This window comes from Streptococcus sp. DFI.7.26, assembly GCF_022240605.1.
GTDB lineage: Bacteria > Bacillota > Bacilli > Lactobacillales > Streptococcaceae > Streptococcus > Streptococcus xiaochunlingii.
This window is the reverse complement of sequence record NZ_JAKOGN010000006.1, coordinates 1-92,034: the sequence shown is the minus strand read 5'-3', so window position 1 is coordinate 92,034 and position 92,034 is coordinate 1. Positions and strand designations below refer to the sequence as shown.

Genomic DNA, 92,034 nt, shown 5'->3' with positions numbered 1-92,034 from the left:
TCAGTTTTCAAAGGTCTTTGTCGCTCTCGCGCGACAACTATATTAGTATATCACGTCCATAAATACTTGTCAATATCTTTTTTCTATTTTTTTAAATTTTTTGTTGTTTTTTTATTTAGAAACTTTATCTTCCTATAGTATAGGAAAGCTCCTGTATGTTCTACAGGAGCTTTCTTAGTGTATTAGCTTATTTTTCTTTGACTTCAAGAAGTCCTACATCTCCATCTTCGCGACGGTAAATAACATTTGTTGTATTATCTTCCACATCTTTGTAGATGAAGAAATCATGTCCCAATAGTTCCATTTGTAGAATGGCTTCATCTAGTTCCATTGGTTCAATGTCAATCGTTTTTGTGCGGACAACTTTTTCAAGAGCAACGCTTTCCTCAACCAGAGCGTCTGTAAAGATTTTGCTGGTTGCAGATTTGCTACGATTTTTCTTTTCAATTTTTGTTTTATTCTTTCGAATTTGACGCTCAATCTTATCAACTACCAAGTCGATTGATCCATACATATCTTGAGAAACATCTTCTGCACGAAGTGTAATGGAACCAAGCGGAATCGTGACCTCAACTTTTGCAGTTTTTTCACGATAAACTTTTAGGTTTACGCGGGCATCCAATTCTTGCTCTGCTTGAAAATATTTTTCAATTTTTTCGAGTTTAGAAACGACGTAGTCGTGAATGGCTTCTGTTACTTCTAGGTTTTCACCACGGATACTATATTTAATCATATAAGTACCTTCTTTCTAAACGTTTTTCTTTTTATATCTATATTATAACGCTTTCATTTTGTTTTTGCAAATATATTTTTGATTATTCTATCTTGCTAATGAAAAAGATCTTATTTCTTTCACCCCATTTACAATTAACATTTCTTTGGCTCTTTCGATGGTTGCTCCTGTTGTATAGATATCATCCACTATCACTATATTCTCAGGCCAGCTTTGATTTTCTGGCTCTATGCGTTCAAAGGCTTGTTCTACTTTCAATCTTTCCTTTTTATTTTTTTGTGATTGGGCCTTTGTACCCTTTTTTTTCAATAGGTCTTGATAGGGGATCCCTGCAGATTCTAAAATGGCTGTTACTTGATTAAACCCCCTTTTCTTTTTTCTAGCATCGCTTAAAGGTATGGGAACTATGGTATAGCCTTTATATTTTTTTAGTTCTGCCTTCATTTCTTCAGCAAAGAGACAAGCTAACAATTGGTCACCTTGAAATTTGTACCTTTGAAAATATTCCTTCATCTCTTCATTATAGTAGTAAAGCGCTCTATGGTTTACCTTCTTTCCTTTTCGTTTCCACTCTTGGCAATCTTCACAAAAAGTCTCCGTGCTTTTTTTACAACAAGTCTTGCAACTAGCTTCACTAATTGGGTCAAACTTGTTTTTACAGTTGTCACACATCGTTGGATTATCCTTTTTCATTAGGATGAGGCTCTTTAAGGATTCTTGATAGGAAATCTCTTCATCACATAGCAAACAATTACTCAAAAACCTGCCTCCCGATTCATTTCTTTTATTTCTTTAATAGCTTGCGTCATCTCTTTGCTACTACCTTCTGCCAAGTATAGTAATTCCCCTGTGGGTCTTTCCATACTTCTTCCCACACGACCTGCGATTTGAACCAGAGCGCTCTTGGTAAACAATCGATGGTTGGCCTCAATCACGAACACGTCTACTTTAGGGAAGGTGACCCCCCGTTCAAGAATGGTCGTTGACACAAGGATGGTGATTTCTTGATTGCGAAATTTTTCTACCAGTTCCAACCTATTATCCGTTTTTGAGGTTACCAGTTCGATGATCTCATTCTTGAAGGCCCTTCTTAATAGACTGAGGATTTTTTCTCCTAATTCAATTTCTGATACAAATAGGATCAGGGGGAAGGAGGTTTTCCGTTGTTCTTTTATTAGCTTGAGCAACTTCGTTGGCACTTGTTTCTTTTCTACTTTTTTACGTAGATCTTTTAACCATACTTTTTTGGGGACCACAAGGGGATTACCATGAAAGCGTCTAGGTAGGCTAACGCGTTTTATCTCCTGTTTTTTGACCTTTTTATCCAATTCTTCTGTGGAGGTAGCTGTCAAATAGATGAGCTTCCCATTCTTGGTTACGGCATTTGAAACGGCATGATAGAGAACGGGGTTGTCAACAAAAGGAAAGGCATCGACTTCATCGATTATGAGGAGATCGAAAGCTTGATAAAATTTGAGTAGTTGATGAGTAGTAGATATGACAAGAGGCGTTCGGAAATAAGGGTCTGAGTCACCGTGCAACAAGGAGATGGGACAGGAAAAGTCCAGCGTCATCCGTTTATACAATTCAATACACACGTCAATCCTTGGTGTAGCAATGCACACACATCTCCCTTTTTTAATCATTTCCGCCACCACTTGATACATCATTTCCGTTTTACCTGCTCCTGTTACCGCGTGTACCATCATTGGCTTGCTTTCTGTCAAGGATTGAACCAACTCCTGGGAAACCCGACTTTGAAAGGGAGTTAAGGTACCCTGCCATCTTAAGACTTCTTCTTGCGGAAAGGCTTGTTGGGGAAAGTAATAAAGTGCTTGGTCACTCCTAACTCTTCCCAATTGAATGCAGGCTCTACAATAGTAGCTCCCTATCTGTAGTTTCCATCTAGCCTTATCAATCTTGGTTCCGCACCGATTACAAATCAAACCCGTCTTTTCCTGCACTATAGCTGGTAGTTGCTGAGCCTGCTCAAGCAGGTCATTCTCCAGTTGGTCTTGGGTGAACAAGCGTCCATAACAATCTTCAAGTTTCATACTTATATATTCGTAAAAGCTCGCAGTTTTAAGAGTTTTTTTGTAAAATAAATGTATGGAATACAAGACTTTTAAAGAGGACGGTCTCGTCCAAGAAGAAATTAAAAAATCCCGCTTTCTTTGCCATGTTAAACGAGTATATACTGAAGAGGAAGCTCGCGACTTTATAGCCGCTATCAAGAAGGAACATTATAAGGCAACTCACAATTGTTCTGCTTTTGTCATTGGAGAGCAATTTGAAATTAAACGGACCAGTGACGATGGCGAACCGAGTGGGACTGCTGGCGTACCCATGCTTGGCGTTTTAGAGAATCACGAACTGACCAATGTCTGCTGTGTCGTCACTCGTTATTTTGGTGGGATCAAGCTAGGAGCCGGTGGACTCATTCGCGCTTATGCTGGCAGTGTCGCACAAGCTGTAAAAGAAATCGGTCTCGTCGAGATCAAAGAGCAGGTTGGTCTAGGGATTAACTTAACTTATCCCCAATACCAAGAGTTTGCGAACTTTTTATCCGCTCACCAATTTACAGAATACCAGACAGACTTCACCGATGCTGTCTTTAGTCTGATTTATGTAGATAAAGGGCAAAAAGAAGATGTGATTGCAGACCTGATTGATTTTTACCATGGAAAAGTTGAGATTAGTGATCAGGGATTAAAGGAAGTGGAAGTTCCCATTCAGCTATAAAAAAAGGCTATCACCTCGATAGCTTTTTTATATTTTACAAACCTTCTTACTGGCGGTATACTGGATACACTAACAAAGGAGTGTATATCGTATGCCAATCTATCAAAATATTACAGAATTAATCGGAAAAACACCTATTGTAAAATTGAACCACCTAGTACCTGAAGGGGCTGCTGATGTCTATGTTAAATTAGAAGCCTTCAACCCTGGATCATCTGTTAAAGACCGGATTGCTCTTAGCATGATTGAAAAAGCAGAACGAGATGGACTTCTTCAGCCTGGTTCTACTATCGTTGAAGCAACCAGCGGAAATACAGGAATTGGTTTGTCATGGGTCGGGGCTGCCAAAGGGTATAAAGTCGTTATCGTCATGCCTGAAACCATGAGTGTTGAACGTCGAAAAATCATTCAAGCTTATGGAGCAGAACTTGTCTTAACTCCAGGTAGTGAAGGAATGAAAGGAGCTATCGCTAAAGCAGAAGAAATCGCTGCAGAACGAAACGGTTTCCTTCCCCTCCAATTTAACAATAGCGCCAACCCAGAAGTCCATGAAGCAACAACAGGACAAGAAATTTTAGAAGCTTTTGGACCAAATGGATTGGATGCTTATGTCAGTGGTGTTGGAACTGGTGGAACTATTTCAGGTGTTTCTCATGCCTTGAAAAAAGTCAACCCAGCTGTCCAAGTCTATGCAGTCGAAGCAGATGAATCAGCGATTCTTTCTGGTGAAAAACCTGGACCACACAAAATCCAAGGATTGTCAGCAGGTTTCATTCCAGAAACGTTGGATACCAATTCTTATGATGGCGTAATCCGCGTCACTTCTGAACAAGCTTTAGAATTAGGTCGCTACATTGGTGGAAAAGAAGGATTCTTAGTTGGAATTTCATCTGCTGCCGCTATCTATGCAGCAATTGAAGTCGCTAAAGAGCTTGGCGCTGGTAAAAAAGTCTTGGCTTTGGCACCGGATAATGGAGAACGTTACCTTTCAACTACCCTTTACGATTTTGATCAAGAATAAAAAAGAGGCTACGATGTAGCCTCTTTTTCTTCTATCTGCAGAAACAAATTCTTATTTTCCCTGACTAGTGTCACTCAAAAATTCTTTACTTTCTTTAATCCAAATAGGTAATTGTTTGGCTAAAGGAGTAAAACCGATCTTATGGCGATCATTTGAAAAACGATGATGGCGAAAATGCTTTCTGTTCCCAGCTTCTAAGGTTCGAAGGGACAAACTAGCCTTCCCAGAGTATTCATCTATATCAATAACCTGGGTACAAACTTGATCCCCAATTTTTAAGATATCATGAATGTTGTCGATATATCCACTGCGGATTTCAGAAATATGGATCAAACCGGTTACCCCTGTCTCTAATTCAACAAAGGCTCCATAAGGTTGCAAGCCTGTCACAACACCCTTGAGTTTATCCCCGATTCTCATGCTTCTCCCTCAATGTCAATCGATTCCATGACCACATCTTCTTTAGGTTTGTCCATGGCACCTGTCTCAACTGCCGCAATTGTATCCAATACTTGATAAGAAGCTTCATCCATCAATTGCCCGAATACTGTGTGACGACGGTCCAAATGAGGAGTTCCTCCTTCTTCTGCATAAATCTCTGCAATGGCTTCAGGCCAACCACCACGGGCAATTTCCTTTTTAGAATAAGGAAGGTGTTGATTTTGAACAATGAAGAATTGACTGCCGTTGGTATTTGGACCAGCATTGGCCATGGATAACGCACCACGGATATTGTACAACTCTTCTGAGAATTCATCTTCAAAAGACTCTCCATAAATGGATTCTCCACCCATACCTGTTCCAGTTGGGTCCCCACCTTGGATCATGAAATCTTTAATGATGCGGTGGAAAATCACTCCATTGTAGTAGCCATCTTTCGCTAGCGCAATAAAGTTTGCTACTGTTTTCGGAGCTTGTTCAGGGAAAAGTCGAATCTTCAGATCTCCATAGTTGGTATGAATCGTCGCAATTGGTCCTGTTTCTTGATCCATTTTTTTTTGTGGTAAGTGCAATTCTTTTTCAACCATTTTTAACTCCTCTAAGGCATGTAAGATGCCATCTTCTTCTAAATTTTTTGTGACATAATCTGCTTTTGCTTTTAATGCATCCTGGGCATTCCCCATGGCAATCGCTAAACCAGCATAGTCAAATAGTTCTAAGTCGTTCAATCCATCCCCAAATGTTAAGACATTTTCTGGTTTGAATCCCAATTTTTCGACTACTTTTGAGACACCGTGAGCTTTGGATTGCTGATCCAAGACAACATCTGATGAGATTGGGTGCCAACGAACCAAACGCAATTCCTGCCCCAAAGCTTCTGGGAGAGCATCAACTGTTTTACCAGTCTCGAAAGTCCACATTTGATAAATGGGATGCTTAGCAGCAAAATCAGGATCTACTGGTAGCTTTGGATAAATGGGGTCAATAGCCCGGCTCATCTCTTCTGTCCGAGCTGAAAGAGCTGCTTGATGACTCCCAACCAAACCATAATGAATTCCTACTTGCTTGGCCCAAGCAATAAAGTCTTGAACAAGTGGATTTGGTACCCTTTCTTCATAAATGACATTCTCCTTACGATCAATCACGTAGGAACCATTCAGAGTGACGTAAAAGTCAGGTTGGAGAGCCTTGATTTCTTCTGGCACTCCAAAAATCCCTCTTCCACTAGCAATAGCTGTGTAAATTCCTTTTTCTCGTAATTGAGAGAATACTCTGGTGACCGAAGCCGGAACATAGCCGGTCTCAACATTTCGTAAGGTATCGTCAATATCAAAAAATACTATTTTAATCTTTTTTGCTTTGTAGCGTGTTTTTGCATCCATGTGGATCTCCATTCAGTATGCTGTCTATTATAGCATGTTTTTGACTAAAAATCTTCCTGAGAAACCAAGTGATGCTGGAAGGCATAGACCACTGCCTGAGTACGGTCGCTCACTTCTAATTTTGACAAAATATTCGACACATGGGTCTTGACCGTTTTTAATGAAATGAATAACTCATCAGCAATCCGTTGATTTTCATATCCTTTGGTTAGCAAAGCCAAGATATCTCGTTCACGCGCTGTCAAGTCATCATGGAGTTCCACGTGGTTTTTTCGATACTCTACTTTTTGGCTTACCTCTGTCTCAATTGCCAACTCTCCTTGCTCCACCTTACGAATAGCCCGTAAAATTTCCTCTGCGCTGGAAGTTTTGAGCATATAGCCCTTGGCTCCCGCATCCAAGACAGGATAGATTTTTTCATTGTCCAAATAGGATGTTAGGATCAATATTTTTGCATCTGGCCACTCCTTTAGGATCGTGAGTGTCGCTTCAATCCCAGTCATATGGGGCATGACAATATCCATAATGATGACATCTGGTCGCTCCTTTAGGGCTAACTCAACACCCTCCTGACCATCACTGGCTTCTAGGACTTGATCAATCCCATCTTGCATACTTAAATAGCTTTTCAAGCCTAATCGGACCATTTCATGATCATCTACTAGTAATAATTTCATCATCTTCTCCTTCTACTAACGGCACTTTAATATCAATAGCCACTCCCTTTTTGGGACTGGTCAAAATCTTAATCCTTCCTGCCATGTCATCTACTCGATCCTGAATATTCTTCATACCGTAACTTAGTTCACCCAAAGATTCTGGATCAAATCCCACTCCATCATCTGCTAATTTCAGATGGAGAGATTGTTCTGTTTGCAACAGATAAACATCCAAGCGCTTCGCATGTGCATGTTTTAGTGTATTGCTCACTACTTCTTGTACAATTCGAAAAATATGCTCTTCAATAGTTTTTGGTAACTTTTGAACATCGTGTTCAAAATAAACTTCTAAATTACTCTTTTCTTGTAGTTCTCTAAAAATCACCTGGAGACCTTCTACCAAGTTTCGACCTTCTAATTCTGTCGGCCGCAAGTGTAATAAGAGAATCCGCAAATCATTTTGAGCGGTGTTTAGAATTTCTGTGACCCCCTTCAACTGTTGCCCTACTTTAGGGAGTTGAAGAACTTGATCCTGACTGGCTACACCAGACAAAATCATATTAGCTGCGAATAATTCTTGGCTCACCGTATCATGGAGATCTCGAGCAATTCGCCTGCGTTCTCTCTCCACAATCTCTTCTTCATTTTGCATGACCCGATTTTCTGTTCGTTGCAAATTTTCTGTCAGGCGTTTGAGCTTGCGATCCAAGCGTTGAAACTCTTCATTAATCTCTTTGTTTTCTCCGAGTTTTAGCTTCTTGCCTTCGAGCAAGTTTCTCAGGTTTTTTTGGACGGTGTTCATGATTGTAAATTGAATCAATTTAATCAATAAAATCATCAAAATAGTCAGAGCAACCGTCAAGCCAAAACCAATAAACAGAAAAGCACGCAGTTTGGATAAATCTTCCAATAGATAAGTCCACTGAAAGTCGAAAAGACCAAAAATAGAATGGATAATAACAGCTAGAATTAAGACCGTATAAAGGAAGATTAAAAGATAGTCTGTTCGTTTCATCCTCTGACGACCTCCACATCTCCTACAATCCCCGCAATAACAAGCTTCACTGTTCGATGGGAACTTCGATAATTCGGTGTCTCCATGCTTACTGTCTCATTTCTCAATTTTCTAGGTTTTTGAGAGAAGAGGCGCAATTCTCCATACAAGGTATTCACCTGCAAGCTCAGCTCCACATCCACCGGTAAAATAATTTTCGTATTGCCAAACATCTTTCTCATGATGATGACATTGTCATGATTCACAACAATCACTTCGTCTAAATGGATCGTATCCCGCCCCACTAAACGAGTAATCGTTAAATCACGAAAATGGCAGTTTACCTTTGAAAAATGATGCAGATCCCCAATCCAAGGCGTTTTCTCTTGTCGGATTTCTACATCTTCCTCATAATCTATCTTCACTTCTTCATTTTCACGGTAAAAATAGGGATAAGCCACCAGCATGGCATAGACAACAGCAAACAAAAGCGCAGCAATGACATAAGGATTTAACATGACAATAAAAAACAGCAGAATGCTGGATGCCACTAAAAGAAAGTTACTCCGCTGTTTTCCGATGTAATAATACAATAGAAGCAAGCACAGAACCACGATTAGGACGATACGAGATATATTTCCCGCTAAAATAGTGATTGCAGCCATGGTGAGTAACAAAGCTTCAACAAACACAAACAATTGAATCTTCCACATAATTGAACCTCTCCATTCTATTTTATCAAAATTCTAAAGGATTCGCTTCCGCCTCTAGAAGGATTCATTCCAACTCTCTCTTTACTAAAAAAACCAGACCGATCGGGTCTGGTTTTATAAGGTCATCATGTTAAGATTCTGGTTCAGTAGTAGCCGAAGGTTCCGTATTGGAATGGGATTCTACTGTTGTAGAGGTTGAACTTTCTGATGAACTACTTGAAGCTTTCGTGCTACTTGATGATTCTGTCTTCGGTTCGTATACGGTTAAGACAATGCGAGTCTTTTTAATATCGATGCTCGATTGAGCTTCTGGAGTCTGACTCACAATATGACCTGGTAAGACTTCTACTCCGTCCGGCAGATGCGATGTGGTCTTCCGTTCAATATTTGCTTCCTTCACCCCGTAAATCTGTACGAGATTAGAGACAGCAAATTCATAATTAGAACCAACATAACTTGGTAACTCAATCGAATTACTTTCCTTCGATACTTTCAGAACAACCTTGGTATTAGAAGTCAAATCATATTTTTGACCACCAGCAGGAGATTGCTCAAGCACGATTCCTGGCTCCACTTCATTGGTCTCGACTTCTTCAATCGAAATCAGCTTGCTAGAAAGCTTATAGGTGGTTTTCAGATCGTTTTCCGCATCTTCTCTAGACCTACCAGTATAGTCCGGCATGTCAAAGGTGCTTGGCCCTTTCGAGACAACCAAATCAACCTTGCTGTTTTCCTTTTTCTGAGCTCCTGCATTTGGATTGGTACGGATTACATAGCCCTCCAGCACCGAATCACTGTATTCTTCTTTTTCGTCTCCTACTTGAAGATCCTGATCTTCAATGATAGCCCGAGCTTCTGCTACCGTTTTTCCAGATACATCCGGAACTGTTTTGTTGGCTGGACTCATATAAAGAAGAAAGGCAAAAGCAGCTAGTACCAAAGCTAGGGCTACAAACAAGACCTTGTAGCGCGTCCGCAAACGACGACGTGCCTTATTTTTTGGAGAAACTGGAGCTGTTCGATCCTCTGAAACCACTGGTCGGTCCTCATGAACTGTAGGACGAGCTTCCGATGTTGGAAGTGGAGCCGGTTTTGGAACCACGTTCACCTTTGGTAAGGTCTTGGTATCCGCTTTTGAAGCGTCATCAAAGACTAATTTTTTCTCATTACGGCGTTCATAAGAAAGACAACTTGACAAGTCGACATACATTTCAGCTACCGACTTATAGCGATCGGATAGTTTCTTTGCTGTGGCCTTAATCACCACATTTTCCAAAGCCTGCGGAACATTTTTGTTCTCTTCAATGATGGACGGAAGTGGTTTTTGGAAATGTTGTAGCGCAATGGTCACTGCACTATCCCCATCATAAGGGATATGACCCGTCAGCATTTCGTAGAAAATGATCCCCATTGCATAGATATCACTTTGAATAGAAGCCTTCGATCCTCTAGCTTGCTCTGGTGATAAATAATGAACCGAACCCAACATAGAGTTGGTCTGGGTGAGACTGGTCTCTGCAAAGGCTACTGCAATCCCAAAGTCAGAAACCTTGGCATTTCCGTCCGATGTTAAAAGGACATTTTGAGGTTTCAAATCACGGTGAATAATGCCTTGCGTGTGCGCCAAGCGCATAGCAAGAAGGATTTGCCCCATCAAGCGAACAGCTTCTTCATTTGAGAGAGGAGCATTTTCTTTGATATAGCGTTTCAAGTCCAAACCAGCGACATATTCCATCGCCAAGTATTGTTGGCCATCTTCTTCACCGATATCCGTGATCCGAACGATATTTGGATGATCCAAATCTGCCATCGCTTTGGCCTCTCGTTGGAAGCGAGCAACTGCAATTGGATCTGTTTGGTAATTGGTCCTCAGTACTTTAACTGCAACTTCTTCACCATCTAAGATTAAATCCCGAGCGAGGTAGACATCTGCCATTCCTCCACGCCCGATTTGGCGGATTATCTTATATCGTCCGGCAAAAATTTTGCCGATTTGAATCATGCCATATCCTCCTCAGCAAAGCGAATCAGTACAACTGTAATATTGTCCAAACCGCCAGCATTATTCGCAAAGCGAATCAAGGTTTTTGCCTTTTCTTCAATCGATAAATCGCTGACAACGATATCACGGATTTCATCGCCAGAGATCATATTGGTTAATCCATCACTATTGATAACAATGAAATCTCCCGCTTCAACCGTAACCATACCAAAATCCGGCTGCAATTCATCTTTTTGTCCAATGGATTGGGTGATGATATTGCGTTGGGGATGATGAGCTGCCTCTTCTTCCGTAATCTGTCCTGCCTTGAGCAAGGCGTTTACTAAAGAATGGTCACTGGTCAATTGATGGTATTCCCCATTACGCACGAGTCCAATTCGGGAATCCCCTACATGCGCAAATAAGACTTGGTCATCAATAACGGCAACAGCTTCGAGAGTTGTTCCCATTCCTTTATGTTCTTCATCTTGACCAATGCGATGGATCTGCTGGTTTTCTTTTTCCAGATACTCCGCAAACCACTCTCTGACTTCGTTAATGGTGCTGATTTCGGTCGCTACCCAAGCAGCGCCGAGATCGGTAACAGCCATCTCGCTAGCAATATTACCAGCACGATGCCCCCCCATCCCGTCAGCTAGAAAAACCATGGATTTTCCCGCTTTATTTTTATATTGATTTGCATAGTCTTGGTTATTTGTCCGTCTTTGACCCACATCGGTTAAGATAGAAATTTCCATACTGTCCGTATCCTCCTGAGATTACGATATTCTTCGAAAACGACTAATAAAGAAACCGTCGCTTCCATACAATTCTGGTGTAATTAAAATACAGCCATCTTTCAGAATATCTTTTCGTTCATGATCTAATGGCACGAGTTCAAAATTTGGATGGGTTTCTAAAAACTGGTCAACCACATCAAAATTCTCTTCTCCTATAATTGTGCATGTACTATAGACTATTATACCATCTTTCCGCACACTTTGACAAACTCCATCCAATATTTCCAATTGAATTGCCTGTAGAGACGCAAAATCAGCATTGTCTTTATTGTACTTGATATCTGGCTTACGGCGGATCAAACCAATCCCAGAACAAGGGGCGTCTACCAAGATTTTATCGAAGGCATCCGCTCCAAAAGCTTCAAACACCTTGCTGGCATCCAGTTTTTTTGTCTGGATTTTATCTGCAACTCCCAGACGTTCCGCATTTTCCTGAATTAATTGGAGCTTATGATCGTACAAGTCCAAAGCTGTAACCTGCCCATCAACTAGATAAGAAGCTAGATGGGTGGTCTTGCCCCCAGGTGCTGCACAGGCATCCAAGACCTGGTCTGATGGTTGGACCTCTAAAGCCGGAGCGACCAATTGACTGGTCTCATCTTGAATGGTTAATTTCCCTTGTTTGAAGTAATCAGAGCCCGCAAAATAGCCATTCTCCTTTACGAGGGCAGTTGAAGCCAATAAAGAATCCGAAGCCTGCAATTGCTCCTTGATGTCTTCTTTTTTATCCAGATCGACAACACGAACACTGGCCTTGTTGCGAACATAGAGACTCTCAAAAATCGCAATGGCCCGCTGTTCACCATACTCGTCCATCAACTTTTTCACCAACCAAACCGGAAGAGAATAGCGGATTGAAAGTCGTTTGTTGATTCGTTTAATCTGCTCAATTGATGGAAGCTCCTCTCGTAGCATTTTCCGTAAGAGAGCATTGACATATTTTTCGCTCCCCTTTTTCCGTTGCTTGGCAAGCTCTACTGCTTCATGGACAACAGCATGGGGAGGAATCTTCTCCAGATAGACGAACTGATAGAGGCTCATCAATAAAAGATGATAGATCCAGGGATCTACCTGGTCTCGATCAGCGACAAAGTGCGATAGATACCATTCCAAGGTTAGTTTGCGTGAAACCGTCCCATAGACTATTTCGGTTACTAGACTTTTATCCACATCTGACAAGGTTGCCTTGGTCAGGACTTTTTTGAGGGAGATATTTGAAAAAGCACCGTCCTGGAAAATCTCTCCTAGGGTAGATAGGGCCACCCCTCGTGCAGTCTGCATCTTATTTACCAAATTGATCACCTACTTGCAGTTGTCGCCCCAAACCATTTAAGAAATCTCCGACAGGCATTTTGGGTTTACCAGCTGGCTGAACAAGGGTCAAGGCCAAGGCTCCCTCACCCGTCGCAACAACGATTTCATTTTTATGGAGAGCTAAAATTTCCCCTGGTTCTCCTTGACCTTCACACGGTTTTGCTTGGTAAATCTTAAAGCGTTCACCCTTCCATAGGGTATGGGCAACTGGCCAAGGATACATGCCTCGAACTTGGTTAAAGAGTTCACGGTTGGTCCGTGTCCAATCCAGGCGTTCTTCTTCTGGCTTGATATTTGGAGAGAAGGTGACTTGTTGGGGATCCTGCGGTTGGGGCTTAAGCTCTCCCCCAAGGTAAGCTGGCAGAGTTTCTAAAAGAAGATCCCGGCCAACAAGAGCCAATTTCTCAAATAGGGTTCCCACATTGTCTTCCTCTAAAATAGGGATGGCGCGAGAAGAAATCATATCTCCAGCATCCATCTCTCTGACCATTTCCATGATGGTCACACCAGCTTCTTTATCCCCATTCATGATGGCATAATGAATAGGCGCTCCACCACGGTATTTTGGAAGAAGAGAAGCGTGCACGTTGACAGAAAACTTCATCGCCTCTAACAAACGACTTGGCAAAAACTGTCCAAAGGCTGCTGTGACGATCCCGTCTGCTCCCAAAGCCAATAAATCTTCTAGTTCTGGGCTTCCAGATAGTTTCTCCGGCTGATAGATTGGCAAGCCTGCTTCTAAAGCCGCTTCTTTTACTGGCGTCATTCGGATTTCTTTTTTCCGGCCAACTGCCCGATCTGGTTGGGTCACAACGGCTAGAATTTCATAGCGTTCATCAGAAATCAAGCCTTTTAAGACTGTAGCTGAGAAATCAGGTGTTCCCATAAATAGTATTTTTGTCATTTTTTCTCCTTCTACATAAAACTTTGCGGTTCATTGTCAATGCTGACTCGAAGATCTTGATTTTCCCGCTCTTGAGTATAGTCCAAAATCTGATTTAAAACCTGTGGCAATTGGTCTTCGAACCGGTACTTCAACAGGATTTGATAATGGTATAAATTATGCGTGCGCGCAATCGGTTTTGGCGTTGGTCCCAAGATTTGGACTTGGTCCGATAGACCTGCTTTCAACAGATCCATCACCTGATAAGCTTTTTTTACCACGACCTCTTCTTGTTTGTGAGAAAGGGTCAAACCTACCGTGTAATAATAAGGTGGATAACCTAACTGGTGGCGCACCTTCATTTCATAGGCATAAAACCCTTCATAATCTTGGCGTTTCGCATATTCAATGGCGTAATGATGAGGATTATAGGTCTGGATCAGAACCTGTCCTTCTTTATCCGCACGACCAGCCCGCCCTGCCACCTGGGTTAACAGTTGGAAAGTCCGCTCTGACGAGCGAAAATCAGGCAAATTTAGAGCTGTATCAGCATTTAGGACACCGACTAGCGTTACATTGGGGAAATCCAAGCCCTTGGCAATCATCTGGGTCCCTAGCAAAATATCCGCTTGTCCTTGACCAAACTGATCCAACAAGGCCTCGTGACTCCCTTTTTTCCGAGTAGTATCAACGTCCATCCGCAGAATACGAGCCTCGGGGAAAATTTCTTGTAGATCTTCGTAGGCCTTCTGGGTCCCCGTCCCGTAATAACGAATCGATCGACTTTGGCAATTAGGGCAGACTGTTGGGATAGCCTTATGGTAATTACAATAATGGCAGTCCATGGTCTTAGTGTCCATGTGGAGGGTCAAGGAGATATCACAGTTAGGACAGGTATCTACCTGACCACACTCCCGACACATCACAAAACTGGAATAACCCCGGCGATTGAGCATAAGGACGACTTGCTCTTTTCGCTGCAGACGTTCTGCTATCGCTTCTAGCAACTTGGGCGTATAAGTTCCAGATTCCTGCTGACCAATATAGTCCCTGAAATCGATCACTTCCACCTCTGGAATGCGGGCAAGCGGATTAGCCCGTTGGGTCAATTGAAGAAATTCATAGACCCCTTTTCCTGCACGAGCTCGTGTTTCTAGACTAGGAGTCGCCGACCCCAAGACCAAAACAGCCTGATGGTACTGAGCTCGTAGCAAGGCCACTTCACGCGCATGGTAGCGAGGATTGCTATCTTGTTTATAGGTAGCCTCATGTTCTTCATCGATAATGATAGCCCCTAGGTTCTTCAGAGGAGCAAAGATGGCAGACCGCGCTCCTACGACCACTTGAGCTTCTCCACGTTCAACACGTCTCCACTCATCGTATTTTTCACCATTGGATAGACCTGAATGAAGGATGGCCACCCGATCCCCAAAGCGAGAAATGAAGCGATCCGTCACTTGAGGCGTCAAGGAAATTTCGGGAACCAACATAATAGCTGTTTTTCCCTTTTCTAGCACCTCTTGGATGATTTGGAGATAAACCTCCGTCTTCCCACTTCCTGTCACTCCTTCTAGCAAGAAGGGTTTGGATTCCTGCCCGATTTGACGAGTTACCGCTTGAACGGCTCGTTCTTGTTCAGCATTTAAAACCAAGGCCTCTGTCGACTCTTTGTCTTTAAAGTAAGCAGCTGCACGATTGACTTCTTTTTCAAAAATAAGCAAGGCACCCTGGCCGATGAAATAGTTCACCACTGGACGAGAGAATTCCGCCAATAAATCACTCAAAGGCGCATCCACTTCTTGACTTTGGACAAACTCACGCAGGGCCAAGCGCTTTTTGGCATTCTTGGCGATTTCCAAATTTTCAAGTAGGTGATGATTTACTCGATACCATTTTTCTGTTTTGATATGTTTACGATCCACTGCTTGGTATTCTACTTCCAGCTCTCCCTTACGAGTCAGTCGCATCATTCGTGCTTGAGCATCAATATCCAAAGAAGAAAAGGCCAAGCTAGTCGCTGTTCCAAAAATATCTTCTCGATCCTCTGGCGATAGCAGTTCTGTCGGATGGAGAATTTTGTCATAGGAAGAATTCAAAACACTCGGTAGCATGACTTTCAAGAGGGTGATCTTGTAGGCAAAAACCGTCTTTCGCAACTGATCTGCCAACCAAAATTGCTCTTCTCCTAGAACCGGTTGATAGTCTAAAACCTCTACAATACTTTTCAATTCTTGGTCTTTAACTGCTAGAGTGGTCTCTTCAAGGCCAACCACAATCCCTTGAATGAGCCGATTGCCCTTCCCAAAGGGAACATGGACCCGCATTCCTTTTTCCAAGAAAGGAGAAAACTCTTCTGGTACCTGGTAACTATAGGGCTTGTCTGTTTGCATCAAGGGAACATCAACGATGACTTGTGCTAGCATGCTTCCACCTCCTTCCTGTCCTAGCGCTAAATAGCAAAAAATAAGATTGAGCGAACCCAACCTTAAATTTTTTCACCATCTTCTTTTTCTTTCGCGATTTGTTCTTTAATTTTACGCTCTTCTTCTTCTTTACGCAAGCGTTCTGCTTCGATTCGACGACGAACCGCTTCACGCTTAGCTTCTGGATCTGGGTGAATCACCACATTTCCTGATTCAATCTCTTCCAAGGCACGCAAGGTAGATTTTACTGATTGAAATTCTTGAGTAGGAGTTGCACCACTCTCTAACTCATGAGCTCGTTTGGCTTCAAGAATAACCAAAGAGTATTTTGACGGTACTTTATCCAACAATGTGTCAATAGATGGTTTTAACATCATAATCTTTTTACCTAATTCCTATTCTAATTATCGTACCACTTGAGTGGCTTTGGGAAGCATTTCTTGGTAGTGACCAATGACCCGATCAACACGGAAATGTTCTGCCTCAATCACACGTTTGACACGTTCCGCAGCCAAAGGTACTTGGTCGTTGACAATGGCATAATCGTACTCACGCATGAGGGCAATTTCTTCTTTTGCTTTTTCGATCCGCTGGGCAATGACTTCAGCACTGTCTGTGCCACGTCCAACCAAACGATCTTGCAACTCATCCAAATCCGGAGGAGTCAGGAAAATGAAGACGGCATCTGGTACCTTTTTCTTGACCTGCAAAGCCCCTTGAACTTCAATTTCAAGGAAGACATCGATCCCTTTGTCGAGGGTTTCGTTCACATAGGTCAAGGGAGTCCCATAGTAATTGCCAACATATTCAGCATATTCGAGCATTTGACCTTGACGAATCAACTCCTCAAATTCTTCACGTGTCCGGAAGAAATAATCTACTCCGTCCACTTCGCCTGGACGTTGTGCACGCGTTGTCATCGATACTGAGTATTGAAATTGATTATCTGAGCTTTCAAAAATCTCACGTCTAACCGTTCCTTTCCCAACACCTGAGGGCCCTGAGAAAACGATTAATAATCCTCGATCCGCCATTTTATCTCCTTCGCTGTCTTTCTATCTAGTGTAACAAAAATAGAAAGATTTTTCAATAGATTTTTCCTAGAGGCAAGGCCCTAACCACTTCTCTACCAATGAACCATCTCATCTGTGCTATCCCATTTTTAACACGACTCACAAAAAATAGCCAACTAAGGTTGTTCCACCTTCGCTGACTATCTTTTTATATATGGCTTTTAACAAGCTCTATTTTGCATAATCAATGGCACGTAATTCACGAATAACGGTTACCTTGATGTTACCAGGGTACTCCAAGTTGGACTCAATCTTCTCACGGATATCATGAGCCAAGATGGTCAACTTATCATCCTTGACTTCTTCAGGGCTGACCATAATTCGAATTTCACGACCTGCTTGCAAGGCAAAGCTGGTCTTAACTCCCTCAAAGCCATTTGCAATTTCTTCAAGATCTTGCAGGCGTTTGATGTAGCTTTCAAGAGACTCGCTCCGGGCACCTGGACGCGCTGCACTCAAGGCATCTGCTGCTGCAACAATAACTGCGATGACACTTTCTGGTTCAACATCACCATGGTGACTAGCAATCGTATTGACAACAACTGGATGCTCTTTGTATTTACGAGCTAATTCAGTACCAATTTCTACGTGGCTGCCTTCTACCTCACGGTCGATGGCTTTACCAATATCATGAAGGAAACCAGCTCGACGAGCCAAGGTAGCATTTTCACCAAGCTCACTAGCAATAATACCAGATAACTTAGCAACCTCAATGGAGTGACGCAAGACGTTCTGTCCATAAGAAGTTCTGAATTGCAAGCGTCCCATAATCTTCATCAAATCAGGATGTAGATTTGGTGCGCCAATTTCATAGGCTGCTGCTTCACCATATTCACGAATCCGTTGGTCAATTTCCAAACGGTTCTTCTCTACTAACTCTTCAATCCGAGCTGGATGGATGCGACCATCTTTCAAGAGACTTTCCATGGTCATTCGTGCGATTTCCCGACGAATCGGATCAAATGCAGACAGGGTGACTACTTCTGGAGTGTCATCAATAATCACATCCACACCTGTCAAGCTTTCGAAGGTTCGGATATTTCGACCTTCGCGACCAATAATCCGGCCCTTCATTCCATCATCTGGTAAATGAACCGTTGAGTTGGTCTGTTCTGCCACAAAATCCCCAGCCATCCGTTGCATGGCTTGAACCAGGATATCTTTTGCAACTTTATCTGAACGTTCTTTCACTTCCACTTCTGCTTCTCGAATTCGAGTCGCAATCTCTTTGGAAAGTCGTTCTTCTGTTTGCGTTAAGATAATATCACGTGCTTCCGATTGAGTCAGAGAAGCAATTTTTTCTAATTCTTCTTCTTTCTTCTTTTCTAGCTCATGTAATTGTTCTTCACGCGCATCAATGTGTTTAGTTCTATCTGAAAGACTTTGCTCTTTTTGTTCAAGAGCTTGCTCTTTGCTCGTAAGATTGTCATCTTTGCGATCAAGATTATTCGAACGTTCCGCTAAGCGGGTTTCTAATTGTTTTAATTCTTGACGCTCTGATTTAAACTCAGCATCGACTTCTTCTCGATATTTTCTGGCTTCTTCCTTTGCCTCCAAAAGTGCTTCTTTTTTAAGTGAACTAGACTCGTGCTTAGCTTCTTTCAAAATCAAATCAGCTTCGCGCTCTGCCTGTCCACGTAAATTCGTTGCTTCTTGTTCAGCATTTAAAAGAGTAAGTTCTGCAGCCTCTTTCGATGATTTCATCTTGACTGAGATCCCTACATATCCAATGACTAAACCAATGATTGCGGCAAAAACAATTGCAATTCCAAATTCCATGTTTTTACCCCTAATCTAATGAATAGTTGAATTAAAAAATTCTTTATTATTTTATCATATTTTTACAAAATTAACAAACAAATTTTCTAGCGAAAACTAATCTATTTCTGCTATCATTCTAATGCTTCTTTCCCTTGATTCTAACGGGGAAACACCTTAAAAACAAGCTTCTGAATCCTATTTCAACGGCTACTTGCCACTCTCTTCTCTTGTGTTTTCTTCCAGCGCCAATTGTGCTATAATCAAGAAAAAAGGAATTGAGGAAGATACATGACGAAAGAAGTTATTGTGGAAAGTTTTGAACTAGACCACACTGCTGTAAAAGCCCCTTACGTCCGCCTAATCGGAGAGGAAACTGGACCAAAAGGAGATGTTATCTCAAACTATGATATCCGCTTGGTTCAACCAAATGAAGACTCTATCCCGACTGCTGGTTTACATACGATTGAGCACCTATTAGCTATGTTGATCCGTAAGCGCATTGATGGGATGATCGATTGTTCCCCATTTGGGTGTCGTACTGGATTTCATATGATTATGTGGGGTCAGCACGATCCAAAAACCATTGCACAAGTGATTAAATCTTCTTTAGAGGAAATTGCTGAAGCGACAAGCTGGGAAGACGTGCCAGGAACGACGATTGAATCTTGCGGAAACTATAAAGATCACAGCCTCTTTTCTGCCAAAGAGTGGTGCAAATTGATTCTCGAACAAGGTATTTCTGACGATCCATTCACACGCCATATCGTATAAAAAACAAAAGACTTCTCTTTCAAAGAGAAGTCTTTTTTAATTCTTAATAATCCAATGCATCGGAATGACCTTTCCCGTTTCCGACAAAGTAGCCTGTTTTAGCATTGATACTAAATAAATAAGTTCCATCTGGCTTAAAGAGGTTATAATAACCATTGCCATTGATGATATTCACGCGCTCCAAGATGTATTGATCTCCAACGATATGGCCACGTTCCCGAGCAATCTTCAGAATCTTCTCCAAGATACCAGGGTTAAAGGTCCATGCAGGATTGTTTACATCGTCTAGTGCCGCCTGATTGTATGGCACCCGGCTCAAGTTTCGTTGAAGTGGCACACCAGTACTTTGAAGACCGAAGCCAGAATAGCCTGGGTTCACTCCGCCTGTCGTGTTGCCTTCAGTAGCCGGGGCTGGAGTAGGAGATGGACTGGTAACCGTTCCAGAAGAAGCTGCACTTCCGCCGGTAGCACTGCCTCCACCATCTGTCACAGGTGCTGGAGTGGCAACTTGTTGTGAACGTCCTTGAGCTGCAGCATCCTTCAACAATTGGTTCAACTGTGTATTAGCTGTTGACGCATCTGAAAAGACTGCATCACTCTTTACCTGCGCCTTGGTATCAATGGCCCCATCCTTAATAACTGGGCTGGTAAACTGAGAGTTTACTGTTTGAATAGCAGAAACCTGCTTCACCAATTCATCGTATTTACTTTTGGCCGCATCGTATTCTTTGGTGTCTTTCAATTTTTCTAAACTGGCTTTTAGTTTTTCCAAATTACCAAAAGAATCATTTTTCAGCTTCGTCTGCGTGTCATCTGTAAAGAAAGCTGCATACTGATCGTTAAAATCCTTCAGCAACGTCTCTGAATTCGCACTCGTTGAGGCAGAAGAACTAGAGGACTTCTTGCTAGATGAGCTAGTAGAAGAGACGACTGTCGTTTCCCCTTTAGACTGGTTACGTATCCATTGATAAGACAACCAACTAGCCGTAGCAACTGCTGTCAGAGCTAAAGCTGAAAATAAAATTGGTTTGACCCGGCTTTTTTTCGGTTCTTCAGGAATCTCAATTTCTTCATCCACATATGGTTCTGTTGGCTCTGGACCAAATTTAATTTTTGCCGGACGTTCCGCAGGAATTGGATCCGGAATGCGAGTAGACGCACCTTCTTTTTGACCTGCTTCAGCCGGTGTTGCTTCTTTCACTGGCTCTTCGTTTGGAATCGGGTCCGCCTCATCCACAGTGGCTGCTTCCTCTGCCTCAGCCAACATTTCCTTTTGCATGACGATGGTATCAAACTTGTGAGCTTCGATTTCGTCACGGTGCTGTTTGATGTATTTATCGAGGACATTATCTGTTTCCTTGACCCCTGCTTCGATTTCTTCAGCTTTGCGGTTTGCTTGGCCAATCGTCATCTCTTTGGCGTCCTTAAAATCAAGAACTGACTCTGCCTCTTGGCCCAACTGCTGTTTATCTTCTTTTGTCATATGTTTCCTTTCTCACTAGTCGCTTGTCGACGTACCCGCTCCCCAAAGAACTGATACAAGTCAACCTTTAAGGTTCCGTTATATAATTTTCTTTTTTTATCCGCTTGTCGCCCAAACTTCTTTTCAAAGTTTTCATCGCTGGTCAGGATAAATTTGCTCCAAGTCTTCAAGGGCTCAAAGACCTCTCCCATTTCAGCGTACAATTTTGTCACCCCTGCATCATCGGATAAGCGTTCACCATACGGTGGATTGGAGATAATGACCCCATTAATCTTCTCCGAGCGCAGATCTTGCACCCGCATTTGCTTAAAGGTGATGTCGCTCGCAACACCCGCTTTTTGAGCATTTTCTTTGGCAATCTCAACCATCCGCGCATCAATATCGGTTCCCATGATGTCTAGGACAAGGTCCCGATTGATTTTTTTACTAGCCTCTGTGCGAACTTCTTGAATCAGACGATTGTCGATCCAATTCCACTCTTCAAACGAGAAAGTCCGTCTCAAGCCCGGTGCTATCTGGCGAGCTATCATCGCTGCTTCGATACAGAAGGTCCCTGATCCACAAGTCGGATCAACCAAGGGCTTATCTGGATACCAATTGGAAAGTTTAAGAATGGCTGCCGCCATATTTTCCTTAATGGGTGCGCCCCCTTTTTCCGTCCGATAACCACGTTTGAAGAGGCTGCTACCAGTGGTATCGATTAGAATAGTCGCTTGGTCCTTCAAGATGGAAACTTCAATTTTAAATTCTGCTCCATTTTCAATCAATGGAACGCCTTCCGGACGAGCATAGTGCTTTTGCAACTTTTTGACAACTGCCTTTTTTGAAATCGCTTGTACACTCGGTTCGTTATGCAGTTTGGATTTGACACATTTTGCTTTGGAGATGGGGAAACGCGCTCCTAAAGGGAGGTATTGGTCCCAATCCAAGGCAAAAACTCCTTGAAAAAGTTCTTCAAAGGTGCGGGCAGGAAAGGATCCTACTACGATCTTGATTCGGTCAGCAGCACGCAACCAAAGATTGGTTTCGATGATTGCACGAACATCGCCTTTGAAACGGACTCGTCCATTTTCCACTTGGCAATCGTAGCCGAGCTCTCGCAATTCACGCCCAACCACTGCTTCTAATCCAGCAGCAGCTGTCGCAATTAATTCAAATTGTTTTTTCATTTGTTCCTCATTGTTTAAAAAAGGAGGTTGAGATTTCTCTCCCCCTCACCACCTATATGCAATTTTCTATAAGCCATGTTTTGTTCCAGAAATGACTAGGTACCATTTCCTTCGATAATCATCTGTCTACTGTTTCCAGTCAGAATGCTATGTTCGTTTCCATGCATCCCATGCCCCGACCAAAGTTTGGGTTGCTAGCTTGAGGGGTTTACCGCGTTCCACTTTTTAGGTTTCCCTAAAAACTACGTCACTGTGGCACTTTCAGAGCTAATAGAACTTATCCTAAGACTTAGCCCGTTCGCTCGCCGTAACTTGAAGATCAAGTCCCTAGGCTTATGGATTCACCTAGCACAAACACTACAGGCATCACAGCCTGTGCTAGCATGGACTTTCCTCATGAGAGAAAGCTCTCACGCGATTATCCAAAAATTGCACGATTCATCTTTTATGTCTTAAAAATCACGATCTACGACTTGTTTCCCGAAGACTTCTTTTTCAAGACGATTTAAGCGTTTCAAAATATCGAAGTTTGTCGTAGTAGTGACCTGAGGAAACTCATGCTTTGGAGCAGATTCAGGAACTGATGGACTCGGAGTTGCTTGGTTCGTTTTCTTCGCTAATTCTTCACGGAGCCGAGCATTTTCTTCTTTCAATTCCTTCACTAAGGCAGCATAGGTTTCATAGTCTTTGATGACATCATCCAAAAACTCATTTACCTCAACTTTACTATATCCACGAACTTCTTTTTTGAAATCTTGATCAAAAATATCTTTCGCAGTAAAAATAATACTTGCCATCATTCTCTCCGTTCTAGTTAATCATAATCATTATATAAAAAATGAGGAGAAAAAATCAAGGTAAATCACTTATTTTTCGCAAATTTTTTCCGCTACTTCATTTAAGTCATCAAAGTTTAATCTTTTTACATGATACTGATCCATTTCTAGCATCATTTTGTAAAGATATTTGAGATTTGTTTCATGTTCTGGGTCGTAAAATAAATAAGCACCATCTGTATTTTCTAATAAAAAAGTATTGTATTCTTTAAATTGGCCTGGCTGGCTATAAGAGGGATAGGCATACTTGACAAAATCAGCCTGTTTAAAGCGACTAAGGAGTTCTTGATTGGCCTCATTCCAGTTCTCTCCTTGGTTTTCAAACATAAAAATCGTGGCCAGCTGTATCTCGTATTCTTTTTTTAATTCCTGGGCAACCTCTAAGGCCCAGGATTCAAAACCTAGATTACCCGTAAAAATCAGCCACTTGACGCCCTCTTCCAAAAAACGGACTAAATCCCTGCGAATTGCCTCTTTAATAATGGGAAGTCTAGGGTCCTTTGCTGTCAGAATTCCCAATTCAAATGCCTTGTAACCTGTAATCAGTAAACTATTCATTATTTCCCCTCCCTTCTTCATTTTGTGATATAATAGAGTGATGTAATTGTACCAATAAGGAGAATTATGGTCAACTATCCTCACAAACTTAGCAAGAAATCTTCTTCGCCCATCCAGAGGAAGCAAAGTGTAAACTTTGCCAATCGGGGGATGACATTTGAAAAAATGATTAATGAGAGCAATCAGTACTACCTTTCTAAAGGGCTAGCGGTGATTCATAAAAAGCCGACACCCATCCAGATTGTAAAGGTGGACTATCCTCATCGCAGTCGGGCAAAGATTGTGGAAGCTTATTTTCGCCAGGCGTCTACCACAGACTATTCTGGTGTTTATAAAGGACACTACATTGATTTTGAAGCAAAAGAGACCCAGCAAAAACAATCCATGCCGATGAAAAACTTTCACCAGCACCAGATTGATCACATGGCAGCGGTCGTCCAACAGGGAGGAATTTGTTTCGTGCTCTTGCATTTTGCAAAGCTCAATGAGACCTATCTACTGCCCGCTCCTTCCTTAATCGACTTTTACAACATCGATCACGGCAGTAAATCTATGCCATTGACCTTTATACAGAAAAATGGTTTTCGTATCGAGACAGATCGCCTTCCAAGCGTCCCTTATCTCGATATTATCGAACAGAATCTACTAGGCGGTAATTAAATGAACAAACAAACAGTTATCCAGTGGTTAAAATATGCAGCGATTGCGGCTATTTCCTTATTTTTCCTTTTACTTATTCTGGGTGGATTGGTATTTGGATACTATGCCGCAAAAGCACCGACTCTTTCTGAGAAAGACCTCGTCGCAACGACATCAAGTAAAATCTATGATAATCAAAACAATCTGATTGCAGATTTGGGTGCTGAAAAACGAATTAATGTGAAGACCAGTGAAATCCCAACAGACTTGGTGAATGCGATTGTGGCAATTGAAGACCACCGTTATTTTAACCATAGAGGTCTAGACTTTATTCGTATTGGAGGAGCCTTCTTCAATAACCTCCGAGGAGGTCGCCAAGGGGGATCCACTCTCACACAGCAGTTAATCAAGCTCACTTACTTCTCTACTTCTTCGTCCGATCAAACCCTGTCACGAAAAATTCAAGAAGCTTGGCTTGCTACTCAATTAGAACAAAAAGCAACCAAACAAGAGATTTTGACCTACTACATCAACAAAGTTTATATGTCTAACGGAAACTACGGAATGCAGACAGCTGCTCGTAGTTATTATGCCAAAGATTTGAAGGAGCTTTCTCTCCCACAATTAGCCCTATTGGCCGGAATGCCTCAGGCACCGAACCAATACGACCCATACACTCATCCGGAAGCTGCTCTCCAACGCCGTAATCTGGTTCTCAAAGAAATGTTAGATATGAAGTCTATCTCTAACGAACAGTATGAAAGTGCCGTCAATACACCTGTTACAGATGGTTTACAAAGTCTAACCAGCTCAAGCAACTATCCTGCTTATATGGATAACTACCTCAAAGAAGTCATCCAACAAGTCGAAGAAGAGACAGGCTACAATGTCTTGACAACTGGTATGGATGTATACACCAACGTCGATACCGCAGCTCAAAAACGCCTGTGGGATATTTACAACTCTGACGAATATGTCAATTATCCAGATAATGAGTTGCAAGTTGCTTCTACTATCGTTGATGTGACAAACGGAAAAGTCATTGCTCAGTTGGGATCTCGTCATCAATCATCTAATGTATCCTTCGGTACCAACCAAGCTGTAGAAACGAACCGAGATTGGGGTTCTACGATGAAGCCTATCTCAGATTACGCTCCTGCAATCGATAATGAAGAATACAGCTCAACCGCAGTAACTATTCCTGATACACCATACAACTTCCCTGGTACAAATACGCAAATCTATAACTGGGATAGACAGTATTATGGCCACATCAGTATGGTCTATGCTCTTCAACAGTCCCGTAACGTCCCTGCTGTACGAGCTCTTGAAAAAGTTGGTTTAAAGAAAGCTCAAAAATTCTTAAGCAACATGGGTATTGAATATCCAAAAATGGTGTATGCTAATGCTATCTCAAGTAACACCAGCGACTCTAGCAGCAAATACGGGGCTAGTAGCGAGAAAATGGCTGCTGCTTATGCAACCTTCGCTAATGGTGGAACCTATTATAAACCTCAATATGTAAATCGAGTTGTATTTAGCGATGGTACAACTAGGAACTTTGACACTTCTGGAACAAGGGTGATGAAAGAGACCACCGCTTACATGATGACTGATATGTTGAAATCTGTTATCACAGCTGGTACAGGATACAACGCTTATATCTCCGGTCTTTATCATGCCGGTAAAACAGGTACCTCTAACTATTCAGACAATGAATTGAAGAAACTAACCAAAGACTACAGTTACTCAAGCATTGTGACACCAGATGAATTGTTTGTGGGTTACACCACTCAATATTCTATGGCTGTTTGGACAGGGTACACCAATCGCTTGACTCCCGTACTGGATGATGGAATCAAAGTCGCAACAGATGTCTACAAACAAATGATGTTGTATTTGTATGAGCAAAACGGATCAGGTAGCACTGATTGGACCCAACCAAGTGGTGTATACCGTAGCGGTTCTTACCTATATCTCAATAATGGTAAGAATAACTACAATTACTATTATGAGCCAGGTCCCGTCAGTCAAGATATTGAAGCAACAGAAGATAGTTCAAGTTCTAGTTCATCTAACTCAGAAGAGAATTCTGAACACACTGAACCTTCTGCCAAAGAAAATGAACAAAATCGCTAGTCAGATAATTTAAGTCCAAACAAAAGCACGATTGTTAATCAACAATCGTGCTTTTCAATTCAACTTACTTAGAAGCCAAAGCCCCCATCGGATCCCATGGAGCCAAGACGATTGGCTCTGCCTCATAAGCAGCCAATTCTTCCGCTGTCAACAGTTCCTTACGAACGACGATTTGGTAGGTGTATTCGTCCATCCAGGCGTCAGAAGCAACAAAGTAGCCATCTGTTCCGACTTTATCTCCCCAAGAATTCTCAACCTTCCATTTGAGAGGACGTCCAGCTTCGTCCAGATCTACACCAGTCAAGACCATGGCATGGGTCATGAGACTTTCCGCATAATCCAAACGCCCTGCCTTATCTTGAGTCAACTGGATATCCATTCCCGCTTCAAAATCATAGACATCTGTCGCAAGGATTCCAGCTTTCCGGTTGCTAACTTGGCCGACATCCGATCCAAACCAAACAGTTTCCCCAGCCTTCATTTGAGCAATGGCCAATTCTTTCAAGCGCTCCATCGGAACGTTGAGGTAGCGGACTTCACGGCTACCGACCACATTCCCCAGCATCTCAACCGTATAGGACTGACCATAAGGCTTGTCTGCCGTAGGCGCATTGATAACAGAAACATAGTCCTCCAACTGAAGATCCACATATTTTTTGTAAAAGCTTTGAGGTGTCAAGCCAGACTCTGTATGGAAGTTATTGTCCTTATCGCGATAAGAGAAACTAAATGTACGAGGGGGCAAGCCCAGTGACATAGCTAAGAAATTAAAGATTTCTTGCAGGAGCTCTTCTTTCTTGCTTTGAACCATTGCTCGATCTGCTCCAGTCGCAAGCAATTCGCGCAGGATCTGCGCATCTTGACGCAACAATTTGTTTAAGTAGGTATTGAGCTCTCGGCTATTGCTAGATGAGATGGATTCTGGATAGACAGACTTGGGTACGACCCCATATTTTTCAAAAAGGGAAACGACCATATCCCATTGACCACCATCTTGTTGAGGGGTTTGAAGGAGGAAGGCCACCTTGCGACTGGTCAAGTTCTGGTCCGCTGTCGCAATGATTTGTTCCAAGAACCAGTTTGATTTTTCATACTTGTCCCAGAAGAAGGTATGAGCTTGAGACAACTCAAAATCCTCTAATTGGAAGCTTGCAATCATTTTATGACGGAAGGTATTCAGAGCCGCAAACATCCAGCAACGACCAGAAGCTTTCTGGTCCGTCACCTTGTCCTTGGTCAAATCAAGAGAAAAGACGGGGGTGTTTTCTACTGCACTTTTGCGTGTCTCTAAAGCTGCATGAATCCCATTGTGGGTGATGGCATTTTCGAGAGCCGCAAATTTCACATTTGCTTGGTAATTCGCATAGAGTTGATCTGTAAATTCTTGTGTTAATTCTGACATAAAATTCTCCTTTGTAAAGCTACTTACCATTATAGACCATTGGCTAAAATCTTCAAGTGAAAATTGTTTTAAAGGTCAGAAGAATGGATAGTGTAGATTATTTGATCTCCGACATAGCCTTTTCTGGCAACAGCATCTGGGAGAGTTTCAAGATATTGCATTCCAGCTTTTGCCATTACCCGTCCCGAAGCAGGGTTCAAACTGACATACTTGGCCTGAACTTCCTTGACTCCCACCTCTACCAACAAAAAGTGTAAAACAGCCTGGAAGGCTTCTGTCATCAGACCTTGCCCCCAGAAATTCTTCCCTAGAATATAGCCGACTTCACATAGTTTTTTTTGTGGATCCTGAGAAACGACACTGATATCGCCTATCACTTGTGCGGGATCATCTTTCTTACAAATCGCCCATTTGTAAGTATTTTCCTCTTGGTAATGAAGGAGCCATCTTTCGATCGAAGCTTGAGTCACTTGAGGATTTGGATGGGGATCCCAAGTCACATATTTAAGATTATCTGTATCAGACGCCCAATTTTCAAACATTGCCTTTGCATCCTCTACAACAAAGCGTCTTAATAATAGACGGTTGGTCCTCAGTTCAATAGAACCTAAATTCCTCATCATCTTTCCTCCTATCCTGTTTTAAAAAAGTCGGCTCAACCGACTTTTCTTTCCTATCAACGCCAGAAGGTATCAAATACCGTAATCGGTAGATGACGTTTGTGTTGGCCTTTGTGCCACCAGTTTTCAATAGTTGCTTGAGCTTCCGGGCTAACTGATTTTCCTTCTAGGTAGTCATCAATTTCTGCATAGGTCACCCCAAGAGCTACTTCGTCAGCGATACCTGGCTTCTCCTCTTCCAAATCCGCAATCGGTACCTTTTCATACAAGGCAGGATCAGCTCCCAGCGCCTGAAGCAACTGCTTGCCTTGGCGCTTGTTAAGGCGGTAGAGAGGCAGAATATCGGCTCCACCGTCTCCAAACTTGGTAAAGAATCCAGTGATGTTTTCGGCTGCATGGTCCGTCCCAATGACGGCTCCGCTATAGGCACCCGCTAAAGCATACTGAGCAATCATCCGACTCCGTGCCTTGATATTGCCCTTATTGAAGTCTGAGACATCCGTTCCTGTCGCTTCGACAGCACGCTCCATGGCATCGACCGATTCCTTGATGTTCACGACCAGGCTGACGTCTGGCTGGATGAAGGCCAAGGCCTTTTGGGCATCTGCTTCATCTGCTTGGACACCGTAGGGCAAGCGGACAGCAACAAACTGATAACTAGCATCTCCAGTCTCTGCCCGCATTTCCTCCATGGCTAATTGAGCCAAGCGACCTGCTAGGGTCGAGTCCTGTCCTCCCGAAATTCCTAAGACAAAGGTCTTTAGAAAAGGATGTTTTTGCAGGTAGTCCTTCAAAAAATCAATGGACCGGCGAATCTCTTCTTGAGGATCAATGACTGGCTTGACCCCTAATTGGGCAATAATGTCTTCTTGTAGGCTCATTCTTCTTCACCTCCCAAGGCTTTCTGACGCATCTGATCGATGAGGTCCATCTTATCTTGCCATACATCCTTGGCCAAGTCCACTGGGTAATGTTGTGGATTGAGGACACGTTTGTATTCGTCCCAGAGCTTGTCAAATTCCTTCCGAGCATAGGCTTGGATATCCATCAAGGTTGGCAATTCGTAGACTAGTTTCCCATCTTTGAAAATATCGACCAAAAGCGGGATAGCATCAAAATCACGAACCGTCTTCTTGATATAGGTATAGGTCGGATGGAACATCTTGATTTCTGTCAGTTCATTGACATCTACTCCATCGTAAGTGATGTAATCCCCTTCAGATTTGCCTTTTTCCCGACTGGTAATACGCCAAACTTGCTTCTTCCCTGGGGTTGAAACTTTTTCAGCATTGTTAGACAGCTTGATGGTATTTCGCATTTGACCATTTTCGTCTTCGATAGCAACAATCTTATAGACTGCTCCGAGGGCTGGTTGGTCATAGGCTGTGATCAACTTGGTTCCGACACCCCAGACATCAATCTTAGCCTTTTGCATCTTCAAGTTGAGGATGGTGTTCTCATCCAAATCATTTGAAGCATAGATCTTCGCTTCTGTGAAACCAGCTTCATCCAACTGCTGGCGAACCTTTTTCGAGATGTAGGCAATATCTCCAGAGTCAATCCGCACTCCTAGGAAGTTGATACGATCGCCCATCTCACGCGCCACCTGAATCGCAGCTGGAACTCCGATGCGTAACGTATCATAGGTATCCACCAGGAAGACACAGTTGCGATGGGTCTCAGCATATGCCTTGAAGGCTTTATAATCATCGCCATAGACCTGCACCAAGGCATGGGCATGGGTCCCAAGGACAGGGATGTCAAAGAGTTTTCCTGCACGTACGTTACTGGTCCCGTTAGCGCCCCCAATAACGGCTGCACGGGTTCCCCAAATAGCTGCATCCATTTCTTGTGCTCTACGAGTCCCGAACTCCATCAAAGGTTCGTCTTCGATCACAGCCTTAATCCGAGCGGCTTTTGTGGCAATCAAGGTTTGGAAATTGACAATATTGAGGAGGGCCGTTTCGACCAACTGACACTGGGCAAGCGGTCCTTCTACTTGGACAATCGGCTCATTGGCAAAGACTAGGTCCCCTTCTTTGGCAGAACGAACAGTCAATTCCATTTTAAAATTTTTCAAGTAATCCAGGAAGGCTCCTTCGTAGCCCAAGGATTCTAAGTAGGCAATATCCGACTCTGAAAAACGTAGATTCTTCAAATAGTTGACAATGCGCTCAAGACCTGCAAAGACGGCATAGCCATTTTTAAAGGGTTGCTGGCGGAAATAGGCTTCGAAGACCGCCTTTTTATTGTGGATGCCTTGCTCAAAGTAAACCTGCATCATATTGATTTGGTACAAATCCGTATGGAGAGTTAAACTATCATCTGGGTACATGTTTGATCCCTCTTCTTTTTTCTTACGTCATGGCACCAGTCACGCTCTGTCAACTGGCACAGTCCAAAATAATTTTAAACACATTATAGCACATTTTAAGCAGGACCACATGACTTTAATCCGGGCTGAGCCTCATTTTTTATCGTAAAAAAGAAGGGATCTTCGCCTCTTTCCATCAGACGAACATCCCTTTCTTCTCTCTTATTCTTCGTGTTCAGTAATATATTTATAAGCTTCTTGACCGGCGACAGCGCCATCCCCAACAGCTGTGGTGACCTGACGAAGATCTTTTTGGCGGACATCTCCAACCGCAAAGACACCCGGCACGGAGGTCTTCATGTGATCATCCGTGATCACCCAACCTTGGTCGTCTAGAATACCGAGGTCTTTGGCAAAGTCACTAACAGGATCCAAGCCCACATAGATAAAGACACCACCAGCTGCTTGCTCGCGAACCTCACCTGTTTGAACATCTTTTAAGACCAGACTGGTCACACGGTTGTCCCCTTTGATCTCTTCAACCACTGTATTCCAAGCAAAGTGAATCTTTTCATTGGCAAAAGCTCGGTCTTGAAGAACTTTTTGGGCACGTAGGGCATCGCGTCGATGAACAATGGTAACAGACTTAGCAAACTGAGTCAGGAAGATTGCCTCTTCAACCGCAGAGTCTCCTCCACCAACAACCATGAGGTCTTCATCCCGGAAGAAGGCACCATCACAGACGGCGCAATAAGAAACCCCACGACTATTTAATTCTTCTTCACCTGGAACTCCCAACAAGCGATGGTTAGAACCAGTCGCAATAATAACGGTCTTGGCTTGAAGGAGGCCATCATCTGTCGTAATTTCCTTGTAGCTTCCTTGATCCACAATATTTTCGGCTCTACCGAACAAGTGTTCCACACCTAGGGCTTCTAGTGGCTCGAACATTTTTTCAGCCAATTCAGGTCCACTGATATTGGCATAGCCTGGATAATTCTCGATATCGGATGTATTGTTCATCTGTCCGCCAGGAATTCCAGCTTCTAACAAGGCAACCTTTAGATTGCTACGGGCTGCATACAAGGCTGCAGTCATACCCGCAGGTCCTGCACCGATAATCAGTGTATCATACATAAGCTTCTCCTTTTGTTGTAACTATCTTGATTCTAACTCCAATTGAACCATTTTGCAATTATCTTGCTCGAAGAATAAACAGAACTCCAATGACTGCAAAGGTGAGGACTGGAATTGTCATAATATCAATTAATAAAATATCATAGAGGTGTAACTGGCGTTCCTTAGCTGTTTTATCCGTCTTACGAGCTGCTCGCAAGCCTATCCAAATAGCTGAAGCAACCAACACCCCAATTGAAGTGATGATTAGGCTCTCGATATAGAGAGATAGCAATTGGTTTAACATAAGATCTCCTTAGTATCCAAGATTGGAATGAGGGGACGAGATGCCGATTCGTTTCGTTCACTATTAAATCAACTTGAAACTTCTATCTATGCGGAAAAATGAACTACATATAATCCTCTTTTCCTGAGGCACCTACTCAAAGAAAAATCCGAGTCTGAAACATCGCGTTCCAGACTCGAGCTCTTATATATTATATCAAACAAATGTTCGTTTGTAACTAGCAAAGAATTCTTTTGTACGCTCTTCTTTAGGAGATTTCATGATTTCTTCTGGAGTGCCAGATTCAATAATTTTCCCCTTATCGAGGAACAAGACCTTGTCTGCCACCTGGGAAACAAAGCTCATATCATGGCTAACCAAAATCATGGTTTGACCTGCCTGAGCTGCTGCTGCGATGGCTTTTTCTACCTCTCCGACCAATTCCGGATCGAGGGCTGAAGTTGGCTCATCCAACAAGAGGACTTCCGGCTTCATGGCTAGGGCTCGCGCCAAGGCTACCCGTTGCTTCTGCCCTCCGGACAAATGACGAGGATAATGGGTTTCGCGGTCCGACAGACCGACTTTTGCGAGTTCTTCTTTGGCAATCTTGGTCGCTTCCTGGTCGGATAAGCCTTTGACGACGATTAGTCCTTCCTTGACGTTGTCCAAGCCTGTCTTGCGGCTGAAAAGATTAAACTGTTGAAAGACCATAGCTAGCTTTCTTCGAAGGGTCAGGATCTCGTCCTTGCTGATGTTTTCAAAGTCTACCTTTTCCCCATTGATCTCAATGCTGCCACTATCCGGAGCTTCCAGATAGTTCAAGCTTTTCAAGAAGGTTGATTTCCCAGCTCCAGAAGAACCGATCAAGGCAACAACTTCCCCTTTTTGAACTTCCAAATCGAGATGGTCTAGGACCACTTGACCGGAAAAAGATTTTGATAATTGTGAAATCCGAATCATGCTGCTCGTTCCTCCTCTTGCAAGGTTTGGGTAACAATTTTTGGATCTTTGATAGAGAGTACCTGTTCGATCCAACGTCCCAATTGTTCAATCAAAATATTAATGGCCCAGTAGATCAATGAAACAGAGATAAAGCGCTCGAAATAGCGACTGTCATTCCCCGACATAATCTTGGCTTGGGCAAAGATTTCCAAAACTCCTGCATAAAAGGCCAAAGAAGTCCCCTTGGTCAAACCAATCAAAGAGTTGATCAAGGTCGGAGTCGCAACCACTGCTGCATTTGGAATAATAATTCGACGATAAACTTGGGCATTGGTCATCCCGAGACTCTTCGCTGCTTCGATTTCTCCCGCATCAACAGATAGAATCGCTGCCCGAATGGTCTCACTGGCATAAGCTGCCTCATTGAAGGCAAAGGCTACAATGACAAATAAATGGGCTGGCACATCGTTGATATTAAAGGCTGTCCCATATTGTTGGTTAATGGCCTTCAATAGGAGCGGGATTCCATAGTAGGTCAGCATCAACTGGACCAAAATTGGTGTCCCTCTTAAAAAACTCACAAACAAGGCTTGGATCGGGTAGAGGATTTTTACCCGATTGATTTTGACAATGGCAAACAATAGCGCTAGCAATAAACCAAAAAAGGCTCCTGCCAAGGTTAATAAAATCGTATTTGGAAGCTCTTTTAAAATTCCTGGAATAGCTTCAAAAACGACGCGTAGGTTAAAGATTTCTCCTTCTGGTATCCATTTTAAAAACTCTTCGTACCAGCCAGATGCCAGATAAGTAGTTGTAAACATCTTCGTTACTTCCTCCCTCGATAATGAATCATTCTATCATATTTACAGTTAAAATGCTGAGTTTTGCTACTGATCGTTCGTAAATCATGCTTCAGGTCTGATGTGATCTCAAGCAAGCGTCTCCCCTAAGAGCAAAAAAATAGACTATCTATAGATAGTCTATCACAAAATAAATCAGCGACCAAATAGTTAATTTTTATGGAAATCTTTAAATTTCTTTATCACTAAAAGGTTTGGCGTTTCGCCTTTCTTTCTGCTCGACCGCGAGCACGATTCTCAGCTCGCTTGGCTTTGCGACGTTTCTCGTCCACAGCCCATTTGATTTTTTTCTTGTAGCCTGGTTTGATTTTTTTCTTTTTCTTCTTGACCAAGCCGATCATCTCAATGTCAAGTCTTTCTTGGCGTTTTTCACGATTAGCCCGACGATCCCGGTCATAGGTATCTTCGATAGCTCCAGCCTTCAAGACCTTAGGGACAAACTGGATGCCCAATTTTTCAAGCTCCCGAATGTCTGAGTCATCACTCGGTTGATAGAGGGTGATGGCTGTGCCAGGAAGACCATTCCGACCAGTCCGGCCAACGCGGTGGACAAAGAAGGATAAGTCTTGTGGAATAGCATCGTTGATAACATGACTGACCCCTTCAATATCAATCCCACGCGCTGCCAAGTCAGTCGCCACGATATATTCAAAATCCAGGTTTTTGACTTGGTTCATGATTCGTTTGCGCTCCCGTGGAGGAACCCCCCCATGGATTTTAGCGACTTTGAGCCCCTTCTCTACTAGAAAAGCATGCAAATCGTCCGCTCTGTCCTTAGTATTTACAAAGATCATAGCCAGATAAGGTTGAAGAGCCTGCGTCAGTTGATAAATCTGCTCGTTTTTGTCGCGCCCTTTTGTCGATACCAACCAGTTATCAATGGTGTCCGAGATTACCGTTTTGGTTTTGATCTGCTCCATGACAGGGTTAGACAAATATTTCTTCAAGAAGGGTTGTAACTTTTGCGGAATCGTAGCAGAGAAGACCAAAAACTGAAGCTTCTTTGGAAGACTGGATGCAATCTTGTCTACCGTCGTCAAAAAGCCCATATCGAGAGTCATATCCGCCTCATCAACCACAAAAGTGTGAGCCTTATGAATAGCCAAGTCTCCAGAAGCGACCAAATCATAGATCCGTCCAGGTGTCCCAATGACAATATGGGGTTGGGCTATTTGGAGCTTATCGATTTGACGAGCCTTATCAGTTCCCCCAACGTAGTTGGCAATCCGAATTTCTTTTTCACAATGGCTAGCAATCTGACGAGCCGCTTGGTAAATCTGTGTTGCCAATTCCCGACTAGGCGCTGTAATGACCACTTCGACATTGCTACTATCCTCATTTAAGGTTTGAAAAATTGGTAAGAGGAAAGTATGGGTCTTCCCTGATCCTGTTTTAGATTCACCGACCAGATCACGGCCTGCTAAAACAATCGGGATCAGCTTTTCTTGAACTTCTGTTGCTTCGATAAAATTAATCTCTTTTAAGGCCTCTTGGATATAGTCCTTAAACTTAAAATCTGTAAATTTCATTCTCTTATCCTTTCATCATCTCCACTATTATATCAAAAAACTCCTCTTCCCGCTCTTCTTTTGGACAGCAATTCCTAGCCAGCGAAAAAGGCTGAGATAGCAATCCCAACCTTTTATGATTCATGACTTATGAATTGGTCAAATAGTAGATCAAGAGGGTCAAGCCGCTCATTCCTGCACCAACACTCCAGAGAAAGGCATCGACCTTCCACTCAGACCATTTAGGTCCATTACCAGACAGACCACCTAATTCTAAATGGTGATGGAAAGGCGTCATGCGGAAGATCCGGCGTCCTTCCCCTGTCCGTTTCTTAGTCCATTTGAAATAGGAGACTTGGAGCATGACAGAGCTAGTCTCAAAGACGTAGACAATCCCAATCAAGAGCAAGGTCCACTCTACGTGGAGAGCCATGGATAGAGTCGCAAGCATCCCACCTAGGGCTAGGCTTCCAACATCTCCCATGAAAATCTTGGCCGGCTTGTGGTTGTAGACGAAGAAACCTAATAGAGCTCCAATCATACTGATGGTCACAAAAAGGATATCGATTCGTCTTTGCCAAACAGCGATGATGGAATAAGCGATCAAGCTGATGGTTACCGAAATACTTGCCAAGCCATCAATCCCGTCCGTTAAGTTGACTGCATTTGAAAAACCAACCAACCAGAACAAGGCAAAGACAATATAGAAATGTCCCAAATAGACATCCCAACCAAAGACATTGAGAAGACTACCAGCTCCATGTCGTTCAGAGAAGAGATAGAAAATAATCCCTCCCAACAATTGCAGGGCTAATTTTTGCTTGGGATTTAACCCTTCATTGATCTTACGAAAGACCTTCAAGAAGTCATCCAAGAAACCGACGATTCCATACAAGACCAAAATAAAGAGGATCAATTGAACAGGACGCGTAAAGTTCCCAGTTAGGAAGCTAAAGACAAGGGTGACAAAGACTGAAGTGATCAAGAAGACCACTCCCCCCATAGTAGGAGTGCCTGCTTTGGCTTTGTGTTGCTTCACATCTTCGTGCATTTGTTGGCCCGAAATATGGGCCCGTTGATAGAAACGGATAAAGGCAGGAATGCCAATAACCGTTAGAATAAATGATACTACTAGGGTAGCAAGTAACATATCAATCTCCTAATGTAATTGTTATTTTCTTCGTCTTCTTTAAAGCAGTTTTTACTTTGACGTTTTGTTTGCTCACACGAGAACCTTCCCCTTTATAGGTGATCTCAATGCCCGTCCATTCCGCAAATTTATCAACATTTTCCTTGGTCCAGCCATACATATCCGGAACTGAATCCAAGTCATCTGTTAATAATAACACTTGCTCATTTGCTTTTAATTTCGTTCCTGCTGATACAGACATCTTTTTAATATTCTTTCCAGTTCCTAGGACGACCGGCTGGATCAGATTGCGACGCAGTTCATCTGCGAAGCCACCTGGGCTGATGGTCTGCTTCAAGTTCAATTCTTTCGACAAGGATTCTGCCGACGGCATCTTATAGGTGTCCTCTTTCGTGACCCCATCCAAGGCTTTGGTTTCAGTTACCAGATTCAACTCATCCTTCAAAGCAACCGCATCTTCCAAGACTGGATTGACCAGTTCTTGCCAGCTCTTTGGACTAAAGCTGACTTCAGGCTGTTGAACTGTCACATACATAATAAAATCTGGGTCTTCAGCAGGTGTCATGACAACAATCGAGTTGATATTATCATTTTCGCCTTCCAAGTAGCCATTAGCTGTCGCAATTTGGGCTGTCCCTGATTTAACAGCAACATTTTGTCCAGCTACTTGGATAATAGGACCATCCGATGAATAGAGGGTACCAAATTGAGGATCAGTCCCTACCGTAATCATGTAATTACGGGTCTGTTGGGCAGCCGAAGCGGATACTGGATTGCCGACAATCTCTCTTTGTGATTTACGAGCAGTTTCATGCTTGCCGTCGTAGATTGCACTGATAAATTTAGGCTCCAACATTTCCCCATCGTTGGCAATAGCAGAAAATGCTCGCAACATCTGCGTTTGGGTCACAGAAATCCCTTGACCAAAGGAAGACATGGCTTGAGTAACATAGTTATCACCTGGCAAGCCTCCAAAACCTTCGTCTCCCATTCCAAAACGCGTAGGAAGTCCGAACTTAAAGAGGGTGAGGTAATTCATCCAGACATTATTGCCCATCTTCTGTTCAAGCTTGGTCATCCCAATGTTACTTGAATAGGCGAAACCTTGGGCAATATTCATATAGCGACCTTCTGTCAAGCCCATATTGATTTCCCAGTCTTTGATGGTCGCATCTTTCACTTGCAACTCGTTGTTATAATAGCCCTCGTTATAGGCTGGGAAAGTCCCATGATCAATCGCCGCGGCCAAGGTCATGACCTTCATAGTCGAACCTGGTTCGTATTGATCCTGGTAAAGAATCGTGTTCCAGGTTCTCAGATTCTTAATATCCAAGCCTTCTTTGGTATCTGCATTATAGGTTGGACGTTGTGTCGTTGCAAGAATTTCCCCCGTTTTGGCACTCACTAGGGTCGCACTGACATATTTACCTTTTACCTTTTCTTGGAAAACATCCATTCGGGTTTCGAGATAGGTTTGAAGTTCCGCAGAAAGGGTTGTATACACATCCTTTCCATCTTCTGTCTTCACGGCAACCTTATCTGATCCCGGCACAATATTTCCGTTGCGATCCTTTTCGTAGGTCACAACGCCATCCTGACCACCCAGAATGCGATCCAAAGACTTTTCGATTCCCGTTGTTCCCTGTAAGGTTTTATTGCCTTCTTTATCCTCTATCAATTGAGCTTGACCGATAAATTGAGAGGCAAAGGTCCCATTTTTATAACTCCGGTTTGGACTCGTCGTAAAATCAACACCTTTAATGTTGGCAGCTTCTAGTTCACTCCGGATAGCATCCATGTTGCTATAGGTAATATCGTTCCCCGCTGCACCAAAAGAAACCTGGTTGAGCTTCTTTTGCGACAGTTGTTGGACAACATAGTCTTTTTCCATGCCCAAATAACGATTAAAAACATCTGCTACTTGGTTGTATTGACTTTCTTCAACGTATAAAACTTCACCTTTTGCCGATTTATAGGTTTTGTCGATGATCGCATAAACATTATAAGTCGTCGCATCTTCAGCAATAACAGCTCCATTTCGGTCATAAATTGTTCCTCGTTTGGCTGGAACAATCTCTGTTTTCTGATGGACTTGATGGGATAACTCAGATAAATTTTTTCCGAATTTGCTATCTGTGCCTATAATAACTGCAAAATTAATGAGAAATATGAAGAAAACAAGAATGGAAAGCAAACTTAAATTCTTAGCTACTTGCCGACGATTTTGGTCTGGAAGTTTCCTTTTTTTAAGGGAATAACGAATGATTTTCTTCTTTAATTTACTCATCGCTACTTGAACTCACCACTTTTCGATTTTCTTTTTGGAGGGTCATCCCCTGAGAACTAGCTAACTTAGACAAGCGTTCATATCGAGTCAACTCATTGACTTCTTGTCGGATATCTTCTAGTTCAGTCTCTTTTGTTTTTAGTTCCGTATTGAGGTTTGTTAAGTCACTTTGTACCTGTAGAATCCGCGTCTGCATAAAAATAATACTGACAGCGAGAATAATCCCTGTTAGGACAATCGAGCCATAAAAAGCTTTTTCTACTCTGGTAAAGCGACGAATACGATCTTGCAATTGACTGCCCCGAGATCGTAATGGTTGATCTGCCATGTTTATTTCCTCTTACTTATGAATTTTTCGAGCAACCCGCAATTTTGCAGAATGAGCTCGGTTGTTCTTCTCTAACTCTTCTTGGCTTGGAAGAATCGGTTTTCGAGAGACTAATTCCATTTTTGGTTTTAAGTCCTCTGGGATGAAAGGCAAGCCCTTCGGTACTTCTACTGTAGAAGCTTCTTTAAACAATTGCTTGGTCAAACGATCTTCCAAGGAATGAAAGGTAATAACTGAGATACGACCACCAACTGCCAATAAATCCATGGCCTGCTGGATTGATTCATCCGCCGCTCCCAATTCATCGTTGACTTCAATTCGAATCGCCTGAAAAATTTGTTTGGCTGGATGCCCCTTTTTCTTTAGTTCCTTGGCCGGTTTTGCCGATTTGATGATTTCAGCCAATTCTGTCGTCGTTTCAATCGGTTTTACCGCACGCGCTTGTTCGATCTTTCTAGCAATTTGCTTGGAAAACTTATCTTCCCCATACTTGAAAAAGATTCGGACTAAATCGTGGTAATCATAGTTGTTGACCACCTCATAAGCCGTCAAAGAGGCTTCTTGATTCATCCGCATGTCCAAGGGAGCATCTTTTTTATAAGAAAAACCGCGAGACCGCTCATCTAACTGGGGACTAGAAACTCCTAAATCATAACAGATTCCATCGATCTCATTGACTCCCAGTTCTTGGAGACGCGCTTGAAGATTCCGGAAATTGTCTTTGATGAAGGTTACCATGCCCTTTTCAACATAAGGAGCTAATCGTTTCTCCGCATTATCAATCGCATGCTGATCCTGGTCAAAGGCATATAAATGTCCTTTTTCACTTAATTGACTTAATAAATATTCGCTATGGCCAGCTCCACCTAGAGTGGCATCCACATAGATTCCATCTGGCTTTACATCCAGCATATCAATCGTTTCATGGAGCAAGACCGTTACATGATGAAATTCTTTACTCATATCCTATCTATTTTACCACAAATCTGACCAGGATGCACTTGAGATTCTCTTCTCAATCCACTCATCATTTTCGGATAAAAAGTTCCCATTCTTCAAAAGCTCATCCTATCAACCAATAGACCGATAGAAGCAAATTGTGATACAATAACTCTATGAAAGATAAGAAATACCTCCTCCTTGGCTTGCTAGTGGCCGATCTAATTGCAGTCTACTTTTTCCTCCGAACTCCTGTCCCTTGGATTTTTTGGACAGCAACCTTCGTTCTTGCCGTCTCCATTTGGATATTTAAAAATCAATGGAAAAACTACAAAAATAGAGATAAGGATTCAGACTAGCCCATATAGAACAAGAAAACTCGATCAGTTCAACTTCTGATCGAGTTTTCTATTGTCTATTTATGAATTGGGATCATCAAGGCTACGGCCGTGCAAGCCTTTTTCCCGTTGGACTTGGCGCAATTTTTCTGGTGTCACGTCATTGCCTTCTTCATCCACCACCTTGATTCCTTCAATATGGTGACGAACCGAACGACGATAACCTTCAATGTATTCTTCACGAAGTTTTGCTTGCTCCACTTCTTCTTCTGGAGTCAACCCTTCTGTTTTTTTCTTTTTAGCAAGCTCATTGATACGAGCGATTTTTTCAGGTGTCATAATAAGACCTACTTTCTACCTGTTACCAGGTACTTATTTTGTGTTCAATTGGTTGAAGGCTGCAACTTTATTGGCTTTCGCTACAAGACCTGCAAGAAGGGCCAAACGGTTGTTTTTAACAGCCTCATCTTCTGCCATCACCATGGTATTGTCAAAGAAGGCATCGATGACTGGGCTAAGAGCGAAAAGTTGTGCCAATTTATCACTAGCTGCACCAGTCAATTCAAGCTCTTCAATTGCTTTAGCAAGAGCTTTTTCTTGATCATTTTCAAAGAGACTGGCATCTACTGCTACTGAAGCATCTGCTTTTTCTGCCAAGTTGAAGGCACGAGAGAGGGATTCAACAGCTGCCTTGTAACCATCCGTCTTGGCAGCTTCTGAAAGAGCTTCAGCTGCTTCCAACATATCTGCCACGACAAAGTTTGAACCAGCAAGAACAGCATCTTTGATATCTTTTGCTGTGCGTCCCATCATCTTGTCCACACGCGCCTTGATGAAGTTGAGCACTTCTGCTTGATTGTCATAAGAAAGGCTATCAAATGAAAGTCCATAAAGGCTGTCAATCAACTCATCCATCGGGATGTGCCAACCAAAGGCATCCAAGATCCGAACAATCCCTTGTGTTGCACGACGAAGCGCATATGGGTCATTGGAACCTGATGGAATCAAGCCAACTGAGAAGAAGGAAAGAAGGGTATCCAATTTATCCGCAAGGGCAAGGATAGCACCAACCTTGGTTTCAGGAAGGGCTCCGTCTGCTGAATCAGGAAGGTAGTGCTCACGGATAGCTGTCGCAACCGCATCATCCTCACCAGCAAGAAGAGCGTATTTTTCACCCATGATTCCCTGCAATTCATCGAACTCTCCGACCATACCCGTCAAGAGGTCAAATTTGTAAATTTCAGCTGCACGAGCGACGGCTGCCTTTTCTTCTGCAGTCAAACCAGCTTGCTCAGCTAGTGACGCTGCAATGACACCAGCACGCGCCATGTGTTCTGAAAGAGAACCAATTTTTTCATGGAAAGTCACGTGTGCCAATTTAGCAACGAGGTCTTCAATCTTAAGTTTTTGGTCTTCACGCCAGAAGAATTCACCATCTTCAAGACGTGCCACCAAGACTTTTTCATTTCCTCGAACGACATTTTCCAAGTGCTCAGCGTTACCATTACGAACTGAGATGAAGTTTGGTTTGAGCTGACCATCAAGGTCACGTACAACAAAGTAACGTTGGTGTGTTTCCATTGATGTCACCAAAACATCTTCTGGAACGTCCAAATATTTGGTGTCGAAGCTTCCCATAAAGGCAGTTGGATATTCGACCAAGTTCAAAACTTCATTCAAAAGGCCTTCTTCAATTTGGACTTGCACACCTTGTTCTGCTTCGATAACTTTGATTTGTTCACGAATCATGTTTTCACGTTCTTTGCTATCCGCAATCACGTAAACGGTACGAAGGTCTTCTTCATAAGAATCCGCATTGGTAATTTCTACTTCGTGTCCAAGGAAACGGTGTCCACGACTCACACGACCTGACTGGATATCCAAGAAATCAAGGTCAAGCGCTTCATCACCCAAAAGAACTGTCAAGGTGTGCACAGGACGAATGTATTCAAAGCTGTTGTTAGCCCAGTGCATGCTAACAGGGAAGGTCAATGAAGCAAGCACTTCTGGAAGGCCAGCCAAGACTTCTTTGGCAGGTTTACCAGCTTCGTGTTTCGTGACATAAACGTACTCTTCCCCTTTGACTTCACGAAATTCGATATCATCTACTGTCAAGCCTTTCCCGCGGACAAATCCTTGGGCCGCTTTTGAGAAGTTACCTTCTGCATCCAAGGCGATTTTCTTAGAAGGTCCTTTAAAATCTTCGGTCAAATCTGTTTGTTGATCCGCCAAACCAATCACACGGACAGCCAAACGGCGTGGCGTTGAGAAGGTTTGAATGCTTTCGTATGAAAGACGGTTGTCATCCAAGAAGGCTGCCATTTTCTCACCCAGTTGTTTTTCACTTGGTGTGACAACGTAGGCTGGTAACTCTTCAAGTCCAAGTTCTACTAATAAGTTTTTTGTCATGTTTTTTCTCCGAAAAATATCTTTTTTTCCAGTTTGCCTTATGTGATTGGCACGCAAGCAACCGACTTCGTCGTTTCATTGCTAAAATTGGAGCCTAAAGTCTCCAATTTTGCCTGGTATCGTTAGAGAAACTAACGATACCTTTATCACTGCGACAACTGGTCCTGTAGGATTGCTCTATCAGTCAATCCCATCTAATACGCTCTCTTTATTCTTCCTCTTCTGCTAGGAGTTTTGCGCGTGTGGCTTCGTCAAGAAGTGGGTAACCAAGTTTTTTACGTTCTGCGACGAAGGTTTTGGCTACAACACGGGCCAAGTTACGGATACGGGCAATGTATCCGGCACGTTCTGTAACGGATACTGCTCCACGAGCATCAAGCAAGTTGAAGGTATGTGAACATTTCAAAACGTAGTCATAGGCTGGGTGAACAAGGCCCAATTCCAAAGCACGCCCTGCTTCTTTTTCAAATTTTTCGAAGTTTTCAAGAAGCATATCTTGATCAGAAACTTCAAAGCTGTATTTTGAGTGCTCGTATTCTGGTTGAAGGAAGATTTCTCCGTATTTAACACCTGGAGCCCACTCGATATCATAGACTGAGTCTACTTCTTGGATGTAAGAAGCTAAACGCTCCAACCCATAAGTGACCTCAGCGGTAACAGGACCAGTTGCCAAACCACCAACTTGTTGGAAATAAGTGAACTGAGTGATTTCCATACCGTCAAGCCAAACTTCCCAACCAAGACCAGCTGAACCAGTTGATGGGTTTTCCCAGTTATCTTCAACGAAACGAATATCGTGTTCCAATGGGTTGATGCCCAATTTTTCCAAAGACTCGAGGTAGAGTTCTTGGATATTTGAAGGCGATGGTTTCATGACCACTTGGAATTGGTGGTGTTGGTAAAGACGGTTTGGGTTTTCCCCGTAACGTCCATCAGCTGGACGACGTGATGGCTCCACATAAGCCGCGTTCCATGGCTCAGGACCGATGGCACGGAGGAAGGTATAAGGACTCATGGTTCCCGCACCCTTCTCGTTATCATAAGCCTGCATCAGCATACAACCCTGATCATTCCAGTATTGTTGCAAAGTCAAAATAATTTCTTGGAAGGTTAGTTTTTTAGACATCTTCTTCTCCTTTTTATAATTTCTTGCGACTTTGGATACAAAAAAACCGTGTCTTTGCTCCTAAGTCAAGTGACCTAGGGGCGTCAAAAACGCGGTTCCACCCTAATTTATTACTTCATTTTATTCTACTGTACTCAGCTTTTTACTGAGAGAAAGCGCCACTTGCTTATCTTGTTCTGCTTGGCTTTCACTATCCCAAGCTCGCTTAAAAAACGCCATAAGCCTTTCTTTCTTGACTAGTATTATAGCAGATTTCTACTCTAGTGTAAACCAAAAACAAGTCCGAAACAGGTGTTTCAGACTTGTTGCAAATCCTTTCAAAGAAAGGTGACTGTTATGGGCGTTTTACAATCTTTGGTTTTTTCCCATTTAATTTTTTCTTAGCAGCTTTAACCTCAGCTAATACCGCCTTGACTTCCTGTTGACTAGCACCAGGATTAGCCAATACAGCTTGAGCGCGGATAAAGGCTTGCAGGTAGTTTACCTTCACCTTATCTGCTGCATAGATAAACTTAGCATTCTTAGCTTGGAACTGGAGTTCTGCCGCAATCAATTTCTTAAGACTTGAAAAATCAGTTGTTTTACCATTTAGCTGTTGATCAGCTGCTTGATAATTTGCAAGTGCTTGGTTGATTTGCTCTTGTGTCACACCTTCACGGACGAGCAAGAGAGCCAATGCCTTAAAGCTTTGGTCAAAGGCACGTCGAGCGGAATCCTTAGCGTTGGCATAACGACCTGTTTTTGAGGCTACATCATAGGCAGCAATGGCTGATTTTAGCGCTGTAAAATCAGACTCTTTTCCGTCTAATTGACTCGTAACCAATCCAAGATTTGAGAAAATTTGGTTAACTTCTGCTTGTGATAACTTAGCTGCAAGAGCTTTCTGAGCTTCTTGATAAGCTGCATCATAGGCTAAACGTTTTTCACTCGTTGCATTAAAGTACTGTGGAGTGCTGGTCAAATTAGCTTGTTGAGCCAACAATTGCAACAATTGGGTCTTAATGACTACAGAAAGTTTTGCGAGATTGTTTTGGTCTGCTAGAACGGTCACAGTCGGTGCATCCTCAAACAACTCATAACCTGTTGGTAGACTGACTGAAATCGTGTAGGTTCCAACTGGGACATCTTTTCCAAAAGCGTTCTTGCCATAGCGTTGAACTGGAAGAACAAAGGTTTCACCAGCTTGATTTTTCAAGACAACTGGTGTTGTTCTTGGTACTGCTTGATCAAAGACCAGGCTCAAAGGTGCAGTGACAATCTCTTTGGCCAAGAATTCGATGGTCTTAAAGCTGTCCTCTGCAGTGATTTCAAATTTCTGAGTTCGTTCGCTGACGAGTTTCAGATCTGATTTGTCATAGGCAAAGAGTTCTGCCACGTAGCTACCAAACTTAAGGAAATTGATTTCTTTCCCTTTGTCTAAGTTGACATACTGTCCTTGATCATCCTTGATACGGTAGACAAAATCGGTATCTAATTCTTTATGTGTATCGGCATCTAGGACTGACACCTTAATCCGGCCACTATCTTCAGTACCAGCAAAATCAGCAAGAGAAGCAAAGTCGCGGTTTCCAGCGTAGTCTTCTACCACATAGTAAAGCAAGTATTTACTGATTCCTTCTGGAAGAGTATAGCCACCATCTTCATTTGCCGTTAAATAGACACGGTTTTCAAAGCGACTAGTCTTCCCTAGGGCGTCTTTCCCCTCTTTAACGAGGGTCCCTTCTTCATCAAAGGCCTTGACATAGAAGACTTGCTCTCGTAAGATTCCACCGTTGCCAATATCTTTTGTTTTACGAGCATAGAAGGTTTCTACCCCATCCTTCTTGGTCGTATAACCTGAAGTCAAGACTGGTTTTTGGGTATCGATTTGGATATTAAATCGAACAACTTGCTCTTCTGCTCCTGGAACGGCTGGCGTATAGCGAACTTCATAGACATAGTGACCATCCGCTACCTTTTCACCCTTGGCATCCGTTCCTTCCCAAGCCGTATTGTCGACTAGATAAGATCGTTTCCCACGTCCGTCAAAATAATTCTTACGAGCAGAGAAAGATCCTGTACTTGACCAAATTGGATTAGCAAATGCTTGATCATCTGCCTTGTAGACAGCTGCTTTCATATTTTTTAGGTTTCGCAAGACGACTGCACGATATTGCACGTAATCTTTGTTCCCATCTCCATCTGGAGAAATAGCCAGACGGACATTGCCATCAGCATCCAAATGGAGGACGTTCAAACCTTCTGGTGTTTCCACTGTTCCAAGAACGATTGGGCTTCGTTCTGCTGTTTCCTTCTTAGCAGTCGTATAGAGCACATCATTCACGTTTGAAACTAAAGAGGTGACGTTTGCATTCGATGGCACGTGTTTGGTTTCTGGGACATCATAGTAGAATCCTGATTTCCCTTCTCTTACCAAGTTGTAGATTGGTTTTTCAACCGCAGGGATATCTTGGAAAGAACCACGGAAGCCCATAAATGGGATGCTAACCACATCGCCATCATCTGCTGGATCCACAAAGCGAACAAATCCTTCTAGGAAGTAACCGTTCGGCATCAATTTAGTCAATTCTTCTGCAAACTTAGATGCATCGACAGTCACCGTCACTGTCTGACTGCTATGGGCTTTTACGGTGACATTTGGCCATACTGTCTCTGTTAATTTCCGTGGCTTCAAGGTAAAGTGATCGTCTTTTACATCGTCGGTAGTGGTATTCACAATCATCTTCAACTCTCTGTCAGTATCAGAAATATTATGAACGGTCACATCAAAACTGAATCGATCTTCTACATTACCAAGGGTTACGCTTGGGTAAGCATCTTCATTCGTTACATATAAATCTGTCGAGACAGCTGCAGCAGTATCTACAATCCCTGCCCCTTGTTGACGTACCGAAGTGTAGGCCCCCGTTTCTTTGTTGAAGTGCGGTTTTGCAGTCGACATGATCAAGGCCTTAACCGTTGCAGATAGCTCCTCTGGTGAAAGTTCTGGATGATGAGCTTGAAGGTATTCCTTCACCAAAGCTGATACCCCAGCCACATGAGGAGAGGCCATACTGGTTCCGCTGATACTGCCATAGCTATTATCATTTAGTGAAGAGAAGATCGATCCACCAGGTGCTGTGACATCCGGTTTTAATTGTCCATCCGTTGAGACTCCCCAACTAGAGAATTCAGACATCTTCCCAGCGTCAGGGTTTGGACGGTTATCCAGACTGCCATCAAAGACTATCTTGTAGTCTTTGTCTTTGATCGCTTCTCCATACCGCTTAGAAATAAATACCGCAGGAATCTTTCTCGCATCGCCTTCGAGGCCCATTTTGACATTCGCGCCTTCGACACTATTGTAAATAAGGGCTCCAATCGCTCCTTTTTTATAGACATTAGCGACCTTATCTGAGAAGGTGATTTCACCACGTTTGATGAGGGCGACTTTACCAGTCAAATCGAGACTTTCTAAATCACTCTCATGCCCCAAACCAGCATCCACATAGTCATATTCTTTCCCATTTTCGAAATTGGCATCTGTTTCAGCCGCTGTATAGGTAAACTTCCCTTTATCCAAGTCGGCATTGTCTTCCAAACCACGCACTGTAAAGACTTCTTCCGTTACGAATGAATCATTTACTGAGGCAACAGAAATAGACTCTTCTACGGTTGAAGGACTACCCACGACACCATAATCAGGGTTTTCAGCACTTGGGTTGTTATAACCGTATCCATAGGTATTGCTATTACCCGCAGCGATGACGACACTAACCCCTTTGGCGCGTGCTCGTTGGATCGCTTCTCTGACAGCAGGACTAGCATTCACTGTAGATCCTGTCCCAGACCCTAAACTCATGTTAATGACATCGGCTCCCAATGCCACTGCGTCATCAATCGCTTTTACATAGACAACATCGCTGGTCGATCCACTACGATCAGAGAAAACCCGCATAAACATCACTTGGGCTTCTGGAGCAACTCCATATACGTAGTTGCCATCCCCAGCTTTTTTGTCAGGGTTCCCAGTCGCAATACCTGTTACGTGCATACCGTGTGAATCATGGTCTTTTTCTTTGATATTGTCATCTCCGTCCATATAATCATAGGCAAAGACAACCTTATCGTTGTACCATTTTCCGTAGTCAATTCCCGCTGCTTTTTTTGCAGCTTCTAATTCTGTTTGATTTTTGAACTTCCCTTTTGTAGGATCTGAGATCCGCAATACTTCATGGTAGACATCTAAACCAGAGTCAATGACCGCAACAACAGTCCCTTCACCCTTGTAGCCGTTTTCCCAAGTTTGGGGCACATTAATAATCGTATTGCTGCTGATACTTAATGGTTTATCTTCAGCTTTCTTTTCAGTACGTACTTCCGTTACAGGTTTAGCCTCACTCTTCTCCTCTGTTGAAGAAGGTTTTGCTTCTGTTTTTTCCTGTCCTTCGGATGTTTTTTCTGCAGTTTTTTCTACAGTTTTTTCTTCGGTTTTAGTTACGACTTCCGCTTGCTTTTCAGTAGCTTGAGCCTCTGTTTTTGCTTCCTGCGCAAGGACTTGGCTATCTGATTCGACAGATGGAGTTGTTGCCCCTTTGTCTGAGGAGACTGGCTCGTCAACAACTTTACCATTTTCAACTACTGAGCCTGTAGTCTGCTCACTTGCCTGATTCGTTACAGGAGACGCAGACTCACTTGGCGATGCTTGATTTGCTTCTGCAGATGCAACGACTGCAGTCTCTGGCTGTTTCGCTTCATCAGCACTTACATTCCCTGCTCCAAAGACAAGAACAGATCCTAATAGCACCGATGCAACACCAAACTTATATTTTCTCAATGAGAAACGCTGTTTACTCATAAAATTCCCCCTATATACTAAATTATTCTTATTATACTCCTAATTTTTCAGAAAATTCACTCAACATTAACTTTGTTATCAAATTGTAATATTTCCGTACAATATCTTTAATTAGTTGTTTTTTGTTTGCTTTTTAATGGTTTCGATGTCCAAATATTTAGATATTTAAAACAAATCATTCGTTTTTCGTCTCGTTACACAAAAAAGACAGTGAGAGCAAATTCTCACTGTCTATTAAAAACAAACAATCCTAAAAGTCTTTGGTATCTGGATTCGGTGCTCCTGCCTCTACTGGGATCTTCCGAAGAAGGTCACAATCTTCTGGGGATAATGCAATCGCAGAGCATTGTAGGTTACTTGCAATGCGTTCAGGAGTCACTGACTTGGGCAGAGGTAAAAATCCTTCTGCTAGACTCCAGGCCAACAGAAGCTGGGCTGGTGTCACGTCATACTGTTTAGCCAATGTAAGGACTGTCTCATTTTGAAACAACTCTCCTTGGCCAAATGGCCCCCAAGCTTCCAATAAAATTCCTTTATCACGGCAATAACGGACTACTTCCTCTTGATAGACTCCAGGGGCCAAGCGAATCTGATTGACCGCCGGAAGAACGTTGGCACTCTCTAACAAAGCATCCAGGTGATGGGGCAGGAAGTTACTCACGCCAATAGAACGGATTTTTCCTTCTGCCTGCATATCTTCCATGGCTCTCCAAACCTCACGATTCCGTTCTTTCCAGGCCTCATTTTCTCTGTGAGTCACAGGATTTGGCCAGTGGATGAGGTACAAATCGATATAATCTAGTCCCAATTTGTGCAAAGATTCTTTTAGGCCATTGACAGCATCCTCATAGGTGTGACGATTATTCCACAACTTGGTCGTTACAAAAAGCTCTTCTCTTGGAATACCACTATCTTTGATAGCCTTTCCGACGCTTTCTTCATTTTGATAGATGGCTGCTGTATCAATATGGCGATAGCCCACTTCTAAGGCTGCTTTTACTGCTTGATAAGCTTCCTCGCCATCTTTCGCCTTCCAAGTACCAAAACCAAGTACAGGAATGTGGCGTCCGTCATTCAGTTTGTAGCTCTTCATCTTATTTCCCGTCACTTTCCTTTGTTTTTTCACCTGACTTAGAAGTCTTCGCATTCAAGCGCAACTTTGGCTTAAAGATATTTTCCTTCGGCTGCACCATCGATTTGCTAAAGAAAGCATAGAGTAAAAAGGCACTACCTGCCACTAGGATGACGGGACTACGGCGCAACATACCGTAGATAAAGAAAAACAAGCCCATCAATAAAAAACGTACGTTTATCTTATTCATAAAACTACCTCGCGATTCAATTACTTTCATTATACCATGTATCGGAGCAAAGAGACAAATGGTTAGATCAAGGAATACTATTCAAATAAGCTGAGACTTTCATCTCAGCTTATGGGATACATTCAATTTTTAGTTTGGCGAAAGCAAGCGATTCGTAGTTGAACCTCTTTTTCACCATTAGGCTTCAAATCGTTTTTGACCGTCTAAGAAGGTTGCTACCAACTCTAAATCTTTATCCAATACAATAAAGTCAGCGTCATACCCTTCACGGATTTGGCCACAGACATCATCAATATGGACAGATTTAGCAGGGTTGAGACTTGCCATCATGACCGCTTCATGAGGATTGGCAATGCCCCACTCAACAACATTCTTCAATCCATCTTTAAGCTTCAAGATCGAACCAGCCAGATTCCCTGTCGATTTCAAACGGGCTGTTCCATTTTCTACGACAACAGGGAATTCACCCAACATGTAGTCGCCATCTTCCAATCCACCAGCTGTCATACAGTCGGTGATCAAGGCAATATTTTCCACTCCTTTTTGTTTGAGAAGGATGTCGCAGGCTTTTGGATCAACGTGATGGCCATCACAGATTAACTCTGCATAAGTATGAGGAAGTTGGTACATAGCCCCAACCATTCCCAACTCACGGTGCGTCAAACCGCGCATTCCGTTATAGGCATGCACCCAGACACTAGCCCCAGCATCCACTGCTTTTTTAGCTTCGTCAAAGGTTGCATTGGAGTGACCAAGCGCAACCGTTACCCCTTCTCCTGTTACTGTGCGGACAAAGTCTTCTACACCATCTCGCTCAGGAGCAAGGGCAATTTTATTGAGCAAGCCGTTGGCTGCTTTTTGCCATGCACGGAATTCATCCATCCGAGGATCTTTCATATAGGCTGGATTTTGTGCCCCTTTGTACTTCTCTGTAAAGTAAGGTCCTTCAAAGTAAATACCACGAATCTTAGCACCAGACGCTTCTTGGTATCGTGCTCCAATGTTTTCAGTGACTGCTAATAATTGCTCATAAGAAGAGGTCAAGGTTGTTGGCAAAAAGCTAGTGACCCCTGTGCTCAAGAGCCCCTCACTCATAGTATGAAGGGTTCCCTCGATGTTGTTGTCCATAACGTCAACTCCACCAAATCCATGGATGTGCGTATCGACCAAACCAGGAGCAATACTATAGCCTGTATAGTCCAAAACAGTAGCTCCCTCTGGTAGCTGATCTACATGTTTCCCAAATTTGCCATCGACAATTTCTAGATATCCTCCCTTACGAATGCCATGGGGATAAAAGAATTGATCTGCTTGTATATAAGTTGTCATGGTGATTTCCTTTCTTTTTCTACCGATATATTCATACACATTATAATCCTTTGTACTGTATTTGTAAATGGTATAGACCTATTTTATTTAAATATATTAATATTTTCTATAAATACGATAAAAAATCCAGTTTTTTTGAGCTGGATTTCAGATTGAATATAAAGTCTTCTTTAAAACTTTCCTTAGGTGAGTACGGACGTTAGGTGAAATTATCCAGTGGATGATTTCAGCAATCCAGGAAGTTCCATGACTTAGTTTTGAACCTAAAGTTTCAAAACTCCCGAGTGGCTGAAACTTTAGCGCTTCAGCCACTTTTCTCACAGCGGAAAGTAATAAATTTGTTTAATTAATTAAAAATACAAATTATTTTTTTGAAAAAATTTTCTAGCTATTTTATGAAAAAAATTTGTCTACATTCTAAAATCCAGTCCTAAAGAACTGGATTTTTCGTTTTTTTAGATCTGCTCCAATTGTACCTTCTCAGCTAAGTTCATGGCATGGTCTGCGACACGGGTATAGTGAGAGATGATATCAATAAAGTTCACACCTGCTTGAGGTGTACACTCGCCCTTGTTCAGACGAGAAATATGGGTCTTCCGCAATTTCTTTTCAAGTTTTTCAATCGCCTGATGGCGCTGTTCCAACTCTGCGGCCAACTCTTGGTTATCCTCTTCTACACTTCGAAGTGCATCTTTAACAAACGTCGCCGTTTGTTGGTAGATATCTTCTAATTCAGCCAAAGCATTGTCAGAAAAGACAACTTTCTTCCGAATGAGGTAGTCCGTCAAGTTGATCAAGGCTTCTGCGTGGTCTCCAATCCGCTCCAAATCTCGAGAAGAATCCAAAATATTGGTCAAGGATTCGCTTTCTTTTGGACTCAAAGCTTCACTGGACAAGCGGATCAAGTACTTGGTCAACTGATCATCGATGGTATTAATCGCTTCTTCTGTTTTATGACCTTTTTCAGCTAGCTTTTCTTCTTGATTCAAAATATAGCGATAAGATAAATCAAAAATCTTTTCAGCATAAGCTCCTAAGTGCAAGAGTTCTTTTTTGGCATTTCCCAAGGCAATCGAAGGAGCTTGGGTAATCAGATTTTCATCCAAGTAAAGTGGCTCGTATTTGACCACTTCATCCTCACCAGGAATCAATTTCGTCACAAAGTAAGCCAATGCTCCGATGAATGGGAATTGAACGATGGTGTTGGTCACATTAAAAGCACCATGTGAAAAGGCAATCGTCATCTCAGGTGAGAGATGCAACTGAGCTTGGAAGAACTCAACCATACTTGTAAATGGTCCCAACAAGATGATACACAGAATGGTCCCGATGACATTAAATAAGACGTGGGTCGCTGCAACCCGTTTGGCAGAAACATTGGCTCCCATGGCAGCAATGATAACGGTGAGGGTAGTCCCAATGTTATCCCCAAATAAAATTGGCAATGCTCCCTTAAGATCTAAAAATCCACCGGAGTAGAGACCTTGCAGAATCCCAATCGTTGCAGAAGAAGCCTGGATCAAGACTGTGATAATGGCTCCAGCTAGCACTCCGAGGATTGGATTCTTCCCAAGGGTTACCATATATTGGCTGAACTCTGGCAAGTCTTTCAAAGGACTCATCCCTGCGCTGATGAGGTTCAAGGCGTAAAAGATTCCCCCAACCCCAAACAAGATCCGACCAATATTGTTAGCTATCCGATTCTTGGTAAAGAAGAGACAGACTGTACCGACAAACATAATGGGCAAGGCATATGTTCCCAACTTGAAACCAATGATGAAGGAAGTGACCGTCGTCCCGATATTGGCCCCCATGATGATCCCAATTGCTTGGCGTAGCGTTAATAGACCGGCACTTACTAATCCAACCGTAATAACAGTTACCCCGGTACTAGACTGGATAAGGGCAGTCACGACAATCCCTACGAGCACCCCAAGAAATGGATTACTGGTATATTTGTCGATATAGTAACGAAGGCGATCCCCTGCAGCCTGTTGCAAGCCATCACCCATAGTTTTGATACTATATAAAAATAGTCCCAAACCACCTAAGAAGTTAAATAAAATGTTCTGCCAATCAATGGACATTCCTTTTCCTCCATCATCATTCGATAAAAGTTTACTCACTCTATTTTAAAACATCCACCCCTTCGGCACAAGTTTTTTTTGAAATTTCTTCTGAATTTTGCCATAAAAAAACGATAGACTCTACAGAATCTATCGTTTTGTTCATTATTTTTTATCAAGATCGCGTAACATTTGGTCAATCTTGTTTCCATATTCAATGGATTCATCTTTGACAAAGGTTAAATCTGGAATTTTGTACAATTTTAAATTCCGACCTAATTCGCGCTTGATGGTTCCTGTTGCTTTTTCCAGCCCTGTCTGAGCCTTTTGATTATCTGAAGCCAGGTCACTCATAATCGAATAGTAAACCTTAGCCATCGACAAATCGCCTAGCATTTGAACATCCGTAATAGTGACGCCTTGGACACGCGGATCACGAACTTTCTTTTGCAAAATTTCGTTGACTTCCCGCTTGATTTCCATACCGACTCGGTCTGTCCGAAAATGACTTGCCATAGGAACTCCTTTCTGCTCTGTCTTTAAAAACTAGGAAATGGGAGATTACCTCTCTTACTTCCTAGTTAACAGTTTATTTTTTAATTTCTTCCATGATGTAAGCTTCGATGGTATCATCAGTCTTGATATCATTGTAGCCTTCAATCATGAGACCACCCTCACGACCGTTGGTCACTTCTTTGACATCATCTTTATAATGTTTCAAGCTTGCAAGAGCACCGTCATAGATCACGACACCGTCACGAATGACACGAACTTTGGAATCACGAGTGACCTTACCACTGAGGACCATAAATCCACCGATAGTACCCACTTTAGAGACTTTAAAGGTTTCACGAATGACTGCTTCCCCGATGACTTTCTCTTCGAACTCAGGATCCAACATTCCCTTCATAGCATCTTCCATTTCTTCAATCACTTTGTAGATGATTGAGTGAAGACGGATTTCTACCTCGTCAGCTTCTGCTTGCTGACGCGCTTGAGGCGTAGGGCGGACGTTAAATCCAATGATGAAGGCATTTGAAGCTTCTGCGAGGGTAACGTCTGATTCGTTGATGGCACCAACTGCTGAGTGAACGATGGTCACTTTCACACCTTCCACTTCAATCTTTTGAAGGGAAGCAGCAAGGGCTTCAACCGATCCTTGAACATCGGCTTTAATGATGACATTAACGGATTTCACTTCTCCAGCCTTCAAGGTATCAAAGAGATTTTCAAGGCTGACACGGTTGGTTGCTTGACGTTGTTTCATCAGCGCACGTTTGGCACGTTCTTCACCGGCTGCACGCGCAGATTTTTCATCTTCATAAACCGCAAAGTGGTCACCCGCCATTGGCGCTTCGTTCAAACCAGTGATAGAAACTGGAGTAGATGGTCCAGCTACTTTCACACGACGGCCAAGGTCATTGGTCATGGCACGGACACGTCCGAAAGTATTACCAACAACGATTGGGTCTTGGACATTCAAAGTACCTTGTTGAACCAGAAGGGTTGCGACCGCACCTTTACCTTTATCCAAACGAGCTTCGATAACAGTACCGATGGCACGAACTGTTGGATCTGCCTTGAGTTCTTGGATTTCAGCTACAAGAAGGACCGTTTCCAAAAGTTCATCGATATTTTGGTTGAACTTGGCAGAGATTTCTACAAACTCAGAATCCCCACCCCAGGCAGTTGACATAACCCCATGCTCTGCCAATTCACCGATGACACGTTCTGGGTTGGCACCCGGTTTATCGATCTTGTTAATAGCCACAATGATTGGGACATTAGCCGCTTTTGAGTGGTTAATAGCTTCGATAGTCTGAGGCATCACCCCGTCATCTGCCGCTACGACCAAGATGGTAATATCCGTAACAGATGCACCACGCGCCCGCATAGAGGTGAAGGCCGCGTGTCCAGGTGTATCCAAGAAGGTAATTTTTTTGCCATTTTCCACGATTTGGTAGGCACCGATATGCTGGGTGATTCCTCCCGCTTCACCTGTTGCTACACGTGAATTACGAAGGGTATCCAAAAGGGTTGTCTTCCCGTGGTCAACGTGTCCCATGATGGTGACAACTGGTGGACGCTCTACCAATTCATCTGGATTCAAATAGCCATCTTCGACGAAGAAGCGTTCGATATCCGCATTGTCCACTTCAACCTTTTTCTTGGCTTCAATTCCATAATCCACTAACAGAAGTTCAATGGTATCGCCATCCAAGGATTGGTTTTGTGTCGCCATCACTCCCATCATGAAGAGTTTCTTAACGATTTCCGCAGGCTCACGCTTAATCCGTTTTGCGATTTCCGCAACCGTCATTCCATCTGTGTACTCAAGTTCACTTGGCAACTCATGGAATTTACGCTCTGTTACTGGTTTTGGAGCTTCATTGCGGTTATTCTTTCCTTTTTTATTCTTTTTGTTGTTGTTCCAGTTACTATTTCTTTGATTTCTCACTTGGTTTTGACTACTTCGATTCTTTTGTTGTTTTCTTGGACCATCTTCTTCGCGATCAAAATCTTCACGTTTTTTGTCTGGTCTAGCTTGCTTTTTCCGACGTGTATCAACTGCTGCAGGACTTGGAGCCGCTACCGGAGTTGCCTTCGCTGCTTCTACCTTCGGTTGTGGAGCGACAACTTCAGTCGCAACTGCCTCTTCGCGCTTACGACGTTGTTGACGGTCTTGCTCTACCTTGGCTGCCTGGTTTTGCTTGTAGCGTTCTTCACTACCACGTGCATATTCCGCATTTTGCTCTGCTTTTAATGCTGCCGCACGGGCTTTGAAGTCAATCTTCGGTGCGCCATTTACAGGATTTGGACGTCCTTGACTGTTTCCAGCTTGGTCACGGCGACGATCATTCCCTTGGTTCCGGCGGTCATTTCCTTGATTTTTTCGTTCACTACGATTTTGGAAACGATCCCCATCCCGACGGTCGTTTTGTTGTTTCTTAGGTCGATTTCCTTGTTGCTGACGACGTTCCGCCTGCTCTTTTGCACGGGCTTCGCGTTCCGCCTTGAAATTACGACTCTTTGGCTTCACAACAGGTGTTGCAGCTGTTTCCGTTGTTTTTTCTGGTTGGTTTGCAACAGGTTCTTTTGCAACCGGTGCAACTTTTACTTGTTTTTCTTCCGTCACTTTAGGAGTTTGGGGCGCCTTTGATGCAAAACTATTGACCAAACGCTCAACCGCTTCACCTTCGATACTAGAAGCGTGACTCTTTACCTCCAACCCTAATTCTTTTGCCCGTGTGACGACTTCTTTACTTTCCTTGCCTAGTTCTTTGGCAATCTCATACAATCTTTTCTTAGACAATTGCTGTCCTCCTCTTCTATTCCATAAGAGACCTCATTTTCTTTGAAAATCCAGCATCTGTCACGGCCGCTACCTTGCGTGAGCGACCAATGGCAGTACTTAATTCTAGTGTTGAAAACACGGTTAATACCGGAATGCCATAATAGTGGCATTTATCTGTGATTTTTTTGGTAAGATTGGGAGCTGCATCATCTGCTAGAAAGACCAAACGAGCCTTTCCTTCTTGAACAGACTTGATGACAAACTCTTCTCCAGAGATGATTTTCCCTGCTCGCTGAGCCAATCCCAATAAATTACTGACTTTTTGCTTATTCAAGGCCTAACTCTCTTCTTTTCACCTTATGATCCACATAAGCAATCAATTCGTCGTAGAAAGCTTCATCTACTTCCATGCTAAAGCTGCGATTGAAGACTTTCTTCTTCTTGGCTTGAAGTGCTTCCTCGTTATCGAGCTTGATATAAGCACCACGACCATTTGCTTTCCCAGTTGGATCGATAAAAACTTGACCTTCTTTATTTTTTACGATTCGCAAGAGATCTCGTTTATCGATGACCTCATTTGAAACGACAGACTTGCGTAAAGGGATTTTTCTTGTCTTTACCATGATTTCCTCCCTATTCGTCTACAGAATTCAAATCACTTTCTACTTCTTCAAAAGCAGGTTCTTGACTTGCTTCCATTTCTTCGTACTCACTAGCTGATTTGATATCAATCCGGTAGCCAGTTAAGTGAGCCGCCAAGCGCACGTTTTGACCACGACGACCGATCGCAAGAGATAGCTTGCTATCTGGTACTACCACAAGGGCATGCTTGCTGTCTTCTTCATCAAAGATGACTTGATCGACCTCAGCAGGCGCAATGGCATTGTAGATAAATTCTGCTGGATCTGGAACCCACTCAATGACATCAATATTTTCTTCTGTTGGGACCATACGATCCAATTTCTGATCATAACGTGCTGGGTGGAACTTGCTAGTAATCTTTTTGATGTTCGATCCACCACGACCAACGATGGTTCCAATCGCATCTACGTTTGGATTATGGCTACGAACAGCTACCTTGGTCCGGTCTCCAGCTTCACGTGCCACGCTCATGATTTCAACGGTTCCATCATAGACTTCAGGGATTTCTTGTTCCATCAAACGTTTGATCATTTCTGGATGGCTACGACTTACGAAAACGTTGACCCCACGAGGATTGTCTTCTACTTTGTAGACAAAGACTTCGATGCGATCATGAGATTGGAAAACTTCACCCGGGATCTGGTCTTGTTTAGACAGTTGAGCTTCGATAGACCCTAAATTTACATAGATAAAGCGATTATCAAAACGCTCAACCGTTCCACTCATAATTTCATTTTCATGTTCTTTATAAGTGTTGTAGGTAATCGCACGAGTTTGCTTGCGCATTTTTTCCATGATGGTTTGTTTGGCAGATTGAGCTGCGACACGGCCAAACTCAGCAGGTGCTTCTTCAAATTTGATTTTGTCTCCTAATTCATAGGCAGAGCTAATCGCAAGAGCATCTTTCAAGCTAATTTCTAACCGGCTATCAAATACTTCATCCACTACTTCACGAACAGTATAAACGCGGAAGTCACCAGTCTTTTCATTAAATTCGATAGCAGCACTTTCTGCTTGACCATACCGTCTCCGATAAGCCGAACGCAATGATTCTTTGACAGCTTCAATGATATCTTCTTTTTTGATTCCTTTGTCTTCTTCCAAGATGCGAAAAGCATCTAGCATTTCTTTACTCATTCTTTTCTTGCTCTTAGGCTACTAAGAGCCTTCCTTTCTTTTCTGCTATAATTTGACAGCTAGTCTTGCTTTTGAGACAAGACTATAGGGGATTTCAATGGTTTTCTTTCTGGTTTTGTCCATGTATTCCATGGTCAATTGGTCATCTTCGAACTTAACGAGTGTTCCTTCAATGACCTTTTGTTTGTCAACTGCCTTGTACAAGCTGACATGGATATATTGACCCAGAGCTTTTTCCACTGCATCTTTGGTTTTTAAGGGACGCTCCAAACCAGGACTCGTCACTTCTAGGAAGTACTGTTCTGGGAATGGATCTGGTTGAATCTGATCCAACAGAGGACTAATCACTTCTGTTAAATCCGCTGTATCATTTAGAGTAATACCACCTGGCTTATCAACAAAGATACTTAGAACATAATCTCCTACAACCTTTTCATATTCAACATCCACTAATTCAAAGGGAGCTTGGATGGCCGGTTCAATAATTTCTGTTACTAATTCAACAATTGTTGCGATAGGACAACACCTCCTCACAGACAAGAGGCGAAGATATGTCTTCGCCTCTCCTTTTCTATTCGTTTTAAATATTTTAGCACAAGTTCCGTCGAAATGCAAGAATTTCGCCTTCCTCATTCATACAACTACCATCCAAAAGAAAAACGCCTCCTTTTCAGGAGACGTCGATCCTTAACTAGACTTTAAAATTGTGCTTCAACCCGATAAATGACCTGACCCTTACTTGAGAATTTCTTTTCATATTCGGTCATGACATTTCCCTCAAAATCACTAGCATGAAGATCTAACCAGACACCCTTCAAGGTCATTCCATACTGAGAAAAACTCACCAAACTGTATTCAAAGAGTCCTCGATTGTCCGTCTTGAAATGAATCTCTCCATGCTCTGGCAAAATCTGTTTGAAGGTATCTAAGAAACTCTTGTAGGTTAGACGACGTTTTTCATGGCGTTTCTTCGGCCAAGGATCTGAAAAATTGAGATACAATTGATCAATCTCACCGTCTTCAAAATAATTGGTCAAGCTATCTCCGTCCACCCAAAGTAACTTGATATTGGGAACGTCAGCTTCCAACACCTTATCCAAAGCGTAGCTTAATACTGATTTTTGAATATCAATCCCGATATAGTTAATGTCTGGATTTTGTTTTGCCATTCCAGTGATAAAGGCTCCTTTACCGCTTCCCACTTCAATATGAATAGGATGGTCATTCCCAAAAATCTCATGCCACTTCCCTTTGGCTTCTTCTGGCTTCAAAATGACATATTGCGGATTGGCTTCTAATAATTCGGTTGCACCTTTACGGTTTCTAACTCTCATGCTTCCTTCCCATATTTTGACCGGAAATTACGCAAGGCATAAATTTCCCGGTTCACATTCTCTAAATCATTATTTTCATAGTATTTTACAATCTGACAAAGGAAAGAGTATTGACCAAACCAGTACAATTTACCAAATACAGTTTCATTGTACTTATAGCCGTAATAGACCAACCAATCCTGCCACTGGGAATCTGGAATGTAGTGACTTAAAACATGAGCCACATCCATCATCCGATCTGTTAAGCGGACAGAATCCCAATCTACCAAGTAGATAAATCCACTGTCTGTTTCAATCCAGTTACTGTGACGGACATCTCCGTGAACAATGGTTGCATAATCTTCTCGAAAAGCTGGAACAGTCTGTCGTAAACTCTTTAATACAGATTGCAAATAATTGTTTTGACGCAAAGCGATTGGCAACTGACTGCTCAAAGAATTCAATAAATCCAATGGCGACTCAGCTGTGTAGCCCAACTTTCTCAATTGCGTCATCAAGGGGCGTGAACGGTGCAAACGAGTCAGGATATGAACCACTTGCTTTTTCCCCATCCCATTTGGAGTTAAAATTTCTCCATTTAACCATTCTTGTGCGCTCATCACATTTCCGTCAGGTAAGCGTCGGCTCCATAAGAGTTGTGGAGCAATTTGTTCTTTAGCTAACCCTGCTAATATTGGAGTCGTATTCATTTTGACAAATACTTTCCCCCCATCTGGATAAGTCCCCATAAAGGCTTTTCCGCTTTTACCAGCAATTGGGGTTAACGTTAGCTCTTTTTCGTTCGAGTCCATCTCTTCCTCCGTAAAAAGTTTCCCATCTATTTTACTAATTTTAAAGCGTTTCGTCAACTAATCGTCTCACCTTGAAAGGTGCATAACCATAGGCTAAAAAGCCTGTGAAAGCTAGCAAGGCCAGGACGAGAATTTTCTCTTCAAAGACCAGTAATCCCAGTCCTCCCTCGACAAGAACCACAAACAAAGTCACCGATTGAACTGTTTGAAGAAGCCCTCGTGTTTTAGCACTGATTTCCAAGGGGAAGAGTCGCGTTAAATACTGATAGTCAAAGGCCTTGTAGAGTCCGAGCAATTGAAAAACAAGTAAATAATTCAAGAGCCCCGCGACGGCTACTGCTACTAGCGTTTGCGGGATGAAGACAAAGACAGCGATTGCTAGTCCTAATAGACGCAGGCTCATGGAAAACAGATCTCCATTTCTGAGATAAGAACGGAGATACAGATTGTTCCAGGTCTTAGCACTGACTTTCGGAACCATGCTTGTTAATCTGTCTAAGTAGGCTCGCCGTTTCACGCTGTTGGTCATTCCTTTTACTGTGGTAAAAAGGGAGAAAAATCTTAGAATACTTTGCTTTCTCTGGTTTTCTAGCTCTACGATTCGTTTCCAATCAAGACCCGCCTGATTATAGAATCTTTTGCCCTTCCCTTGAAAAACAAGAACCTTCAACAAGAAGAGAATAGACAAATAAACCACTACAATGGTCAAAGACAGTCCTAAAGCCAAAGCCAAAGGGACAAACAGGACAAGTACAAGAGTTTGCAAAATCCCCCAGAAAATAGTCGCTCGTATAGTCTGTTGTTTCAAATAGCCTTTCAATTGCTCTTCTTTTGCCAGAAGGAAAATCATGTCTGGCTTCTCAAAATAGGTTGCGATAGAACCAATTGGAAGCAGGAGCAAAGGAGCTAGGGCAAGTACAAGGAGGAGAAGGCTCTTATCTTTTGGTAGAGAGCGCAAAAATTGGCTATACTGAACCGCTAAAAAGCCTAGAAAAATCAGGAGAAAGAGGACAAAGTGATCATTAAACACATAGCGAGAATATTTCAAGCACTGATTGCGAAAGGTCGTCTTCCTCTTTTGTAAAACTTCAATCATCGGTCCGCCTCTTTTGTTAGTGCAAGGTAAATTTCATTCAAATCGGCATTCGCCATTCCAAATTCTGTCCGCAATTCCTCTAAAGTCCCCTGAGCACGGACCTGCCCCTTATGGAGGATGACAAAGGCATCACACATTTTTTCAGCAGAATCCAGAACATGGGTACTCATTAAAATAGATTTCCCCTTCTCTTTTTCCACCTTCAATAATTGAATTAAATCTGAGATCGCAACTGGATCCAAACCTAAGAAAGGCTCGTCGACAATAAACAAACTTGGATCAACAGCAAAGGCACAAACAATCATGACCTTTTGTTTCATCCCCTTAGAAAAATGGACAGGAAACCAATCTAATTTTTCCTCTAGTCGAAATTGCTTCAAGAGAGGAGTCACACGCGCAAAAACTGCTTCCTGATCCAAGTCATAGGCCATCGCCACTGTCTCAATATGCTCACGCAGGGTTAACTCCTCATAAAGGCTCGGTGTTTCAGGAATATAACCAATTTTTTGGCGATAAGCACTTGGAGAAGTAGCTAAAGTCAAACCGTCGATCCGGATTTCGCCAGCATAGGGACGCAATAGACCTATAATTTCATTAATGGTCGTTGATTTCCCTGCTCCATTCAAGCCGATCAATCCAATCAATTGACCATCACCGACCTCAAAACTAACTTCTTTTAAGACAGGGATATTGACATAGCCTCCTGTCAGGTTTTTTATTTCTAACATATTTTCTTAGCTTTCTGGTATAATGTTCTTATATTATAACAAAATCTAGCGAAATTGAGGTACATTTATGGTTTCGGATTGTATTTTTTGTAAGATTGTTGCCGGAGAAATTCCTGCTTCTAAGGTCTACGAAGATGACCATTTTCTTGCTTTTTTAGATATCTCTCAGGTCACTCCAGGCCATACCCTTGTGATTCCAAAAAAACATGCCCGTAATCTGTTGGAAATGACACCAGATGAAACAGCTGATCTTTTTAACATCGTTTCAAGAGTCACCAAAAAAGTGGAAAGTGCTACACAGCCTCAAGGAATGAATATCATTAGTAACATGAAAGAAATTGCGGGTCAGTCTGTCTTCCACACCCACGTCCATATTCTTCCACGCTACTCTCAAGAAGACGACCTAAAGATTGATTTCATTGCCCACGAACCTGATTTTGACCGCCTTGCTCAATTAGCCAAGGATATCTCAAACCATTAAAAAGGAGCTTACTATGAAATTAAGAGATCTATTTTGGTTTGCGACTGGAGCAACCATCAGCTATCAACTTGTTAAAAATCGGGAACCCATTAAAAATGAATTCAACGAAACCAAACAACTCACGGATGGAATCCAATCAAATGTTTCTAAAATCAAAAAAAACATTGAAATCATTCAGGAGCAACGAGTCCTTTTAAACCAATTACTGGAAGACTTTTCCTATAAGGCAAGGGTCTTTTCTCAGCAAGCCAACGCTTCTGTAGAACAAATCCAAACTATTTGGTCTGAGAAATCTAATACGAACGACTAACCAAAAAAGGTTTTGAGATAGCTATCTCAAAACCTTTTTTTTTTAAGGGAACTATATACCTGTTTACACTAACCACAATATGGAGTGCTTCCGAAAATATACAAAAAGGCGACTTCCGAAATGGAAATCGTCTTTTAATGTGATGTCAATAATATTTTCTAAGTTTATCTTGATTTTCTTTGAAAAAGTTCTCTAACCAATCCATGCCATAAGCATAGCTAAAACCTTCTAGGAGAACTGAGAAGTCAATACTATCAAAGCCCATTTTTTTCAAACCATCAAAGGTGTTGAATGGTGAACGAAAATGCTTGTATTTAATAATCGCACCAATATCTTTTAAATCCTGTTCTCTAGTACTCACCATCTTCATTCCCAACACATACTCAATCGGGGTTGCTAAAACCGTTAGATTCTCAAACAAGTACAAGGTTTCACATAAACTTAACGGTGGCTGTTTGTTCATATTTGCCACATTATTGTTGAGCCATAGCTCTTCGTGAGTGTTAAGATTAAACTCTTGTCCGACACGAGCGATAATTTCATTGATTTTTTGACTTTCTTCATAAAAAGCATCTACATCTTGCGTTGCACGCAAACCATGATATTCCAAGACATAGCCACCAACACAGATAATGGTCAAAGTAAGATTTGCCTGAACCAATTCCTTATTCAAGGCTTCAAAGACAGGTTTCATTTTATCCATGTTTGTATTTCTCCATCATTTTTTGAACATTGGCTAATTTAGCTGGCTTATTTAACGAAATCACATATTCATGAGTTGGTGTGTGCTCTTGAATGGCATACTTTAAGCTAACCTTTTGAAAATCAGTTAATTCTTTGGAGACTAGTAATTTCTCAACATCCTCATTTGTTAAATAAGAATGGTCTTCAAAAATGACTTTTCGCAAATAACGAAACCAATGACTTGCATTGAAACGTGATTGCTTGGATGCATTTATCATATAATCGTACCAATCCATCATCTTCCTCCTGTAAGATTTAGTTCATGTTATTGTCGTTTATATTTAAAAGTCTAACTTTTTCTCTTTCTTAACTGTTTATCTTCTTTAGGATTATAATTCAAAGCCTGTTGTAGTTTCAAATCAAAATCAGAAAGTTCTAGTTTTTCCTCCTCAAAAGGAATATCGGGAAGTTTAAAACGAAATTTTTTATAAAAGAAAGTGTTGAACTCCTCTTTGCTATCTGAAATATCTACTAGAGTATCTAGTTCGGAAAGTCGATTCTGTATGCTGATTTTTGTAATATCGTCGAGCTTTTGGTAAATTGCATAATACGATAAATCTTGGAAAAATTTCCGATGCGATTTAATAACTGCCTGAGTATAAGGGCAATTATAATAACTGAGATATTTCTTGTAAAAATTATCAGAAAGAGAAATTTGGTAATCTACTAACTTATTGTCAATCGTTTTGGAAACTGTTCGCTCCATTTCTGCATGTAGTTTATCCATGGATTAGCTCCTTGTATGTTGTACGAACTCCTGAAGATGCTAGTAGAAGATTGAAGCGGTCATTATCCGCCATACTACGAGTATTATAGCGGAATACAAATTCATCCACGTAGTCCTGCAAATGTTTCTTAGACCATGAATGGTAAATTCCTAATACCCCTCGTTTAAGTCCTGCCCAGAAACCTTCAATCGTGTTTGTATAAATATCATCAATGACATACTCATGAGCACCATGGTTTACAAAAGCGTGGTCATACATCTTCGCAACTTTATTATAACCTAACCATTCATCAGTGTAAAGTTGAGCGGTATCTTTAACAAATTTAACGACTTGTTCTGTCAGAGTTTTTATACCTGTATCACTTACCTTATGGGCATTTAATTTTCCTTCTCGTGCAACCATACCGACAACTGGAGTTTTATCTTTTAGAGAACGACCTTGTGCATTTTTGACCTTTTTAGAGTTATGACGATTCTTATTTTTGCCACCGATGTAGGTTTCATCTACTTCGACAGTTCCGTCCAACTCATTGTTATTTTCTGAGCCAAAGCATCTACGAATACGCTCTAACATAAACCAAGCAGTTTTCTGAGTAACGTGAATGTCTTTTGAAAGTTGAAGGGAGGAAATACCTTTTTTGTGAGAAGTCACCATCCAAATAGCGATAAACCATTTTTGAAGAGAAACCTTAGTGTTATCGAACATCGTACCAGTTTTAACGCTAAAATATTTACCAGTATTCTTGCACCTATATTTACCATTCTTGCATTTATAAACCTTAGATGTTTCATCAAAAGGACTGACTACATAGCCATTCCAGCGAATTTTTTCTAAATGTTGTTCACAATGATAATCACTTGGGAAAGCATTCATCAAATCGTACAATGACCTAAACTCACCTAACATCTCTCTGCTCCTTTTATATTCTAAATCCATTATATCATTTAAAACATAAAAGTCAATAAAATGGTGTAAAATTGGATATAATTCTTTTCAAAACTAGTATTTTGTGATATAATAGTATTGTTATATGAACAAGGAGAAAAATATGACAGAAATCAAATCAAATCAAATCAAATCAAATCAAATCAAATCAAGCTGATTATGTAGCTACTCAGCCTTTTTGTCAACCCCTTTTGAAGACTTTTTCACGTTTGTGTGAAGAAGTTTTTTGTGTTGGTAAGGAGGTCTTCAATGCTTGAGAGAGAAGTTGAAAACCTTTTAGAACAACAATTACGAAAACTTAATTGGAAACTAGAAGTTGGTCAAAAAGATAGACAAGTATATAGGCAACAACCACGTTCTAGAGATGAAATCAACAACTTGAAGACTAGTGGTTCAGTGAAATTTCCTGATTTTATATTGTATGAATCAGATAAAGTAGCCGAACCTATTGCAATTATTGAGACAAAACGACCAGAATATAAAGATTTAGAACAAGCCAAAAAACAAGGCATGTTATATGCTACGGCATTGAAAGCAAAGTTCCTATTCTTATATAATGCTAATCGTTTTATCACTTACTACGTACCTTCTGGAGAAAACTTATTTGTAGATGGAATAGAACTTACAGAACTTGTTTCTTTAGAGGATTTGATAAAGTTTAAAGGAAACAAATTAACTCTAAATGAAACAGCCGAAATAAAATCAAAATCCGACCTCATCAATGTATTCAAAGTAGCTAACGATAAGTTAAGAGAAGCTGGAGTAAATGCTGGCATTGCTAGATTTGCTGAATTTTCCAATCTCCTGTTCTTGAAATTGGTGAGTGAATTAAATAATGAGCGTCACTATAACATATCTAAACCATACCTTTGGGAAACATATAGAGGAATGGATAGTGATGTTATGCTCCAATACATTAATGCTACTGTAATTCCCGGTCTTAATGTACTTTTTGATAGTTCTGAAGCTCAACCTCTGTTTACCCCTTTAAGGATTAAAAATCCTATAAAATTAAAAGAGATTGTAAACAAACTTGATACTCTTGACCTCAAAAAAATAGATACAGATATTAAAGGAGATGCTTTTGAATATTTTATTCAAAAATATAATCAAACGAATAATGATTTAGGAGAGTATTTTACACCTAGACACATTGTGAAATTTTTGAATGATATTGTTAAACCAACTTTTGGCGATAAAATTTATGACCCGTTTTGTGGTACAGGGGGTATGTTGATTGTTGCGTTTGAAAAAATATTATCTGAGCTAAGTGATAAAGGATTATTAGACGAATATAATTTAAGTAGCTTGAGAGAAAAGACTATTTGGGGAAGTGAGATTTCTGATACTTCTCGTATTGCTAAAATGAACATGATTTTATCTGGTGATGGACATAGTAATATTAAGCAACAAGATAGCTTTTCTAACCCAGTTTCTGATAAATACAGTGTTGTGATATCTAATATACCTTTTAATATGGATGTTAATGAAGAACAGGCTCAATTATATAAACCATATATTAAAAAGGGAAATTCTGTATCTATTTTACATATACTGAAATCATTAAAGAAAAGTAATTCAAAATCAAGAGCAAGTATTATTGTTCCAGATGCAGTTCTTAATGATAGGTCTATGAAGGATTTGCGTGAAAAAATTGTAAAATCAGGACAGTTGCTGGGGCTTATTTCGTTACCATCTAAAGTCTTTGAACCATATACCGAAGCTAAAACTAGTATTTTAGTATTTGGAAGCGAGGTAAACGTTCCGACTGAAAAAGTTTTCTTTTTCAAAGTTAAAAACGACGGTTTTACTCTAACGAAACGTCGCCGACCACTGGTCGGAATCAATGATTTAGATGAATTTATTGCACTTCATGAGCAGATGCTAAAAACAAACTACCATGAAATACTAGAACATCGAAACTTATTCTATGTAGATAGAAATGACATTTTAACTAACTCAAATAATAGTTTGCTACTTTCTCAATATCATGATGAACTTAGAGATGGATTTATTAGAATTGAAACTATTATGGAGAGAATAAGAGAGAAGAATAGTGACAGATTCCCAACAGCAAGTATTACAAATTCTGAATTTTGGGGAATGCCTCTTGGAGAAGAGTTATGGGGAGAAAACTTCATTTCTGTTACCTCAGAAGACAACTCTGATTACAGTGTCGTTAGAAAGAATGACATTAGTTTCAACCCAGCTAGAGCGAATATTCGCTCCTTTGGTTTATGTAAATCTGAAAGTCCTGTTGCTGTATCAAGTGCTTATCCAGTATTTAGATTGAAAGAAGAATATACAGGGAAATATTTAGCTGAATATGTTTATTTACAAATAAAACATAATCCTGAAGTTTTAGAAGATATAGCAGAACGTGCCTATGGTACAATCCGCCAAAGTCTTTCAAAGGATGAGTTCAAAAAGGTTCAAATTCCAGACTTACCAATATGCGAGCAAGAACGGATTGTTACTGACGTGAACTCAAAATTTGAATTATATAATTCACTGAAAGATGAATTGAATACATTAAAGTTATGATACCCAATAAAAAAGACGATTTCCGCTTGGACAATCGCCTTTTTTCGTATTTTCAAAAATACTATATCTTGTGGTTGGTGTAAACTGGTATATAGTTCCCTTTTTTAATTTAGTTTCCTCCAACACCAGCTACAGTTGTATCCGTATAAGGAGGCACTATCTGTTGGTATGGTGTCACCGTTTCTGAACTTACAGAAGTTTCCGGAACATAGGAAGGATCGTAATAGCCCCCACCAGTATTCTGACTCGACTCTACTGGGCTTTCGCCACTTTCTGACGAATCAGTACCCCTAGCTTCATCGCTATCCAATAGAACAGCACTTGTTTTGAGCTTTCTTACAGGCGATAATCCAAGACTTTTGCGCAGGATATTCTGCATCTTCAACAGGTGTTCTGAAGTAACAATTTGGTAACTTCCGCCATCCGCTAGGGTGGCATCTTCCCCTTTCAACTGTTCCATACGGATGTTCTTCAAGGCATCTCGATAGCCCATCAAGTGCATCAAGCTATTCGTATCCAAGGAGATATTGGTCTGCATATTATCACTAACCGCTTCAATAATTCCTTGATAGTTGCTCAGACCATCCAAAGTCAATACTTTCTTGATGATCTTTTCAATGACTTCCCGTTGGCGTTTTTGACGACCATAGTCTCCTTCTGGATCTTGATAACGCATCCGTGAATATACCAATGCTTGTTCTCCATCAATCTCTTGACGACCAGGTGGAATTTTTGCTGTATATTCCGGTTCATTTTCTTCGATTGAAATATCAAAATCAAATGGATTGTTTACTGTGATGCCGCCAACCTTATCAACCAGTTGAACCAGGCCTTTCATATTGATCATCGCATAACGGTCGATATGAATATTCATCAAATCTTGGATGGTTTTAATGGCCAATTCTGCTCCACCTTGAGCATAAGCCGCATTCAGCTTAGCTTGGACAGTTTCTCCATCCTGCGTAATATTGGTCAAGATATCCCGTTCCAAACTCATAATCGTTGTTTCACGCGTCTGTGGATTTACCGTCACCAGAATCATGGTATCACTGTTTCCTACCCACTGATCCTCTCGTGAGCCTGATCCAGTATCAACCCCCATGAGCAAAATGGTCATTGGTTTGTTTTCTGCGATGACATTGTTTTCATCACCAATCCCTTTATAAGTCTTACTCAACGTATTTGTTGACTGATTGAGGATGGTCAGCCCATAGGCCGCAATCCCTATTGTCGTTACAGCTAACAAACTAAAAAACATTAATAGAATTTTTTTAATCATTAATTCTGTCTATCTATCAGTTTGCCCATTAGGTAAACATCCAGATATTCCCCTTCCTTGTATACGCCTCTCTTGCGGAGACCTTCAATTTCAAATCCTAGCGTTTGGTAGAGATGGATGGCCCGTTCATTTCGAACTTGGACACTGAGGTCTAACTTCCGAAGGAGGTTGGTACCTTCTGCCCATGCGATTCCTTCTTCTAGAAGAATACGACCCAATCCTTTATTCCAATAGGCCTTCCGAACAACGATAAAGAGATCTCCAATATGGCGCAAGGCTCTGTTTTGATCCGCTGCAATATTTAAGACACCTACCAGATCCTCACCCAAGTATAATAAGAGACATAATTGATTGTCTGTTTGTGCTTGTGTTTCAGCAAATATTTCCAACTCTTGCTTGGTCATCCCAAGCCCTTCTGGAGCCAAGGTCATAAAATCCGATTCAGTCGCTACATCTTTAAAAAAGTCGAGTAAACACTCTGCATCCGAAGCCTCAGCCTCTTTCAAAAAGAGATCCAATACCTGTTCCATCTTCAAGCTCCTACAGAAGTTAGAAATGAGTCCTTTAATTGTTCTGCACGTTCACCGACAGCTGACAAGCATATCTCACGTCCATCACCGTCCTTAAGCAGTTCAACCTTTAAATATCCAGCAGGAAGACTGGTCTCTAACAATTCTCCCCACTCAATGACGGTAACTCCTTCACCAAATAAAAAGTCATCCAAATCAATCGAATCTGGATCGTCTCCAATACGATAGACATCCAGGTGATACAAGGGCAAACGGCCTTCATATTCTCTCACGATAGTATAAGTAGGACTTTTGATCATCTGGCGAATGCCCAACCCTTGAGCAAGGCCTTTTGTAAAGGTTGTTTTCCCTGCCCCCAGATCTCCCGTCAGAATCACGACATCCTGTTTTTCTAAACGTTGACCCAACTGTTTTCCAAGGGCAATCAACTCTTGTTCATTTTGACTTTTCATTCCTCCATTATACCAAAAATAATTGATTATTGCCCACTATTTTTAGTCGATCAACCTTCTGCCTCACCTAAGACAATCAAAAAAAGCTTGGGCTATTTGTCCAAGCTTTCCTCTATGTTCATTCTAATGCAAGGCCATACTGATAAAGTTCAAGATAAACAAGGCATCTAAAATCCAAATCATACTGTGAACTTCTTTGGCTTCACCTTTGACCAATTTGGTTACTGTATAGGTAATAAAACCTGCTGCAATCCCATTTGTGATGGAATAGCTGAATCCCATAAAGATAGAGGTGAAGAAGGCTGGTACAGCTTCTGCCATATCATCCCAATGGATGTTTTTCAAGCTACTCAACATCATGATCCCAACGATGATCAAAATCGGTGCTGTCGCTGCTGTCGGTACAATAGCAAGAAGGGGACTAAAAATACTTGACACTGCGAAACAGATGGCTACTACAAGGGCTGTCAAACCAGTCCGTCCACCAGCTCCAATTCCCGCAGCTGACTCAACATAAGTCGTCACATTCGAAGTACCTGCAATAGCACCAACAGATGTCGCTACGAGGTCTGAATAAAGGGCTTTATCCAATTTAGCGGATTGATGATTTTCACCATTTGTGGCAACAATACCAACTTTTTCACCAGTTCCAATCAAGGTACCAATCGTATCAAAGATATCTGTCAATGAGAAAGCGAGGATGGCCATCAAGGTTTCAGGAAGACGAGAAGTATTGGTAATCAAGGAACCTAATCCTTCTGAACCAAGTGCAGCTCCAAAAATTTTCCCAAGATCATTAACAGCTGCTCCAAGATGGGTACTACCAAAGTCAATCGTTGAAAGATCAACAATGCCAAACACAATAGCGAGGATTGTTGTCGTAAGGATAGAAAGGATAATTCCTCCTTTAATGCCCTTGATGACAAAGAAAACAGTAATGGCTAAGCCAGCCAAGGCAAGGAGGACTGTCGGACTATTAAAGCTAACAAGTCCTGGGACCGCTGCAGAATTTGCTGTAATCGCTGCATTCGCTTTGTCAGCCCCTTCTCCTGCCACCGTATAGGTATGCGGATCAATCGAAAACTTCAACAAGCCAGCATTTTTAATTCCGACATAAGCCAAGAAAATTCCGATACCAGCTGAGATAGCTGAACGCAAAGCATTTGGAATGGACTCAATAATCATTTTCCGAACATTGGTTAATGTGATAACCAATGAAATTAGTCCGCAAATAAAGACCATTCCCAAAGCTTCTTTCCAAGAATAGCCCATCCCAAATACCACTGTAAAGGTAAAGAAGGCATTCAAGCCCATTCCTGGTGCTTGGGCATAAGGCAGATTCGCATAGAAAGCCATCATGAGAGTCCCAACGACTGACCCAATAATGGTTGCCAGAAATACTCCTTGAGCAGGCATTCCTGTTTGGGAGAGCATTTGAGGGTTTACAAATAAGATATAAGACATAGCAAAGAAGGTCGTTAAACCAGCTAATACCTCTGTACGAACCGTCGTTCCGTGTTCAGATAGTTTGAAAAACTTATCCATTTTTCTAATAAACTCCTTAAAAAAAAATAAATCTGCTCGCGACTCAATCACGAACAATACTAATATTTTATCAAATATCATTCACTTTTACAAGAGATTCATCTGGATAATCTTTTGTGCCACATCATTTACTATTTGAAAAACTGAAATTTTCCTGTTTATCTGGTATAATGGTAGCATTCTTCTTAAAATATGGCACTTCTATACTCCTTATTTAGAGTTCGAAAAACCATACAAATGAAAGGATTCTTCCTATGAATAAAAAACTAATTGCTGTCGATTTAGATGGCACCTTATTAAATTCTGAGAGCAAATTATCATCCTATACGATTGAAACCATCCAGAAAGTCAGTGAACAAGGCCACCAGGTCATTATTACAACCGGGCGTCCCTATCGAATGGCAGATCACATCTATAAGGAATTGGGATTGGAAAGTCCCATGATTAACTTTAACGGCGCTCTCACTCATATTCCAAATAAAAAATGGTCGAAAGAACTATCCATGACCCTTGATAAAAAATACCTCCTCGATATGGTCGAGAGAGAAAATGACATCCAGGCGGACTTTATTGCAGGAGAGTACCGAAATAAGTTTTATGTCACCCATACCTACCACCATACGATTGATCCCGCCTTATTTGGAGTTTCAAAAATCTCCTCCAAAACAAAATTCGAAGCCCGTAAAGTTACCGAAAACCCAAACGCCATCCTCTTTCAAACACGCGCTGAAGATAAGTATGCTTTAGCCGAAGAAATGCGTGATTACTACCATCACGAGCTAGAAATCAATAGCTGGGGTGGTCCCCTCAACATTCTTGAATGTGCTCCAAAAGGCGTCAATAAGGCCTTTGCCCTCAACTATCTTCTCGAGACTTACGGACTTAATCGGAAAGATCTGATTGCCTTTGGAGACGAACAAAACGATACAGACATGTTGGCTTTCGCAGGAACTGGTTATGCAATGAAAAACGCCAATCCTGTCCTCCTCCCCTATGCCGATAAACAAACCGAGTATACAAATGATCAGGACGGCGTTGCTCGTCAACTAGAAAAACTCTTCCTATAAATAAAGTGAATCGCTTGAATCACCTTTTACAAGAAAGGATTCAAGCTTTTTTGTTTTCTCAAACATACGAAACTTTATAGGGACTTTCTCTGAAAATAATTTAACCAGTTAAGTTTATTTTCAGAAAATTTTCTATGTAAACGCTTGCTAACTGATGGAGTTTGTGATAAAATTAACATAACAAAAATAAAAAAGGAGCCTAGCTCGTTTCATACGATAATGATTCAAGTGATGTTACTTCTCGTTTTATTACCGTCTCTAATTCAACTAAGCTCTTGAGGAGGAAAACTATGAAAGCTGTTGTTGTAAATCCAGAAGGTACTGGTGTTGAAATTGTTGCAAACAAGGAGATGCGCCCATTAGAAACAGGGGAAGCTCTTGTTCAAATCGAATACTGTGGTGTCTGCCACACGGACTTGCACGTTGCTCACGGAGACTTCGGTAAAGTTCCAGGCCGTGTTCTTGGACACGAAGGAATCGGGATTGTTAAAGAACTTGCTCCAGATGTGACAAGTTTAAAAGTTGGTGACCGTGTCAGTGTTGCTTGGTTCTTCGAAGGATGTGGCACTTGTGAATACTGTACAACTGGTCGCGAAACTCTTTGCCGTACTGTAAAAAATGCTGGTTACTCTGTTGATGGAGGAATGGCTGAACAATGTATCGTAACTGCAGACTACGCAGTAAAAGTACCAGAGGGATTAGATCCAGCTCAAGCTTCTTCTATTACCTGTGCCGGTGTTACAACCTACAAAGCTATCAAAGAAGCCAAAGCTGAACCAGGACAATGGATCGTTATCTATGGAGCTGGTGGACTAGGAAACTTGGCTGTTCAATATGCTAAGAAAGTCTTCAACGCTCATGTCATCGCTGTTGATATCAACAATGATAAACTCGAATTGGCCAAAGAAGTTGGGGCAGACTTTGTCATCAACGGTCACGAAGTCGAAGATGTCCCAGGATTGATCAAAGAAAAAACAAATGGTGGAGCTCACTCTGCTGTCGTAACCGCTGTTTCTAAAGTAGCCTTCAACCAAGCAGTAGATTCAGTTCGTGCGGGTGGTCGCGTTGTTGCAGTCGGACTTCCTTCTGAAATGATGGAGCTCAGCATTGTGAAAACAGTATTAGATGGTATCCAAGTCATCGGTTCTCTTGTAGGAACTCGTAAAGACTTGGAAGAAGCCTTCCAATTTGGTGCAGAAGGCTTGGTCGTTCCAGTTGTTCAAAAACGTCCAGTAGAAGATGCTGTCAAAGTCTTTGACGAAATGGAAGCCGGAACCATTCAAGGACGTATGGTACTTGACTTCACCAACTAATCAACTCAACCTATTAGACCAGCCCAAATGGACTGGTCTTTTTTAGTTTCTCACAAACAGGACCTGCAAGGGGTTGCTATATTTTTATTTTACCTATTAGAAGCTACTACGACTCTTTTTAGAAACTTTGGTTCCCCTTCATTCCCCTCTTGTCAAGGAATTCCAAAGGATTTTCGAATTTAATGGCTAGATATGGATATTAATAATTCAATATATTAAAACCTCTCTTTTTCCTTTAATTTAGTACTGAAAAATTGACTTTATCATGAAAACGTTTTATAATAGATAAGCTTAAAGTTTTCTTAAACTGAAAGTCAAACAAATTTTATAAGGAGGAATGTCAATAATGAGTATTGGTATCATTATTGCTAGCCACGGTGAATTTGCAGCTGGAATCCACCAATCCGGCTCGATGATCTTTGGGGATCAAGAGAAAGTTCAAGTGGTTACGTTCATGCCAAGTGAAGGCCCAGATGATCTCTATGCTAAATTCAATGCTGCTGTTGCCGCATTTGATGCAGAAGATGAAGTCTTGGTTTTGGCTGACCTTTGGAGTGGTTCTCCATTTAACCAAGCGAGTCGCGTTATGGGAGAAAATCCAGATCGTAAATTTGCGATCATCACTGGATTGAACCTGCCGATGTTGATTCAAGCTTATACAGAGCGTTTAATGGATGCAACTGCTGGCGTTGATCAAGTTGCTGCAAACATCATCAAAGAATCTAAAGATGGAATCAAAGCTCTTCCAGAAGAATTGAATCCAGTCGAAGAAGCAAGCACTGCTTCAGTTGCTCCTGTTGCCCAAGCCGCTATTCCAGAAGGAACAGTGATCGGTGACGGAAAACTCAAAATTAACCTTGCCCGCTTAGATACTCGTCTACTTCACGGACAAGTCGCAACTGCTTGGACACCTGATTCAAAAGCGGATCGAATTATCGTAGCTTCAGACTCAGTTGCCAAAGATGAGCTCCGTAAAGAGTTGATCAAGCAAGCAGCACCGAATGGTGTGAAAGCAAACGTTGTCCCAATTCAAAAATTGATCGACGTTGCAAAAGATCCACGCTTTGGTGAAACACATGCTTTGATCTTGTTTGAAACACCTCAAGATGCCCTTCGTGCCATCGAGGGTGGTGTTCCGATTAAAACCTTGAACGTTGGTTCAATGGCCCACTCAACTGGTAAAACCATGGTTAACAATGTCTTGTCAATGGACAAAGAGGATGTGGCTACATTTGAAAAAATGCGTGATCTTGGAGTGGAATTTGATGTCCGTAAAGTACCAAATGACTCTAAGAAAGATTTGTTTGACTTAATTAACAAAGCTAACGTTCAATAACCGATTACTTACGAAAGGATTTTAAACATGTCTATTATTTCTATGGTATTAGTGGTCGTTGTTGCCTTCTTAGCAGGTCTTGAAGGTATCCTTGACCAATTCCAATTCCACCAACCACTTGTTGCTTGTACCTTAATCGGTTTGGTAACAGGTAACTTGACTGCCGGTGTTATGCTTGGTGGTTCCCTTCAATTACTTGCACTTGGCTGGGCCAACATTGGTGCCGCAGTTGCACCCGACGCTGCTCTTGCATCAGTCGCTGCTGCCATCATCATGGTACTTGGGGGAGACTTCAGTGCAAAAGGAATCGCTGTGGCTCAAGGTGTAGCTATTCCACTTGCAGTTGCTGGTCTTTTCTTGACCATGATCGTCCGTACTCTCTCCGTTGGTTTGGTCCACACTGCCGATGCTGCTGCTAAAAAAGGTGATATCAAAGGCGTAGAACGCGCTCACTTTGTAGCCCTTCTCCTTCAAGGTCTTCGTATCGCCATTCCTGCAGCCCTTCTTTTGATGATCCCTGCTGACACTGTTAAAGGTGCTCTTGAAGCGATGCCTGCTTGGTTGTCAGACGGTATGCAAATCGGTGGTGGTATGGTCGTAGCCGTTGGTTACGCCATGGTTATCAACATGATGGCAAGCCGTGAAGTTTGGCCATTCTTTGCTATTGGTTTTGCTCTTGCTGCCGTTAGCCAATTGACCTTGATTGCTCTTGGTGCAATTGGTGTTGCACTTGCCTTGATCTACCTTTCTCTCTCTAAGAAAGGTGGCAATGGAGGTGGCGGAGTTGCTACTTCTAATGACCCAATCGGCGATATCCTTGAAGACTATTAAGAAAGGTGTGACACTATCATGACTGAAAAATTACAATTATCTAAATCAGATCGTCAAAAAGTTTGGTGGCGTTCAACCTTCTTGCAAGGTTCTTGGAACTATGAACGGATGCAAAACTTGGGTTGGGCTTACTCATTGATCCCAGCTATCAAAAAACTTTACACGAAGAAAGAAGACCAAGCGGCTGCTCTTGAGCGTCACATGGAGTTCTTCAACACTCACCCATACGTAGCTGCTCCAATCATCGGGGTAACTCTTGCCCTTGAAGAAGAAAAAGCAAATGGCGCTGCGATTGATGATGCCGCTATCCAAGGGGTTAAGATTGGTATGATGGGACCTTTGGCGGGTATCGGAGATCCTGTCTTCTGGTTTACAGTTCGTCCAATCCTTGGAGCACTTGGTGCATCTCTTGCCTTGACTGGTAATATCCTTGGTCCACTTATCTTCTTCTTTGCTTGGAATGCGATTCGTATGTCCTTCTTGTGGTACACCCAAGAACTTGGATACAAAGCAGGTTCTGAAATTACCAAAGATATGTCTGGTGGGATCTTGCAAGACATCACTAAAGGAGCTTCTATCCTCGGGATGTTCATCCTTGCTGTCTTGGTAGAACGTTGGGTATCTATTAAATTCATCTTTAATGTTTCTTCTGTCAAATTAGACGACAAAGCTTATATCCACTGGGATAAACTTCCTGAAGGATACAAGGGTATCCAAGAAGCCTTCGCTCAAGTTGGTTCAGGTCTATCTCAAACACCTGAAAAAGTTACGACTTTCCAACAAAACTTGGATTCATTGATTCCTGGTTTGATGGGATTGCTTCTTACTTTCGCTTGTATGTGGTTGCTTAAGAAGAAAGTATCTCCAATCACTATCATCATCGCCCTCTTTGTAATCGGTGTCTTGGCACACGTTGCTGGCTTGATGTAAGCAAAGATCAACAAAAAAGAAGGTTTCGACCTTCTTTTTATTATGGTATAATGAAATGAACATTGTTACAGGAGGATCACATGGCGCAATCACAGAATAAAACCGTGGAATTCCATACCACTGGTGTCTCTTATCTAGGTGTTGGTGGAAAGGTTGGAAAAATGTTAGTTGGAGATGTGGCTTTTGAATTTTACGCAGATGCTAATGTAGAAGACTACGTCCAAATTCCCTGGAAAGAAATCGAACAGATTGGAGCCAACGTATCCGGGCGTAAAATTAGCCGCCATTTTGAAATTTACACCAAGGAAAGTAAGTTCCTCTTTGCTTCTAAAGACTCGGGTAAAATCTTAAAAATTGCCCGTCAACACCTTGGAAATGATAAAATTGTCAAGCTACCGACCTTGATCCAAACCATCGCAGCTAAAATTAAAAATCTATTTGCAAAATAGCTCCTTTTCTTGTATAATAAACGAAAACGGATAAGTAAATTAAAGAAATCTTTCAGAAAGTCTGCGGTTGCTGCGAGCAGATAGAAATCTTAATTGAAATTCTACCGTTTAGTTAAAATACAATATCGAATCAAGTGCACACCTGTGAAGTTGGATGGAACCGTGGCTCTGCCACTCCAACACTCTGACAGGTGTGTTTTTTGTTAAAGGAGAAGCTATGTTAGATATTAAACGGATTCGTACAGACTTTGATGCAGTTGCTGAAAAATTAGCGACACGCGGTGTAGATGCTGCCATCTTGAACGAAATGAAAGAAATCGATGCCAAGCGTCGTGACATCTTGGTCAAAGTAGAAGGCCTCAAGGCTGAGCGTAACACAGTATCTGCTGAAATTGCCCAAGCCAAACGCAACAAAGAAAATGCAGATGATAAGATTGCTGCCATGCAAACTCTTTCTGCAGAAGTCAAAGCACTCGATGCAGAATTGGCAGAAATCGATGCGAAATTGACAGAATTTACTACAACCCTTCCAAACATTCCTGCTGATAGTGTACCTGTTGGAGCAGATGAGGATGACAACGTAGAAGTTCGCCGTTGGGGAACTCCTCGCGAGTTTGACTTCGAACCAAAAGCTCACTGGGACCTTGGAGAAGACTTAGACATCCTTGACTGGGAACGTGGTGGTAAAGTCACTGGCGCTCGTTTCCTCTTCTACAAGGGGCTTGGAGCTCGCTTAGAACGTGCTATCTACAATTTTATGTTGGATGAGCATGGCAAGGAAGGATACACAGAAGTCATCACACCTTACATGGTCAACCACGATTCTATGTTTGGTACTGGTCAATATCCAAAGTTCAAGGAAGATACTTTTGAACTCAGCGACACCAACTATGTCTTGATTCCAACTGCCGAAGTGCCTCTGACCAACTACTACCGTGACGAAATCATCGATGGCAAGGATCTCCCAATCTACTTTACTGCCATGAGCCCTTCTTTCCGTTCAGAAGCAGGTTCTGCTGGTCGTGACACTCGTGGTTTGATCCGTTTACACCAATTCCATAAGGTAGAAATGGTCAAATTTGCCAAACCGGAAGAATCATATGAAGAATTGGAAAAGATGACAGCCAACGCTGAAAACATCCTTCAAAAACTCAACCTTCCATATCGCGTAGTTGCTCTTTCTACAGGAGACATGGGCTTCTCAGCTGCTAAGACTTACGACTTGGAAGTATGGATCCCAGCACAAAATACCTATCGTGAAATCTCAAGCTGTTCAAATACGGAAGATTTCCAAGCACGTCGTGCCCAAATCCGCTATCGTGATGAAGCTGACGGTAAGGTTAAACTTCTTCACACCTTGAATGGTTCTGGATTGGCTGTTGGACGTACAGTGGCAGCTATTCTTGAAAACTATCAAAACGAAGATGGTTCTGTAACTATTCCTGAAGTCCTTCGTCCATACATGGGTGGCGCTGAAGTCATCGCACCAAAATAAAGTTTTAAAAAACTGAGTCTTGCAAATTGCAAGCTCAGTTTTTTAATATTTACGAAAACGTTGGTAACGTTGCTCTAGAAGTTCTTCGAGAGGCAAGGCTTGTAGCTCCTTCAATTCTGCTTTGATTTCCTTCTTCACTTGAGCTAGTAATTCGCCATTGGAAAAACCATGCTCCGGAATCACCTTGTCCACAATGTCCATATTCAACAACTCATGCGAAGTAATCTTCATCAATTCAGCTGCTTCCATGGCACGGCTTCCGTCTTTCCAAAGAATAGAAGCAAACCCTTCTGGACTCAAGACTGCATAGATGGAGTTCTCCAGCATCCAGACCTTATCTGCTACACCAAGAGCTAGGGCACCACCTGAGCCACCTTCTCCGATGATAATCGCGATAATCGGAACTTTTAAATCACTCATTTCCATGAGGTTGCGGGCAATAGCCTCACCCTGTCCCCGCTCTTCAGCACCAACACCCGGATATGCACCCGCAGTGTTGATGAAGGTTACTACTGGACGACCAAATTTCTCCGCCTGTTTCATCAAACGCAAGGCTTTTCGATAGCCTTCTGGGTGGGGTTGGCCAAAGTTTCGACTGAGGTTGTCCTGAAGATTCTTTCCTTTTTGAATCCCGACAACCGTTACCGCTTGATCCCCTAACCAGCCAATTCCACCAATCACTGCACCATCATCTCGGAAATTTCGATCTCCATGCAATTCGATAAAGTTATCAAAAATTCGATGAGCATAATCGAGAGCAGTCAAACGTCCTTGGTCACGAGCTTCTTTAATAATTTGTGTTATTCTTGTCATTACTTCCCTCCATGAAAGGCTAACAAGTCTGCGATTGTTGAACGCATCTCACTACGCTGGACAATCACATCCACAAAGCCATGCTCCTGCAAAAATTCAGCCTTTTGGAAATTATCCGGCAACTGTTCCCGTACAGTAGACTCGATCACTCGTCGACCTGCAAATCCCACAAGGGCCTGGCTCTCTGCAATGATAATATCCCCTTCCATTGCAAATGACGCCGTTACCCCACCTGTTGTTGGGTCTGTTAGAACTGTCAGATAAAATAAGCCTGCTTTTGAGTGTCTTTGAACAGCTGCAGAGATTTTAGCCATCTGCATCAAACTGACGATTCCTTCTTGCATCCGAGCGCCACCAGAAGCGGTAAAGAGCACAACTGGGAGCTTTTCTTCTGTCGCCAATTCAAATAGACGCGTAATCTTTTCACCGACCACAGAGCCCATAGAAGCCATGATGAAATTAGAATCCATAATACCAAGAGCCACTTGATGGCCACCGATCTTTGCAGTTCCTGTTAGCACAGCTTCATCAAGTCCTGTCAATTCACGAACAGCCGCCAATTTCTTCTTGTAGTTTGGAAACTTAAGCGGGTCCTTGGTCTCAATACCCGTAAACAATTCAATAAAGCTTCCTGGATCAATCGTCAATTGAAGTCGCTCAACCGCAGTGATGCGGAAGGTATAACCACACTTAGGACACAGACGTTCACTTCCAAGATCCTTTTGGTAAATCGTATGTTTACAGCCCGGACACTGAGAAAACAACTCATCTGGAACCTCTGGTTTTGGCTGAGGTGCTTCAATGGCCGACCGATTGGGATTAATTCGAATGTACTTATCTTTTTTAGAAAATAAAGCCATCAACTTCTCCTTACTTGGTAAAAGAACTTTGTAATTGTGCGCGTTCATTCCTTGTGAAAATGAATCTCACATTTACAAAGTTCAATGCTTATTGATTTTTCTGATAATTTGGTAAAAATGTCTCCATCAGAAAGGCGGTATCGTAGTCACCAGCAATCACGTTCGAATCTGAAATCAAATCCAATTGGAAATCACTGTTGGTCATTACACCGTCAATTTCCAACTCATAGAGGGCGCGTTGCATCTTCATCAAGGCATCAAAACGATTCTCTCCATGGACAATGATTTTGGCAATCATACTATCGTAGTAAGGTGGAATCGTATAGCCAGGATAGACAGCTGAATCCACGCGCAAGCCGACTCCTCCACTTGGAAGATAGAGATTGGTGATTTTTCCTGGGCTAGGTGCAAAGTTAAAGGCAGGATTTTCTGCATTGATCCGGCATTCAATGGCATGACCAGAAATTTGAATATCTTCTTGGCTTACAGACAATTCTTGCCCAGCAGCAATTTTAATTTGCTCTTTTACGATATCAATTCCTGTGACGAATTCTGTCACGGGATGCTCTACTTGAACCCGAGTGTTCATCTCCATGAAGTAAAATTCGCCTTTACCTTCATCGTAAAGAAACTCGATGGTCCCAGCATTTTCATAGCCAACAGATTCTGCTGCGCGGACGGCTGCAGATCCGATTTGGTCTCGAATTGTCTTACCGATTGCTACGGATGGAGATTCTTCGAGGACTTTTTGGTTGTTTCTTTGAAGGGAACAATCCCGTTCACCCAAATGAACCACATGTCCAAATTGGTCAGCCAGGATTTGAACCTCAATATGACGAGCTGGGTAGATGACGCGTTCAAGGTACATAGCTCCATTGCCAAAGGCCGCCTTAGCTTCTGTCGAAGCAGATTCAAAAGCTGGAACTAGGTCTTCTGCCCGTTCTACTTTACGGATCCCTTTACCGCCACCTCCAGCTGATGCCTTCAGCATGACAGGATAACCAATCCGTTCGGCAACTTCCAAGGCTTCTTCAGCTGTATGAACTTCACCATCTGATCCTGGAATCACAGGTACGCCTGCTTTGATCATTTGTGCTCGGGCATTAATTTTATCACCCATCATATCCATAACAGACCCTGATGGTCCAATAAACTTAATCCCTACTTCTTCACACATGGTGGCAAACTTCGAATTTTCACTCAAAAATCCAAATCCTGGGTGAATCGCTTCTGATCCAGTCAAGACAGCTGCAGATAAAACAGCATTCATGTTCAAATAAGATTCGGTTGACTTGGCAGGCCCAATACAAACTGCTTCATCCGCTAGTAAGGTATGCAAGGCTTCTTTATCAGCCGTTGAATAGACAGCGACTGTTTCAATTCCTAATTCACGAGCAGCTCGAATAATCCGGACCGCAATTTCACCACGATTCGCGATTAAAATTTTTCGGAACATAGAAACCTCCCTAGTTACCAATTGCAAATGTTAGGGTCCCGCTAGCAGCTAATTTCCCATCGACTTCCGCTTTTGCTTCCACGACCGCAATCGAACCACGACGCTTGACAAAGGTAGCCGTCATCACGAGCTGATCTCCCGGAACGACTTGTTTTTTAAATTTAACCTTATCCATTCCAGCGTAAAAGACTAATTTCCCTTTATTTTCTGGTTTGGATAATTCTAAGACACCGGCAGTTTGTGCCAAGGCTTCCATAATGAGGACACCTGGCATTACTGGGTAGCTTGGAAAGTGCCCATTAAAGAAGGGCTCATTGATCGTCACATTCTTAATGGCTACAATCGTATCCTCACTTGTTTCAAGGACGCGATCCACCAACAACATCGGATAGCGATGCGGAAGAGCCTCTTTAATAGCTTGAATATCGATCATTTAATCCGTACCAATCCTTTCCCAAACTCAACCATTTCTTCATTTGAAACAAGGATTTCAGTGACAATTCCATCCCTTGGTGCAGGAACTTCGTTCATAACTTTCATCGCTTCAATAATCAATAGGGTTTGGCCTTTTGAAACGCTATCTCCAACCTGAACAAAAGCTGGTTTATCTGGACCTGAAGCTAAATAAGCTACACCAACAAGAGGACTTTCAACCACTTCCCCTTCTGCTGCTACTGCTGGACTTGCTTCAGGAGCTGGTGCTGAAGGAGCAACTGGTTCTTCTGCAAGAACAACAGGGCTCTCAACAGCAGGTGCCACTTCCTGAACTACAGGAGCTGGCGTAGCAGGTTGTGGGCTAGCTACACTGCCAGTATTTTTACTAAATGATAGCACATCAGTTGCATTTTGATAGCTAAATTCACGAAGACTAGATTGGTCAAATTGACTCATTAGGTCTTTAATCTCTTGAATATTCACTTTATCCCTCCCAACGTTTAAAGGCTAAGACAGCATTGTGTCCTCCAAATCCAAATGTATTGGAAATAGCATAGGAAATCGGACGTTCTTGCCCTTCACCAAAGATGACATTGGCTTCAATATAATCTGATAACTCTTGTGTTCCAGCAGTTTTTGGAACATATTGATGGCGAATTGCTTCAATCGTCGCAATAGCTTCAACTGCCCCTGCTGCCCCCAAGAGGTGACCTGTAAATGATTTTGTAGAAGATACTGGAACTTCTGTACCAAATACAGAAACGATTGCACCACTTTCTCCTTTTTCATTTGCTGGAGTAGAGGTACCATGAGCGTTGACATAATCAACTTGAGCTGGTTCAATTTCTGCCTCATCCAAAGCCAACTTCATTGCTTTAATAGCACCTTGACCTTCTGGATGTGGAGAAGTCATATGGTAAGCATCACAAGTATTTCCGTAGCCCACGACTTCAGCAAGAATGGTTGCACCACGTTTTTCAGCGTGTTCCAAACTTTCAAGTACCAACATTCCTGATCCTTCACCCATTACAAATCCATTCCGATCTTTATCAAATGGAATAGAAGCACGAGTTGGATCTTCTGTTGTTGAAAGAGCTGTCAAGGCTTGGAAACCGGCGATTGCAAATGGCGTAATAGAAGCTTCTGAACCACCAACCAACATCAAATCTTGGAAACCAAACTTAATAGCGCGGAAAGCATCCCCAATCGCATCATTGGAAGAGGCACAAGCAGTATTGATCGATTTACAAATTCCATTAGCTCCAAAACGCATGGCAACATTACCAGATGCCATATTTGGCAAAGCTTTTGGAAGGGTCATTGGTTTGACACGTTTTGGTCCTTTTTCATGCAAACGAATCACTTGATCTTCGATTTCTTTGATACCACCAATACCAGAAGCAACAATGACACCAAAACGATCTTTATCAATAGCTTCTACATCTAAACCTGCATGATTCACAGCTTCTTGAGCAGCATACAAGGCATACAAAGAGTAGTTGTCAAAGCGGTTTGTATCTTTCTTGATAAAGTACTTATCAAATGGGAAATCATGGATTTCAGCTGCATTATGAACAGCAAAGTCACTGTGGTCAAATTTTGTAATCGGACCAATCCCAATCTTTCCTTCTTTTAAACTATTCCAAAATTCTTCTGGAGTGTTTCCGATTGGAGATGTCAAGCCATAGCCTGTTACAACAACACGATTTAATTTCATTTCAAAACCTACCTCTTTTTATTGCATGGTTAAGCCACCATCAATTGCGATGACTTGCCCTGTTAGATATTCTTGAGTCGCAAGAAAGACTGCAACATCTGCCACTTCTTCTGTATTTCCAAATCGTTTCATTGGAATTTGAGCGAGAGACATTTCTTTAATTTTTTCAGGAAGTCCTTCTGTCATATCAGACTCAATGAAGCCCGGCGCAATGACATTGACACGGACATTTCTACCAGCTACTTCACGTGCTACAGATTTAGAAAAACCAATCAAACCAGCTTTTGAGGCTGCATAGTTGGCTTGTCCAACATTTCCTGTCAGACCGACAACACTCGACATGTTAATGATAGCACCTTCACGTGCTTTGGTCATCGGTTTTAAGACTGATTGTGTCATATTAAAAGCACCGGTCAAATTCACCTTCAAGACTTGCTCGAAATCTTCTTCCGTCAATTTCAACATGAGCTTATCATTGGTAATCCCAGCATTGTTGACAAGGATGTCTACTGAGCCAAGTGCTTCAATCGCTTCCGCGACCATTCGTTTCGCTTCCGCAGCTTGGGATACGTCCCCAGTAACGCCAACTACCTTCACACTGTATGAGGCAAATTCATCCACTAGGCCTGCTGGGAGCTCTCCACGACTATTTAAGACAATGTTGGCACCTTTTGACGCAAATTTATGCGCAATAGCCAATCCAATGCCTCGACTTGAGCCAGTAACAAATACATTTTTATTCTTTAGTTCCATAGTCACCTCATCTTATTCGTTCAGTAGGGCATCAAGACTGGCTTGATCCTCCACATTTTTCGTTGGAAGAGTTTTATCAATCTTTTTCAAGAAACCAGTCAAGACCTTACCTGGACCAATTTCAATCACTTCATCTACTCCAAACTCTTGAATCGTCGCAATCGAATCATAGAAACGAACGGGCTCCATCACTTGGCGAGCTAATAAAGCTTTGATTTCGTCTGATTTCATGATCTTTGCTTCTGTATTCCCAACCAAAGGCAAGCTAAAGTCCTTAAAAGTAACTTTTTCAAGTTCAGTCGCTAGTTTTTCACTAGCAGAAGCAAGTAAGGCCGTATGGAAAGGACCAGAGACATTCAGAGGAATCAACCGTTTTGCCCCTGCTTCTTGTAAGAGTTCAACTGCATAATCCACAGCTTCAACCTCTCCACCGATCACAATTTGGGCAGGAGTATTGTAGTTAGCTGGTGTTACAACTCCCTTTTCAGAAGCCTGTTGACAGATTTCTTCAATCAAGGCAGGATCAGTATTCATAACAGCTACCATCTTCCCGCTTCCAGCAGGCGCAGCTGTTTCCATAAATTCCCCTCGCTTAGCTACCAAGGCGACCGCTTCTTCAAAGGAAAGAGCGCCTGCAGCAACCAAAGCAGAATATTCTCCTAGGGAGAGACCAGCCACAACATCCGGTGTTATGCCATTTTCTGCCAATAGACGATAAATAGCTACAGAAGTTGTCAAAATAGCTGGTTGAGTATAGCGTGTTTGATTGAGTTTTTCTTCGTCAGAATCAATCAATTCACGCAAATCATAACCTAGAATACGACTAGCCGTATCATATGTCTCTTTGACAACGGGATAAGTTGCATACAAGTCACTAGCCATCCCCAATTTTTGGGCACCTTGACCAGCAAATAAGAAGGCACGTTTTGTCACTGTTCTCTTCCTTTCCTTAACCTTATCTGTTAGAATTTCACATCTGCCCAGCGAGCTGCTTCTTTCTGAATGACCTTAGCAGCTCCAAGATAGATATCTTCCAAGATTTCAGCACAGGTTTCTTCTTTACTTACGAGACCTGCAATTTGTCCTGCCATCACAGATCCATTATCAACGTCTCCGTCAACAACAGCATTGCGAAGAGCACCTGCTCCTAATTCTTCAATTTCTTCTTGAGTCTTCTTACCTGCCAAGAAATCTTTTTCAGCTTGGTTATAGGCAGAAGCCAATTTATTCTTAATCGCACGAACTGGGTGGCCAACAACTGACGCAGACACCACTGTATCAATGTCCTTAGCTTTCAAGATTTTATTCTTAAAGTTTTGGTGAGCATTTGATTCTTTAGCAACGACAAATCGTGTTCCCACTTGAACAGCATCTGCTCCAAGCATGAAGACTGCAGCCGCTCCTGCACCATCTGCAACACCACCAGCACCGATAACTGGAATAGAGACCGCTTCGACCACTTGGCGAACCAAGGTCATGGTCGTCAATTTACCAATATGACCTCCTGCTTCCATTCCTTCAGCAATGACAGCATCCGCACCTAGTTTTTCCATCCGTTTTGCTAAAGCTACTGAAGGTACAACCGGAATAACGGTAATGCCTGCTTCATGGAAACGATCCACGTATTTCCCAGGATTCCCTGCACCAGTGGTAACCACTTTAACCCCTTCTTCGATAACTAAGTCAACGATGTCATCTGCAAAAGGAGAGAGGAGCATGATATTGACTCCAAAAGGTTTGTCAGTAATGGATTTGACGCGATCAATATTCGCTTTGACAACTTCTTTAGGTGCATTTCCTCCACCGATGATCCCAAGACCACCCGCATTAGATACAGCTCCAGCAAGATCTCCATCTGCTACCCAAGCCATACCACCTTGGAAAATTGGATATTTAATGTTTAATAATTCAGTAATTCGTGTTTGCATAGTACCTTCCTCATTTTCGCTTAAGTAATAGTTTGAAAGCGGTTCTTTGCTTTGAGCGTCAAACTATTACCTAAACAAGAGAGAATATCTTTCGATACTCTCATCCATTATTATTTAGTTTTTTCTTCTACGTAAGCAACAAGGTCCCCTACAGTAGACAATCCTTCTTCAGTTTCAATTTGAATGTCGAATGCATCTTCAATTTCTGAAATCACTTGGAACAAATCCAATGAATCAGCTTCAAGATCTTCAAAAGTAGACTCAAGAGTTACTTCTGATGGTTCTTTACCAAGTTCTTCAACGATAATTTCTTGTACTTTTTCAAATACTGCCATGATTGGCCTCCTTAAAATAATAAAAATTTTTAAAATGTGTTACCACATATTTAACTAGATTGTAACAAGAAGTGAGCCCCATGTCAAACCTCCACCAAATCCTGACAGAAGAATTATTTGACTTCCATCCAATTTGATTAGTCCTTGGTCGACACACTCCGATAATAAAATTGGAATACTTGCGGCACTGGTGTTGCCATATTCCATCATATTTGCAGGAAGTTTTTCCCGATCAACCCCGATTTTCTTAGCCATTTTATCTAAGATACGGTCATTTGCCTGATGCAAGAGGAAATAGTCAATTTCATCAACAGCTACTGGAGCATTAGCCAACATATGTTTAATACTCTTAGCCACATCCCGAATAGCAAAATCAAAGACTGCTCTTCCATCCATTGATAGATATTTTTTATCTTCTTCCTTATCTGAATATGGTGAAGATAAACCAACAGATGATGATTGAAGAACCTCTCCACGAGAACCATCTGAAAATAAACTTTCAGCTAAAAAAGTTTGTTGTTCGGAAGCTTCCAATAAAACACCGCCAGCACCATCCCCAAATAGGACCGCTGTTGTCCGATCTTCCCAATCAATCACTTTCGATAAGGTTTCACTCCCAATAACGATTCCTCGTTTGTACTGGCCAGACCGAAGCAACTTTTCAGCAGTCGCAAGCGCAAAGACAAATCCACTACAAGCTGCTGTCAAATCAAAAACAAAAGCTTTAGAGGCCCCAATTTTAGCTTGAACACGAGCTGCAGTGGATGGCATCATGGAATCGGGCGAAATCGTTGCAACAATAATAAAATCCAACTGATCCGCTTGTAAACCACTTTTTTCAAGCAAGCGTCGAGCCACTTCCGTAGCTAAATCGCTGGTTGATTCTGATTGAGTAATATGACGCTTCCGAATTCCTGTCCGACTAGCAATCCACTCATCGCTGGTATCCATCCGTTCAGAAAGATCCTGATTAGAAATCACTTGGCTTGGCGCATAATGGGCTACCTGACTAATTTTTGCAAAAGTCATTATTTCAACTCCTCCAAGAAACGATAAAGATTCTGCAACCCTTTTTGCATCACTTTCCGTTCATCTGGAGACATCCCATCAATAATTTGATTAACCATCCGCTTGTGAAATTGTTGGTGAAGCCGATACAAGAGCTTGCCTCTTTTGGTCAAACTCAAATGGACGACCCGACGATCAACTTCAGATCTGGTTCGTTCAATATAACCTTTTCGTTCAAGATTATTTAAACTGGTAGTGACTGTACCTAACGTTACCATTAACGAACGCGAAATATCACTTGGAGTTGCGTTTGGTGTTGAGCCGATGACATCAATGGTGTGCATTTCCTTAATGGAAACATCATTAAATCGACTGCTACGTAAACTAGTTTCTTCGATGACTAATACGTTGTTAAAAATGGATGTAAGGTAATCATTGACTAGTTGAAAATTCAAAAACCACACCCCCTATTCATTACTTTGATAATCGAATTTTATCAAAAATCAAACCAAATAGCAAGCCTCAGCAACAAAAACATAAAAATTTTACGTTTTTATTTTCCTTGGAATTTTGGGCGCCGACGCTCTGAATAGGCATTAACTCCCTCTTTAAAGTCTTCCTTTAGAGAAAGATTTCTCTGCAATCGCAACTCAATTTCAGCATAACGATCCCAGTCAGTCAGCATGCTTGACCAAGCCAACTCTTTAATCGCAGCAAAAGAATTGTCTGAGCTACGTCTTAACTTGATGAGTAGTTGGTTGACAGTCTTGTCTAATTTTTCTACTTCAGAAACCTTGTACACAACGCCATATTCCAGAGCCTTTTCAGCACCTAATGGTTCACCAGTCATTGCTAACTGAGTTGCTCTAGTCAAACCAATGGCTCTTCCTAAAAGGAATAGACCACCAGCATCAGGAGCCAAACCGACCCCAACAAAGGCTTGAATAAACTTGGCTTTATCAGAAGCAATACAAAAGTCCGCCGCTACTGCCATATTAGCAGTTGCTCCTGCAACCGCACCATCTGCAACCATAATCACTGGTTTTGGAATTTGCTTCATTTTTTTAGAGATTTGATTGACCAATTCCGCAATTTGCGTTAACGAATCGATATCATCAGCATCAACAGCCCGTTTCATCTCAGCTAAATCACCACCAACTGAAAAAACCTTGCCGACTGCTTTAAATAAAATAAAACGCACATCTGGATTCTTCTCAGCTAATTCTAATGCTTCAAGGATTTCCTGACACATTGGAATGTTAAAACCATTTGAAACCTCTGGTCTATTTAAAATAATAGATGCGAGATCCTCTTCTACAGAATAAATAATCGTTTCGAACACCATAAGCCACCTCTTTACTAATTAGCTATTCAAATTGTTTGATAATTGAACTTATTTATTTTCATATTATTTTAGCACAACTACTTTGAGAAGTAAATTACATTTTCATAAAAAAGTGTCTCACCCGAAAGACTCGCTTGATAACAGTGTTTTTTAGATTGTAACCAAGCCTTATCTTTGGTATAATTTAAAGTAAGTTTTGTAAAGGAGTCCACATGAAAGTAGTTAAATTTGGTGGTAGTTCGTTAGCATCTGCTACCCAGCTAGAAAAAGTATTCAATATTGTTAAAGAAGATGAAACCCGTCAATACGTGGTCGTTTCTGCTCCAGGGAAACGCAATGCGGAGGACACAAAAGTCACAGATGCCCTCATCAAGTATTATAAAGAATATACCAACGGAAAAGATACGAACCAAAGTCAAGAATGGATTATCAATCGCTATCGTTCCATTACAGAGGAGTTAGACTTAGACGAGGAAATTATCGAAGAGATTGCTAGAGATATCAAATCCCTTGCAACACTTCCCAAGTCCGATAATACCTTCTTATATGATACCTTCTTAGCAGCTGGAGAGAACAACAATGCAAAACTCATTGCAGCTTACTTTGTAAAAAAGGGTTTAGAAGCAAAATATATCCATCCAAAAGATGCAGGTATCTTTGTAACAAGTGAACCTTGCAATGCCCGCATTCTCCCTTCTAGTTACGATAAGATTGAAGAACTGAGAAACCATAATGAAATTTTAGTAATCCCTGGATTCTTTGGAATTACTAGAGAAGGACAAGTCTGTACTTTTTCAAGAGGTGGTTCTGATATTACAGGATCAATTATCGCAGCGGGAGTTAAAGCAGATCTCTACGAGAACTTTACAGACGTCGATGGTATTTTTGCAGCTCACCCAGGCATTATCAAACAGCCACATTCTATTCCTGAATTAACCTATAAAGAGATGCGGGAATTAGCCTATGCTGGCTTTAGTGTCCTACATGATGAAGCACTTGTTCCTGCATATCGTGGAAAGATTCCAATGGTGATCAAGAACACCAACAATCCAAAACATCCAGGTACGAAGATTGTGCTGAACCATACCGATGAAAATGTTAAAGTCGTTGGGATTGCAGGAGACTCTGGATTTGTCAGCATTAATACCACCAAATACCTGATGAATAGAGAAGTCGGTTTTGGTAGAAAATTATTACAAATTTTAGAAGACTTGAACATCAGTTGGGATCACATGCCAACTGGTATTGACGATTTATCTGTCATTCTCCGTTCGAAAGAATTAACACCAATTAAAGAACAAGAAATTTTAAAACATCTAATCCAAGATTTACAAGTAGATTATGCCGAAATTGAACATGATCTTTCCATTATTATGATTGTTGGAGAGAATATGAAAAATCAAATTGGTGTAACAGCTACAGCCACAAAGGCTTTATCAGAAAATAACATTAATATCCAAATGATTTCTCAAGGATCCAGCGAAGTTTCCATCATGTTTGTCGTAAATCAAGAACAAGAAAAACAGGCTATTAAAGCTCTATACAATGTATTCTTTAACTAAGAAAAAGGTTCGAAAGAACCTTTTTTTACTTTATTAATAAAGAGAAATAAAAAAACCCTTTCGGGTACTGACTCCGCCAGTAGGACTCGAACCTACGACATCATGATTAACAGTCATGCGCTACTA

The 92,034-nt window shown here is 41.9% G+C and carries 88 protein-coding genes and 1 other RNA gene; 16 read left to right on the top strand and 73 right to left on the bottom strand.

What is annotated here, in order from left to right; all coding sequences use genetic code 11:
- Nucleotides 1-187: 187 nt before the first annotated feature.
- The 3 genes from raiA to L0M85_RS06710 form a co-directional block, all read right to left on the bottom strand.
- Nucleotides 188-733: a ribosome-associated translation inhibitor RaiA gene (gene raiA, locus L0M85_RS06720; RefSeq protein ID WP_006596830.1), complete on the bottom strand. Its 546-nt coding sequence runs from the start codon at nucleotides 731-733 to the stop codon at nucleotides 188-190.
- 87 nt (nucleotides 734-820) lie between these two features.
- On the bottom strand, nucleotides 821-1,492 hold the full coding sequence (locus L0M85_RS06715; RefSeq protein WP_223363583.1) for a ComF family protein: 672 nt from the start codon (nucleotides 1,490-1,492) through the stop codon (nucleotides 821-823).
- Nucleotides 1,489-2,787 (bottom strand): DEAD/DEAH box helicase, encoded by a 1,299-nt coding sequence (locus L0M85_RS06710; RefSeq protein ID WP_223363584.1) that lies wholly within the window; start codon nucleotides 2,785-2,787, stop codon nucleotides 1,489-1,491. The genes L0M85_RS06715 and L0M85_RS06710 overlap by 4 nt, the downstream gene beginning before the upstream one ends.
- Nucleotides 2,788-2,842: 55 nt before the next feature.
- Here L0M85_RS06710 and L0M85_RS06705 point away from each other — a divergent pair, with 55 nt between their 5' ends.
- Both L0M85_RS06705 and cysK read left to right on the top strand, forming a co-directional pair.
- Complete coding sequence (locus L0M85_RS06705) at nucleotides 2,843-3,475, top strand: YigZ family protein (protein WP_223363585.1); 633 nt, start codon at nucleotides 2,843-2,845, stop codon at nucleotides 3,473-3,475.
- 91 nt (nucleotides 3,476-3,566) lie between these two features.
- Nucleotides 3,567-4,496, top strand: a complete 930-nt coding sequence (gene cysK / locus L0M85_RS06700) for a cysteine synthase A (protein ID WP_125329919.1) — start codon at nucleotides 3,567-3,569, stop codon at nucleotides 4,494-4,496.
- 51 nt (nucleotides 4,497-4,547) lie between these two features.
- Here cysK and L0M85_RS06695 read toward each other — a convergent pair whose 3' ends face one another.
- From L0M85_RS06695 to L0M85_RS06635, 13 genes are all read right to left on the bottom strand, one after another.
- Entirely contained in the window at nucleotides 4,548-4,916 is a 369-nt protein-coding gene (locus L0M85_RS06695; RefSeq protein WP_223363586.1) for a S1 RNA-binding domain-containing protein, read from the bottom strand.
- On the bottom strand, nucleotides 4,913-6,319 hold the full coding sequence (locus L0M85_RS06690; protein WP_223363587.1) for a Cof-type HAD-IIB family hydrolase: 1,407 nt from the start codon (nucleotides 6,317-6,319) through the stop codon (nucleotides 4,913-4,915). The genes L0M85_RS06695 and L0M85_RS06690 overlap by 4 nt, the downstream gene beginning before the upstream one ends.
- Before the next feature lie 44 nt (nucleotides 6,320-6,363).
- A complete protein-coding gene (locus L0M85_RS06685) occupies nucleotides 6,364-6,996 on the bottom strand; it encodes a response regulator transcription factor (protein ID WP_223363588.1) in 633 nt (210 codons plus the stop codon).
- Nucleotides 6,974-7,993, bottom strand: a complete 1,020-nt coding sequence (locus L0M85_RS06680; protein ID WP_048691922.1) for a sensor histidine kinase — start codon at nucleotides 7,991-7,993, stop codon at nucleotides 6,974-6,976. Before L0M85_RS06680 ends, L0M85_RS06685 begins: the two co-directional genes overlap by 23 nt.
- Nucleotides 7,990-8,685, bottom strand: a complete 696-nt coding sequence (liaF, locus tag L0M85_RS06675) for a cell wall-active antibiotics response protein LiaF (RefSeq protein ID WP_048691924.1) — start codon at nucleotides 8,683-8,685, stop codon at nucleotides 7,990-7,992. The genes L0M85_RS06680 and liaF overlap by 4 nt, the downstream gene beginning before the upstream one ends.
- Nucleotides 8,686-8,815: 130 nt before the next feature.
- Nucleotides 8,816-10,687, bottom strand: coding sequence for a Stk1 family PASTA domain-containing Ser/Thr kinase (pknB, locus tag L0M85_RS06670; RefSeq protein WP_048691928.1), 1,872 nt, complete (start codon nucleotides 10,685-10,687; stop codon nucleotides 8,816-8,818).
- Nucleotides 10,684-11,424 (bottom strand): Stp1/IreP family PP2C-type Ser/Thr phosphatase, encoded by a 741-nt coding sequence (locus L0M85_RS06665; protein ID WP_048691932.1) that lies wholly within the window; start codon nucleotides 11,422-11,424, stop codon nucleotides 10,684-10,686. Before L0M85_RS06665 ends, pknB begins: the two co-directional genes overlap by 4 nt.
- Before the next feature lie 21 nt (nucleotides 11,425-11,445).
- A complete protein-coding gene (gene rsmB, locus L0M85_RS06660) occupies nucleotides 11,446-12,759 on the bottom strand; it encodes a 16S rRNA (cytosine(967)-C(5))-methyltransferase RsmB (RefSeq protein WP_238656715.1) in 1,314 nt (437 codons plus the stop codon).
- Complete coding sequence (gene fmt, locus L0M85_RS06655; protein WP_048691937.1) at nucleotides 12,749-13,684, bottom strand: methionyl-tRNA formyltransferase; 936 nt, start codon at nucleotides 13,682-13,684, stop codon at nucleotides 12,749-12,751. Before fmt ends, rsmB begins: the two co-directional genes overlap by 11 nt.
- An 11-nt stretch (nucleotides 13,685-13,695) precedes the next feature.
- Nucleotides 13,696-16,086, bottom strand: a complete 2,391-nt coding sequence (locus L0M85_RS06650; RefSeq protein ID WP_238656714.1) for a primosomal protein N' — start codon at nucleotides 16,084-16,086, stop codon at nucleotides 13,696-13,698.
- A 62-nt stretch (nucleotides 16,087-16,148) separates the two neighbouring features.
- Nucleotides 16,149-16,463 carry a DNA-directed RNA polymerase subunit omega gene (gene rpoZ / locus L0M85_RS06645; protein WP_006596845.1) on the bottom strand — a complete coding sequence of 105 codons (315 nt, stop codon included), beginning with the start codon at nucleotides 16,461-16,463 and terminating at the stop codon, nucleotides 16,149-16,151.
- Between the two features lie 27 nt (nucleotides 16,464-16,490).
- Nucleotides 16,491-17,120 carry a guanylate kinase gene (gene gmk / locus L0M85_RS06640; protein ID WP_006596846.1) on the bottom strand — a complete coding sequence of 210 codons (630 nt, stop codon included), beginning with the start codon at nucleotides 17,118-17,120 and terminating at the stop codon, nucleotides 16,491-16,493.
- A 210-nt stretch (nucleotides 17,121-17,330) separates the two neighbouring features.
- The gene (locus L0M85_RS06635; RefSeq protein WP_048691943.1) at nucleotides 17,331-18,938 is read right to left on the bottom strand and encodes a ribonuclease Y; all 1,608 of its coding nucleotides are present in this window, start codon (nucleotides 18,936-18,938) and stop codon (nucleotides 17,331-17,333) included.
- Between the two features lie 270 nt (nucleotides 18,939-19,208).
- Between L0M85_RS06635 and L0M85_RS06630 the strand changes: the two genes are divergently transcribed.
- Entirely contained in the window at nucleotides 19,209-19,691 is a 483-nt protein-coding gene (locus L0M85_RS06630; RefSeq protein WP_006596848.1) for an S-ribosylhomocysteine lyase, read from the top strand.
- A gap of 43 nt (nucleotides 19,692-19,734) precedes the next feature.
- Here L0M85_RS06630 and L0M85_RS06625 read toward each other — a convergent pair whose 3' ends face one another.
- From L0M85_RS06625 to L0M85_RS06605, 5 genes are all read right to left on the bottom strand, one after another.
- Nucleotides 19,735-21,174 carry a cell division site-positioning protein MapZ family protein gene (locus tag L0M85_RS06625; protein WP_238656713.1) on the bottom strand — a complete coding sequence of 480 codons (1,440 nt, stop codon included), beginning with the start codon at nucleotides 21,172-21,174 and terminating at the stop codon, nucleotides 19,735-19,737.
- Nucleotides 21,171-22,343, bottom strand: a complete 1,173-nt coding sequence (locus L0M85_RS06620) for a class I SAM-dependent RNA methyltransferase (RefSeq protein ID WP_238656712.1) — start codon at nucleotides 22,341-22,343, stop codon at nucleotides 21,171-21,173. The genes L0M85_RS06625 and L0M85_RS06620 overlap by 4 nt, the downstream gene beginning before the upstream one ends.
- Nucleotides 22,344-22,407: 64 nt before the next feature.
- An RNA gene (gene rnpB, locus L0M85_RS06615) (RNase P RNA component class B) lies at nucleotides 22,408-22,773 on the bottom strand.
- Nucleotides 22,774-22,795: 22 nt separating this feature from the next.
- Complete coding sequence (gene gpsB, locus L0M85_RS06610) at nucleotides 22,796-23,140, bottom strand: cell division regulator GpsB (RefSeq protein ID WP_238656711.1); 345 nt, start codon at nucleotides 23,138-23,140, stop codon at nucleotides 22,796-22,798.
- A 69-nt stretch (nucleotides 23,141-23,209) separates the two neighbouring features.
- The gene (locus tag L0M85_RS06605) at nucleotides 23,210-23,737 is read right to left on the bottom strand and encodes a DUF1273 domain-containing protein (protein WP_238656710.1); all 528 of its coding nucleotides are present in this window, start codon (nucleotides 23,735-23,737) and stop codon (nucleotides 23,210-23,212) included.
- Nucleotides 23,738-23,803: 66 nt separating this feature from the next.
- On the opposite strand from L0M85_RS06605, the gene recU reads away from it, so the two are divergent.
- Together recU and pbp1a are read left to right on the top strand one after the other, a co-directional pair.
- Entirely contained in the window at nucleotides 23,804-24,397 is a 594-nt protein-coding gene (gene recU / locus L0M85_RS06600) for a Holliday junction resolvase RecU (protein ID WP_061564791.1), read from the top strand.
- Nucleotides 24,398-26,515, top strand: a complete 2,118-nt coding sequence (gene pbp1a / locus L0M85_RS06595; RefSeq protein ID WP_238656709.1) for a penicillin-binding protein PBP1A — start codon at nucleotides 24,398-24,400, stop codon at nucleotides 26,513-26,515.
- Nucleotides 26,516-26,579: 64 nt separating this feature from the next.
- Here pbp1a and pepC read toward each other — a convergent pair whose 3' ends face one another.
- The 31 genes from pepC to L0M85_RS06440 all read right to left on the bottom strand — a co-directional run bounded on the left by pepC (nucleotide 26,580) and on the right by L0M85_RS06440 (nucleotide 62,717).
- Complete coding sequence (pepC, locus tag L0M85_RS06590; RefSeq protein ID WP_238656708.1) at nucleotides 26,580-27,917, bottom strand: aminopeptidase C; 1,338 nt, start codon at nucleotides 27,915-27,917, stop codon at nucleotides 26,580-26,582.
- Between the two features lie 68 nt (nucleotides 27,918-27,985).
- On the bottom strand, nucleotides 27,986-28,537 hold the full coding sequence (locus tag L0M85_RS06585) for a GNAT family N-acetyltransferase (RefSeq protein ID WP_238656716.1): 552 nt from the start codon (nucleotides 28,535-28,537) through the stop codon (nucleotides 27,986-27,988).
- Between the two features lie 56 nt (nucleotides 28,538-28,593).
- Nucleotides 28,594-29,418 carry an ammonia-dependent NAD(+) synthetase gene (nadE, locus tag L0M85_RS06580; RefSeq protein ID WP_129270655.1) on the bottom strand — a complete coding sequence of 275 codons (825 nt, stop codon included), beginning with the start codon at nucleotides 29,416-29,418 and terminating at the stop codon, nucleotides 28,594-28,596.
- Nucleotides 29,415-30,872, bottom strand: a complete 1,458-nt coding sequence (locus tag L0M85_RS06575) for a nicotinate phosphoribosyltransferase (RefSeq protein ID WP_238656707.1) — start codon at nucleotides 30,870-30,872, stop codon at nucleotides 29,415-29,417. The genes nadE and L0M85_RS06575 overlap by 4 nt, the downstream gene beginning before the upstream one ends.
- A 201-nt stretch (nucleotides 30,873-31,073) precedes the next feature.
- Complete coding sequence (trxB, locus tag L0M85_RS06570) at nucleotides 31,074-31,988, bottom strand: thioredoxin-disulfide reductase (RefSeq protein ID WP_023027724.1); 915 nt, start codon at nucleotides 31,986-31,988, stop codon at nucleotides 31,074-31,076.
- Between the two features lie 58 nt (nucleotides 31,989-32,046).
- Nucleotides 32,047-32,274, bottom strand: a complete 228-nt coding sequence (locus L0M85_RS06565) for a DUF4059 family protein (RefSeq protein ID WP_006596860.1) — start codon at nucleotides 32,272-32,274, stop codon at nucleotides 32,047-32,049.
- 195 nt (nucleotides 32,275-32,469) lie between these two features.
- On the bottom strand, nucleotides 32,470-33,213 hold the full coding sequence (locus L0M85_RS06560; protein WP_238656706.1) for an amino acid ABC transporter ATP-binding protein: 744 nt from the start codon (nucleotides 33,211-33,213) through the stop codon (nucleotides 32,470-32,472).
- Complete coding sequence (locus L0M85_RS06555; RefSeq protein WP_061564783.1) at nucleotides 33,210-34,016, bottom strand: amino acid ABC transporter permease; 807 nt, start codon at nucleotides 34,014-34,016, stop codon at nucleotides 33,210-33,212. The genes L0M85_RS06560 and L0M85_RS06555 overlap by 4 nt, the downstream gene beginning before the upstream one ends.
- A gap of 224 nt (nucleotides 34,017-34,240) precedes the next feature.
- On the bottom strand, nucleotides 34,241-35,584 hold the full coding sequence (locus L0M85_RS06550; RefSeq protein ID WP_195214374.1) for a DEAD/DEAH box helicase: 1,344 nt from the start codon (nucleotides 35,582-35,584) through the stop codon (nucleotides 34,241-34,243).
- 127 nt (nucleotides 35,585-35,711) lie between these two features.
- Nucleotides 35,712-36,713 carry a phospho-N-acetylmuramoyl-pentapeptide-transferase gene (gene mraY, locus L0M85_RS06545; protein WP_238656705.1) on the bottom strand — a complete coding sequence of 334 codons (1,002 nt, stop codon included), beginning with the start codon at nucleotides 36,711-36,713 and terminating at the stop codon, nucleotides 35,712-35,714.
- Nucleotide 36,714: 1 nt separating this feature from the next.
- Nucleotides 36,715-39,000 carry a penicillin-binding protein PBP2X gene (gene pbp2X, locus L0M85_RS06540; protein ID WP_238656704.1) on the bottom strand — a complete coding sequence of 762 codons (2,286 nt, stop codon included), beginning with the start codon at nucleotides 38,998-39,000 and terminating at the stop codon, nucleotides 36,715-36,717.
- Entirely contained in the window at nucleotides 38,993-39,328 is a 336-nt protein-coding gene (gene ftsL / locus L0M85_RS06535; RefSeq protein ID WP_006596866.1) for a cell division protein FtsL, read from the bottom strand. Before ftsL ends, pbp2X begins: the two co-directional genes overlap by 8 nt.
- Nucleotides 39,329-39,340: 12 nt before the next feature.
- Entirely contained in the window at nucleotides 39,341-40,291 is a 951-nt protein-coding gene (rsmH, locus tag L0M85_RS06530) for a 16S rRNA (cytosine(1402)-N(4))-methyltransferase RsmH (RefSeq protein ID WP_195550509.1), read from the bottom strand.
- A 395-nt stretch (nucleotides 40,292-40,686) separates the two neighbouring features.
- On the bottom strand, nucleotides 40,687-40,944 hold the full coding sequence (locus L0M85_RS06525; protein ID WP_023920274.1) for a DUF896 family protein: 258 nt from the start codon (nucleotides 40,942-40,944) through the stop codon (nucleotides 40,687-40,689).
- A 33-nt stretch (nucleotides 40,945-40,977) separates the two neighbouring features.
- Nucleotides 40,978-43,014: a glycine--tRNA ligase subunit beta gene (gene glyS, locus L0M85_RS06520; RefSeq protein WP_238656703.1), complete on the bottom strand. Its 2,037-nt coding sequence runs from the start codon at nucleotides 43,012-43,014 to the stop codon at nucleotides 40,978-40,980.
- Between the two features lie 208 nt (nucleotides 43,015-43,222).
- Entirely contained in the window at nucleotides 43,223-44,140 is a 918-nt protein-coding gene (gene glyQ, locus L0M85_RS06515; protein ID WP_000038760.1) for a glycine--tRNA ligase subunit alpha, read from the bottom strand.
- 334 nt (nucleotides 44,141-44,474) lie between these two features.
- The gene (locus tag L0M85_RS06510) at nucleotides 44,475-48,977 is read right to left on the bottom strand and encodes a S8 family serine peptidase (protein WP_238656702.1); all 4,503 of its coding nucleotides are present in this window, start codon (nucleotides 48,975-48,977) and stop codon (nucleotides 44,475-44,477) included.
- 250 nt (nucleotides 48,978-49,227) lie between these two features.
- Nucleotides 49,228-50,070, bottom strand: coding sequence for an aldo/keto reductase (locus tag L0M85_RS06505; RefSeq protein ID WP_048691999.1), 843 nt, complete (start codon nucleotides 50,068-50,070; stop codon nucleotides 49,228-49,230).
- A gap of 1 nt (nucleotide 50,071) precedes the next feature.
- Nucleotides 50,072-50,299: a hypothetical protein gene (locus L0M85_RS06500; protein WP_006597076.1), complete on the bottom strand. Its 228-nt coding sequence runs from the start codon at nucleotides 50,297-50,299 to the stop codon at nucleotides 50,072-50,074.
- A 177-nt stretch (nucleotides 50,300-50,476) separates the two neighbouring features.
- The gene (gene nagA, locus L0M85_RS06495; protein WP_006597080.1) at nucleotides 50,477-51,628 is read right to left on the bottom strand and encodes an N-acetylglucosamine-6-phosphate deacetylase; all 1,152 of its coding nucleotides are present in this window, start codon (nucleotides 51,626-51,628) and stop codon (nucleotides 50,477-50,479) included.
- Nucleotides 51,629-52,083: 455 nt separating this feature from the next.
- The gene (locus L0M85_RS06490) at nucleotides 52,084-53,715 is read right to left on the bottom strand and encodes a Na/Pi cotransporter family protein (protein ID WP_006597416.1); all 1,632 of its coding nucleotides are present in this window, start codon (nucleotides 53,713-53,715) and stop codon (nucleotides 52,084-52,086) included.
- A 144-nt stretch (nucleotides 53,716-53,859) separates the two neighbouring features.
- Nucleotides 53,860-54,210, bottom strand: coding sequence for a 30S ribosome-binding factor RbfA (rbfA, locus tag L0M85_RS06485; protein ID WP_006596876.1), 351 nt, complete (start codon nucleotides 54,208-54,210; stop codon nucleotides 53,860-53,862).
- A gap of 73 nt (nucleotides 54,211-54,283) precedes the next feature.
- Complete coding sequence (gene infB, locus L0M85_RS06480; RefSeq protein ID WP_048688835.1) at nucleotides 54,284-57,007, bottom strand: translation initiation factor IF-2; 2,724 nt, start codon at nucleotides 57,005-57,007, stop codon at nucleotides 54,284-54,286.
- A gap of 16 nt (nucleotides 57,008-57,023) precedes the next feature.
- Complete coding sequence (locus L0M85_RS06475) at nucleotides 57,024-57,323, bottom strand: YlxQ-related RNA-binding protein (RefSeq protein ID WP_048688831.1); 300 nt, start codon at nucleotides 57,321-57,323, stop codon at nucleotides 57,024-57,026.
- On the bottom strand, nucleotides 57,316-57,612 hold the full coding sequence (locus L0M85_RS06470; RefSeq protein WP_006596879.1) for a YlxR family protein: 297 nt from the start codon (nucleotides 57,610-57,612) through the stop codon (nucleotides 57,316-57,318). Before L0M85_RS06470 ends, L0M85_RS06475 begins: the two co-directional genes overlap by 8 nt.
- Nucleotides 57,613-57,622: 10 nt before the next feature.
- A complete protein-coding gene (gene nusA, locus L0M85_RS06465) occupies nucleotides 57,623-58,768 on the bottom strand; it encodes a transcription termination factor NusA (RefSeq protein ID WP_048688829.1) in 1,146 nt (381 codons plus the stop codon).
- 45 nt (nucleotides 58,769-58,813) lie between these two features.
- Nucleotides 58,814-59,302: a ribosome maturation factor RimP gene (gene rimP / locus L0M85_RS06460; RefSeq protein ID WP_185776856.1), complete on the bottom strand. Its 489-nt coding sequence runs from the start codon at nucleotides 59,300-59,302 to the stop codon at nucleotides 58,814-58,816.
- Nucleotides 59,303-59,466: 164 nt separating this feature from the next.
- Nucleotides 59,467-60,102: a tRNA (guanosine(46)-N7)-methyltransferase TrmB gene (gene trmB / locus L0M85_RS06455; protein WP_048688825.1), complete on the bottom strand. Its 636-nt coding sequence runs from the start codon at nucleotides 60,100-60,102 to the stop codon at nucleotides 59,467-59,469.
- Nucleotides 60,099-60,893, bottom strand: a complete 795-nt coding sequence (locus L0M85_RS06450) for a phosphotransferase family protein (protein WP_023022280.1) — start codon at nucleotides 60,891-60,893, stop codon at nucleotides 60,099-60,101. The genes trmB and L0M85_RS06450 overlap by 4 nt, the downstream gene beginning before the upstream one ends.
- A gap of 40 nt (nucleotides 60,894-60,933) precedes the next feature.
- Nucleotides 60,934-61,989, bottom strand: coding sequence for an ABC transporter permease (locus L0M85_RS06445; RefSeq protein ID WP_048688822.1), 1,056 nt, complete (start codon nucleotides 61,987-61,989; stop codon nucleotides 60,934-60,936).
- Nucleotides 61,986-62,717 carry an ABC transporter ATP-binding protein gene (locus L0M85_RS06440; RefSeq protein WP_048688818.1) on the bottom strand — a complete coding sequence of 244 codons (732 nt, stop codon included), beginning with the start codon at nucleotides 62,715-62,717 and terminating at the stop codon, nucleotides 61,986-61,988. The genes L0M85_RS06445 and L0M85_RS06440 overlap by 4 nt, the downstream gene beginning before the upstream one ends.
- Before the next feature lie 67 nt (nucleotides 62,718-62,784).
- Between L0M85_RS06440 and L0M85_RS06435 the strand changes: the two genes are divergently transcribed.
- Both L0M85_RS06435 and L0M85_RS06430 read left to right on the top strand, forming a co-directional pair.
- Entirely contained in the window at nucleotides 62,785-63,198 is a 414-nt protein-coding gene (locus tag L0M85_RS06435) for an HIT family protein (RefSeq protein WP_238656700.1), read from the top strand.
- 13 nt (nucleotides 63,199-63,211) lie between these two features.
- Nucleotides 63,212-63,508, top strand: a complete 297-nt coding sequence (locus L0M85_RS06430; RefSeq protein ID WP_238656699.1) for a hypothetical protein — start codon at nucleotides 63,212-63,214, stop codon at nucleotides 63,506-63,508.
- 145 nt (nucleotides 63,509-63,653) lie between these two features.
- Here the strand turns inward: L0M85_RS06430 and L0M85_RS06425 are convergent, their stop codons facing one another.
- Genes L0M85_RS06425 through L0M85_RS06410 form a run of 4 tightly spaced genes read right to left on the bottom strand, consistent with a single transcriptional unit; the run spans nucleotide 63,654 to nucleotide 65,886 of the window.
- Nucleotides 63,654-64,211: a DUF6036 family nucleotidyltransferase gene (locus tag L0M85_RS06425; RefSeq protein WP_238656698.1), complete on the bottom strand. Its 558-nt coding sequence runs from the start codon at nucleotides 64,209-64,211 to the stop codon at nucleotides 63,654-63,656.
- Nucleotides 64,204-64,488, bottom strand: a complete 285-nt coding sequence (locus tag L0M85_RS06420; protein ID WP_014713812.1) for a hypothetical protein — start codon at nucleotides 64,486-64,488, stop codon at nucleotides 64,204-64,206. The genes L0M85_RS06425 and L0M85_RS06420 overlap by 8 nt, the downstream gene beginning before the upstream one ends.
- Before the next feature lie 53 nt (nucleotides 64,489-64,541).
- Nucleotides 64,542-64,979 carry a hypothetical protein gene (locus tag L0M85_RS06415; RefSeq protein ID WP_238656697.1) on the bottom strand — a complete coding sequence of 146 codons (438 nt, stop codon included), beginning with the start codon at nucleotides 64,977-64,979 and terminating at the stop codon, nucleotides 64,542-64,544.
- On the bottom strand, nucleotides 64,972-65,886 hold the full coding sequence (locus L0M85_RS06410; protein WP_238656696.1) for an IS1595 family transposase: 915 nt from the start codon (nucleotides 65,884-65,886) through the stop codon (nucleotides 64,972-64,974). Before L0M85_RS06410 ends, L0M85_RS06415 begins: the two co-directional genes overlap by 8 nt.
- Before the next feature lie 288 nt (nucleotides 65,887-66,174).
- On the opposite strand from L0M85_RS06410, the gene L0M85_RS06405 reads away from it, so the two are divergent.
- The gene (locus tag L0M85_RS06405) at nucleotides 66,175-68,469 is read left to right on the top strand and encodes an N-6 DNA methylase (protein WP_238656695.1); all 2,295 of its coding nucleotides are present in this window, start codon (nucleotides 66,175-66,177) and stop codon (nucleotides 68,467-68,469) included.
- Between the two features lie 109 nt (nucleotides 68,470-68,578).
- Here the strand turns inward: L0M85_RS06405 and L0M85_RS06400 are convergent, their stop codons facing one another.
- From L0M85_RS06400 to L0M85_RS06385, 4 genes are all read right to left on the bottom strand, one after another.
- Nucleotides 68,579-69,748, bottom strand: coding sequence for an LCP family protein (locus L0M85_RS06400; protein WP_048688809.1), 1,170 nt, complete (start codon nucleotides 69,746-69,748; stop codon nucleotides 68,579-68,581).
- Nucleotides 69,748-70,278 carry a GNAT family protein gene (locus L0M85_RS06395; RefSeq protein WP_048789374.1) on the bottom strand — a complete coding sequence of 177 codons (531 nt, stop codon included), beginning with the start codon at nucleotides 70,276-70,278 and terminating at the stop codon, nucleotides 69,748-69,750. Before L0M85_RS06395 ends, L0M85_RS06400 begins: the two co-directional genes overlap by 1 nt.
- A gap of 2 nt (nucleotides 70,279-70,280) precedes the next feature.
- A complete protein-coding gene (tsaE, locus tag L0M85_RS06390; RefSeq protein WP_048789375.1) occupies nucleotides 70,281-70,730 on the bottom strand; it encodes a tRNA (adenosine(37)-N6)-threonylcarbamoyltransferase complex ATPase subunit type 1 TsaE in 450 nt (149 codons plus the stop codon).
- A 123-nt stretch (nucleotides 70,731-70,853) separates the two neighbouring features.
- Nucleotides 70,854-72,275 carry an NCS2 family permease gene (locus L0M85_RS06385; protein ID WP_061564768.1) on the bottom strand — a complete coding sequence of 474 codons (1,422 nt, stop codon included), beginning with the start codon at nucleotides 72,273-72,275 and terminating at the stop codon, nucleotides 70,854-70,856.
- A 254-nt stretch (nucleotides 72,276-72,529) separates the two neighbouring features.
- Between L0M85_RS06385 and L0M85_RS06380 the strand changes: the two genes are divergently transcribed.
- The 7 genes from L0M85_RS06380 (at nucleotide 72,530) to serS (ending at nucleotide 79,696) form a co-directional block, all read left to right on the top strand.
- On the top strand, nucleotides 72,530-73,342 hold the full coding sequence (locus L0M85_RS06380; RefSeq protein WP_061564767.1) for a Cof-type HAD-IIB family hydrolase: 813 nt from the start codon (nucleotides 72,530-72,532) through the stop codon (nucleotides 73,340-73,342).
- 290 nt (nucleotides 73,343-73,632) lie between these two features.
- Entirely contained in the window at nucleotides 73,633-74,655 is a 1,023-nt protein-coding gene (gene adhP / locus L0M85_RS06375; RefSeq protein WP_238656694.1) for an alcohol dehydrogenase AdhP, read from the top strand.
- Nucleotides 74,656-75,001: 346 nt separating this feature from the next.
- Nucleotides 75,002-75,991, top strand: coding sequence for a PTS sugar transporter subunit IIB (locus L0M85_RS06370; protein ID WP_061564766.1), 990 nt, complete (start codon nucleotides 75,002-75,004; stop codon nucleotides 75,989-75,991).
- Between the two features lie 27 nt (nucleotides 75,992-76,018).
- The gene (locus tag L0M85_RS06365) at nucleotides 76,019-76,822 is read left to right on the top strand and encodes a PTS mannose/fructose/sorbose transporter subunit IIC (protein ID WP_061564765.1); all 804 of its coding nucleotides are present in this window, start codon (nucleotides 76,019-76,021) and stop codon (nucleotides 76,820-76,822) included.
- 18 nt (nucleotides 76,823-76,840) lie between these two features.
- On the top strand, nucleotides 76,841-77,752 hold the full coding sequence (locus L0M85_RS06360) for a PTS system mannose/fructose/sorbose family transporter subunit IID (protein WP_006596896.1): 912 nt from the start codon (nucleotides 76,841-76,843) through the stop codon (nucleotides 77,750-77,752).
- Between the two features lie 80 nt (nucleotides 77,753-77,832).
- The gene (locus tag L0M85_RS06355; protein ID WP_061564764.1) at nucleotides 77,833-78,201 is read left to right on the top strand and encodes a DUF956 family protein; all 369 of its coding nucleotides are present in this window, start codon (nucleotides 77,833-77,835) and stop codon (nucleotides 78,199-78,201) included.
- 217 nt (nucleotides 78,202-78,418) lie between these two features.
- Nucleotides 78,419-79,696 carry a serine--tRNA ligase gene (gene serS, locus L0M85_RS06350; RefSeq protein WP_061564763.1) on the top strand — a complete coding sequence of 426 codons (1,278 nt, stop codon included), beginning with the start codon at nucleotides 78,419-78,421 and terminating at the stop codon, nucleotides 79,694-79,696.
- 42 nt (nucleotides 79,697-79,738) lie between these two features.
- Here serS and L0M85_RS06345 read toward each other — a convergent pair whose 3' ends face one another.
- From L0M85_RS06345 to L0M85_RS06285, 13 genes are all read right to left on the bottom strand, one after another.
- The gene (locus L0M85_RS06345; protein WP_238656693.1) at nucleotides 79,739-80,509 is read right to left on the bottom strand and encodes an acetyl-CoA carboxylase carboxyl transferase subunit alpha; all 771 of its coding nucleotides are present in this window, start codon (nucleotides 80,507-80,509) and stop codon (nucleotides 79,739-79,741) included.
- Nucleotides 80,509-81,369, bottom strand: a complete 861-nt coding sequence (gene accD / locus L0M85_RS06340; RefSeq protein WP_061564761.1) for an acetyl-CoA carboxylase, carboxyltransferase subunit beta — start codon at nucleotides 81,367-81,369, stop codon at nucleotides 80,509-80,511. The genes L0M85_RS06345 and accD overlap by 1 nt, the downstream gene beginning before the upstream one ends.
- Nucleotides 81,370-81,457: 88 nt before the next feature.
- On the bottom strand, nucleotides 81,458-82,825 hold the full coding sequence (locus L0M85_RS06335) for an acetyl-CoA carboxylase biotin carboxylase subunit (RefSeq protein ID WP_061564760.1): 1,368 nt from the start codon (nucleotides 82,823-82,825) through the stop codon (nucleotides 81,458-81,460).
- A 10-nt stretch (nucleotides 82,826-82,835) separates the two neighbouring features.
- Nucleotides 82,836-83,258, bottom strand: coding sequence for a 3-hydroxyacyl-ACP dehydratase FabZ (gene fabZ / locus L0M85_RS06330; RefSeq protein WP_006596902.1), 423 nt, complete (start codon nucleotides 83,256-83,258; stop codon nucleotides 82,836-82,838).
- Nucleotides 83,255-83,743, bottom strand: coding sequence for an acetyl-CoA carboxylase biotin carboxyl carrier protein (gene accB, locus L0M85_RS06325; protein WP_061564759.1), 489 nt, complete (start codon nucleotides 83,741-83,743; stop codon nucleotides 83,255-83,257). The genes fabZ and accB overlap by 4 nt, the downstream gene beginning before the upstream one ends.
- Before the next feature lies 1 nt (nucleotide 83,744).
- Nucleotides 83,745-84,977: a beta-ketoacyl-ACP synthase II gene (gene fabF, locus L0M85_RS06320; protein ID WP_061564758.1), complete on the bottom strand. Its 1,233-nt coding sequence runs from the start codon at nucleotides 84,975-84,977 to the stop codon at nucleotides 83,745-83,747.
- Nucleotides 84,978-84,995: 18 nt separating this feature from the next.
- Complete coding sequence (fabG, locus tag L0M85_RS06315) at nucleotides 84,996-85,730, bottom strand: 3-oxoacyl-[acyl-carrier-protein] reductase (protein WP_061564757.1); 735 nt, start codon at nucleotides 85,728-85,730, stop codon at nucleotides 84,996-84,998.
- 12 nt (nucleotides 85,731-85,742) lie between these two features.
- Nucleotides 85,743-86,663, bottom strand: coding sequence for an ACP S-malonyltransferase (gene fabD / locus L0M85_RS06310; protein ID WP_238656692.1), 921 nt, complete (start codon nucleotides 86,661-86,663; stop codon nucleotides 85,743-85,745).
- A 29-nt stretch (nucleotides 86,664-86,692) separates the two neighbouring features.
- Complete coding sequence (gene fabK, locus L0M85_RS06305) at nucleotides 86,693-87,658, bottom strand: enoyl-[acyl-carrier-protein] reductase FabK (RefSeq protein ID WP_061564755.1); 966 nt, start codon at nucleotides 87,656-87,658, stop codon at nucleotides 86,693-86,695.
- A gap of 110 nt (nucleotides 87,659-87,768) precedes the next feature.
- On the bottom strand, nucleotides 87,769-87,993 hold the full coding sequence (locus L0M85_RS06300) for an acyl carrier protein (RefSeq protein ID WP_003003892.1): 225 nt from the start codon (nucleotides 87,991-87,993) through the stop codon (nucleotides 87,769-87,771).
- 54 nt (nucleotides 87,994-88,047) lie between these two features.
- On the bottom strand, nucleotides 88,048-89,022 hold the full coding sequence (locus tag L0M85_RS06295; RefSeq protein ID WP_048688758.1) for a beta-ketoacyl-ACP synthase III: 975 nt from the start codon (nucleotides 89,020-89,022) through the stop codon (nucleotides 88,048-88,050).
- The gene (locus L0M85_RS06290) at nucleotides 89,022-89,456 is read right to left on the bottom strand and encodes a MarR family transcriptional regulator (RefSeq protein ID WP_006597415.1); all 435 of its coding nucleotides are present in this window, start codon (nucleotides 89,454-89,456) and stop codon (nucleotides 89,022-89,024) included. Before L0M85_RS06290 ends, L0M85_RS06295 begins: the two co-directional genes overlap by 1 nt.
- Before the next feature lie 98 nt (nucleotides 89,457-89,554).
- Complete coding sequence (locus L0M85_RS06285) at nucleotides 89,555-90,346, bottom strand: enoyl-CoA hydratase (RefSeq protein WP_238656691.1); 792 nt, start codon at nucleotides 90,344-90,346, stop codon at nucleotides 89,555-89,557.
- A gap of 212 nt (nucleotides 90,347-90,558) precedes the next feature.
- Between L0M85_RS06285 and L0M85_RS06280 the strand changes: the two genes are divergently transcribed.
- Nucleotides 90,559-91,908 (top strand): aspartate kinase, encoded by a 1,350-nt coding sequence (locus L0M85_RS06280; protein ID WP_061564752.1) that lies wholly within the window; start codon nucleotides 90,559-90,561, stop codon nucleotides 91,906-91,908.
- The last annotated feature ends 126 nt before the right edge of the window (nucleotides 91,909-92,034 follow it).

What these genes read in the sequence shown, in the direction of transcription:
- raiA (WP_006596830.1), bottom strand. Translation starts at nt 733, where the DNA reads ATGATTAAATATAGTATCCGTGGTGAAAACCTAGAAGTAACAGAAGCC.
- L0M85_RS06710 (WP_223363584.1), bottom strand. Translation starts at nt 2,787, where the DNA reads ATGAAACTTGAAGATTGTTATGGACGCTTGTTCACCCAAGACCAACTG.
- L0M85_RS06705 (WP_223363585.1), top strand. Translation starts at nt 2,843, where the DNA reads ATGGAATACAAGACTTTTAAAGAGGACGGTCTCGTCCAAGAAGAAATT.
- cysK (WP_125329919.1), top strand. Translation starts at nt 3,567, where the DNA reads ATGCCAATCTATCAAAATATTACAGAATTAATCGGAAAAACACCTATT.
- L0M85_RS06695 (WP_223363586.1), bottom strand. Translation starts at nt 4,916, where the DNA reads ATGAGAATCGGGGATAAACTCAAGGGTGTTGTGACAGGCTTGCAACCT.
- L0M85_RS06690 (WP_223363587.1), bottom strand. Translation starts at nt 6,319, where the DNA reads ATGGATGCAAAAACACGCTACAAAGCAAAAAAGATTAAAATAGTATTT.
- L0M85_RS06685 (WP_223363588.1), bottom strand. Translation starts at nt 6,996, where the DNA reads ATGAAATTATTACTAGTAGATGATCATGAAATGGTCCGATTAGGCTTG.
- L0M85_RS06680 (WP_048691922.1), bottom strand. Translation starts at nt 7,993, where the DNA reads ATGAAACGAACAGACTATCTTTTAATCTTCCTTTATACGGTCTTAATT.
- liaF (WP_048691924.1), bottom strand. Translation starts at nt 8,685, where the DNA reads ATGTGGAAGATTCAATTGTTTGTGTTTGTTGAAGCTTTGTTACTCACC.
- pknB (WP_048691928.1), bottom strand. Translation starts at nt 10,687, where the DNA reads ATGATTCAAATCGGCAAAATTTTTGCCGGACGATATAAGATAATCCGC.
- L0M85_RS06665 (WP_048691932.1), bottom strand. Translation starts at nt 11,424, where the DNA reads ATGGAAATTTCTATCTTAACCGATGTGGGTCAAAGACGGACAAATAAC.
- fmt (WP_048691937.1), bottom strand. Translation starts at nt 13,684, where the DNA reads ATGACAAAAATACTATTTATGGGAACACCTGATTTCTCAGCTACAGTC.
- L0M85_RS06650 (WP_238656714.1), bottom strand. Translation starts at nt 16,086, where the DNA reads ATGCTAGCACAAGTCATCGTTGATGTTCCCTTGATGCAAACAGACAAG.
- rpoZ (WP_006596845.1), bottom strand. Translation starts at nt 16,463, where the DNA reads ATGATGTTAAAACCATCTATTGACACATTGTTGGATAAAGTACCGTCA.
- gmk (WP_006596846.1), bottom strand. Translation starts at nt 17,120, where the DNA reads ATGGCGGATCGAGGATTATTAATCGTTTTCTCAGGGCCCTCAGGTGTT.
- L0M85_RS06635 (WP_048691943.1), bottom strand. Translation starts at nt 18,938, where the DNA reads ATGGAATTTGGAATTGCAATTGTTTTTGCCGCAATCATTGGTTTAGTC.
- L0M85_RS06630 (WP_006596848.1), top strand. Translation starts at nt 19,209, where the DNA reads ATGACGAAAGAAGTTATTGTGGAAAGTTTTGAACTAGACCACACTGCT.
- L0M85_RS06625 (WP_238656713.1), bottom strand. Translation starts at nt 21,174, where the DNA reads ATGACAAAAGAAGATAAACAGCAGTTGGGCCAAGAGGCAGAGTCAGTT.
- L0M85_RS06620 (WP_238656712.1), bottom strand. Translation starts at nt 22,343, where the DNA reads ATGAAAAAACAATTTGAATTAATTGCGACAGCTGCTGCTGGATTAGAA.
- gpsB (WP_238656711.1), bottom strand. Translation starts at nt 23,140, where the DNA reads ATGGCAAGTATTATTTTTACTGCGAAAGATATTTTTGATCAAGATTTC.
- L0M85_RS06605 (WP_238656710.1), bottom strand. Translation starts at nt 23,737, where the DNA reads ATGAATAGTTTACTGATTACAGGTTACAAGGCATTTGAATTGGGAATT.
- recU (WP_061564791.1), top strand. Translation starts at nt 23,804, where the DNA reads ATGGTCAACTATCCTCACAAACTTAGCAAGAAATCTTCTTCGCCCATC.
- pbp1a (WP_238656709.1), top strand. Translation starts at nt 24,398, where the DNA reads ATGAACAAACAAACAGTTATCCAGTGGTTAAAATATGCAGCGATTGCG.
- pepC (WP_238656708.1), bottom strand. Translation starts at nt 27,917, where the DNA reads ATGTCAGAATTAACACAAGAATTTACAGATCAACTCTATGCGAATTAC.
- L0M85_RS06585 (WP_238656716.1), bottom strand. Translation starts at nt 28,537, where the DNA reads ATGAGGAATTTAGGTTCTATTGAACTGAGGACCAACCGTCTATTATTA.
- nadE (WP_129270655.1), bottom strand. Translation starts at nt 29,418, where the DNA reads ATGAGCCTACAAGAAGACATTATTGCCCAATTAGGGGTCAAGCCAGTC.
- L0M85_RS06575 (WP_238656707.1), bottom strand. Translation starts at nt 30,872, where the DNA reads ATGTACCCAGATGATAGTTTAACTCTCCATACGGATTTGTACCAAATC.
- trxB (WP_023027724.1), bottom strand. Translation starts at nt 31,988, where the DNA reads ATGTATGATACACTGATTATCGGTGCAGGACCTGCGGGTATGACTGCA.
- L0M85_RS06565 (WP_006596860.1), bottom strand. Translation starts at nt 32,274, where the DNA reads ATGTTAAACCAATTGCTATCTCTCTATATCGAGAGCCTAATCATCACT.
- L0M85_RS06560 (WP_238656706.1), bottom strand. Translation starts at nt 33,213, where the DNA reads ATGATTCGGATTTCACAATTATCAAAATCTTTTTCCGGTCAAGTGGTC.
- L0M85_RS06555 (WP_061564783.1), bottom strand. Translation starts at nt 34,016, where the DNA reads ATGTTTACAACTACTTATCTGGCATCTGGCTGGTACGAAGAGTTTTTA.
- L0M85_RS06550 (WP_195214374.1), bottom strand. Translation starts at nt 35,584, where the DNA reads ATGAAATTTACAGATTTTAAGTTTAAGGACTATATCCAAGAGGCCTTA.
- mraY (WP_238656705.1), bottom strand. Translation starts at nt 36,713, where the DNA reads ATGTTACTTGCTACCCTAGTAGTATCATTTATTCTAACGGTTATTGGC.
- pbp2X (WP_238656704.1), bottom strand. Translation starts at nt 39,000, where the DNA reads ATGAGTAAATTAAAGAAGAAAATCATTCGTTATTCCCTTAAAAAAAGG.
- ftsL (WP_006596866.1), bottom strand. Translation starts at nt 39,328, where the DNA reads ATGGCAGATCAACCATTACGATCTCGGGGCAGTCAATTGCAAGATCGT.
- rsmH (WP_195550509.1), bottom strand. Translation starts at nt 40,291, where the DNA reads ATGAGTAAAGAATTTCATCATGTAACGGTCTTGCTCCATGAAACGATT.
- L0M85_RS06525 (WP_023920274.1), bottom strand. Translation starts at nt 40,944, where the DNA reads ATGACACCTGAAAAAATCGCTCGTATCAATGAGCTTGCTAAAAAGAAA.
- glyS (WP_238656703.1), bottom strand. Translation starts at nt 43,014, where the DNA reads ATGACAAAAAACTTATTAGTAGAACTTGGACTTGAAGAGTTACCAGCC.
- glyQ (WP_000038760.1), bottom strand. Translation starts at nt 44,140, where the DNA reads ATGTCTAAAAAACTAACCTTCCAAGAAATTATTTTGACTTTGCAACAA.
- L0M85_RS06510 (WP_238656702.1), bottom strand. Translation starts at nt 48,977, where the DNA reads ATGAGTAAACAGCGTTTCTCATTGAGAAAATATAAGTTTGGTGTTGCA.
- L0M85_RS06505 (WP_048691999.1), bottom strand. Translation starts at nt 50,070, where the DNA reads ATGAAGAGCTACAAACTGAATGACGGACGCCACATTCCTGTACTTGGT.
- L0M85_RS06500 (WP_006597076.1), bottom strand. Translation starts at nt 50,299, where the DNA reads ATGAATAAGATAAACGTACGTTTTTTATTGATGGGCTTGTTTTTCTTT.
- nagA (WP_006597080.1), bottom strand. Translation starts at nt 51,628, where the DNA reads ATGACAACTTATATACAAGCAGATCAATTCTTTTATCCCCATGGCATT.
- L0M85_RS06490 (WP_006597416.1), bottom strand. Translation starts at nt 53,715, where the DNA reads ATGTCCATTGATTGGCAGAACATTTTATTTAACTTCTTAGGTGGTTTG.
- rbfA (WP_006596876.1), bottom strand. Translation starts at nt 54,210, where the DNA reads ATGGCAAGTCATTTTCGGACAGACCGAGTCGGTATGGAAATCAAGCGG.
- L0M85_RS06470 (WP_006596879.1), bottom strand. Translation starts at nt 57,612, where the DNA reads ATGGTAAAGACAAGAAAAATCCCTTTACGCAAGTCTGTCGTTTCAAAT.
- nusA (WP_048688829.1), bottom strand. Translation starts at nt 58,768, where the DNA reads ATGAGTAAAGAAATGCTAGATGCTTTTCGCATCTTGGAAGAAGACAAA.
- trmB (WP_048688825.1), bottom strand. Translation starts at nt 60,102, where the DNA reads ATGAGAGTTAGAAACCGTAAAGGTGCAACCGAATTATTAGAAGCCAAT.
- L0M85_RS06450 (WP_023022280.1), bottom strand. Translation starts at nt 60,893, where the DNA reads ATGGACTCGAACGAAAAAGAGCTAACGTTAACCCCAATTGCTGGTAAA.
- L0M85_RS06445 (WP_048688822.1), bottom strand. Translation starts at nt 61,989, where the DNA reads ATGATTGAAGTTTTACAAAAGAGGAAGACGACCTTTCGCAATCAGTGC.
- L0M85_RS06440 (WP_048688818.1), bottom strand. Translation starts at nt 62,717, where the DNA reads ATGTTAGAAATAAAAAACCTGACAGGAGGCTATGTCAATATCCCTGTC.
- L0M85_RS06435 (WP_238656700.1), top strand. Translation starts at nt 62,785, where the DNA reads ATGGTTTCGGATTGTATTTTTTGTAAGATTGTTGCCGGAGAAATTCCT.
- L0M85_RS06430 (WP_238656699.1), top strand. Translation starts at nt 63,212, where the DNA reads ATGAAATTAAGAGATCTATTTTGGTTTGCGACTGGAGCAACCATCAGC.
- L0M85_RS06425 (WP_238656698.1), bottom strand. Translation starts at nt 64,211, where the DNA reads ATGGATAAAATGAAACCTGTCTTTGAAGCCTTGAATAAGGAATTGGTT.
- L0M85_RS06420 (WP_014713812.1), bottom strand. Translation starts at nt 64,488, where the DNA reads ATGGATTGGTACGATTATATGATAAATGCATCCAAGCAATCACGTTTC.
- L0M85_RS06415 (WP_238656697.1), bottom strand. Translation starts at nt 64,979, where the DNA reads ATGGATAAACTACATGCAGAAATGGAGCGAACAGTTTCCAAAACGATT.
- L0M85_RS06410 (WP_238656696.1), bottom strand. Translation starts at nt 65,886, where the DNA reads ATGTTAGGTGAGTTTAGGTCATTGTACGATTTGATGAATGCTTTCCCA.
- L0M85_RS06405 (WP_238656695.1), top strand. Translation starts at nt 66,175, where the DNA reads ATGCTTGAGAGAGAAGTTGAAAACCTTTTAGAACAACAATTACGAAAA.
- L0M85_RS06400 (WP_048688809.1), bottom strand. Translation starts at nt 69,748, where the DNA reads ATGATTAAAAAAATTCTATTAATGTTTTTTAGTTTGTTAGCTGTAACG.
- L0M85_RS06395 (WP_048789374.1), bottom strand. Translation starts at nt 70,278, where the DNA reads ATGGAACAGGTATTGGATCTCTTTTTGAAAGAGGCTGAGGCTTCGGAT.
- tsaE (WP_048789375.1), bottom strand. Translation starts at nt 70,730, where the DNA reads ATGAAAAGTCAAAATGAACAAGAGTTGATTGCCCTTGGAAAACAGTTG.
- L0M85_RS06385 (WP_061564768.1), bottom strand. Translation starts at nt 72,275, where the DNA reads ATGGATAAGTTTTTCAAACTATCTGAACACGGAACGACGGTTCGTACA.
- L0M85_RS06380 (WP_061564767.1), top strand. Translation starts at nt 72,530, where the DNA reads ATGAATAAAAAACTAATTGCTGTCGATTTAGATGGCACCTTATTAAAT.
- adhP (WP_238656694.1), top strand. Translation starts at nt 73,633, where the DNA reads ATGAAAGCTGTTGTTGTAAATCCAGAAGGTACTGGTGTTGAAATTGTT.
- L0M85_RS06370 (WP_061564766.1), top strand. Translation starts at nt 75,002, where the DNA reads ATGAGTATTGGTATCATTATTGCTAGCCACGGTGAATTTGCAGCTGGA.
- L0M85_RS06365 (WP_061564765.1), top strand. Translation starts at nt 76,019, where the DNA reads ATGTCTATTATTTCTATGGTATTAGTGGTCGTTGTTGCCTTCTTAGCA.
- L0M85_RS06360 (WP_006596896.1), top strand. Translation starts at nt 76,841, where the DNA reads ATGACTGAAAAATTACAATTATCTAAATCAGATCGTCAAAAAGTTTGG.
- L0M85_RS06355 (WP_061564764.1), top strand. Translation starts at nt 77,833, where the DNA reads ATGGCGCAATCACAGAATAAAACCGTGGAATTCCATACCACTGGTGTC.
- serS (WP_061564763.1), top strand. Translation starts at nt 78,419, where the DNA reads ATGTTAGATATTAAACGGATTCGTACAGACTTTGATGCAGTTGCTGAA.
- L0M85_RS06345 (WP_238656693.1), bottom strand. Translation starts at nt 80,509, where the DNA reads ATGACAAGAATAACACAAATTATTAAAGAAGCTCGTGACCAAGGACGT.
- accD (WP_061564761.1), bottom strand. Translation starts at nt 81,369, where the DNA reads ATGGCTTTATTTTCTAAAAAAGATAAGTACATTCGAATTAATCCCAAT.
- L0M85_RS06335 (WP_061564760.1), bottom strand. Translation starts at nt 82,825, where the DNA reads ATGTTCCGAAAAATTTTAATCGCGAATCGTGGTGAAATTGCGGTCCGG.
- fabZ (WP_006596902.1), bottom strand. Translation starts at nt 83,258, where the DNA reads ATGATCGATATTCAAGCTATTAAAGAGGCTCTTCCGCATCGCTATCCG.
- fabF (WP_061564758.1), bottom strand. Translation starts at nt 84,977, where the DNA reads ATGAAATTAAATCGTGTTGTTGTAACAGGCTATGGCTTGACATCTCCA.
- fabG (WP_061564757.1), bottom strand. Translation starts at nt 85,730, where the DNA reads ATGGAACTAAAGAATAAAAATGTATTTGTTACTGGCTCAAGTCGAGGC.
- fabK (WP_061564755.1), bottom strand. Translation starts at nt 87,658, where the DNA reads ATGCAAACACGAATTACTGAATTATTAAACATTAAATATCCAATTTTC.
- L0M85_RS06300 (WP_003003892.1), bottom strand. Translation starts at nt 87,993, where the DNA reads ATGGCAGTATTTGAAAAAGTACAAGAAATTATCGTTGAAGAACTTGGT.
- L0M85_RS06295 (WP_048688758.1), bottom strand. Translation starts at nt 89,022, where the DNA reads ATGACTTTTGCAAAAATTAGTCAGGTAGCCCATTATGCGCCAAGCCAA.
- L0M85_RS06285 (WP_238656691.1), bottom strand. Translation starts at nt 90,346, where the DNA reads ATGGTGTTCGAAACGATTATTTATTCTGTAGAAGAGGATCTCGCATCT.
- L0M85_RS06280 (WP_061564752.1), top strand. Translation starts at nt 90,559, where the DNA reads ATGAAAGTAGTTAAATTTGGTGGTAGTTCGTTAGCATCTGCTACCCAG.